Annotated in this window: 106 protein-coding genes and 3 tRNA genes (1 of these 109 running past the window's edge); 33 read left to right on the forward strand and 76 right to left on the reverse strand. The window is 61.7% G+C overall.

What is annotated here, in order from left to right; genetic code table 11:
* Window positions 1-158: 158 nt before the first annotated feature.
* The 9 genes from metG to RIF72_RS00045 form a co-directional block, all read right to left on the reverse strand.
* Window positions 159-1,718 (reverse strand): methionine--tRNA ligase, encoded by a 1,560-nt coding sequence (gene metG / locus RIF72_RS00005; RefSeq protein WP_309072876.1) that lies wholly within the window; start codon window positions 1,716-1,718, stop codon window positions 159-161.
* Between the two features lie 34 nt (window positions 1,719-1,752).
* Window positions 1,753-2,508, reverse strand: a complete 756-nt coding sequence (locus RIF72_RS00010) for an ATP-binding cassette domain-containing protein (RefSeq protein WP_309072877.1) — start codon at window positions 2,506-2,508, stop codon at window positions 1,753-1,755.
* A complete protein-coding gene (locus RIF72_RS00015) occupies window positions 2,505-5,315 on the reverse strand; it encodes an FtsX-like permease family protein (protein WP_309072878.1) in 2,811 nt (936 codons plus the stop codon). The genes RIF72_RS00010 and RIF72_RS00015 overlap by 4 nt, the downstream gene beginning before the upstream one ends.
* 209 nt (window positions 5,316-5,524) lie before the next feature.
* A complete protein-coding gene (gene serA / locus RIF72_RS00020) occupies window positions 5,525-7,120 on the reverse strand; it encodes a phosphoglycerate dehydrogenase (protein WP_309072879.1) in 1,596 nt (531 codons plus the stop codon).
* A 289-nt stretch (window positions 7,121-7,409) separates the two neighbouring features.
* Window positions 7,410-8,435, reverse strand: a complete 1,026-nt coding sequence (gene ilvC / locus RIF72_RS00025) for a ketol-acid reductoisomerase (RefSeq protein ID WP_309072880.1) — start codon at window positions 8,433-8,435, stop codon at window positions 7,410-7,412.
* A 67-nt stretch (window positions 8,436-8,502) separates the two neighbouring features.
* Window positions 8,503-9,015 carry an acetolactate synthase small subunit gene (ilvN, locus tag RIF72_RS00030; protein ID WP_011775174.1) on the reverse strand — a complete coding sequence of 171 codons (513 nt, stop codon included), beginning with the start codon at window positions 9,013-9,015 and terminating at the stop codon, window positions 8,503-8,505.
* A gap of 2 nt (window positions 9,016-9,017) precedes the next feature.
* The gene (locus RIF72_RS00035; RefSeq protein ID WP_309072881.1) at window positions 9,018-10,922 is read right to left on the reverse strand and encodes an acetolactate synthase large subunit; all 1,905 of its coding nucleotides are present in this window, start codon (window positions 10,920-10,922) and stop codon (window positions 9,018-9,020) included.
* A gap of 294 nt (window positions 10,923-11,216) precedes the next feature.
* Window positions 11,217-12,938 (reverse strand): dihydroxy-acid dehydratase, encoded by a 1,722-nt coding sequence (gene ilvD, locus RIF72_RS00040; protein ID WP_309072882.1) that lies wholly within the window; start codon window positions 12,936-12,938, stop codon window positions 11,217-11,219.
* A 129-nt stretch (window positions 12,939-13,067) separates the two neighbouring features.
* Window positions 13,068-14,000, reverse strand: coding sequence for a LysR family transcriptional regulator (locus tag RIF72_RS00045; protein ID WP_309072883.1), 933 nt, complete (start codon window positions 13,998-14,000; stop codon window positions 13,068-13,070).
* A 180-nt stretch (window positions 14,001-14,180) separates the two neighbouring features.
* On the opposite strand from RIF72_RS00045, the gene RIF72_RS00050 reads away from it, so the two are divergent.
* The 4 genes from RIF72_RS00050 to RIF72_RS00065 all read left to right on the forward strand — a co-directional run bounded on the left by RIF72_RS00050 (window position 14,181) and on the right by RIF72_RS00065 (window position 16,816).
* The gene (locus tag RIF72_RS00050) at window positions 14,181-15,152 is read left to right on the forward strand and encodes a hypothetical protein (RefSeq protein WP_309072884.1); all 972 of its coding nucleotides are present in this window, start codon (window positions 14,181-14,183) and stop codon (window positions 15,150-15,152) included.
* A gap of 37 nt (window positions 15,153-15,189) precedes the next feature.
* Window positions 15,190-16,353: a PQQ-dependent sugar dehydrogenase gene (locus RIF72_RS00055; RefSeq protein ID WP_309072885.1), complete on the forward strand. Its 1,164-nt coding sequence runs from the start codon at window positions 15,190-15,192 to the stop codon at window positions 16,351-16,353.
* A 117-nt stretch (window positions 16,354-16,470) separates the two neighbouring features.
* Window positions 16,471-16,546: transfer RNA gene (locus RIF72_RS00060), tRNA-Lys, on the forward strand.
* A 194-nt stretch (window positions 16,547-16,740) separates the two neighbouring features.
* Window positions 16,741-16,816: transfer RNA gene (locus RIF72_RS00065), tRNA-Lys, on the forward strand.
* A gap of 91 nt (window positions 16,817-16,907) precedes the next feature.
* Here RIF72_RS00065 and RIF72_RS00070 read toward each other — a convergent pair.
* Window positions 16,908-17,375 (reverse strand): MarR family transcriptional regulator, encoded by a 468-nt coding sequence (locus tag RIF72_RS00070; protein WP_309072886.1) that lies wholly within the window; start codon window positions 17,373-17,375, stop codon window positions 16,908-16,910.
* Between the two features lie 84 nt (window positions 17,376-17,459).
* On the opposite strand from RIF72_RS00070, the gene bcp reads away from it, so the two are divergent.
* The 7 genes from bcp (at window position 17,460) to RIF72_RS00105 (ending at window position 26,540) form a co-directional block, all read left to right on the forward strand.
* On the forward strand, window positions 17,460-17,933 hold the full coding sequence (gene bcp, locus RIF72_RS00075; RefSeq protein ID WP_309072887.1) for a thioredoxin-dependent thiol peroxidase: 474 nt from the start codon (window positions 17,460-17,462) through the stop codon (window positions 17,931-17,933).
* 63 nt (window positions 17,934-17,996) lie between these two features.
* Window positions 17,997-18,078: transfer RNA gene (locus RIF72_RS00080), tRNA-Leu, on the forward strand.
* 168 nt (window positions 18,079-18,246) lie between these two features.
* Complete coding sequence (locus tag RIF72_RS00085; protein WP_375164181.1) at window positions 18,247-19,911, forward strand: ABC transporter substrate-binding protein; 1,665 nt, start codon at window positions 18,247-18,249, stop codon at window positions 19,909-19,911.
* 79 nt (window positions 19,912-19,990) lie between these two features.
* On the forward strand, window positions 19,991-21,496 hold the full coding sequence (locus RIF72_RS00090) for a malate:quinone oxidoreductase (protein ID WP_309072888.1): 1,506 nt from the start codon (window positions 19,991-19,993) through the stop codon (window positions 21,494-21,496).
* 67 nt (window positions 21,497-21,563) lie between these two features.
* A complete protein-coding gene (locus RIF72_RS00095) occupies window positions 21,564-24,803 on the forward strand; it encodes an efflux RND transporter permease subunit (protein WP_309072889.1) in 3,240 nt (1,079 codons plus the stop codon).
* 151 nt (window positions 24,804-24,954) lie between these two features.
* On the forward strand, window positions 24,955-26,079 hold the full coding sequence (locus RIF72_RS00100; protein ID WP_309072890.1) for an LLM class flavin-dependent oxidoreductase: 1,125 nt from the start codon (window positions 24,955-24,957) through the stop codon (window positions 26,077-26,079).
* Window positions 26,079-26,540 (forward strand): MarR family winged helix-turn-helix transcriptional regulator, encoded by a 462-nt coding sequence (locus RIF72_RS00105; RefSeq protein ID WP_309072891.1) that lies wholly within the window; start codon window positions 26,079-26,081, stop codon window positions 26,538-26,540. Before RIF72_RS00100 ends, RIF72_RS00105 begins: the two co-directional genes overlap by 1 nt.
* 16 nt (window positions 26,541-26,556) lie before the next feature.
* Here the strand turns inward: RIF72_RS00105 and RIF72_RS00110 are convergent, their stop codons facing one another.
* Together RIF72_RS00110 and RIF72_RS00115 are read right to left on the reverse strand one after the other, a co-directional pair.
* Window positions 26,557-27,363 carry a transglutaminase family protein gene (locus RIF72_RS00110; RefSeq protein ID WP_309072892.1) on the reverse strand — a complete coding sequence of 269 codons (807 nt, stop codon included), beginning with the start codon at window positions 27,361-27,363 and terminating at the stop codon, window positions 26,557-26,559.
* Window positions 27,364-27,432: 69 nt separating this feature from the next.
* On the reverse strand, window positions 27,433-28,287 hold the full coding sequence (locus tag RIF72_RS00115; protein WP_309072893.1) for a hypothetical protein: 855 nt from the start codon (window positions 28,285-28,287) through the stop codon (window positions 27,433-27,435).
* Between the two features lie 54 nt (window positions 28,288-28,341).
* Between RIF72_RS00115 and RIF72_RS00120 the strand changes: the two genes are divergently transcribed.
* Window positions 28,342-29,010 (forward strand): DUF1684 domain-containing protein, encoded by a 669-nt coding sequence (locus RIF72_RS00120; protein WP_309072894.1) that lies wholly within the window; start codon window positions 28,342-28,344, stop codon window positions 29,008-29,010.
* Here the strand turns inward: RIF72_RS00120 and RIF72_RS00125 are convergent.
* Window positions 29,007-30,203, reverse strand: coding sequence for an SLC13 family permease (locus RIF72_RS00125; protein ID WP_309072895.1), 1,197 nt, complete (start codon window positions 30,201-30,203; stop codon window positions 29,007-29,009). The two genes, RIF72_RS00120 and RIF72_RS00125, sit on opposite strands and share 4 nt — an antisense overlap.
* A 134-nt stretch (window positions 30,204-30,337) precedes the next feature.
* Here RIF72_RS00125 and RIF72_RS00130 point away from each other — a divergent pair, with 134 nt between their 5' ends.
* The 3 genes from RIF72_RS00130 to RIF72_RS00140 all read left to right on the forward strand — a co-directional run bounded on the left by RIF72_RS00130 (window position 30,338) and on the right by RIF72_RS00140 (window position 32,388).
* A complete protein-coding gene (locus tag RIF72_RS00130) occupies window positions 30,338-30,937 on the forward strand; it encodes a DM13 domain-containing protein (protein WP_309072896.1) in 600 nt (199 codons plus the stop codon).
* A 98-nt stretch (window positions 30,938-31,035) separates the two neighbouring features.
* Window positions 31,036-31,884 (forward strand): fumarylacetoacetate hydrolase family protein, encoded by an 849-nt coding sequence (locus RIF72_RS00135; protein ID WP_309072897.1) that lies wholly within the window; start codon window positions 31,036-31,038, stop codon window positions 31,882-31,884.
* Window positions 31,885-31,902: 18 nt separating this feature from the next.
* Window positions 31,903-32,388 carry a GtrA family protein gene (locus RIF72_RS00140; RefSeq protein ID WP_309072898.1) on the forward strand — a complete coding sequence of 162 codons (486 nt, stop codon included), beginning with the start codon at window positions 31,903-31,905 and terminating at the stop codon, window positions 32,386-32,388.
* A gap of 18 nt (window positions 32,389-32,406) precedes the next feature.
* Here RIF72_RS00140 and RIF72_RS00145 read toward each other — a convergent pair whose 3' ends face one another.
* The 6 genes from RIF72_RS00145 to RIF72_RS00170 all read right to left on the reverse strand — a co-directional run bounded on the left by RIF72_RS00145 (window position 32,407) and on the right by RIF72_RS00170 (window position 39,026).
* Window positions 32,407-33,573, reverse strand: coding sequence for a cysteine desulfurase family protein (locus tag RIF72_RS00145; protein ID WP_309072899.1), 1,167 nt, complete (start codon window positions 33,571-33,573; stop codon window positions 32,407-32,409).
* Between the two features lie 13 nt (window positions 33,574-33,586).
* Window positions 33,587-34,465, reverse strand: coding sequence for a carboxylating nicotinate-nucleotide diphosphorylase (nadC, locus tag RIF72_RS00150; protein ID WP_309072900.1), 879 nt, complete (start codon window positions 34,463-34,465; stop codon window positions 33,587-33,589).
* On the reverse strand, window positions 34,458-36,347 hold the full coding sequence (locus tag RIF72_RS00155; protein WP_309072901.1) for an FAD-binding protein: 1,890 nt from the start codon (window positions 36,345-36,347) through the stop codon (window positions 34,458-34,460). The genes nadC and RIF72_RS00155 overlap by 8 nt, the downstream gene beginning before the upstream one ends.
* A gap of 70 nt (window positions 36,348-36,417) precedes the next feature.
* Window positions 36,418-37,725, reverse strand: a complete 1,308-nt coding sequence (gene nadA, locus RIF72_RS00160) for a quinolinate synthase NadA (RefSeq protein ID WP_309072902.1) — start codon at window positions 37,723-37,725, stop codon at window positions 36,418-36,420.
* Window positions 37,722-38,441 carry an NUDIX domain-containing protein gene (locus tag RIF72_RS00165; RefSeq protein ID WP_309072903.1) on the reverse strand — a complete coding sequence of 240 codons (720 nt, stop codon included), beginning with the start codon at window positions 38,439-38,441 and terminating at the stop codon, window positions 37,722-37,724. Before RIF72_RS00165 ends, nadA begins: the two co-directional genes overlap by 4 nt.
* Window positions 38,442-38,552: 111 nt before the next feature.
* Window positions 38,553-39,026, reverse strand: a complete 474-nt coding sequence (locus RIF72_RS00170) for an Lrp/AsnC ligand binding domain-containing protein (RefSeq protein WP_309072904.1) — start codon at window positions 39,024-39,026, stop codon at window positions 38,553-38,555.
* A gap of 174 nt (window positions 39,027-39,200) precedes the next feature.
* Here RIF72_RS00170 and RIF72_RS00175 point away from each other — a divergent pair, with 174 nt between their 5' ends.
* From RIF72_RS00175 to RIF72_RS00195, 5 genes are all read left to right on the forward strand, one after another.
* Window positions 39,201-40,586, forward strand: a complete 1,386-nt coding sequence (locus tag RIF72_RS00175) for an amino acid permease (RefSeq protein ID WP_309072905.1) — start codon at window positions 39,201-39,203, stop codon at window positions 40,584-40,586.
* Window positions 40,587-40,724: 138 nt separating this feature from the next.
* Window positions 40,725-41,777, forward strand: a complete 1,053-nt coding sequence (locus RIF72_RS00180) for a thiamine pyrophosphate-dependent enzyme (protein ID WP_309072906.1) — start codon at window positions 40,725-40,727, stop codon at window positions 41,775-41,777.
* Complete coding sequence (locus RIF72_RS00185) at window positions 41,770-42,855, forward strand: alpha-ketoacid dehydrogenase subunit beta (RefSeq protein ID WP_309072907.1); 1,086 nt, start codon at window positions 41,770-41,772, stop codon at window positions 42,853-42,855. Before RIF72_RS00180 ends, RIF72_RS00185 begins: the two co-directional genes overlap by 8 nt.
* A complete protein-coding gene (locus RIF72_RS00190) occupies window positions 42,848-43,177 on the forward strand; it encodes a biotin/lipoyl-containing protein (RefSeq protein WP_017200407.1) in 330 nt (109 codons plus the stop codon). The genes RIF72_RS00185 and RIF72_RS00190 overlap by 8 nt, the downstream gene beginning before the upstream one ends.
* A 1-nt stretch (window position 43,178) precedes the next feature.
* Window positions 43,179-44,009: an alpha/beta fold hydrolase gene (locus RIF72_RS00195; protein ID WP_309072908.1), complete on the forward strand. Its 831-nt coding sequence runs from the start codon at window positions 43,179-43,181 to the stop codon at window positions 44,007-44,009.
* A 3-nt stretch (window positions 44,010-44,012) separates the two neighbouring features.
* On the opposite strand, the gene RIF72_RS00200 is transcribed toward RIF72_RS00195, so the two are convergent.
* Window positions 44,013-44,426 (reverse strand): MarR family transcriptional regulator, encoded by a 414-nt coding sequence (locus tag RIF72_RS00200; RefSeq protein ID WP_309072909.1) that lies wholly within the window; start codon window positions 44,424-44,426, stop codon window positions 44,013-44,015.
* A gap of 87 nt (window positions 44,427-44,513) precedes the next feature.
* Between RIF72_RS00200 and RIF72_RS00205 the strand changes: the two genes are divergently transcribed.
* A complete protein-coding gene (locus tag RIF72_RS00205; RefSeq protein WP_309072910.1) occupies window positions 44,514-45,182 on the forward strand; it encodes a phosphoribosyltransferase family protein in 669 nt (222 codons plus the stop codon).
* A gap of 85 nt (window positions 45,183-45,267) precedes the next feature.
* Here RIF72_RS00205 and RIF72_RS00210 read toward each other — a convergent pair whose 3' ends face one another.
* Entirely contained in the window at window positions 45,268-46,602 is a 1,335-nt protein-coding gene (locus RIF72_RS00210) for an MFS transporter (protein ID WP_309072911.1), read from the reverse strand.
* A gap of 129 nt (window positions 46,603-46,731) precedes the next feature.
* On the opposite strand from RIF72_RS00210, the gene RIF72_RS00215 reads away from it, so the two are divergent.
* Together RIF72_RS00215 and RIF72_RS00220 are read left to right on the forward strand one after the other, a co-directional pair.
* Window positions 46,732-47,478 (forward strand): IclR family transcriptional regulator, encoded by a 747-nt coding sequence (locus RIF72_RS00215; RefSeq protein ID WP_375164182.1) that lies wholly within the window; start codon window positions 46,732-46,734, stop codon window positions 47,476-47,478.
* Window positions 47,479-47,614: 136 nt separating this feature from the next.
* Window positions 47,615-48,415: a MoaF C-terminal domain-containing protein gene (locus RIF72_RS00220; protein ID WP_309072913.1), complete on the forward strand. Its 801-nt coding sequence runs from the start codon at window positions 47,615-47,617 to the stop codon at window positions 48,413-48,415.
* Window positions 48,416-48,482: 67 nt separating this feature from the next.
* Here the strand turns inward: RIF72_RS00220 and RIF72_RS00225 are convergent, their stop codons facing one another.
* Entirely contained in the window at window positions 48,483-49,958 is a 1,476-nt protein-coding gene (locus RIF72_RS00225; RefSeq protein WP_309072914.1) for an APC family permease, read from the reverse strand.
* Between the two features lie 235 nt (window positions 49,959-50,193).
* Between RIF72_RS00225 and RIF72_RS00230 the strand changes: the two genes are divergently transcribed.
* Entirely contained in the window at window positions 50,194-51,168 is a 975-nt protein-coding gene (locus tag RIF72_RS00230; RefSeq protein WP_309072915.1) for a helix-turn-helix domain-containing protein, read from the forward strand.
* Between the two features lie 44 nt (window positions 51,169-51,212).
* Here RIF72_RS00230 and RIF72_RS00235 read toward each other — a convergent pair whose 3' ends face one another.
* Genes RIF72_RS00235 through RIF72_RS00260 form a run of 6 tightly spaced genes read right to left on the reverse strand, consistent with a single transcriptional unit; the run spans window position 51,213 to window position 57,989 of the window.
* On the reverse strand, window positions 51,213-52,823 hold the full coding sequence (locus tag RIF72_RS00235) for a sulfatase-like hydrolase/transferase (RefSeq protein WP_309072916.1): 1,611 nt from the start codon (window positions 52,821-52,823) through the stop codon (window positions 51,213-51,215).
* Window positions 52,820-53,674 carry an ABC transporter ATP-binding protein gene (locus tag RIF72_RS00240; protein WP_309072917.1) on the reverse strand — a complete coding sequence of 285 codons (855 nt, stop codon included), beginning with the start codon at window positions 53,672-53,674 and terminating at the stop codon, window positions 52,820-52,822. The genes RIF72_RS00235 and RIF72_RS00240 overlap by 4 nt, the downstream gene beginning before the upstream one ends.
* The gene (locus RIF72_RS00245) at window positions 53,671-54,450 is read right to left on the reverse strand and encodes an ABC transporter permease (protein ID WP_309072918.1); all 780 of its coding nucleotides are present in this window, start codon (window positions 54,448-54,450) and stop codon (window positions 53,671-53,673) included. Before RIF72_RS00245 ends, RIF72_RS00240 begins: the two co-directional genes overlap by 4 nt.
* Window positions 54,450-55,223, reverse strand: coding sequence for an ABC transporter permease subunit (locus tag RIF72_RS00250; protein WP_309072919.1), 774 nt, complete (start codon window positions 55,221-55,223; stop codon window positions 54,450-54,452). Before RIF72_RS00250 ends, RIF72_RS00245 begins: the two co-directional genes overlap by 1 nt.
* A gap of 26 nt (window positions 55,224-55,249) precedes the next feature.
* Window positions 55,250-56,242, reverse strand: coding sequence for an ABC transporter substrate-binding protein (locus RIF72_RS00255; RefSeq protein WP_309072920.1), 993 nt, complete (start codon window positions 56,240-56,242; stop codon window positions 55,250-55,252).
* Between the two features lie 46 nt (window positions 56,243-56,288).
* Window positions 56,289-57,989: an amidohydrolase gene (locus RIF72_RS00260; RefSeq protein ID WP_309072921.1), complete on the reverse strand. Its 1,701-nt coding sequence runs from the start codon at window positions 57,987-57,989 to the stop codon at window positions 56,289-56,291.
* Between the two features lie 247 nt (window positions 57,990-58,236).
* Between RIF72_RS00260 and RIF72_RS00265 the strand changes: the two genes are divergently transcribed.
* A complete protein-coding gene (locus RIF72_RS00265) occupies window positions 58,237-58,848 on the forward strand; it encodes a TetR family transcriptional regulator (RefSeq protein ID WP_309072922.1) in 612 nt (203 codons plus the stop codon).
* Here RIF72_RS00265 and RIF72_RS00270 read toward each other — a convergent pair.
* The 6 genes from RIF72_RS00270 to RIF72_RS00295 all read right to left on the reverse strand — a co-directional run bounded on the left by RIF72_RS00270 (window position 58,839) and on the right by RIF72_RS00295 (window position 66,389).
* Window positions 58,839-60,200, reverse strand: coding sequence for an MFS transporter (locus tag RIF72_RS00270; RefSeq protein WP_309072923.1), 1,362 nt, complete (start codon window positions 60,198-60,200; stop codon window positions 58,839-58,841). The genes RIF72_RS00265 and RIF72_RS00270 overlap by 10 nt on opposite strands.
* A gap of 86 nt (window positions 60,201-60,286) precedes the next feature.
* Window positions 60,287-63,298, reverse strand: a complete 3,012-nt coding sequence (locus RIF72_RS00275) for an SMC family ATPase (RefSeq protein WP_309072924.1) — start codon at window positions 63,296-63,298, stop codon at window positions 60,287-60,289.
* Window positions 63,295-64,500, reverse strand: a complete 1,206-nt coding sequence (locus tag RIF72_RS00280) for an exonuclease SbcCD subunit D (protein WP_309072925.1) — start codon at window positions 64,498-64,500, stop codon at window positions 63,295-63,297. The genes RIF72_RS00275 and RIF72_RS00280 overlap by 4 nt, the downstream gene beginning before the upstream one ends.
* 68 nt (window positions 64,501-64,568) lie before the next feature.
* Entirely contained in the window at window positions 64,569-65,501 is a 933-nt protein-coding gene (locus tag RIF72_RS00285) for an aquaporin (RefSeq protein ID WP_309072926.1), read from the reverse strand.
* Between the two features lie 180 nt (window positions 65,502-65,681).
* On the reverse strand, window positions 65,682-66,026 hold the full coding sequence (locus RIF72_RS00290; protein ID WP_309072927.1) for a DUF202 domain-containing protein: 345 nt from the start codon (window positions 66,024-66,026) through the stop codon (window positions 65,682-65,684).
* Between the two features lie 6 nt (window positions 66,027-66,032).
* Window positions 66,033-66,389, reverse strand: coding sequence for a DUF202 domain-containing protein (locus RIF72_RS00295; RefSeq protein ID WP_309072928.1), 357 nt, complete (start codon window positions 66,387-66,389; stop codon window positions 66,033-66,035).
* Between the two features lie 81 nt (window positions 66,390-66,470).
* On the opposite strand from RIF72_RS00295, the gene RIF72_RS00300 reads away from it, so the two are divergent.
* The gene (locus RIF72_RS00300) at window positions 66,471-67,541 is read left to right on the forward strand and encodes an ADP-ribosylglycohydrolase family protein (protein ID WP_309072929.1); all 1,071 of its coding nucleotides are present in this window, start codon (window positions 66,471-66,473) and stop codon (window positions 67,539-67,541) included.
* 7 nt (window positions 67,542-67,548) lie between these two features.
* On the opposite strand, the gene RIF72_RS00305 is transcribed toward RIF72_RS00300, so the two are convergent.
* From RIF72_RS00305 to RIF72_RS00325, 5 genes are all read right to left on the reverse strand, one after another.
* Entirely contained in the window at window positions 67,549-68,028 is a 480-nt protein-coding gene (locus RIF72_RS00305; RefSeq protein ID WP_309072930.1) for a DUF4395 domain-containing protein, read from the reverse strand.
* Window positions 68,029-68,059: 31 nt separating this feature from the next.
* On the reverse strand, window positions 68,060-69,070 hold the full coding sequence (locus RIF72_RS00310) for an exonuclease domain-containing protein (RefSeq protein WP_309072931.1): 1,011 nt from the start codon (window positions 69,068-69,070) through the stop codon (window positions 68,060-68,062).
* Between the two features lie 96 nt (window positions 69,071-69,166).
* Window positions 69,167-69,853 carry a hypothetical protein gene (locus RIF72_RS00315; RefSeq protein WP_309072932.1) on the reverse strand — a complete coding sequence of 229 codons (687 nt, stop codon included), beginning with the start codon at window positions 69,851-69,853 and terminating at the stop codon, window positions 69,167-69,169.
* Entirely contained in the window at window positions 69,850-70,782 is a 933-nt protein-coding gene (locus RIF72_RS00320; protein ID WP_309072933.1) for an ABC transporter ATP-binding protein, read from the reverse strand. The genes RIF72_RS00315 and RIF72_RS00320 overlap by 4 nt, the downstream gene beginning before the upstream one ends.
* Entirely contained in the window at window positions 70,779-71,180 is a 402-nt protein-coding gene (locus RIF72_RS00325) for a GntR family transcriptional regulator (protein WP_309072934.1), read from the reverse strand. The genes RIF72_RS00320 and RIF72_RS00325 overlap by 4 nt, the downstream gene beginning before the upstream one ends.
* 130 nt (window positions 71,181-71,310) lie before the next feature.
* Between RIF72_RS00325 and RIF72_RS00330 the strand changes: the two genes are divergently transcribed.
* On the forward strand, window positions 71,311-72,072 hold the full coding sequence (locus RIF72_RS00330; RefSeq protein WP_309073233.1) for a VTT domain-containing protein: 762 nt from the start codon (window positions 71,311-71,313) through the stop codon (window positions 72,070-72,072).
* 87 nt (window positions 72,073-72,159) lie between these two features.
* Here RIF72_RS00330 and rdgB read toward each other — a convergent pair whose 3' ends face one another.
* The 6 genes from rdgB to clpS all read right to left on the reverse strand — a co-directional run bounded on the left by rdgB (window position 72,160) and on the right by clpS (window position 76,528).
* Window positions 72,160-72,822 (reverse strand): RdgB/HAM1 family non-canonical purine NTP pyrophosphatase, encoded by a 663-nt coding sequence (rdgB, locus tag RIF72_RS00335; RefSeq protein WP_309072935.1) that lies wholly within the window; start codon window positions 72,820-72,822, stop codon window positions 72,160-72,162.
* A complete protein-coding gene (gene rph, locus RIF72_RS00340) occupies window positions 72,819-73,577 on the reverse strand; it encodes a ribonuclease PH (protein ID WP_011775233.1) in 759 nt (252 codons plus the stop codon). The genes rdgB and rph overlap by 4 nt, the downstream gene beginning before the upstream one ends.
* An 83-nt stretch (window positions 73,578-73,660) precedes the next feature.
* Window positions 73,661-74,458 carry an MBL fold metallo-hydrolase gene (locus RIF72_RS00345; RefSeq protein ID WP_091468347.1) on the reverse strand — a complete coding sequence of 266 codons (798 nt, stop codon included), beginning with the start codon at window positions 74,456-74,458 and terminating at the stop codon, window positions 73,661-73,663.
* Complete coding sequence (gene murI / locus RIF72_RS00350; RefSeq protein ID WP_375164183.1) at window positions 74,455-75,483, reverse strand: glutamate racemase; 1,029 nt, start codon at window positions 75,481-75,483, stop codon at window positions 74,455-74,457. The genes RIF72_RS00345 and murI overlap by 4 nt, the downstream gene beginning before the upstream one ends.
* Before the next feature lie 123 nt (window positions 75,484-75,606).
* Window positions 75,607-76,173 carry a DUF2017 domain-containing protein gene (locus RIF72_RS00355; protein ID WP_178996802.1) on the reverse strand — a complete coding sequence of 189 codons (567 nt, stop codon included), beginning with the start codon at window positions 76,171-76,173 and terminating at the stop codon, window positions 75,607-75,609.
* Complete coding sequence (clpS, locus tag RIF72_RS00360) at window positions 76,166-76,528, reverse strand: ATP-dependent Clp protease adapter ClpS (RefSeq protein WP_011775237.1); 363 nt, start codon at window positions 76,526-76,528, stop codon at window positions 76,166-76,168. Before clpS ends, RIF72_RS00355 begins: the two co-directional genes overlap by 8 nt.
* A 37-nt stretch (window positions 76,529-76,565) precedes the next feature.
* Here clpS and RIF72_RS00365 point away from each other — a divergent pair, with 37 nt between their 5' ends.
* Window positions 76,566-77,894, forward strand: coding sequence for a nicotinate phosphoribosyltransferase (locus RIF72_RS00365; protein WP_309072937.1), 1,329 nt, complete (start codon window positions 76,566-76,568; stop codon window positions 77,892-77,894).
* The gene (locus RIF72_RS00370) at window positions 77,894-78,520 is read left to right on the forward strand and encodes an isochorismatase family protein (protein ID WP_309072938.1); all 627 of its coding nucleotides are present in this window, start codon (window positions 77,894-77,896) and stop codon (window positions 78,518-78,520) included. Before RIF72_RS00365 ends, RIF72_RS00370 begins: the two co-directional genes overlap by 1 nt.
* An 87-nt stretch (window positions 78,521-78,607) precedes the next feature.
* Here RIF72_RS00370 and RIF72_RS00375 read toward each other — a convergent pair whose 3' ends face one another.
* From RIF72_RS00375 to RIF72_RS00410, 8 genes are all read right to left on the reverse strand, one after another.
* Window positions 78,608-80,383, reverse strand: coding sequence for a DEAD/DEAH box helicase (locus tag RIF72_RS00375; protein ID WP_309072939.1), 1,776 nt, complete (start codon window positions 80,381-80,383; stop codon window positions 78,608-78,610).
* Between the two features lie 112 nt (window positions 80,384-80,495).
* A complete protein-coding gene (locus tag RIF72_RS00380; protein WP_017200120.1) occupies window positions 80,496-80,834 on the reverse strand; it encodes a DUF3039 domain-containing protein in 339 nt (112 codons plus the stop codon).
* Between the two features lie 8 nt (window positions 80,835-80,842).
* Window positions 80,843-81,625: a glucosamine-6-phosphate deaminase gene (nagB, locus tag RIF72_RS00385; protein ID WP_309073234.1), complete on the reverse strand. Its 783-nt coding sequence runs from the start codon at window positions 81,623-81,625 to the stop codon at window positions 80,843-80,845.
* A gap of 79 nt (window positions 81,626-81,704) precedes the next feature.
* Complete coding sequence (locus tag RIF72_RS00390) at window positions 81,705-83,276, reverse strand: transporter (RefSeq protein WP_309072940.1); 1,572 nt, start codon at window positions 83,274-83,276, stop codon at window positions 81,705-81,707.
* Window positions 83,258-84,175, reverse strand: a complete 918-nt coding sequence (locus RIF72_RS00395) for an ABC transporter ATP-binding protein (protein WP_309072941.1) — start codon at window positions 84,173-84,175, stop codon at window positions 83,258-83,260. Before RIF72_RS00395 ends, RIF72_RS00390 begins: the two co-directional genes overlap by 19 nt.
* Window positions 84,176-84,215: 40 nt before the next feature.
* Window positions 84,216-85,316, reverse strand: a complete 1,101-nt coding sequence (locus RIF72_RS00400) for an NADH:flavin oxidoreductase/NADH oxidase (RefSeq protein ID WP_309072942.1) — start codon at window positions 85,314-85,316, stop codon at window positions 84,216-84,218.
* Entirely contained in the window at window positions 85,316-86,314 is a 999-nt protein-coding gene (locus tag RIF72_RS00405) for a tetratricopeptide repeat protein (protein WP_309072943.1), read from the reverse strand. The genes RIF72_RS00400 and RIF72_RS00405 overlap by 1 nt, the downstream gene beginning before the upstream one ends.
* Window positions 86,315-86,352: 38 nt before the next feature.
* Window positions 86,353-88,146, reverse strand: a complete 1,794-nt coding sequence (locus RIF72_RS00410) for a hypothetical protein (protein WP_309072944.1) — start codon at window positions 88,144-88,146, stop codon at window positions 86,353-86,355.
* A gap of 203 nt (window positions 88,147-88,349) precedes the next feature.
* Here RIF72_RS00410 and RIF72_RS00415 point away from each other — a divergent pair, with 203 nt between their 5' ends.
* Window positions 88,350-89,657, forward strand: coding sequence for an AI-2E family transporter (locus RIF72_RS00415; RefSeq protein WP_309072945.1), 1,308 nt, complete (start codon window positions 88,350-88,352; stop codon window positions 89,655-89,657).
* 57 nt (window positions 89,658-89,714) lie between these two features.
* On the opposite strand, the gene RIF72_RS00420 is transcribed toward RIF72_RS00415, so the two are convergent.
* On the reverse strand, window positions 89,715-90,509 hold the full coding sequence (locus RIF72_RS00420) for an alpha/beta hydrolase (protein WP_309072946.1): 795 nt from the start codon (window positions 90,507-90,509) through the stop codon (window positions 89,715-89,717).
* Window positions 90,510-90,528: 19 nt separating this feature from the next.
* A complete protein-coding gene (locus RIF72_RS00425) occupies window positions 90,529-90,876 on the reverse strand; it encodes an ATP/GTP-binding protein (protein ID WP_309072947.1) in 348 nt (115 codons plus the stop codon).
* Window positions 90,877-90,933: 57 nt separating this feature from the next.
* Between RIF72_RS00425 and nucS the strand changes: the two genes are divergently transcribed.
* The 3 genes from nucS to RIF72_RS00440 all read left to right on the forward strand — a co-directional run bounded on the left by nucS (window position 90,934) and on the right by RIF72_RS00440 (window position 93,411).
* Window positions 90,934-91,629, forward strand: coding sequence for an endonuclease NucS (gene nucS / locus RIF72_RS00430; protein WP_309072948.1), 696 nt, complete (start codon window positions 90,934-90,936; stop codon window positions 91,627-91,629).
* Between the two features lie 47 nt (window positions 91,630-91,676).
* Window positions 91,677-92,924 (forward strand): amidohydrolase family protein, encoded by a 1,248-nt coding sequence (locus tag RIF72_RS00435; protein WP_309072949.1) that lies wholly within the window; start codon window positions 91,677-91,679, stop codon window positions 92,922-92,924.
* A 283-nt stretch (window positions 92,925-93,207) separates the two neighbouring features.
* Complete coding sequence (locus RIF72_RS00440) at window positions 93,208-93,411, forward strand: cold-shock protein (protein WP_017199737.1); 204 nt, start codon at window positions 93,208-93,210, stop codon at window positions 93,409-93,411.
* A gap of 178 nt (window positions 93,412-93,589) precedes the next feature.
* Here RIF72_RS00440 and RIF72_RS00445 read toward each other — a convergent pair whose 3' ends face one another.
* The 21 genes from RIF72_RS00445 to thrB all read right to left on the reverse strand — a co-directional run.
* On the reverse strand, window positions 93,590-96,106 hold the full coding sequence (locus tag RIF72_RS00445; RefSeq protein WP_309072950.1) for a DUF2156 domain-containing protein: 2,517 nt from the start codon (window positions 96,104-96,106) through the stop codon (window positions 93,590-93,592).
* Entirely contained in the window at window positions 96,088-97,386 is a 1,299-nt protein-coding gene (locus RIF72_RS00450) for an alpha/beta hydrolase-fold protein (protein ID WP_309072951.1), read from the reverse strand. The genes RIF72_RS00445 and RIF72_RS00450 overlap by 19 nt, the downstream gene beginning before the upstream one ends.
* Window positions 97,387-97,391: 5 nt before the next feature.
* A complete protein-coding gene (locus RIF72_RS00455; protein WP_309072952.1) occupies window positions 97,392-97,823 on the reverse strand; it encodes a DUF2550 domain-containing protein in 432 nt (143 codons plus the stop codon).
* Between the two features lie 10 nt (window positions 97,824-97,833).
* Window positions 97,834-98,118, reverse strand: a complete 285-nt coding sequence (locus RIF72_RS00460; RefSeq protein WP_014922172.1) for a F0F1 ATP synthase subunit epsilon — start codon at window positions 98,116-98,118, stop codon at window positions 97,834-97,836.
* A gap of 1 nt (window position 98,119) precedes the next feature.
* A complete protein-coding gene (gene atpD / locus RIF72_RS00465) occupies window positions 98,120-99,571 on the reverse strand; it encodes a F0F1 ATP synthase subunit beta (RefSeq protein ID WP_144649785.1) in 1,452 nt (483 codons plus the stop codon).
* A gap of 84 nt (window positions 99,572-99,655) precedes the next feature.
* Window positions 99,656-100,546: a F0F1 ATP synthase subunit gamma gene (locus tag RIF72_RS00470; RefSeq protein WP_309072953.1), complete on the reverse strand. Its 891-nt coding sequence runs from the start codon at window positions 100,544-100,546 to the stop codon at window positions 99,656-99,658.
* Window positions 100,547-100,622: 76 nt separating this feature from the next.
* The gene (gene atpA, locus RIF72_RS00475) at window positions 100,623-102,260 is read right to left on the reverse strand and encodes a F0F1 ATP synthase subunit alpha (RefSeq protein ID WP_026005655.1); all 1,638 of its coding nucleotides are present in this window, start codon (window positions 102,258-102,260) and stop codon (window positions 100,623-100,625) included.
* 85 nt (window positions 102,261-102,345) lie between these two features.
* Complete coding sequence (locus RIF72_RS00480) at window positions 102,346-103,173, reverse strand: F0F1 ATP synthase subunit delta (RefSeq protein WP_017199731.1); 828 nt, start codon at window positions 103,171-103,173, stop codon at window positions 102,346-102,348.
* Complete coding sequence (locus RIF72_RS00485) at window positions 103,173-103,727, reverse strand: F0F1 ATP synthase subunit B (RefSeq protein ID WP_309072954.1); 555 nt, start codon at window positions 103,725-103,727, stop codon at window positions 103,173-103,175. Before RIF72_RS00485 ends, RIF72_RS00480 begins: the two co-directional genes overlap by 1 nt.
* Before the next feature lie 56 nt (window positions 103,728-103,783).
* On the reverse strand, window positions 103,784-103,987 hold the full coding sequence (gene atpE / locus RIF72_RS00490; RefSeq protein ID WP_009356484.1) for an ATP synthase F0 subunit C: 204 nt from the start codon (window positions 103,985-103,987) through the stop codon (window positions 103,784-103,786).
* Window positions 103,988-104,065: 78 nt separating this feature from the next.
* Window positions 104,066-104,866, reverse strand: coding sequence for a F0F1 ATP synthase subunit A (gene atpB, locus RIF72_RS00495; RefSeq protein ID WP_309072955.1), 801 nt, complete (start codon window positions 104,864-104,866; stop codon window positions 104,066-104,068).
* 81 nt (window positions 104,867-104,947) lie between these two features.
* Window positions 104,948-105,283: a hypothetical protein gene (locus tag RIF72_RS00500; protein ID WP_309072956.1), complete on the reverse strand. Its 336-nt coding sequence runs from the start codon at window positions 105,281-105,283 to the stop codon at window positions 104,948-104,950.
* The gene (locus tag RIF72_RS00505; RefSeq protein ID WP_309072957.1) at window positions 105,270-105,761 is read right to left on the reverse strand and encodes a hypothetical protein; all 492 of its coding nucleotides are present in this window, start codon (window positions 105,759-105,761) and stop codon (window positions 105,270-105,272) included. Before RIF72_RS00505 ends, RIF72_RS00500 begins: the two co-directional genes overlap by 14 nt.
* Window positions 105,762-105,880: 119 nt before the next feature.
* Window positions 105,881-106,993: an MraY family glycosyltransferase gene (locus RIF72_RS00510; protein ID WP_309072958.1), complete on the reverse strand. Its 1,113-nt coding sequence runs from the start codon at window positions 106,991-106,993 to the stop codon at window positions 105,881-105,883.
* 279 nt (window positions 106,994-107,272) lie between these two features.
* Complete coding sequence (locus RIF72_RS00515) at window positions 107,273-108,229, reverse strand: glycosyltransferase (RefSeq protein ID WP_309072959.1); 957 nt, start codon at window positions 108,227-108,229, stop codon at window positions 107,273-107,275.
* Window positions 108,230-109,015: a WecB/TagA/CpsF family glycosyltransferase gene (locus RIF72_RS00520; RefSeq protein WP_309072960.1), complete on the reverse strand. Its 786-nt coding sequence runs from the start codon at window positions 109,013-109,015 to the stop codon at window positions 108,230-108,232. It lies immediately after the preceding gene.
* Entirely contained in the window at window positions 109,012-109,848 is an 837-nt protein-coding gene (locus tag RIF72_RS00525; protein ID WP_309072961.1) for an L-threonylcarbamoyladenylate synthase, read from the reverse strand. Before RIF72_RS00525 ends, RIF72_RS00520 begins: the two co-directional genes overlap by 4 nt.
* A gap of 12 nt (window positions 109,849-109,860) precedes the next feature.
* Window positions 109,861-110,733 carry a peptide chain release factor N(5)-glutamine methyltransferase gene (prmC, locus tag RIF72_RS00530; protein ID WP_309072962.1) on the reverse strand — a complete coding sequence of 291 codons (873 nt, stop codon included), beginning with the start codon at window positions 110,731-110,733 and terminating at the stop codon, window positions 109,861-109,863.
* 34 nt (window positions 110,734-110,767) lie between these two features.
* Window positions 110,768-111,841: a peptide chain release factor 1 gene (prfA, locus tag RIF72_RS00535; RefSeq protein WP_309072963.1), complete on the reverse strand. Its 1,074-nt coding sequence runs from the start codon at window positions 111,839-111,841 to the stop codon at window positions 110,768-110,770.
* Window positions 111,842-112,132: 291 nt separating this feature from the next.
* Window positions 112,133-114,256, reverse strand: coding sequence for a transcription termination factor Rho (gene rho, locus RIF72_RS00540; RefSeq protein ID WP_309072964.1), 2,124 nt, complete (start codon window positions 114,254-114,256; stop codon window positions 112,133-112,135).
* A 304-nt stretch (window positions 114,257-114,560) separates the two neighbouring features.
* A protein-coding gene (gene thrB, locus RIF72_RS00545) for a homoserine kinase (protein WP_309072965.1) crosses the window boundary here: on the reverse strand, window positions 114,561-115,343 show its 3' portion. It continues 192 nt past the right edge of the window; only the last 783 of its 975 coding nucleotides appear in the window; the start codon falls outside the window, past its right edge; the stop codon is at window positions 114,561-114,563.

The raw sequence follows: 115,343 nt of genomic DNA on the forward strand, positions 1-115,343 counted from the left end.
CCAACCCCGGTGACAACACTCTCAAGATCATCGGATCGACAGAGCGACGCAATCATGCCGGGATCAGCAGGCCAGCACACCCATATCCTGCACCAGGAAACAGGCTACGAAAAAGGTAACGAGCGATTCCTCATTATGGCTGTTAGGTGAAAGAGGGTTTATGCCTCGGCGGGTTCTTCGTAGCGCGGGAAGACCGGCGTCGGCGCGGGCAATTCCGTGCCGGCCACAATCGGTGTGGCGACGGCGGCGAACTGACGCGACTCTCCTTCAGGCTGCCCGAGCACCTCAAGGAGCTTCGCGGACGACGACGGCATGACCGGCTGGGCGAGAATCGCCACGATACGGACAACCTCCAAAGTGACATACAGGACCGTGTTCATGCGCTCCGGGTCGGTCTTGCGCAGCACCCACGGAGCCTGCTCCGCGAAGTAGGCGTTGGTGTCGCCGAGGACAGTCCAGATCGCCTCGAGGGCCCGGCTGAATTCCTGCTTGTCGAACGCGGAACGGGCAGTGCCCAACAGCTCGCCGGCCTGGGCCAGCAAGGCGCTGTCCTCAGCTGTCAAGGCGCCTGGAACCGGAACCTTGCCTTCGCAGTTCTTCGCGACCATGGACAGCGAACGCTGGGCGAGGTTGCCGAAGTTGTTGGCCAGGTCAGAGTTCATGCGGCCCACGATCGCTTCGTGGTTGTAGTTGCCGTCCGCCCCGAAAGGAACTTCGCGGAGGAAGAAGTAGCGGCACTGGTCCAGGCCGTACTGCGCCACGAAATCCTGAGGTGCCACAACGTTGCCCAAGGACTTGGACATCTTCACACCATTGTTGGTGAGGAAGCCGTGAATCATGACGCGCTTGGGCAGTTCCAGCCCGGCGCTCATGAGGAACGCAGGCCAGTAGATGGCGTGGAAACGTGAGATGTCCTTGCCGATGACATGGACGTCGGCGGGCCAGAACTTCTTGAAGGATTCCGATTCGATGTCCGGGTAGCCGACGCCGGTCAAGTAGTTGGTGAGCGCGTCAACCCAGACGTACATGACGTGCTTCTCATCGCCAGGGACCGGGACGCCCCAGTCGAAGGTGGTCCGGCTGATGGACAGGTCCTCCAGACCACGTCGCACGAAGCTGATGACCTCATTGAAACGGGACTGCGGCGCCCCGAATTCAGGCTGTTCCTCATATAGGGCAAGGAGTTTGTCCTGGTAATTGGAGAGCCGGAAGAAGTAGCTTTCCTCGGCAGTCCAGGTGACAAGGGTGTCCGTCTCCTTGGAGTAGCGGAGCCCGTCCTCCTTCACCACGGTATCGTCCTCGACGTAGTAGGCCTCGTCGCGGACGGAGTACCAGCCCTCGTACTTGGACAGGTAGATATCACCGTTGGCTTCCATCTTCTTCCAGATGGCCTGGGAAGCAGCGTAGTGGTCCTTGTCCGTCGTGCGGATGAAACGGTCGTGGGATATCCCCAGGTCCTGGCTCATCTGCTTGAAGGCTGCGGAGTTGCGGTCAGCCAGCTGCTTGGCGGTAATGCCTTCCTTCTCGGCTGACTGCTGCATCTTGAGTCCGTGCTCGTCCGTTCCGGTCATGAAGAACACCTCATGGCCGTCAAGGCGCTTGAATCGCGCCATGGCATCAGTCGCGATGACCTCATAGGCGTGGCCGATGTGCGGCACACCGTTGGGGTAGCTGATTGCGGTGGTGATGTAGAACGGGGATTTCTCTGGAGACGTCACTCTAAGAAGTTACCTTTTTTTGAGATGGAATAGCTTAGTTGAGTTCGGTCAGCGTATCGCTGAGCCGGACCAACTCATGGTCGTGGGAAGCAACCAGTACGGCAATGCCATCGCTGGTGGTGTCCTTGAGGATGCCGATGATGCGGTTGGCCGCTGCACGGTCGAGGCTGGCCGTGGGCTCGTCCACCACCAAAACGCGGGTGCCCAAAATCAGGGCCCGGGCAATGGCGACACGCTGGCGTTCACCACCGGAGAGCTGCGCGGGACGGTGGCGCATACGGCGTCCGAGGCCCACCAGGTCCAAAAGGTCCTTTGCCATCTCGGTGCGCTGTTCCACTTCGCCATCGGGTACGGCGGGCAGCAGGACGTTCTCCAGGGCGCTCATACCGTCGATCAAGGCGCCGCCCTGATCCACGTAGCCAATCAATGCCCGGCGGCGGTCCGCGATCTCATCGTCGCCCATGGTATCCAGCGCCTGGCCTTCCCAGAAGACCTTGCCCGACGTCGGAAGCGTAAGTCCCGCGCTCACCGTCAGGATGCTGGTCTTACCGGAACCACTTCGTCCGGCGATGCAGTGCATCTCACCAGCGTGGAGGGTCAGGTTGAAGTCATCCACGACGTCGACTTCCTCGGCTCCGCCCTTGTCGCCACCATAGTGAATGGTGACCCGGTTCAGTTCCAAGGGAGTTGCATGGTCCGTGGCCCTCACGATGGTGTTGGCACGGGTCTGCAGCGACTCGTCCGCGGATTCCGGGGTGGCCGTCAGCTCGGGGTTGAGGTTGTCAGTCATTTGACTACTTTCGTTGCAATCGGAATCCAGCAAATTACGGCCAGCAGACCGGCCAGCCCGGCCCAAAGAGCCGCGTAGGGAGCCAGAAGCAGTCCCAGCCCCAGGGCACCAAGGACGCCCAAGGGAAGTGCCACTGTGCCCACAAGTGCGTTTTCGAAGAAGCGGACCTGGCCCAGCATGTCCGGGTTCCAGCCCATGGCTCGCAGGGTACCGAGGTACTCCCGCTTGGCATGGAGCTCGAAGCGGCCCGTGACCAAGGTCAGGAGGAGGCCAACAACCACACCGAACACAGCGAGGATAACGCTCGGCAAGGCAATGCTGGCGGCGGCCAGACCACTCAAAGCGCTGGCACCGGCTGCCCGGGGAATGTCGATCAGGAGTGCAATCAGTGCACCCACTGCGGCACCGAACACACCCACTGCCACAGCCAGGGAGATCGAGTTGAAGCGGTTGGTGGTGAGCTGCCTGTTGGCGAACGTCAGGGGCGAATCAACGGTCACCAGGCGTTCGTCGTGCTGCGGTTCCTGATCAATCACCACTCGGTGACGCAACTGCTGGGCGGCCAGCAGTGCAGCAGCGCTGTAGATGACCAGCATCGTGACCGAGACAATCACGGTGGCAACGTTCCAGCTCAACAAGCTGAGGATGACTCCCGCTGCGGCCAGGGCGGCAGCTCCCACGGCGAATTCTTCCAGGACCCAGGAGCGGATCCGTTTCTGGGTCCAACCCATGGCGCGGAGGATTCCGGCTTCGCTACGGCGTTGGCGGATGTAGCTGACTGTGGAAGCACCTGTCAGGAGAGTTGCACCAAGCAGCGTGAGGAACAGGAGGGTGATGTTGGTTCCGGTGAGGGAACCAGACACGGCATCGGCTGCGTCCTGCCGCACCCATGACTGCTGGACTGTGCCCAAGGGTGATTCCTTGCCGGCGTCGTCCTTGCTGTAGCCGGGGACAAAGATGTTGGCATCTTCGCGGGCGGAACCCGCCACGACGGTAGCCTCAAGGCCGAGCTCGCGGATCTGGGTGGCCAGCTTCTCCACCTCAGGCTGCGCCGTCTTCCAGTTTCCGGTTGCTGACGCCTTGACACGGATAGCATCAATGACGTCCGCGTTGGTGTCATAACCACGCGCAGCTGCCAGACCGTAATAATCGGTGATGGCGCCGGCGGACTGGCTGACCAAACCTGTGGCACTCAGCGAAGGCTTCAGTTCAGTGCCCTCAACCTCTTTGCCCTCAGCGTCCTTGGTGAGAGTCATCGGTGTGGGGTCGTAGCCGCCCAAGGGCAGCTTGTTGACATCCCCGGCAGCTGACTTCACGGCGGCAGGGTCGAAGGTGCCATACACCATGGGCAACGGCGTGGCCGGCTTCTTGCCTGTTTCCAGGTCTTCCCGGTAGGAGCGCTCCTCAACCGGCTTACGCTGCGTCTGGTCCACGGGCGCCCCGAAGGACGACTTCTCCGGCAGACGGTTCACAGTTACCCAGTCCCCCGGTGTGGCGCTCTTATCCGACGCGCCGTTGGAGGCTTCGTCGCCGTCCTTGTACTGGGGTGCTGCGGCAAATGCAGTGCTCCACGTGGCCGGGTTGTACAGACCCTGGCTGAAGGAGGCGGTGCTGCCCAGCAATTTGCTGTGATCGGTTGACCCGGGCCATTCGAGGGCGAACGGGGACTTGGACACGAACGGCAGGTAGTCCTTGTCCAGGGAACGCGTTACGGTGCCCACCTCGTTGACCACCTTTCCGCTTGCGTCGAGTTCCTCAATCTTCACCGAGTACTGCAGGTCAAGGGATGTGCCTGAGCGGACAATCAGCGGAATGGCCTGGGAGTCATCCGTCAGCAGGCCCTCACGCTTGGCCTGCTGATACTGCGTCATCAGCGGCGCCCAGTGCTTGAGCTTGACGCCCAGGAAATCGGGCCCTTCTTCCAGCTGGTCCATGCTGAGGCCGGTGGTGAAGAGACTCTCGAAATGGCGTCCGATAGCGCCCGCGTCACGGGCATCCGCCGGAGGAGCCTTCTCCAGGGGTGCCAGGAAATCTCCTGCTGAGCCCAGCAGCGCCCGCTCAGAGGCCGGGTCGACGGCGACGACGGACTCTGTCACCTCAGGCGCCAGGGGCAGCGCCACTGAGAGATTGAAGAGATTGTGCTCCGAGCCCAGGGCCGGGGCCGGGAACTTGACGCCTGTCTCGCCCTCAGGGCCGGCGATCCGAACGTTGGTGCCGCCCGCAGTCTGTTCCTGGATCAGGCGGCCTTTGCCCAAGGTGCCTTCAGCGCTGGTTTTGAAAAGGGTCTTCTCATTAGCTCCGTCCGAGCTCGTGGCCGAGGCGGTCAGGCGGTACTTCTTGGGGGAATCAGGCAGTACGGATTCCGCGGCAGGCCACTTGCTGGAATCCATGGCGGATGGATCCCCGGCCGTCACCGCGCCGGCAAGGCCCGAGTTATAGCCCAGGTAGTCCATGGCGTTGAGCCGCGGAGCCTCAAGGTTCTGCGATACACGCGAGACCAGGCTGATGGGTGCGGCCACGGCAGTTTGGCCCATGGTCCGGATCTTCTCCAGCTGCTCAAAGCTGATACCGCCCTGGCCGTTGGCGATTTCCGGCTGAATCAATGCACCGCCGTCGCCATCTTGTGAGTGGTCAGGCCTTGCCTGGACCAGGATGTCGTAGAGTCCCCGCGAGTTCTCGTCCACTGTCCTGTTCAGAGCCGCCTGCGACTGGCTCTGTACAAGGACGGACAAGCACATGGCGACGATCAAAATGGCCGCGGTCAGCAGCAGCACACGGCTTCTGATGAACCTTTGGACGGCGTTCATTGGGCTCCCTGAGACCTTGATTGCGGGCGCGCACACATGCACCGTGACTCCTCAAAAGACACAGAGGAAGACCGGGCTGTATGTGCAAAAAGTTGTGGCCGGCCTGCTGCCGGGTCCGAATCCCGGACCCAGCCATTGTAAGCAGACCGGCCACTCCTGCGTGCCATGGTGTGTCGCCGGCACGCGAACCTAACTGATGAAGATCAGTGCTAGTCCTCCAGGTCCACTTCCCGAACCATCTCTGCGCCGATACCGGCTTTGATGGCTTCCAGCACCTGTTGCGGAACAGAGCTGTCGACAGTCAGGAGTGCAAGAACCTGGCCGCCTTCGGTCTGGCGTGCAACCTGCATCCCGCCGATGTTGATGTTGTTCATGCCCAAAATGTGTCCAATGGTGCCAATCACGCCCGGACGGTCGGCGTAGGCCACAACAACCAAGTGCTCACTGATGGGGATTTCGACGTCGTATCCGTTGACGCCTACAAGCTTCTCCACCTGCTTGGGACCTGTGAGGGTACCGGCAACGGAGATCTGCGAACCATCGCTGAGGGCGCCACGGATGGTCAAGACATTTCGGTAATCCTCGGCGTCCGGGGTGGTGATCAGCCGGGTGTTGATGCCACGCTGTTCTGCGATGACCGGAGCGTTTACGTAGGAGACCTGCTCCGTGACCACATCAGCGAAGACGCCCTTCAGTGCGGCCAGTTCGAGCACCTTGACATCCAGCGCGGCAATTTCGCCGGCCACCTCAACGTCGATCTGGGTCAGGGATGCGTGGGTCAGGGAAGTGAAGATCCGGCCCAGCTTTTCGATCAGCGGGATGCCCGGACGAACGTCCGGGGCGATGACGCCTCCTGCAACGTTCACGGCATCGGGAACCAGTTCGCCTGCAAGGGCAAGGCGAACCGACTTGGCCACTGACACGCCCGCCTTCTCCTGGGCCTCATCCGTGGACGCACCGAGGTGGGGGGTAACAACTACGTTGTCGAGTTCGAAGAACGGCAGGTCAGTGCTGGGTTCCTTCACGAAAACGTCGACGCCGGCGCCCGCGATCTGGCCTTCCTTGAGGGCGGTGTAGAGGGCTTCTTCGTCCACCAGGCCACCACGCGCCACGTTGATGACATAAGCCGATTCCTTCATCTTCCGGAAGGCATCAGCGCCCAGCATGCCTACCGTCTCCGGTGTCTTGGGCATGTGAATGGTGATGAAGTCGGCGTTTTCCAACAGCTCGTCCAAGGTGACAAGCTTGACGCCCAACTGGGCGGCGCGTGCAGCCGTGATGTAGGGGTCATAGGCGAGGATCTCAGTTTCGAAGCCCTGCAGGCGTGCTGCCACCAGGGCGCCGATCCGGCCCAGGCCGATGATTCCGATCTTCTTCTCGAAGAGTTCAATGCCGGTATACTTCGAGCGCTTCCACTCGCCGTTTTTCAGCGCCGAGCTGGCCTGCGGAATGTGGCGGGCGAGGCTCAGGATGTGGCCCACAGTGAGCTCTGCGGCAGAAACGATATTGGACGTCGGGGCGTTGACCACCATGACGCCTGCCTGCGTTGCGGACTTGATGTCCACATTGTCCAGCCCCACGCCTGCACGGGCGATGACCTTGAGGTTCTTGGCCGCAGCGATGGCTTCGGCATCCACTTGGGTGGCCGAACGCACCAGGATGGCGTCGACGTCTGCAATGGCGGACAGCAGCTGGGAACGGTCGGCGCCGTCGGTCTGTCGGATCTCAAAGTCCGGGCCCAATGCCTCGACTGTTGCGGGCGAAAGTTCCTCGGCGAGGAGGACGACGGGTTTGCTGACTGACACGGGGTGGCACCTTACTTTGGACAACTTTGGACGGAACTGGACAAGGAGCGGATGCGTGGCCCGGGGCACGGCGCCGGGACCAGCCCAGAATATCGAATCCGGGCAGGGTTTCCGGTGCCGGGGAGGGATGTTACGGCCGGGCCGGTAGCTGTTGTGAAGAAGTTCACAGCCCATGAGGCTGGGCAATTCGCTGGAGAAATGGTGTCGGTGGAGAAACAACGACGCCCGCCCGGCTAGGTTCTCCGGACGGGCGTCGCAGTGCGCTGGCCGTTAGGCGAGCACCGAAGGATCAGCGGGCTGCGGAACCTTCAACGTAGTCAGCGTCCTGCTGCTGCCAGGAGAACAGGGAGCGCAGTTCGCGGCCGACCTCTTCGATCGGGTGCTGCTCTGCCTTGGCACGCAGTTCCTTGAACTCGGTGCCACCATTGTCCTGATCGTCGATGAAGCGCTTGGCGAAAGCACCGCTCTGGATGTCGGCGAGGACAGCCTTCATGTTTTCCTTCACCTCGGGGGTGATGACGCGCGGGCCGGAGACGTAGTCGCCGTACTCTGCGGTGTCGGAAACGCTCCAGCGCTGCTTGGCAATGCCGCCTTCCCACATGAGGTCAACGATGAGCTTGAGCTCGTGGAGAACCTCGAAGTAGGCGATCTGCGGCTGGTAGCCGGCTTCCGTCAGGGTTTCGAAGCCGTACTGGACGAGCTGGGAAACGCCGCCGCAGAGAACGGACTGCTCGCCGAAGAGGTCGGTCTCAGTCTCTTCGGTGAAGGTGGTCTTGATGACGCCGGCGCGGGTTCCGCCGATTGCCTTGGCGTAGGACTTCGCCAAGTCCCAAGCGGAACCGGATGCGTCCTGCTCAACAGCGATGATGTCCGGGATACCGCGGCCGGCTTCGAATTCGCGGCGCACAGTGTGCCCCGGAGCCTTCGGGGCGATCAGGATGACGTCAACGCCGGCCGGAGCTTCGATGTAACCGAAACGGATGTTGAAGCCGTGAGCGAAGGCAAGGGCCTTGCCCTCGGTCAGCTTGTCCTTGATGGAGTCGTTGTAGATCGAGCGCTGGTGCTGGTCCGGTGCCAGGATCATGATGACGTCTGCCCATTCGGCGGCGTCCGCAACGTTCTTGACAGTGAAGCCTGCGTCCTGTGCCTTGGCGGCAGACTTGGAGCCGTCCTTCAGCGCAATAACAACTTCGACGCCGGAATCGCGCAGGTTAAGTGCGTGGGCGTGGCCCTGGGAGCCGTAGCCAACGATGGCTACCTTGCGGCCCTGGATGATCGACAGGTCTGCGTCGTCGTCGTAGAACATTTCAGTCACTTGCGTAACTCCTCTTGAGTGGTTTTCGTAGATATTGATAGTGGTGCTGCGGTACTGGACGCAACGCTCACGCGGAGCGGAGCGCCCTGTCACTCATGGAGCGGGATCCCCGTCCAACGGCCAAGGTGCCGGACTGCACGATTTCACGGATGCCGAACGGCTCGAGCACTGAAAGCAGCGCAGCGAGCTTCTCGGGGGTACCGGTTGCCTCAATCACCAACGAGTCTGTAGACACGTCGACGACGGCGGCACGGAACAGGTCTGCAGCCTGGGTAACCTGCAGACGTGTCGCGGCATCCGCACGTACTTTGACCAGGATGTGGTCACGTTGTACGGAAGATTCAGAAGTCAGCTCAACAATCTTGATGACGTTGACCAACTTGTTGAGCTGCTTGGTGACCTGCTCGATGAGATCGCCGTCGGCATCGACGACAACCGTCATGCGGGACATGCCAGGAACCTCAGTGGGTCCCACAGCCAGGGAATTGATGTTGAACGCGCGCCGGGCGAAGAGGCTGGCCACGCGGGTCAGCACGCCGGGCTTGTCTTCTACCAGAACGGACAGTGTGTGACGGCTCATGCCTAGTCCTCCTCTTCCCATTCCGGGGTCATGTTGCGGGCAACCTGAATCTGGTCGTTACTGACGCCCGAAGGCACCATCGGCCACACCATCGAGTTGGGGCTGACCACAAAGTCGATGACCACCGGGCGGTCATTGATTTCGAGTGCCTTCTGGATGGTGGCGTCGATGTCTTCGTCGCGCTCACAACGCAGCGCAGCGCATCCGTAGGCATCTGCCAGTTTCACGAAGTCCGGAATACGGATGGTGTCGTGCCCTGTATTCAGATCCGTGTTCGAGTAGCGGCCCTCGTAGAACAGCGTCTGCCATTGGCGGACCATACCCAGCGAGGAGTTGTTGATGATGGCGACCTTGATCGGGATGTTGTTGATGGCGCAGGTGGCCAGCTCCTGATTTGTCATTTGGAAGCAGCCGTCACCGTCGATGGCCCAGACCACACGGTCCGGTTCACCGACTTTGGCGCCCATTGCAGCCGGAACCGAGTATCCCATGGTTCCTGCGCCACCTGAGTTCAGCCAGGCGTGGGGCCGTTCGTACTTGATGAACTGGGCGGCCCACATCTGGTGCTGGCCAACGCCGGCTACGTAGATGCCTTCGGGACCCGTGAGCTCGCCGATGCGCTTGATCACGCGCTGCGGGGCGGTGAGCCCGTCCTCGGGCTCGGTCCATCCCAGAGGGTACGTGTCGCGAAGGTTGCCCAGGAAGGCCCACCATGAGTCCAGGTCCGGGGTCCCACTCAGCTCGAATTGCGTCTTCACGGCCTCGGTGAGTTCGGGAATGATTTCCTTAACCGAGCCAACGATCGGGACATCGGCCGTGCGGTTCTTGGAGATTTCCGCGGGGTCGATGTCAGCGTGGATGACCTTGGCAAACGGGGCAAAGGTCTTCAGTACGCCGGTGACGCGGTCATCAAACCTGGCACCGAGGGTGATCAGGAGGTCGGCCTGCTGAAGCGCAGTCACGGCGGAGACAGAGCCATGCATGCCCGGCATGCCGACGTGCTGCGGATGCGAATCAGGGAATGCGCCGCGCGCCATCAAGGTGGTTACCACGGGAGCGCCGGTAGCCAGCGCGAGGTCCATAAGCTCAGCGGAGGCATGGCCCTTGACCACGCCGCCTCCCACGTAGAGGACTGGCTTGCTGGCTGCAGCGATCAGCTTTGCAGCTTCGCGAACCTGCTTGTTGTGGCCGCGCACTACGGGGCGGTAGCCCGGCAAGTCCACCTTCGGCGGCCAGGAGAAGGTCATCTGGCCAACCTGGGCGTCCTTGGCAATATCAACCAGGACGGGGCCCGGGCGGCCAGTGGACGCGAGGTGGAAAGCCTCTGCCATGACATGCGGGATGTCATTGGGGTCAGTCACCAGGAACGAGTGCTTGGTAATGGGCATCGTGATACCCACGATGTCCGCTTCCTGGAAGGCATCGGTGCCGATGACTCCGCTGGAAACCTGGCCGGTGATAGCCACCATCGGCACGGAATCCATGTGGGCGTCCATGATGGCGGTAACGAGGTTGGTGGCACCGGGTCCCGAGGTGGCGATGCAAACGCCAACCCGTCCGGTAACCATGGCGTAGCCTTGCGCGGCGTGGCCGGCTCCCTGTTCGTGACGGACCAGGATGTGATTCATGCTGGAGGCCATCAAGGGGTCGTAGGTGGGCAGGATCGCGCCACCGGGCAAACCGAAAATATCGTCCACGCCGAGTTCTTCGAGCGAACGGACAATTGCTTGCGAGCCGGACATCACCGTTGGGGGTACAACGGTGTTCGGCCCAAGTACAGGAGAGAGAGGTGCAGCAGCGTCGACGACGACGGCCTCAGCCGTACGGTCGACCTTTTCCGGAGCTTTGTGGGCTCCAGCGGACTTTGCAGCCATCAGCGAGGGGCTGATCGGCGATCCTTTGCTCATCGGACTCTTCCTTAGTGGATCTTCAATAGGTGGGTCTTGCTTCGGGGAATAAAAAAACCCCTCAGCCTTTCGGCTCTTCGAGGGGTTTGCGCGTGACGGTTCGTTACCAGTCGGGCTAAGCCACGCGCTTGGTAAGGACGACGATGCCGACGATAACGAATGTGATCATGCGATCAGTGTTCCCTCAAAGTGAGATACGTGTCAATTGACCACTATCGTATCTCACTATTTGGACAGTGATGTCCGCCTGCCGGACTCCGGCGGCCTCATGGCAGCCGAAGTCCCCAGCAGGAACTACCCGCAGTACGCTCCCGTGGAGGCACTGTGGACAAGCTTGGCGTACTTGGCAAGCACGCCCTTGGTGAACTTGGCTGGCAACGGCTCCCAGCCCTCCTTGCGGGCTTCGAGCTCGGCTTCGTCCACCAGAAGATCAAAGGAGCGGGCAGCGATATCCACACGTATACGGTCGCCGTCCTTCACGAAGGCGATGGGGCCGCCGTCGACGGCTTCCGGCGCGACGTGGCCGATACACAGGCCCGTGGTGCCTCCGGAGAATCGGCCATCGGTGAGCAGCAGGACATCCTTCCCAAGGCCTGCACCCTTGATGGCTCCGGTGATTGCCAGCATCTCGCGCATGCCTGGTCCACCCTTGGGGCCTTCATAGCGGATGACCACGACGTCGCCCTTGTGGATTTCGCCGTTGTCCAACGCGTTGAGGGCGCCTTGTTCGCGCTCGAAGACCCTCGCAGTTCCTTCAAAGACGTCTGCATCGAAGCCTGCACTCTTCACTACGGCGCCTTCCGGGGCCATGGAACCGTGGAGGATGGTGATGCCACCGGTCTTGTGGATGGGGTTGTCCAAGGCGCGGAGGATCTTGCCGTCAAGGTCCGGTGGGTTGATGGAGGCGAGGTTTTCGGCGAGCGTCTTCCCGGTAACGGTGAGGCAGTCACCGTGCAGGAGTCCGGCGTCGAGCAGTGCCTTCATAATGACCGGCACGCCGCCAATCTTGTCCACGTCGGTCATGACATAGCGCCCAAAGGGCTTGAGGTCCCCCAGGTGGGGAATTTTGTCGCCGATGCGGTTGAAGTCGTCCAGCGTCAGTTCGACTTCGGCTTCGCGGGCGATCGCGAGCAGGTGGAGCACGGCGTTGGTGGAGCCGCCGAATGCCATGGTGACGGCGATGGCGTTCTCGAAGGCCTTTTTGGTCATGATGTCGCGGGCCGTGATGCCCAGGCGCAACAGGTTTACTACCGCTTCGCCGGACTTCCGGGCGAAATCATCACGACGGCGGTCTGCCGACGGCGGGGCGGCTGACCCAGGAAGGGACATGCCCAAGGCCTCGCCGATGCAGGCCATGGTGTTGGCCGTGTACATGCCGCCACAGGCGCCTTCGCCGGGACAAATGGCTTTTTCGATGCGAGTGAGATCTTCCATGCTCATTTTGCCGGCGGCACAGGCACCCACGGCCTCGAAGGCATCAATGAGGGTGACTTCCTTTTCCGAGCCGTCCTCCAGCTTGACCCAGCCCGGCATGATGGAGCCCGCGTAAAGGAAGACCGACGCGAGGTCCAGGCGGGCAGCAGCCATCAACATTCCCGGAAGGGACTTGTCACAGCCGGCCAGGAGCACCGAGCCATCGATGCGCTCGGCCTGCATCACCGTTTCCACGGAGTCGGCGATGACCTCGCGGGAAACCAGGGAGAAGTGCATGCCCTCGTGACCCATGGAAATACCGTCCGACACCGAGATCGTGCCGAACTGCATCGGGAAGCCGCCACCGGCATGGACGCCTTCCTTGGCACCTTGTGCAAGGCGGTTCAAGGAAAGGTTGCAGGGCGTAATTTCGTTCCACGAACTGGCGACACCAATTTGGGGTTTGGCGAAGTCGTCGTCGCCCATGCCCACCGCACGGAACATGCCACGGGCAGGCGCCGCGTGAATGCCGTCGGTCACCACCCGGCTGCGGGGTTTGATGTCCGGCGTGTTGTCTGTCGCAATTTGGGTGGTGTCACTCATGGTCCAAAGTCTATGTGCACCGGACGGCTGCGAACGTTGCTGCGCGCCGGGTTAAGCCCAAACTGCCTAATGTTGCGATGTTGGGACCATCCAGCCCAAAGTGATGTTGCGCCTCAGTTGGTCTGCGCCTCAAACGTTGGGGCGTGACTCATTGAGCTCTTTGGCAATGGAGTCAGCTTCGCTCTTGAGCATGTCCAAGACGATGGCAATTGTGGCCCGCGCGGCAACCTCTTGCCGTGACAAAGCCACAATGCTCCTGCTTGCCTTGACCTCTGTGAGTGGCCGAAGAACGAGTCCCCGGCGCGCACTTGCCCGGGCAGTGTATCGAGGTAGAAGGCAGATGCCGTGCCCCGCGCCCACCAAAGCCTCAAGCACCCTGAGATCCGGATATCGCTGACCCCTCAGGGCCTGCCTGCCTGCATGGAGCTCGATCTGACGAAGGACGGTGTCGAACGGGAAGCCCTCCGGGACGCCTATCCACGGGTAATCAACAACGTCCTGGGGGCATAGCCGGGCTTTTGCAGCCAGAGGATGGTCGGCCGGCATGGCAACGTCCAGTGCTTCCTCCAGGAGCGGCACCACAGCCAGGCCCCTCCGGGCGAAAACTTCGGGCCCATCCACGCTGTGCGCCAGCACAATGTCATAATCCGCCACCAAGGGAGCGAAATGGGCGGTTCCCGGATCCTCGAAATGTGCATCGAAAGACAGCCCATCCACGGAGGACACGCGGTGCAGCACTCCCGGAAGGAGCATTTCCGCAGCACTGGGAAAGAAAGCTGCGGAGACGCGCGTTTGCCAACCCTTCCTATAGGTGTCAATGGTGGACTCCGCCCTGGCCATGGCTGTAGCAATATCCGAAGCTGCTGCCGCCATGGCCAGTCCTGCTTCGGTCAGCTGAACGCCCCTGCCCACCTTCTCCACGAGGACAACACCGATCTCCGCTTGTAGCGTTTTCAGCTGCTGTGAGACCGCCGAGGCTGTGACATTCATGGCCTCGGCTGTGGCGCCAACACTTTGCCGGTCCGCTAATTCGCGCAGAATCTGCAGCCTTTTGAAGTCCATGGAGCCAGACTAGGCGACTCACGGAGAATTGCCCGACCATGAATTTTTTTGGGTCGTAAATTAGTAAGGGGACTGATATTTCGGGCGAACCGGCAGGTCAAACGCTGGACAGCCCATAAGCAGGCACGTAACGTCGGCATTACCACGAGCTTCACCCCAGTGAGCAGAAGGGCCTCCACTATGGACTGGTTAATTTGGGTCATTGTCATTGTTTTGGTCGTCGCAATTGTTTGGTGGCTAATGAACCGCAACAAGACAGGAAACATCGATACCACCTCAAGCCAAGCCCCCGCAGATAATCGCCTTCCCGGGACCGCCGGCACGACTGCACCGGCAGCAATGGAGCCCAGCAACACCGCCTCCATGCCGGACCCCGCTGCAACGGCAGCAGGTGTGGCCGGCATCGCAGGGGTAACCAATCTGGGCAAGAACGCAGCCGAGGGCAGCGGCCCGACTGTGGACGAACCAACGATTGCCGAACCTGACCTTGCCGAATCCGGCCCTTCTGAAGAAATCCACGGGGCCTCCCCCGTCACCGATGACGTGCAAGCCGAGCCGCGCACCGCCGTCGACGATTCACCGGCCGCTGCAGCCTCCGATGTTCAGCCAGCCACCACGCCCGGGTTGACCGTGGCGGAACCAATCATCGAAACCCCTGCAGTGGCCGAGCCCGTGATTGACGAACCAGTGGTGGCAGAACCCGTGGTGCACACAGACACAAATATCCATGCGGCCGACGCCGGTGACGTGGATGCCGGCGACGTGGACGATTGGGACGCGGGTTCTCCCGCTGCCGCCTCCAACGCGGCAGCAGACAAGGCCGAGTGGGAGTCTTCCTGGACAGATGCGGGCGGCACCCCGGTCCATCACCACGAGTACACCGATGCGCACTCACCCACCCTGCCGGGCGCGGAGTCCGCAGCGGCCGAAGACACGGCGGGCTCCGGTCACTTGGCAGTCGAGCATCCCTACGGCACCGGATCCTCCAGCGCACCAGGGGATGCCTATCCCGTTAAGGCCAATGCCTCGACCATGACCTACCACGACGAAGACGCAGCCGGGTATCACGACGCTCCTGCGGACGTGTGGTTCGAATCATCCGCGCACGCGGAGGCTGCCGGTTTCCGTCCACCTCGCCGCAGCAGGCACTGAGGAGAACGCGGGCGGCTGGATACAGGCAGGCAAGAACATGGGCACGCACTCTCCGGCACGGCGTGATCGCCGCGTCCCCGCCACTACGCTTGCGCTGATCCTGTTGCTGTCAGGATGCACGGGCAGTCCATCGTCGCCGGGCACCGCGGCAACACCCACCGCGCCAGCGACGCAGGAGGGGACGACCACTTCAGCGACGTCCGCCCCCGGAACCAGCCAAACCACACCCGCGTCGCCACAGACCCCCGAGGTCGCTCAAAAGCTCGACGTCGGATTGCAACTGCCGTGGTCGGTCGTCTTCCTGCCAAACGGCACAGCTGTCGTCTCCGAGCGCGACTCCGCCCAGGTCAAGAGCATCCGTGACGGCCAGGCCAACACCATAGGCGAGGTGTCCGGCGTCGACCCAGGCGGAGAAGGTGGGTTGCTCGGCTTGGCTCTCTCACCTGACTTCGCAACGGACCGCTGGCTGTACGCATACTTCACTTCCCCAAGCGACAACCGGATTGCCCGGATGAAGTTGGCCGAGGACTCAGGTGGTCAATTGGCCCTGGGCGAGGCTGAGGTGGTCTTCTCCGGAATATCCAAGGCCTCAACCCACAATGGTGGTCGAATCCGTTTTGGCCCGGATGGGTTCCTCTACGTAGGCACCGGCGATTCGCAGCGCCGGGAGCAACCACAAGATACCAACGCCCTGGGAGGCAAGATCCTTCGGCTCACCCCGGAGGGTCGCCCGGCGCCGGGCAATCCCTTCGGCGACAACCCCGTCTACAGCTATGGCCACCGGAACGTACAGGGCCTGGCGTGGGACAGGGACGGACGCCTCTGGGCCAGCGAGTTCGGGCCGGACGTGGATGACGAACTGAACCTGATCACCCCCGGCGGAAACTACGGTTGGCCTACCGTGACCGGCGCGCCGGGCAGGAGCGGGCTGATCGATGCGAAGGTCGTCTGGCCATCAACGTCGGACGCCTCACCAAGCGGTCTCGAAATCGTTGATGGCATTGCCTACACTAGTGCGCTTCGTGGTCAACGACTGTGGGCCGTTCCACTTGAGGGTGAGAACGCGGCCACTCCTGTGGCCTATTTCACAGGACAGTACGGGCGGCTCAGGGACGTAAGCCGAGCACCAGACGGCACCCTCTGGGTTATCAGCAACAACAGAAACCCTGATTTTGCAGTGATTCTGAAGGTTGGGCCGTGAGGCAACAGGCAACAAGCTGCCGATTTCCCTCCTCGGCGGAAGTCGTGTAGAGTTACATGTCGTTGCGGAGATCGCCGGGGAAGGAAAAGCTTCCGGGTTTGATCGAAATCAACAGCTGCACCTCTAGCTCAACTGGCAGAGCAATTGACTCTTAATCAATGGGTTCCGGGTTCGAGTCCCGGGGGGTGCACCACAGGAAAAGGCCTTGGAGTGATTACCACTCCAAGGCCTTTTTTGTTGTTCAAATCTCTTCTCAGGCGCCTGCAAATGGCGTGCATCACGCATTGCCCCTTTTGGTCTCCAGCAGCCAAATAGTGGTGTAGAGTTGTTTGTCGTTGCGGAGATCAACGGGAATACGAATTCACCGGATAAGCCGAAACAACAGCTGCACCTCTAGCTCAACTGGCAGAGCAATTGACTCTTAATCAATGGGTTCCGGGTTCGAGTCCCGGGGGGTGCACCATAAAAGAAAGGCTCCGGATCGTAGATACGATCCGGAGCCTTTCTCTTTCCATGCCAGGGCTTCCAGAAGGAACCCCCGGCCACAGGCTTGGTCAGACTTGAGGCAAGTCGGTGTCAATCTCGTGGGATTCCTGCTCCGGCGCCGGCAAACCTGCAAGGCCCCGGACAACGATCCGAAGCTCCTCGCGGAGGCGGGCGGTGTCCACGGCCACAGGCGACAAGACATCCTGCTCAAGCTTTACTGCTTCAGCAAGAGCCGCAATACCGGCGTCGGTAAGGGTCACCACGTGACTCCTGCGGTCGGAATCACTGCGTTGCCGGGTGACATGCCCGTGCAGCTCAAGCCTCGCAAGAGTGGTTCCCATTGTCTGGGCCTTGACGCGCGCCACTTCGGCCAAAGCCGCCTGCGTAATGGCACCCTTGGCAGCCAACACCTGCATGGCAATGACACCGGCGTGGGTAAGGCCGATGGACTTCAATTTTTCGTTCCACGAGATTTCCACCAGGCGTGCAGCTGTCGAAAGCAATCGGGTGGTGGGCCATCTCTCCATATCTGGCATGCCGACAGTATATGCGGGGAAGCGTCCACGACGCGGCTTCTCGCACTAAACTGGGAAATCGCGATCACTGGCAAGGAGCATATTTTGGCTGAACGACTTATCCCGGGAGACATCGCCCCGGACTTCACACTTCAGGATGAAACCGGTAAAAGCATGAGCTTGACGGACCTCCGGGGGCGGAAAACCATCCTCTATTTCTACCCCGCCGCGTCCACCCGCGGTTGCACCAAGGAAGCATGCGATTTCCGCGACACCCTCGGGTCCCTGCAGGCCGCAGGGTACGAAGTAGTGGGAGTCTCCCCCGACCCCGTCAAAGCGCTTGCCAAGTTCAGTGATGAAGAACAGCTGACCTTCCGCCTGCTCTCGGACGAGGACCACTCCGTAGCCGAAGCGTACGGGGCCTGGGGCGAGAAGAAGAACTACGGCCGCAGCTATATGGGGTTGATCCGGTCCACCTTTGTGGTTGATTCCGATGGAAAGCTCTCCCTGGCGCAATACAACGTGCGCGCCACCGGGCACGTTGCCAAGCTTCGGCGCGATCTCAAGCTGGACAAGTAGCGGGTACACTGGAGGCCGGTATATGGCATCGACCGTCCAACCAGGCGGCCCGGTTGCCAGCCAGCGCGAGTGGTGAAATTGGCAGACACGCAGGATTTAGGTTCCTGTGCCTTCGGGCGTGGGGGTTCAAGTCCCCCCTTGCGCACAGATACACAGGTACCCCCGGTTGCAGGACCGGGGGTATTTTTCTCCTCAAGCAGACGGGGCCATCCTGAAGATGCGCTGGGAAGTGCACTCAGGACGTTCAACTAGACTGGAATGCGGTCTGGCCGAAGCCGGCCACAGCACTTCCAACCGGCTTGAGGGGACAAGAGTGGCAAGCAGCAAAATGCGGCGACTAAGCATTCAGTTCGGAGCTGCCGTCTTGGCTTTGGGGCTGGCAGGGTGCACGGGAGCACCGGGCCCCGCACTGACTTCCGCCAGCAACTCCCCCGCCGCTGAACCCTCGGCAACTTTCAACTTCGGCACGGCATCCATGCCCTTGGGCCTCGACCCTGCCGTCACCGCTGATTCGGAGTCGTACCGCGTCACCCGTCAAGTCCTCGAAGGACTCGTGGGGGTAGACGGCGAGACAGGTCAGACCACTCCCCTCCTCGCCACGGAGTGGAAAGACAGCAACAACGGGCTGAGCTACGACTTCACGCTCCGCCCCGACGTGACTTTTCACGACGGCACTCCACTGGATGCAACCGCTGTATGCGCAAACTTCAACCGCTGGTTCACCTTCCCCGAGCACCTCAGGAAGCAAGCGCCCGGGATTTCGTTCCAAAGCGTATTCAAGGCTTACTCCGACCAGCCGGTGTTCTCCATTTTCAAAGACTGCAAAGTGGTCTCGGCCAGCGATGTCCAGATCAACCTGACGCGCCCCTTCACCGGATTCCTCCAGGCACTGACACTGCCGGCCTTCGCAATATCTTCCCCGGCAGCCTTGGAGGCACAGAAAGCCAACGTCCTTGAACAGGTCCGGAATGGACAGGCCATGTCCAGCTACGCAGGCCACCCCGTGGGTACGGGTCCGTATGAGTTCACCGGGTGGGACGAAAAGAAGCTCACCCTGTCCAGTTACAAGGGTTATTGGGGCGACAAGGGCCAGATAGCAACCATCAACTTCATCCCTTACGATCGCGCGGAAACCCGTCAACAGGCCCTCTTGGACGGCAAGATCGACGCCTACGATCTGGTGACCTCCGGGACCTTTGACCAATTGGTCAAGAAGGGTGTCCAGATCATCCAGCGTGACCCGTTCTCGGTGATGTACCTCGGCATCAACCAGGCTGTCGCCCCGTTGGAAAATCCTGAGGTCCGCCAAGCGATCGAAATGGCGATCGACAAGGAAGCGTTGATCCGCAAGTTCTTCATCGACAACACGGCGCAGGCATCACAGTTTGTGCCGCCCAAACTTAGTGGTTTCAACAACAACGCTCCCTCCTTGGGATACAACCCGGAGAAAGCAAAAGAGCTCCTCAAGGAGGCCGGCTACAAGGGCGAGGAGCTGAAGTTCTACTACCCGCTCAACGCCACGCGGGCCTACATGCCCACCCCGGAAAAGATCTACGCCGAACTCAGCCGCCAACTCGTCGCTGTCGGCTTCAATATCAAACCGGTCCCCATCGACTGGGAAGACGGCTACCTCCAACGGGTCCAGTCGGCAGGTGACCGCGGTCTGCACCTGCTCGGCTGGAACGGCTCCTACGCAGACGCGGACAACTTCCTGGGACCTTTGTTCGGCGAATCACGCGCCGAGTTCGGATACGCAGACTCGGAAGTCTTCCACAAGATAGAACGAGCGCGTGCCATGCCCGAAGGCGATGACCGCAACACCCAATATCAAGCCATCAATGCAGAGATCGCGGCGTCCGTACCGGCTGTGCCCATCGCCTTCCCCATCTCGGCGTTGGCGCTGTCCAACAAGGTGGAAAGCTACCCGGCTTCGCCCGTCCTCAACGAAGTTTTCACAAACGTCCGCCTAAAGCCTTGACGATTCCCCGCAATTTCAGTATTGAGTCTGCGCGGGGATATTCTGTGACAGCCAGTGCCGCCGCTAACGGAGATTGATCGTGACCTTCATTTCCAAGACTCAACATGCCGACGTCGTCCTTATTGGCGGTGGAATCATGAGTGCCACACTTGGTGCGTTCATCAAGCAACTTGAACCCACCTGGACCATCTCCCTCTTCGAAAGACTCGACGAAGCAGGGCTCGAGAGTTCCGGACCGTGGAACAACGCCGGTACCGGCCATGCTGCGCTGTGTGAGCTTAACTACTCTCCCGCTGCAAAAGACGGTTCCGTGGATCCCTCCAAGGCCCTTCACATCAACGAGCAGTTCCAACTTTCCCGCCAGTTCTGGTCCCACTTGGTTGACAGCAACGTCGTCGGGTCCCCCAAGGGTTTCATCAACACGGTCCCGCACATGAGCTTCGTCATTGGCGATGACCATGCGAACTTCCTGAAGACCCGGTACGAGGCACTGAAGCCCAACACGCTTTTCCGCAGCATGGAGTACACAGAGGACCAGGACCAAATCGCCAAGTGGGCCCCCTTGATCGTCAAGGGCCGCAACCGCAAGCAGCGCGTTGCCGCAACCCGCGCCGCCGAAGGCACCGACGTCGACTTCGGTGCCTTGACCCGCGAACTGACCGGATACCTGCAAAGCAGCGGGGCCGAGGTCAACTACGGACACGACGTCACCAACATCCACCGCGCAGCAGGCGGTGGATGGGACCTCTCCATCAAGCACCCAAAGTCCGGGGAGCACGGCCGCATCCATGCCAAGTTCGTCTTCGTCGGAGCAGGTGGCGGTGCCCTCCACCTGCTTCAGGCCTCAGGTATCCCTGAGAGTAAGGGATACGGCGGATTCCCCGTCTCTGGCCAGTTCTTCCGCTGCACGGATGACGCCATCACCTCCCAGCACAGCGCAAAGGTCTACGGCCAGGCGTCCGTCGGCGCTCCGCCCATGTCCGTTCCGCACTTGGACACCCGTTACGTGGACGGCAAGCGTTCCCTCCTCTTCGGCCCGTATGCCGGTTTCTCCACCAACTTCCTGAAGACCTCCAGCTACCTTGACCTTCCGCTGTCCATCCGACCGGGAAACATCATTCCCATGTTGGCCGTGGCCAAGGACAACATGGACCTCACCGCCTACCTCATCAAGGAGGTTGCCAAGCGGCACGAGGCCAAAGTGGAGGCCCTGCGCGAGTACTACCCCGAGGCAGCAGGAGACAACTGGGAACTGATCACCGCCGGCCAGCGTGTACAGATCATCAAGAAGCACCCTCAGAAGGGTGGCGTCCTGCAGTTCGGCACTGAAGTCATTGCTTCCCGCGATGGTTCCATTGGCGCCCTGCTGGGCGCTTCTCCGGGTGCTTCAACCGCCGTGCCGATCATGATCGAACTGTTGCAAAAGTCGTTCCCCAAGAACTTCAAGGGATGGCAGTCCAAGCTCAAGGACATGATGCCGGGCTACGGCGTCAAGCTCAACGAGAATCCGGACCTGGCCGCCGAACTGGAAGCAAGCACCGCCAAGTCCCTGCAATTGGAAGTGGCCAACGCTATCCAAAGCTAGGCCACACCCGGGGCTGCGGCCGGTTCCCGTCAGTCGAATCATTACGTAGACCGCAGGAGTCAATGCAATGTTCCGCTTGGCCAAACTGTCCCTGGGAAACCGGGCCCTGATCGCGCTGATCACCGTGTTTGCGGCGGTGTTCGGCGTGATCACCATGGGGTCGCTCAAGCAGGAACTCATTCCTTCCATCGAGTTCCCGCAGATCACCGTCGTGACGTCGATGCCCGGAGCCTCCCCGGAGGTTGTGGACAAGCAGTTGAGCCAGCCTTTGGAAACAGCCCTGAACAGCGTCGAGGGCCTGGAGTCCACCACATCGACGTCCCGCAACGGCGTTTCGCAGATCACCATGGTGTTCACGTACGGGTCCAATCTGGACCGGGCCCGCAACCAGATTGACCGGGCGATCTCCAACGCCAAACGGGTGCTGCCGGCCGACGTCGAACCCCAATCCATTGCCGGCAACATCAGCGACTTCCCGATCGTCTATTTGGCGGTCTCCTCGGACAAACCGCTCAGCGAGCTCAACGCTGACCTCCTGCGGCTCAGCGTTCCCCGGTTACAGAAGATCGACGGCGTCCGCGGCGCCGATGTGACCGGTGGTTCCAGCCAACACATCCTGATTCAGCCCCGTCCCGCGGACCTCGCAACAACAGGGGCTTCGGTCCAGTCCATCAGCAATGCGTTGAAAAACAACGGGACCCTGGTTCCTGTCGGCACCATCGAGGATCAAGGCAAGACCCTGTCCCTCCAGCTCGGCAGCCCCGTGGATTCCCTGGACATTATCAAGGGACTTCCTTTGGCCGGCGCCAAGAGCGCTGCAACCATTGGAGCCGTGGCCGACGTCAGCATCGAGGACGATGCCGCGACTTCCATCACCCGCACCAACGGCAAGCCCACCCTGGCGCTGTCCGTCACCAAAAAGCCCGAGGGCGACACGGTGGCGATCTCGCATGCGGTGCGGGACGCCGTCGGCCCGATGGAAGAAGAGCTCGGCAACAACGCGACCTTCACACCGGTCTTCGACCAAGCACCTTTCATTGAGAAGTCCATCAAGGACCTCACTACGGAAGGGCTCCTCGGCCTGGGCTTCGCCGTGGCCGTCATCCTGGTCTTCCTGATGTCCGTGCGCTCCACCCTGGTTACGGCCGTGTCCATCCCGTTGTCCCTGCTGATCACCTTCATCGGAATCTCCGCCACAGGCTATTCCCTGAACATCCTTACCCTTGGTGCCCTCACCATTGCCATCGGGCGCGTGGTGGACGATTCCATCGTGGTCATCGAGAACATCAAGCGGCACCTCAGCTACGGCGAACACAAGCTGACAGCAATCCTGACCTCCATCCGGGAGGTGGCCGGGGCCATCACGGCTTCCACCTTGACCACTGTGGCCGTGTTCCTCCCCATCGCTTTCGTGGGCGACCTCGCCGGTGAGCTGTTCCGTCCCTTCGCCTTGACCGTGACCATCGCGCTGTTGTCGTCACTATTGGTTTCCCTGACGATCGTTCCGGTCCTGGCATACTGGTTCCTGTCCTCTCCCGAAAAAGGCGCTGAGTCGCAGGCATCTGCAAAGGAAATTGCCGAGAAGGCCCGGGAGGCCGAACAGCGGAGTCGCCTACAGCGCGGTTACCTTCCCATTCTTGCGAAAACGCAAAAGCACCCGATCATCACCCTGTCCGCGGCAGCGCTGGTGCTGGTGGCGACCATCGCCGTCTCACCACTTCTGGCCACGGACCTGCTGGGCCGTTCGGGAGAGAACAGTATGACGGTGCGCCAAGTCCTTCCGTCGGGCACCAGCCTGCAGGCCACCAGCGACGAAGCGGCCAAGATTGAGGAATCCCTGAAGGGCATTGAGGGCATCAAGGACGTGCAGGTCACCTCAGGGAATGCTCAAACGGGCTTCGCGGCCCTTACGTCAACCGGATCTTCCAACTCGACGTTCACCATTGTCACCGACGAGAAAGTAAACCAAAGCAAACTCCAGGATGAGGTCCGCGCCAAGCTGGAGGGGGCCGCCGGAAAAGTCACGGTAGGATCCCAGCAAGGAGGATTCGGTACTTCCTCCACTGTTGACATCACCATCAGGGCCGCGAACTCCGCAGACCTGCAGACAGCAAGCGATGCCATGGTGAAGGCCATGGAAGGCGTCCCGGGCAGCTCCGAAGTTGCCACGAACCTCGCTTCAAAGCAGTCGGTGGTCCAGGTTCGTGTTGACAGGGCAAAGGCAGTGGCGGCAGGACTGACGGAAGAGCAGGTCGGGGCCTTCCTGGCATCCACCGTAAGCCCCGTTCCAGCCGGTACGGTGCGGATCGAGACCAACGACTATCCGGTGCAAATCGGCGAGGGCACGCGCTTCACCAGCATTGCCGCAGTCCGTGCGCTCCAGCTGCCAACAGCCCGCGGTGGCGTCGCGCTGGAGACGATTGCCGCCGTCGAGCAGGTTGACACCCCCGTATCCATCACCAGCAGCAATGGACAGAGGACCGCGCGGGTGACAGTGACGCCTTCCGGCTCCAACCTTGGCAGCGTCAGCGCCGCAGTGCAGGAGAGACTTGCAGCTGTGGAACTGCCTGCGGGGGTCACGGCAACGATAGGCGGGGCCACCACCCAGCAGGCCGAGTCCTTCCGGCAGCTTGGTCTGGCACTGCTGGCAGCCATCGCGATCGTCTACGTGATCATGGTGGCAGCGTTCAAGTCACTCATACAGCCGCTGATCCTCTTGGTTTCTGTACCCTTCGCTGCTACCGGCGCCGTGGGCCTGCTGCTGCTGACAGGCGTTCCACTGGGCCTGCCGTCACTGATTGGCATGCTGATGTTGGTGGGCATCGTAGTCACCAACGCCATCGTGCTGATCGACCTCATCAACCAATACCGCAAACCACATGACGGCAGCCCGGGCATGAACGTTACCGATGCCATCATGCACGGTGCACGGCAACGCCTGCGTCCAATTCTCATGACTGCACTGGCCACCGTTTTCGCCTTGACTCCCATGGCGTTGGGCCTCACGGGTGGCGGCGGGTTCATTTCGCAACCACTGGCAATTGTGGTGATCGGTGGGCTGGTTTCATCCACTGCCTTGACGCTGGTCCTGGTCCCGGTCCTTTATAAGCTTGTGGAGGGTCGCCGCGAGAAGAAAGAGCTGTTGAAGACCCTGCAGGACAAGCCGACGACGAAAGGTGACGACGGCCCCGGCGGCAGCTCCAGCAGCGGCAGCTCCAGCAGCGGATCGGGCGAGTTCCAGGACTGGACCACTGGAATGATTCCGCGCGTTACGGGCCGCCGCGCAGCGCACAATCCCGCAGAATAACGGGCGCCCCAACGCACTAACCCCTCGATAGGCAGGGCCGGGAACAATTCCCGGCCCTGCCCTGTTACAGATGTCGATACATGCAAATGCATCTAGTTTGAGCTATACTGCTTACAGAGCCCGGGACCTCGGGCAGGGAGAAAGGCACATCATGCAGATCGGCGTATTCAGCGTCAGCGACATCACCACTGACCCCACCACGGGCCGCACGCCCACGGAAAACGAACGCATCAAGGCCTCCGTTGCCATTGCCAAGAAGGTCGAAGAAATCGGCATGGACGTCTACGCCCTTGGCGAGCACCACAACCGGCCCTTCTTCTCCTCCTCCCCCACTACCACCCTGGCTTACATCGCAGCCCAGACCGAGCGCATCACGCTGTCCACGGCCACCACGCTGATCACCACCAATGACCCGGTCAAGATCGCAGAAGACTTCGCCATGCTCCAGCACCTCTCCGATGGCCGCGTGGATTTGGTCCTCGGCCGTGGCAACACCGCGCCGGTGTACCCCTGGTTCGGCAAGAACATCCAGGACGGCATCGAACTCGCCATTGAGAACTACAGCCTGCTCCGCAAACTGTGGGATGAGGACACGGTCAACTGGTCCGGAAAGTTCCGCACACCCCTGCAGAACTTTACGGCTACACCCCGACCGCTCGACGGCGTGGCCCCCTTCGTGTGGCACGGCTCCATCCGGACGCCGCAGATCGCAGAAGTTGCCGCTTACTACGGCGACGGTTTCTTCGCCAACAACATCTTCTGGCCCAAGGAGCACTACCAGCAGCTGATCGGCCTGTACCGGGAGCGCTACGAGCACTACGGACACGGCAAGGCAGACCAGGCAATTGTTGGCCTTGGTGGTCAGTTCTTCATGAGGAAGAACTCGCAGGACGCCGTCAAGGAGTTCCGCCCGTACTTCGACAACGCGCCGGTCTACGGGCACGGACCGTCTCTGGAGGACTTCACCTCTCAGACCCCACTCACCGTGGGCAGCCCGCAGGAAGTCATCGAGAAGACGCTGACGTTCCGTGAGGCCTTCGGTGACTACCAGCGGCAGCTGTTCCTGATCGACCACGCCGGCCTGCCCCTGAAGACCGTGCTGGAGCAGTTGGACCTCTTCGGCGAAGAAGTCCTGCCGGTACTCCGCAAGGAATACGCCGCCATGAAGCCAGCGCACTTGCCTGACGCACCGACGCACGCCTCACGCGCCGCCGCCGCGCTGAAAGCCACGGTCAGCGAATCCGCTACCGCTGGTGCTGCGGAGCAGGACGCCTGATGTCCGGCCCCTCGGCGTCCTCCGCCGTTCGCCTCGCCGCCGAAACCTGGGAGTCGTTGTTCCGCTCCCAGGTGGCGGTGATGCGGAAGCTGCAGTCGGGACCGGCATTCAAGACCCTGCCCGTCAAGGAATACGATGTGCTCTTCACGTTGTCCAAATGCCCTTCGGGCCAGCTTCGGCTGAATGAAATCAACGACAAAGTCCTGCTGAGCCAGTCCAGCTTGAGCCGCTTGGTGGATCGTTTGGAGAAGCGCGGTTTGGTGGAACGAACAACAGCGCCCGACGACGGACGCGGAGTCCTGCTCTCACTCACCGAAGCGGGCAGCGAGCTTCAAAAAACCATCGGCCGGGAACATGTACGGGACATCGCGCACCTGGTTGCGCCCGCGCTCACAGCTGAGGAACAGCGGGAGCTTTTGCGGCTGACCGAGAAGCTCCGGGCTTCGGTCGCGGGACACTAATGCAATTCACCCGGCACTAACGCAAACTGACGAGCTCCCGGGGATCCTCCACCGGGAGCTCTCCGTTTACCGATGCACTGACCTTGAGTGTACTTAAGGTCAGGCTGCCGCCCACAGTAGACAAGAACGCCGTATCTGATGAATCGCGTCCGGCAGTAATGCGGAGCATGGATTCGCGGGGAGCAAGTCCGGTGGGGTCGATGATGTGCCAGGCTCCCTCGATGTGTGCCTCCGCAACCGCATGGAAATCCATGGGACTCAGCCCTGGAGCGTACACCGCCGCCAGACGCGCAGGAACGTCCTTGGACCTCAAAAGGGCGATGGCGAGGTGGGCGAAGTCCCGGCACACGCCTTTCCGGTGAAGCAAAGTTTCCACGGCTCCGTCAGTTCCCCGCGACGAACCGCTGACGTACCGCAATTCTCTGTTCACCCAGTTGCGTATCGCTTGGAGCAATTCAGGACCTTGAAGGCTGCCGAACTCGGCATAGGAAGTAGGCAGCAGCCTGTCTGACTCCGCATACCGGCTGGGCCGAACGTACCTGATAAGTTCCATCGGGCTGGACGTATCGGCCTCTCCCAAGCCATGAACGGTCGCCCGGTAGTCCACCGTCACCTCGCTGGGCTCAGTGAACTCCAGGTAGTGGAAACGGCCGCCGTGGTGGTCGCTAAGTTCGGCAAAGGGAACCTCAGCACCATCAATACTGATGGACATTGCCTCCTCCACTGCGTCATAGCCACGGTTGTTGGCCACGGCTATGGCCATGGCCACCTTGGTGTTGGCTGCAGTCTTGAAAACGAGTGAGGCAGCAACATTGCGTTCCATTGATCTCCGGGGTGGGTTGCGGCGGGCATCCCCATCGCCGCCGTATGCGTGAATCAGCCAATCGCAGGACTACAGATTAACCTTCAGAGACAGTAGCATCCGCTGGACATTGGCGAATTCAGAACCATGGACCGCGTACTTCGCGGCCAGGTCCAGAGTATCGAACGCCTTGGCCGGGGCCACCTTCTCGTCGGTGGCGAAGGCGTGGATCGCCAGGACATCCCCAAAGGAGATATCGCCTTTTCCGGCAGGGCCCTGAACACGATTCCTCAGTTCGCAGGACTGTCCGTCCGCCCCCGCCACCATGTTGGTGATGCCGTAGGAGCCGAAAAATTTGTAACCCTGGACTACGCGGAAAACCACACGCGGATCAATGGTCTCAGGGCCATCCGAGTGCGGGACGTCCAAGGGAACGCTGCTGATCACCACGTACGGGCGCGCCTGACCGGCGGGGCAGGCAACGGGTGCAGCCGAGGGCAGGCCTGTTTGGAGGGTGGCGATATAGCGTCCTTCAGCATCCTTGACCTCCACCTTCACGGCATGAGCCAGCGAGCCTGCCTCCGGCGTCACCGATTGGGCTATCCACTCCTGCGGTAGCTCGAAGCTTACGGTTTTGGCGGAGTCCGTGTATGTCTTCCAAGACACCGCCGTTGCCGCCGGGCTGGGTCCGGCGCTGGCCGAAGCGGGGCCGCCCTCGCTGGGGTTCACGGACGGCGAGCCGGCCGCGGAGCCCGTTGCCGGCGTCGTGCTCTCCGCAGTGCCTGTCCCTGCTTCGGAACTGTTGGGCTGGGAGCTGGCCGTCGAGGTTACTTGCGGGCCTTTGTTCTCAGCGGAGCAGGATGTGGTGGCCGCGAGTACGGAACCTGCCAGTACTACGGCGGCGAACCGCATCGGAATGCGGCGCAAGTTCAGGGTGCCCTTCATGGGCACAGCCTATCCGCGGAAATCCCGCGACACGCACAGGACTAGGCTGAGTGTATGGCTCCCGTTCAGCAGGACTATTTCGAGGACGACATCCCCACTATGTCAGCGGTTGATATTGCCGACTGGCGCCTACGGACGTTCGCTCTCTACGACAAGGTGCGTCAGCTCGCGGCCACCAACCCGTTCGACGCGCATGTTTTTTGGCGGCAGGAACGGGATTTGATGTTCGCGACGCACCCTGCCTCAGCACTCACTGCAGATAAGAAAACCTCATTCTCCGGGCTGCGAACCGCTGACTACGATCCCTCCTTCCGGATGTACGCCTCCTTGTCGCCCGAAGGAACCGGCCAGGAGATGAACGTCGAAACAGGGACTGACGGCGTGGTGCCCTTTACAAGGATCGGCACCCTTGACCTACCCGGGCTCGGCTCGCTGGCGGCTTGGCGGCTACGGAGCTATGGCGGCGGCATCTTTGTGCCGTTCCGTGATTCAACAGCAGGAAAAGACGGTGGAAGCTACGGAGCGGGAAGATACCTGCTGGACACAGTCAAGGGCTCCTTCCACGGGACGCGGGGAACTGGTACTGAACAGGAGCTCGTGCTGGACTTCAACTTTGCGTACAACCCGTCATGCGCCTACAACGAAGCCTGGGCGTGCCCGTTGGCCGGACCGGCCAACCGCCTGGCGGCAGAAGTACCCGTGGGAGAGCTTTACCTGGGCTAGCCGAACAGCCCACCGGGACCAAAGGCTGCGAGCGCCCCTACAGCGGCCACTATTGTCAGGGGCGCCACGATCAGTCCGAAGACCGCGTATCCCCTCCACTTGACCAGCACGTTCATCCGCACCAGCCGGTCGTGCCACAACAGAGTGGCCAGTGATGCCCACGGCGTGATCAAGGGCCCCGCGTTGACTCCCACCAAGAGGGCGGCCATCCTCTCCGGGTTTCCTGCCAGTGGTTCGGCCAGCAGGTAGGCGGGCAGGTTGTTAACCACATTGGAGCCCAGGGCGCCCGTCATGGCCAGCCTCAGCAGTTCAAGGAACCCATTCCCCTGCCCCGCCACTTGGCCAAGAAGCACTGACGCTCCAAGGTATTGGCCTGCCTCTACCACTAGGAAAAGACCACACGTGAACAGCAACAGTGACCACGGAATCAGCGTCACCTTGAGTACCCTGGGACGTCGGACGGCGAACGTGCCCGCCAGGATCACAGCTGCCGCGGTGGCAGGAATCCAGATGGCAACTCCGGATACCAGCGCCGGCAATAGCAACAACAGGACCACGGCACTGATCAGCAGCAGGGATTTGTCAGCGGCCGCTGTGGATGACGGTGCCTGGGTCGGTCGGGTGGAATCGCGCGTATAGGTCTTGCGCAGTTCGCGCCGAAAGACGAGGGCTATGAAAGCCAAAGGGACCAGAACGGCGGCCAACGACGGCGCCCACATCAGTTGGGTGAACTGTGCGGGACTGATTCCGCCCAGGTTGTGTTGCGCCAAGAGGTTGGTCAGGTTGGAGATGGGAAGCAACAAGCTGGCCGTGTTCGCGAGCCACACTGTGGTCAGGGCAAAGGGCAAGACGGGCAGGCCCGCTTGACGGGCAACGGTGACCACCACCGGGGTGAGGAGCACCGCCGTCGTATCCAGCGACAGGAAGACAGTGCTCAAGGTGGCAAACAAGGCCAAGAGCAACCAGAGCAAGATGCTGCGTCCACGCCCCCATGCGCGCAGATGGCGGGCTATCCATTGAAAGGCGCCGGCCTCACTGACGAGTTCTGTGACAACCGTCATGGCAATAACAAAGCCAAGGATCGGTGCCACCCGGTCCGCCAGGACCGCCACTTCCTTCCAGGGCAGGATGCCCGTGGCCACGGTGATCCCACCAGCCACAAGGAGGACCAACCCGATGATCGCCAGACGCATGGAACGGATTCTAAGCCGTGCCCCTGAGTTCTTCCTCCGCGGCACGGGAACAACACGTCATCGGACCGTAAGCAATGGAGCACCCGCAGGGGACCTGCGACGCCTAGCCTTGGAGCATGAACAGAATGTGGAGCATGAACCGATTCCGGAGACTGGTCCGGGCCCACAGAATCCTGACGTCCGTGGCGGTTTTGGTGATCCTTTCAGCGGTGGTGCTCGGGGCCGCCCTGTTCCAGCCGTGGCGCCTCTTCACCAGCAGCACCCTTAACGAGGCTTTGCCCGCTGCACCCTTTTCCACGAGCTCCGGCGCCGCCGACCAATCCTCAGCGGTTGGCTCCCCACCCACGGCATCCGGTCCCGCGACACCGGCTCCCACCCTGCCAGTCCCCGCAGCTCCGCTGATTCTCGGCTCGGGTACTTTCCAATCCCAGGAGCATGAGACCACTGGCACAGCCCATCTGGTGAAACTCGCTGATGGGAGCCATCTCCTGCGACTCGAGAACCTGGCCAGCAGCGACGGTCCGGATGTGAAAGTCTGGTTGAGCAGTCTGGAAGCCGGCGGTGACTGGTTCAAATACCGTTCGGGACGATACGTGGATCTCGGCGCGATCAAAGCCACGCACGGCAACCACAACTACGCCATCCCTGCTGGTACCGACGTAGCCGGGCTGACGTCCGTGGTCCTGTGGTGCGACCGATTTAGTGTGGCGTTCGGTTCGGCCCCACTGACCTGACGCGTTGTGAGGCCCGCTTTGCGCGCCAAGGATGTCGCGGGGCGTAAAACGGGCCTCACAACGCAGGACGAAGCTCAGGGAGGACGTAGGATGTCATCATGACTTCGCCGCTTCCCCGCCGCCTCGCACGTGTCCGGCCCGCCTCGCCGCAGGCACCGGACGAGCAATTCTTCGTGGCCAACGACTCCCCGGACTTCGACTCGGTCGCCGGAACACTGTGGACCGTGGTGGACTCCCCTTTCCCGGAATCGAGGGCGAATGCCAACAGTTCGGCCAGGGAGGGCTGGGAGCTTGGCGATGTGGTCAGCCAAGATGCGTTCACATTCCTGGCCCCGTCGGTACCTGTCAACGTCTTCGGCATGGCCCACAACACCGGTCAACCTGGCCGTGATCTACCTCCCCAGGCCTTCCACAAAGCAGCATCCAGCGTGATCGGGCCCGGCGAAGCAATCCAACTCAGCTCCACCGTGGGTTACGTGGACCCGGAAGCTGAACTGACCGTCGTCGTCGGGCGTGCCGGGCGAGGTTTGACCCTGGAAACGGCGAGGTCGGCCATCCTTGGATACACCATCGGTAATGATGTCTCCGCCCGAGACCTCCAAAAGACCGACGAACTCTGGATCAGCGCCAAAAGCCAGGACACGTTCACGCCCGTCGGCCCCTGGATTGTCACTGACCTGGATGACTTGAACCTGGAAATCGGCATTGTCCACAACGGCCACGCCCTCAGGACCGCCGGTTCAGCTGATCTCGGCTGGAAAGTGGACGAGATCATGGTCTATCTGACCTCGTTCATGACCCTCCAACCCGGCGACCTCGTGCTCACAGGATTCCCGGCAGAGTGCGCGCGAATCCAGCCCGGCGACACCGTGGTGTGCAGGGTGGAAGGAATCGGCGAGCTTTACAACCCCGTCACCGGCGCTTCCTGGGAGGACCTGCCTGCATAGTGTGTCAGGCTTGACTCCATGGAGATAGCTGCGGAGGCCACTGAGCTACGCCCTTCTCCCCCGGACAAGCCACCACGCAAGCGGCATCGCGTCGTCTTGAAGTACCCGGTAGTCCGGCAATTGGTCCGCTTCACCGGCGTTGGTGTCGTATGCACGGGGAGTTCCCTGGCCATCTATGCCTTGCTGCGTCCGTGGATTGATCCCCAACTGGCCAACGCTGTGGCACTGATCCTGACGTCGCTGATGAACACGGCCCTGAATCGACGGCTGACGTTCAAGATCACGGGCCGTAAGAAGCGGACACAGGACCACCTGAGTGGAGTGATCGTGATCTGCATTGCGCTGATCATTACCGGCGGGAGCCTGGGCGTCCTGCACTTGCTCCGCCCGGAAGCCACCGTCACGGAGGAGCTCTGGACCACTACATTGTCCGGTTTCGTGGCCACGGCCGTTCGGTTTACCCTGTTGCGGCACTGGATTTTCCGGCGGGCCCGGCACGTATAGCCGGCCCGGCTGCCGGTTTTAGCCTGGCTGCGGAGCCGCCAGATTCCGGACACGTCCGACGGCGGTTTCCACGGCAACGGCTGCCTGTTCCAGTTCGGCGTCAGTGACAGTTGACGTGAAGCTGAAACGCACCGCAGTCTGTGCCGTTTCAGGGGTGATGCCGAGGGAAACCAGCACCGGCGAGGGCGCGTCCGATCCTGCCGCGCAGGCTGAGCCACTGGAACACACCACCCCAAGCCGCTCGAGCTCAAGCAGCACCGACTCGCCGCTGGTGCCCGGGAAGCAGAAAGAGGCTACTGAAGGCAGCCGATGGCTTCGGTGGCCCGTGAGCAAGGCGTCCGGAACGGTGGCGAGGACCTGATCGATGAACTGATTTCTCAGAGCGGAAACCCGCGCAGCCTGTTCGGGTTGCTCGGCGTGGGAGAGCCTTAGTGCCGTGGACAGTGCCACAGCTCCAGCCACGTTCTCCGTGCCCGAGCGCCTTGCCCTCTCCTGGCCCCCACCGTGAATCAGTGGTTCCACGCGGAGACGGCCCCTGGTGAACAGGACACCGGATCCCTTGGGCGCACCAAGTTTGTGTCCGGAAATACTCAATGCATCGACGCCAAGCGCTTTGACGTCCAGCGGCAACCATCCGGCGGCCTGCACCGCGTCAGTATGGAAAGGCACGCCGTGTTCCCGTGACACTGTCGCCAAGGCAGCGATCGGCTGGATGGTTCCGATCTCATTGTTCGCGTACATGATGCTCACCAACGCCGTTTCGGGCCTTATTGCCGCCCGCAGGTCGTCGATCGACACCAGACCTTCTCCATCGACCGCAAGCACATCCACGGCGAACCCGTGCACTCGTTCCAGGTAGCGGGCCGACTCTTCCACCGCGGGATGCTCGATTGCGCTGATGACCACCCTGTTCAGCGAAGGGTCGGCCGCCTGACGGGCCAGCGCAATGCCCTTCACGGCAAGATTGTCCGCTTCCGTGCCTCCGGAGGTGAAGGTCACCTCGCCGGCACGGCAGTTCAGGACCTTCGCGACGGCGGAACGGGCACCTGCGAGCGCAGCTGCTGCCGCTTCGCCCAGGCTGTGATGGCTGGAGGGGTTGCCGAACTCGCCGCTCAGATAAGGCCACATGGCTTCGAGAGCCTCGCGGCGGACCGGAGTGGTGGCTGCGGCGTCAAGGAAGATCATGGCGGAAACGCCTTCAGTTCTGTGTGGCTTTGAGTTCGATGTCGAGGCCGAGGTCGAGCGCGCTTACGCTGTGCGTCAGGCCTCCGATGGAGATGACGTCCACGCCCGTCGAAGCGATTTCGGTGACAGTGTTGATGTTCACGTTGCCGCTCGCTTCCACGATAGCCCGCCCGTCCACCTGCTTGACACCGGCCCGGAGCTCGTCGACGGAGAAGTTGTCCAGCATGATGGTGTCCACGCCGGCCGCCAGCACCGGCTCAATCTGCTCGGCCCTGTCCACTTCAACTTCGAAGTGGGTGGTGTGGCCCAGCTGGGCTTTGGCGGCAACCAGCAATTCGGTCAGCTTGCTGGAGTCGCCTCCGGTCATGACGGCCAGGTGGTTGTCCTTGGCCAGAACGGCATCGGAAAGGCTGTAGCGGTGGTTCGCTCCCCCACCGCAGCGCACGGCGTAACGTTCCAGGACACGAAGGCCGGGCGTGGTCTTGCGGGTATCAGTGATCCGCGCTCGCGTCCCTTCCACGAGCTTTACGAATTCTGCGGTCTTGGTGGCGATGGCACTCATCCGCTGCACCAGGTTCAGGCCCACCCTTTCGGCAAGCAGCACTGAGCGGGCCCTGCCACTGACCCGCGCGAGGTGGGTTCCGGCGTCGAACACTTCTCCATCAGCGAGCAGCAGCTCAACCTCGGTGTCCGGGTCCACAAGCTTCATGGCATCGCGGAAAACCGTACCGCCGCTGAAGACACCGGGGACGCGCGCATTCAGCACGGCATCCGCCCGGGCGTCGGCGGGGATCAGCAGTTGTGAGGTGATGTCGCCGCTGGGTGCATCCTCCGCGAATGCCCGTTCCAGGATGTCCCGGACGGGGGCTGCGGGGAGGGTCAGGTTAGTCATGGACGAGGCTCGCTTTCCGGCTCATGGTGTAACGCTTGTCAAAATCCTCGACGGCGGGTGGTTCTTTCACGCCGTCACTGCGGTAATGCGCCCCCAGCGACTCCCGCCGCTCGCGGGCAGCGTGGACGAGCAACTGTGCCGCCAACAGCAGGTTGGAATCCTCATGCTCCCGGACATCAAGGGAATCCGGCACATTCAGCGGCATAACATCACCCGCCCAAGCAGCCAAAGAGACACCAGCCTCTCGAAGCAGGCCGCCATGACGCAAAACCCCGGCCTTTGCAGTCATCAACCGCCGCAAAGCCCCCCGCGAAAACACCCCCGCCTGCCCAAAGGACGTCTCACGAACACCCGGCCCGGGCAAAGACTCAAACTCCCAAGAAACAGGACCCGGCACAGGATCCATTTCCAAGACCGAACCCAATAGCGGCGCCGGAGGCCCCGACAGCCGACGTCCGCTGTCAACAAACGGTAGTTCCGGAGGTCCCGACAGCGCCGTTGTCGCGTGAGAGCTGGCGTTTTGGTGGTCGGCTGGCGGGGTCCCGGCAGCGTGCGTAAAAGCGAGGCCGCCCGCGGCCGAGTTAGCACGCAGAGGGACTCCGTTAGTCGACCCGAGGAACCCCTCAACAGCCCGCCGCCCGAAAACGAGACCTTCCAGCAGGGAGTTGCTCGCCAGCCGGTTGGCACCTTGGACTCCGGTACAGGCAACCTCGCCGGCTGCCAGCAATCCGGGAACAGATGTCCGGCCGTGAAGGTCTGTGACCACGCCGCCCATCCAGTAGTGGGCTGCGGGTGCTACGGGAACAAGTTGCCGGGTCCAGTCGACACCGGCTTGGCGCGTCCGTTTGCTGAGGGTGGGAAACCGCTTCGCCAGGAAGCCTTGCCCGCGCTGTTCTTCGATCACGGTGGCGTCGAGGAAAACGTGGCCGTTGGGGTCGCCGAGTTTTGCCAGATGCAGGGCGATGCTGCGGGAGACGACGTCCCGGGGCGCTAGTTCTGCATCAGGGTGATAGTCAGGCATGAACCGGTGCCCGTTGGCGTCGATCAGGACGGCACCTTCGCCCCGCACTGCTTCGGAGATCAGCAGGGGGTCTGTGTTCCCTTCTGCTTCCCTGGCCGCAGCCGGGATCACCATGCACGTGGGGTGGAACTGGAAGAATTCAAGGTCCGCAACGGCGGCTCCTACACGCCATGCGAGCGCCAAACCATCCGCTGTGGCAACCGCAGGATTGGTGGTTTGGGCAAAAAGCTGCCCGGCTCCGCCCGTGGCGAGCAGGACGGAGTCGCCGTGGACGCCGAGGTGGCGTCCGTCGTGGAGGAAATTCGCTCCCACGACGCGGCCGCCCTGCGGCCCGCCCAGCGAGAGCGATGTGACTTGGGCGTGCCCGATGACCTGGATCTTGCCTGCGGCTTGGAAATCCAGGACTGTCATGATCAGCGCGGCCGCCACCCCGGCACCGGTGGCATCGCCGCCGGCGTGCAGGATCCGCGGAGCTGAGTGGGCAGCTTCGAGACCCAAGGCGGGGTCGCCGTCGTCGTCGAGGTCGAACTGCACGCCGAACCGTCCCAGCCCCGCGATGTCCAACCGCGCCTCGGTACACAACACCTGTACAGCTTCTTCGTTGCAGTGGCCTGCCCCGGCTTTGAGGGTGTCAGCGATGTGCGCAGCCACCGTGTCACCGGGGGCCGGCTCGTCCAACACGGCGGAGATCCCACCCTGGGCGTAGTAGGTGTTGCTGTCGGCAAGCGCACCCTTGGTCAGCAGCACCACTTCCGCGCCGGCTTCCGCAGCAAGCAGCGCGGAGTACAGTCCTGCGATTCCGCTTCCGACGACGATCAACCGCTTGGGGGCAGGCCCTCCAGCAACGCTCGCTGTAGTCATGTGAGGCTCGATTCGGCTAGTCCGGTGTGAAGTGCCTGTTTAGGTGTGCTGGTTGGGTGTGCCGGCTTGCTTAGGCAGGCTTGGCTGCCAGCATGCGCTCCAGCGCAATCTTGGCGTTTTCCTGCACGGAGTCGTCCACAGTAATGCGGTTGACGATGCGTCCTTCCACGAGTTCCTCCAAGACCCAGGCGAGGTAGCCGGGGTGGATGCGGTACATGGTGGAGCACGGGCAAATCACGGGATCGAGGCAGAAGATGGTGTGCTGCGGGTTTTCGGCGGCGAGCCGGTTCACCATGTTGATCTCGGTACCGATGGCGAACGTGGTGGGTTCGGTGGCGGCGGCGATGGCCTTCTTGATGAAGTCGGTGGAACCGGCGGAGTCTGCGGCGTCCACTACCTCCATGGGGCACTCAGGGTGGACGATCACGTTGACGCCCGGGAAGTCCACACGGGCTTTTTCGATCTGGCCCACATTGAAGCGCTTGTGCACTGAGCAGAAACCGTGCCACAGGATGACGCGGGAGTCCAACAGCGCTTGTTCGTCGTAGCCGCCGAGTTCCTTGCGCGGGTTCCACATGGGCATCTGTTCAAGCGGGACGCCCAGTGCCTTGGCGGTGTTGCGGCCCAAGTGCTGATCGGGGAAGAACAGGACCCGCTGACCGCGCTCGAAGGCCCATTCCAGGACCACTTTGGCGTTGGACGAGGTGCAGACAATCCCGCCATTCCTTCCACAGAACGCTTTTAGCGCAGCCGAAGAGTTCATGTACGTGACGGGGATAACGGGTACCCGGCCTGATGCGTCCGGCTCGGTACCGAAGATCTCCTCGAGCTGCTCCCAGCATTCCTCCACAGAGTCTTCATCTGCCATGTCCGCCATGGAGCAGCCCGCAGCGAGGTTCGGCAGGATCACTGCCTGTTCAGGCGTTGAGAGGATGTCCGCTGTTTCGGCCATGAAGTGGACCCCGCAGAAGATGATTGCTTCGGCGTCGGGCTTGGTCAGTGCGGCGTTGGCCAGCTGGAACGAGTCGCCGACGAAGTCTGCGTATTGGATGACTTCGTCGCGCTGGTAGAAGTGGCCCAGAATGACTGCGCGGTCCCCGAGTGTCGCTTTGGCGGCCCGGATGCGGGCGTCAAGTTCGGCGTCGGTGGCTTTCTTGTACTCTTCCGGCAGCTGGCCTTGGCGCGGCGTGGCCTTGGGCGCAACGTCGTCGCTTGAGGCGCCTGGGCCGTACGCGGGCTCACCAGCGAGGGACTCGGCAAGGTCGTACTCCCATGGGCCCCTGGCCAAGGCCGGGCTGCACGTGGACCCTGCGCGGGAGAGGCCCTTCTCGGCTTCTTCGCGAGTGATCAGCTGGACGGCAGTGTTGACGCTGCTCATGGTGTACTCCTGTTATCTGGCCCGAGGCCGGGCGTGCCGGTGAAGCGGTAGAGGCGTGGTGGGCGGTGTTTTCCGCCTTGGAGGTATTCACCGGTTTCTTCGATTTCCGGTGTTGCCTTGACGTGCCTGCGGAAGTTTGCGGGATCGAGCTGTCGGTCCAGCACGGCCTCGTAGACTTCGCGGACTTGGGCGAGCGTGAAGAACTCTCCCAGCAGGTGGTACGCGATGGACCCGTAAGCCATCTTGTTGCGGAGCCGCCACAGGGCGTAGTCCACGATTGCGTTGTGGTCAAAGGCCAGCTCGCCGAGCCGGTCTGCCCGGAACCAGCGCACATTCTCGGATTCGTCAGCGAGGGCGGCCTCGGTGGGTTGGACCAAAGCCCAGTACACGATGGACACGACCCGCTGGGTGGGTGACCTGTGGAGGCCGCCGAAAGCGTAGAGCTGTTCAAGGTAGTGCGGAGTGAGTCCCGTGGTCTCCCGAAGGTTCCGCGACGCTGCGTCCTGCAGCGATTCGTCGTGGGCCAATGGCCCGCCGGGGAGCGCCCACATGTCTTTGTAAGGCTCGCGGATGCGGCGGACCAGTGGTAGCCACAGCGTGGGACGCCCGGATTTTTCGCTGGGGCGGAGTGCGAAGATCACCGTTGAAATAGCCAACGACGGCGGCGCGAGACGCCGCTCGGCGACGTTTGCTGAGCTGGTATTCACGGCGTTCACCTCGCTTCATCGCCGTCCCGAACGCTCCTCGTAGAGCGGGAGTATTAGTTAAAGTCACCTTGACTAGAACTAATGGTACGGCTCAACAAGTAGTTAGCAAAATGCTTTGTGTCACACCTGCTTCACGGCCGCCTCCAGCAGCGGCAAGGTACGCCCTTGAATATGGCTGTTCAGGACAATGACCGACGAGCACCGGACTACAGACTTGGTGGCGATCATGGCATCGAGCACGCGCTGCATATCCGGGTTGGACCGAGCCGCGATCCTGACCATGAGGTCGGAGTTTCCCGTGACCGTGTGGACCTCAATAATTTCCGGGATGGCACTCAGGCTTTCAATGATGGCGTCGTGGCCAATCTCCTGCGTGATGGTCACCGAGCAAAAGGCCACCACCGGAAATCCGAAATTGGCCGGGTCCGGCTGCGGAACCCAGGAGCCAATGACCCCACTCTCAATCATTCGGTCAATCCGGGACTGCACCGTCGCCCTGGCAACCCTGAGCACACGGGAGGCCTCCAGCACTGAGGATCGCGGTGAATCAGTGAAGAAACGTACAATTTTTGCATCAAGCGCATCGACCAGCATCAAAGTTCCTGTCCCCGGGGATCCGTACCCATCACATCGCTACAGCAAAAAGTGATGTATCTTACAAACTGCGAGAATTATTCCACGGCTCTTGCTGCGTCGTCGACGCCTGCGTGCCAAGCCCAAGAGGCCAGCACGCCAAACCAGCATGTAATCCATAGAAGGTAGACACGTATGACAACGAAGTCCATCGCGGCTCCCGCCCCAACAACCGGCCTCGGACATTCACTCAAACCTCGCCAGCTCACCATGATGGGACTCGGAAGTGCAATCGGCGCAGGTCTCTTCCTCGGCTCAGGAGCGGGGGTCCAGGCCGCCGGTCCGGCAGTGCTTGTTTCCTACCTCGTCGCCGGAACGCTGATCATCCTGGTCATGTGGGCCCTCGGCGAGATGGCAGCCGCCAACCCGAACAGCGGCGCGTTCTCCGTGTACGCAGAGAAAGCCATGGGCAAGACCGCCGGCGGAACCATCGGCTGGCTGTGGTGGCTTCAGCTGGTGGTGGTCATTGCCGCCGAAGCCATCGGAGCGGCCGGACTGCTGTTCTCCATCTGGCCTGTCATCCCCGTTTGGGTCCTTGCGCTGGTCTTCATGGTGGTCTTCACGGGTATCAACCTGGTAGGCGTCCGCAACTTCGGTGAGTTCGAATTCTGGTTCGCCATCCTCAAGGTGGCCGCCATTGTCATCTTCCTGCTGATCGGCGCAGCCCTGCTGTTCGGTTGGCTGCCAAACGTCCCCTCCCCCGGATTCTCCGCTTTCGGCGACTTTGCCCCCAACGGCATCGGTGGCATCGCCGCCGCCTTGTTCGTAGTGATCTTCGCGTTCGGTGGAACCGAGATCGTCAGCGTTGCCGCTGCCGAAACCGAAAACCCCGCCCACAGCGTGGGCAAGGCCATCCGCACGGTGGTCTGGCGCATCCTGGTCTTCTACATCGGCTCCGTGTTTGTCATCGCAGCGGTTCTTCCCGTGGGCTCGGAGGGACTGAAGTCCCCGTTCGCCGGCGTGCTGGACCTCGCGGGAATCCCCGGCGCAGGCGCAGCCATCACCCTGGTCGCGGTCGTCGCCCTGCTGTCCGCCCTCAACGCCAACCTCTACGGCGCCTCACGCATGATTTTCTCCCTCTCGGAGCGCGGGGAAGCTCCCCGCTTCCTGTCCCGCCTCAGCGTCTCAAAGGTTCCGGTTGCCGCCGTCGGAATTTCGGTTGCCTTCGGCTTTGTCGCCACGGTCCTTGAATTGCTGTTTCCGGAGAAGATCCTGCCGGCGTTGCTGAACCTCGTGGGCTCCACCTGCCTGGTGGTCTGGGGTACCGCACTGGTTTCGCAGTTCATCCTGCGCCGCAGGGCGGATCGCGACGGCACGGAGCTGCCACTGCGCATGAAGGGATTCCCCTTCCTCACGATCGTCGGCCTCGTCCTGCTGGGCCTTATCCTGGTGGTCGGCTTGGCCAACCCGGAAAGTGCCGGACAGCTGATCGGAACGTTCATCCTGATCCTGGTCATAGCCGCCGGTTGCTTCATCAACGCTAAGTCCAAGGCTGCCAAACACTCCACATACGCCGAGTAACCAACTGCTTATCGCCGCACAGAAGCCCTGCGCAGTTTGTACTGTGCGGGGCTTCTTTGTGTGTCCAAATTGTACAAAATGTGTCGTTTGAACTGAGCTGATTGCGCACACCCGCATCGGGTGACTAGGGTCACAGCCATGACGACAAATCCTGTGCTGGCCGCCGTCGATGATGACGCGGCCACGCTCACCCACCAGCAACTACGTGAGCTGTACACCCTGATGGCAGCCGTCCGGCACCTTGACTCCTCAGCCGTGGCCTGGCAGCGCCAAGGGATCATCCCGGGCTACGCGCCGGAACTCGGCCAGGAGGCCGCGCAGGTGGGCAGCGGCTACGCCGTTGACCGGACCAGGGACTTCGTATTCCCCACCTACCGCGAGATGGGCGTTGCCCGGGCAATGGGCCTGGACATGGTGGGCTACATGTCCACGCACAAGGCCACGTGGCACGGCGGCATGTACAACCCGTTGGAGTCCCGGTTCGCACCCATCCAGGCCGTGGTGGCGGGGTCAGTGTTGCACGCTGTTGGCTGGGCCCACGGCCAGACCCTGGAAGGCCACGCTACGGGTGAAACGGGCGTAGCCATGACGTACTTCGGCGACGGCGCCTCCTCCCAGGGCGATGTCCACGAAGCCATGAACTTCGCCGCAGTCATGAAGGCCCCTGTGGTCTTCTTCATCCAGAACAACGGCTGGGCCATTTCCGTACCCACGGAACGCCAGGTTGCCGGCGGCTCCGTCGCAGCTCGCGCCGCAGGCTACGGAATCCCGTCCTTGCAAGTGGACGGCAACGACGTGGTGGCAGTCTACGAAGCCACTCGTTCCGCTTTCGCGCACTGCCGGGCGGGCAACGGACCCGTGGTCATCGAGGCCATGACCTACCGCCGCGGTCCGCACTCCACCGCGGACGATCCCGGCCGTTATCGCACGCTGGAGGAGGAACGCCTCGACGCCGGGGAGGATCCGCTGGAGCAGTTCAAGCAGCAACTCCTCACCGAAGGAGTGGCCGACGAGGCCTTCTTCGCGGAGGCGCAACGCTTGGCCGAAGAAGAGGAAGAAGCCGTCCGGGCAGGCATAGCGGACCTGGGTCCAAGGCCCGGTGCCGAAATGTTCAGCCTGGTCTTCCAGGAACCAACGCCAGCCCTTCAAGCCCAAGCCACCACGTGGCGCGAGGAGTCCGAACATGCCTGAGACCATCACCGATCTGCGAATCACGGCCAACAGCATGGACACCCCTGCAGCAGGCGTTGAACAGCTGTCCATGCAGCAAGCACTCAACCGCGCACTCGACGAGATCCTGGCTGAGAACCCCAAGACCGTCATTTTTGGCGAGGACTGCGGAAGGCTGGGCGGCGTCTTCCGCATCACCGACGGCCTCCAAGCGAAACACGGAGAGGCACGCGTCTTCGACACCCCGCTTGCCGAGTCCGGCATCCTGGGCATGTCTGTGGGCCTGGCCATGGCGGGCTTCCACCCCATCCCGGAAGTGCAGTTCGATGGTTTCGCCTACCCGGCCATCAACCAGATCGTCTGCCAAATCGCGCGGATGAACTACCGCAGCCGCGGCACCCTGCCCATGCCCATCACGTTGCGCGTGCCCAGCTTCGGCGGCATCCGCGCGCCCGAACACCACGGCGAGTCCCTGGAGGCGCTCTTCGCGCACGTCCCCGGGCTCAAGGTGGTCTCCCCCTCCAACCCGCACGACGCCTACCATCTGCTGAAGTACGCTGCCACCCGGCTGGACCCGGTGATCTTCATGGAGCCCAAGTCACGCTACTGGCAAAAGGGTCCGGTGGATGTCACCACGGCTGTTCCCGGTGAGGCAACACACGACGGCGACACATCCAGCGGCGGCAGCCTCACCGGCTCCCGCGTGGCCAGGGAAGGCCGTCACCTCACGCTCGTTGCCTGGGGCGCCATGGTCTCCCGCTGCCTGCAGGTTGCTGAGTTGGCGGCCGAGGACGGCATCGACGTCGAAGTCCTGGACCTCCGCTGGCTAAAACCCATTGACGCAGAAGCCCTGGCGAAGTCCGTCGGGAAGACGCGCCGCGCCGTCGTCGTCCACGAAGCGCCGCTGACGTCGGGCTTGGGCGCCGAGGTGGCCCAACTCATCACCCAGAGCTGCTTCGCAACGCTCAAGGCGCCGGTTGAACGAGTGACCGGCTTCGACGTGCCCTACCCCTCCGGAGACCTGGAGGACGAATACATCCCCAACATCGACCGCATCCTCTTTGGGATCCAACGCGTACTGGAGTACCGCCGTGGCTGAAATTTCCTTCCCGCTCCCCGACCTCGGTGAGGGCCTCATTGAGGCAACCGTGCTGGACTGGCTGGTGGAGCCCGGTCAGCAGGTGGAACGCAACCAACCGATCGTAGAGCTGGAAACCACAAAATCGGCCCTCGAATTGCCGAGCCCACAGGCGGGTAAAGTGGTGCGTATTCACGGGGCGCCCGGTGACACGATCAACGTAGGCGAGCCGCTGATTGTGTTCGAGGTTCCGGATGACACCGCCGGGATCGTGGGCACTGTTCCCAAGGACGAAGCACCCAAGCGCCGGGTCCGCCTGAGCGCCGTACTCGATGAGGACTGACATGATGACCGGCAGGCACACCATGGAACAGCACAGGCACACGGTAGAGGGAACGGACCCCGGGCTGTTCGTGGAAGTTCATGAGCCGGCCACCGACGCCGGCCTGCGCCCTGTCCTGCTGATCCACGGCTTCTCTTCCTCCACGAAACTGAACTGGGTGGACAGCGGGTGGATCACCACGCTTCAGGATGCCGGCCGCCGGGTCATCACCGTTGACCTGCCAGGTCATGGCCGGAGCCATTCCCCCGAGGACCTGGATTCGTACACGCCCAGCCGCATCCGCGCTGACCTTCTCCAAATAGTGACCGACGCCGGCGCCCGGCCCTTGCGCGACGGCGACCCGTCCACGGGACTCGACGTCATTGGCTACTCGCTCGGTTCGCGGCTGGCGTGGGAATTTGGCGCCACCCAGGCGGACTTGGTTCACCGCATCGTCCTGGGCGGGCCGAGCTCGGCAGATCCGTTGGCAGCTTTCGACCTCGTTGCTGCCCAGCGGCACCTGGCAGACGGCACGCCCATTGAAGACGCGTCCACCGCCGGGCTCCTGAAGATGGCCCAGATGCTTCCAAGCAACAACTTGTTTGCCATGTTGTCGCTGATCGAGGCCATCAAGGGTGAGCCCTTTGATCCCGCGGAGGCCGCCCCGCACATGCCTCTGTTGCTCGTAGCCGGGAAGAAGGACGAACGGGCGGCCACCATGCCCGAGCTGGCCTCGATTGCGGGCAAACGTGGAGGCATGGTGGAGACTCTGGTAGTCCCGGGACGCACCCATACCAATGTGATCACCAGCCGGGCGTTCAAGGAAGCCGCCGTCGAATTCCTCGGAGTGTAGCCGTCAGCGGGTCAGCCGTTCCGCGTTCAGGCTCATACGTTCGAGCACGCTGAGGGCCATCGCGTACTCGTCAATGCCTATGCCCATGGACAAGTCCTGACGTGCATCTTCAACCAGCCGTTGGGCCTCATGGTATTTTTCCCGACCCCGTTCGCTCAGTGCCAGCCTGTCATCGATCATGGTGATCATTCCCCGCCCCACCAAGGCGGCAAGTTCCCGCTCGCGCAGCCGGACATCGCCGCCCCACAGCGGCTGCAGGATGTCCTCCAGCTGATCCGGCAGCATGGCCCCTTCCGAAAGAGTGCCCAAGGTATGCCATTGCCGCTGGGTGAGCCTGATCCTGGCCAAGGTGGCGTCCAGCTGGACTTCCAACGCGGCGTCCAGCCTCTTGATCCAATATCCGATGGGCTTGTTCACAAGGCCATGCTTTCAGCGGGGGCGCCACCAGGCAAGGGTCTGGACGGTAGGCTTGGGAGTGCAACGAATTACGTGGAAGTGGAGCAGATGGGCATGCGTTTTAAGGACCGTGCGGAAGCCGGTCGACGCCTGGCTGAAGGACTCCCCCAGCTGCGGGAACGGCCGGATACCATCGTTCTGGGCCTGGCCCGCGGCGGAGTCCCCGTAGCCGCAGCCGCAGCTGCAGAACTGTACCTGCCGTTTGGCGCTGTGCTGGTCCGCAAGCTGGGCATTCCGGGGCGTGACGAGACCGCTTTCGGGGCATTGGCGTGGTCCCAGGGGGACGTCCTTCGGATCGTCAACAGGCCCTTGAAGGAGCTCGTCCTCGCCCACGGCATTTCCCAGTCCGCTTTGGATACCGTGGAAACGCAGGAACGCGCCGAACTTATCCGTCGCGCCAACCGCTACCCCGGTATCAGCCACGACCTCCGGGGAAAGACCGTGGTGCTGGCCGACGACGGTCTGGCTACAGGAGCCACCATGCGGGCAGCCGTGGAGGCGGTCCGCGCGGCTGGCGCCCGGACCGTGGTGGCAGCCGTCCCGGTAGCCTCGTTGGAGGCCTCGACGTCCTTGGCGCGGGTGTGCGACGTGGTGATGGCCCTGCACACACCCGGCAAATTCCGCGCCGTGGGAGCCTTCTACGAGCACTTCGAGCAGTTGTCCGATGCCGACGTTGTGAGTCAGTTGGAAGGCGCCGGCGTCAGCGGACGTCCGTAGCCTCTTGTCCCGGACCGCAGGCCGCCAACGCAAGACGGGTGCGGCCCCTGATGGACCACACCCGTCTTGTCACGGCTGCCGCGAACTAGTGGTGGGCACTGTAGCCCAGCGGCCGCCCCCTGGTTTCCTTGGCCAGGATGACGCCAATGGCCGAAATGACGCACAGGGCCATGATGTAGAGGCCGATGGAGCCGGACCAGTTGGTCGCGTCGAGGAGAAGTTGCGCGATGGTTGAGGCAAAGGCGCCACCCAGAATTGAACCGAGGGCGTATCCAATGGAAATTCCCGAGTAACGGACCTGGGCCGGGAACATCTCGGCATACATGGCCGACATGGGGCCGTAGGAAAGGCCCAGCCCGATGGTCAGGACGAACAAAGCAACTCCGTAGAGCACTATGTTCCGGGTATCGATCAAGGCAAACATCGGGATCATCCAGACGAAGACCAACGAGTAACCAATCAGGAACGTCTTCACCCTGCCGATCTTGTCCGAGATCCAACCGCCCACCATCGTAAAGATCAGCCAGCCAAACGAGGCGATAGTTGTTGCCAGCAGAATCTGCGGCGTGGGCATCTGCAGCGTCCGGGTGGCGTAGGAGATGAAGAAGGCAATCAGGAGGTAGCCGGCTGCATTGTTGGCAATGAAGATGAGGGCTGCGAGGAGTACTTCCTTCTTGTTTTTGCGGAAGAGCTCACCCAGGGGCGCCTTGCTTGCTGCCTTGCGCTCCGCGATTTCCTTGAAAACCGGGCTCTCGCCAACGGCTCGGCGGATCAGGTAGCCCACCACGATCAGGACCACGGAGAGCAGGAACGGCACCCGCCAGCCCCAGGCAGTGAACTCCTCTGCGGACATGCCCGTACGGAGGAAGAAAAGAAGGCCTGTAGCCAGGATCATGCCGATGGGCACACCGATCTGTGGGTAGGCACCGAACAGCCCTCTCTTATTGACAGGTGCGTGCTCCACTGCCATCAGGGCCGCTCCGCCCCATTCGCCGCCAGCCGAGAAGCCCTGGACAATACGCAGGAAGATCAGCAAGACCGGCGCCCAGAGTCCGATTGACGCGTAGGTCGGCAGCATTCCGATCAGCGCCGTCGCCGCACCCATCATGATCAGGGTCATCACCAGTACTGCTTTACGTCCCACCCGGTCACCAAGGTGTCCGGCAACGAAAGCTCCGAGAGGCCGGAAGAGGAAGCTGATGCCAATCATGGCAAAGGAAAGAATCTGTGCCAGACCTGGATTGGAGTTCTCCAACGGAGTCAGGAACAGCGGCGCCAAGAGCGTGGCCGTGAGCTGGGCAAAGATGAAGAAGTCGTACCACTCGATGGTGGTACCCACCAAGGTCCCGGCGAGGACCCTGCGTTCCTCGCGTTTGGTGCTGGGTCCTGACGAAGAGTCGACAGTGGAAGTTTCGGTCATTGGAACTCCATGGGGTGAGAGTGACTGGTCGGTACGTGCCTTGCATTAACCGACAGAACGGTCAGTTAGGAAAGCGTACTACAGTCTGTGACCCAAAGCACAGACCCCTGCCCGTCCGGTCACCATAGAATGATTCGCATGAATCCCCACAGCGACGTCAAGGGCACCCCGGAAACAGCGGCGCAAGTTCCGCCGTCGCAAACCCTCTCACGGGGAATCCGGGCGCTCGAGATTCTCGCGGCCGCCGAAAGGCCCCTGACCATCGCAGAACTGACCGAAGCGCTCGGGGTGCACCGCTCCGTTGCCTACCGCATTCTGCGCACCTTGGAAGACCACTCCCTGCTGGTCCGCGACGACTCCGGACGCGTCCAGCCTGGCCCCGGGCTGGCTGTGCTGGCCAGCGGAGTGTCCCGGAACCTGCAAACAGCAGCCTTGCCCGAGCTCACGCAACTGGCCAACTCGCTGCACATGACCGCCTTCGTTGCGGTGTGGGATCACCAGGAATGCGTCACGCTGGTGACCGTCGAACCCCGGCACACCGGCGCCGCCCTGGCGCAACACCCCGGCAGCCGCCACCCCATCAGCACAGGCGCCCCCGGGATAGCCATCCAATCCACCATGACCGAAGGACGCTGGCAGCAAGTGGGCGCGGGCATACCCTACCGGGCCGAAGCGCACGAGGCCCGACGCGTTGGATACGCAACCAGCCACGACGAAGTCATCGCCGGGCTGTCCTCCATCGCGGCCCCCATCCGGGTTCCGGGCGGCCGGCCGGCCGCGATCGCCGTCGTCTACATCCGCCTGGACCAGGACGCCGACGCCGTCGGCAAGGCGCTGGCCGCCAGTGCTGCACGGATCGAAAGCCAGCTGGCCTGAACCCCTTTCCCTGAACCTTTCCTTTCTCGTCAAGTGACGTGCCGCACAGCACAAGACGACCGCCGCTGCACAGCGAATACTCGAAGGAGGACCGGACGCACCGTCCGGTCCCTTTTTCGAGCACGAGAAGGAAACCATGAGCCTGAATCTCCTTGACACCTCCAACTGGCTGCCACTGGACGGCCTCGCCCCCGGCTTCGACGCCAACAAGGCCCCGACCGTGCAGGACCTGGCAGGACAAGAATTTTGCCTCCGGGGTGACGGCGGTCCCATGACGTTCAGCTTCGACGACGAAGAAGTTCAATGGGCCGCCGCCGGTCAGGCCGGAACCTCCACCTACGAGGCCTTCCTGGTGGCCGAGGAACTGTACTACGCCCAATGGCAAAGCCTGCAGGAGCCGGAAATCGCAATTTCGCTGGTTCTGGACCTCGCACACGGCAGGGCCCTTTACGTTGGCGCCACCTTGGGCAGGGCAACTCCCTCCAGCGTGGCCGTCCACCATGATTTCCGCCCCGGGGCGCTCGATGGACACAGCGTCACAGGTACGGAAATCGCCGAAAGCCGTGCACTCATCGGCCGCCGCGTCGAATGGGCCTACAGCGAATCCCACGCCTACGAGCACATCTACCTCAGCCCCACCTGGTACACGTGGCAATGCCTGGCAGGCCCGGAGCGCGGCTTGGCGGATACGGACTCCAACACCGTGTTCCAGATCCGCCCCGGAATTTTCGTGTTCACCTGGCGCGAGAAGGTCATACCGTGCGGCTCCGTCACCATCGCCGACCACCGCGATCCCAATGCCATCAGGTCCCACGGCAGCCTCTTCGGCTGGGACGAAGCAGGCACGGACCCCGTGCACTTCACCTTCGGTGCACACGGACGCCTACTCAGCATCACCCACCACACGCCGGAACTGAACCCGGCCAAGGGTATGTAACGCAACGGAAGAAGCCCCGGCGAGAGCATGAACTGCCCGCCGGGGCTTCCTTTGGCTGGAGAAGGTGTCAGTCGTCTGCCCCGTGGCCGATCCGGGCATAGAGGGCCGGCTGCGAGCGCCGAAGGCGCAAGCCCCAAATGACACCCACAACCCCGGGCAGGAGTACCAGGATCGGCAAGACAAACGTGGCCGCAGTCGATTCGGCCTGTCCCAGCAGGACGTTGAAGTTCGCCATGATGAGTACAAGGACAACGGTAAGAAGCACAAAGCCCAGGCCAGGAGCGATCACCCTTACCCACAGGCTGGCCCCGTGCTGCTGTCGGCGGAAGAAACCGATCACAGCCACGGACACCACGGTCATGAGCAGCACCAGCCCCATGGCACCGCTGTTGGTCAGCCAAGTGAACATGGTCAGTACGGGGTACAGTTCACCGAGTTCGGAACCTGCACCTGCAATCGCGAAGCCAAGCGTAACGACGACGGCGATCACCGTTTGCGCCAGCGAACCGGCGAACGGTGCCCCACTTTCCGCCCGCACCTTGGCGAGCGCCGACGGCAGGACGCGCTCGCGGCCGAGGGAGAAGAAATAGCGCGCTACGGCATTGTGGAAACTCACGAGTGCGGCGAAAAGGCTGGTGACAAAGAGGACCTGGGCGATGTCGCTGAGCAGTAGGCCCCCGTGCATGCCAAGGAAAGCGAAGATCATATCCGGCCCGTTGGCAGTAGCCGCCTCGACCACGGCAGACGGTCCTGCCCCTACGGTCATTGCCCAAGCGGAGACTGCATAGAACACCGCAATGATTCCCACAGCGGCAAACGTTGCCCTTGCGACCGTTCGTTTGGGGTCCTTGGATTCTTCACCATAAATAGCAGCGGATTCAAAGCCCATGAAGGCGGCTATTCCAAAGGAGAGGACTGCGCCGATCCCGGGAACAAAGAGGCTTTCGGGGCTGAAACTCACTGCACTGATGCCTTCCGGAGCCACAGCCAGGCTGACGATGTCGTACACGATCACCACCAGGAATTCGAGGGCCACAAGGACACCAAGCACCTTTGCGGACAGGTCCACCCTGTTCACACCCAACCATCCGACGATTGCAATGCAGGCGAGCACCGGGATCCACCAGGGAACGCTGATGCCAAGCCGCGCGGACAGGAGTGAGGAGACCGTGAAACCGAACAACCCGTAGATGCCCACCTGCATCAGGTTGTAGGCCATGAGTGCAATCAGCGATGCCCCCACACCAGCGGGCCTGGAGATGCCCTGCGCTATGTAGGCGTAGAAGGCGCCCGCGTTGGTGACGTAGCGGCTCATTGCCGCGTATCCCACGGCGAACAGCGCCAGGATTCCGCCCAGAATCAGGAATGACAACGGCACCCCGGTCACGCCGGTTACCGCGAAGGTGGTGGTCACGCCTCCCGCCAGCACGGTCAGCGGTGCGGAGGCCGCGATAATCATGAAGGTCACTGCCGGTACGCCGAGCCGCCTTTTGGTACCGACTGTTCCGGCGGTCCTGCCCTTGACGGGGTTATCCACGCTCATAGTGTGCTCCTGCCTCGGTGCCGCGGGAGATTGCACGGCACGGTGTCTGTCATTCCGCAATCTTCCACCGCAGGGAGCGTGCGTGACTTGTCTCACACGGCAGGGAATTTGTCGCTGCACGCAAGCACGGCGGCACGTTGGCCTCGGTGTAGAATCGTGGGCAAGCTCGCGTCCGCGTTATCGGCATTACAGCCCACGAGGCAACGGCGCCCGCGGGCCATTGAAAGGGAGTTTGATGACCGTCGCGGCTGATACGGGCCCCGCAACCGTGGAAACCATCGTGGCGGAGTCGTTCCAGGAGTGGAGCAGGGCAATATCCACTTCCTTTGTGCCCCTGTTGGCAACGGGGCCGCGCAGTTCTTCACTCCAGGGAGCAACCTTCCACGGAATCATGCGTTCTCGAGTCCTGGGGCAGATCTCCGTAGTGGAGATTACTGCCGGGCCCCATACGGTCATCCGCACTCCGGAGCTGATTGCAAAGTCCACAGGGCGTTTCTTCAAACTCAGTATTCAACTCGCTGGATCGGGCCGCCTGGTTCAGGACGAACGCGAAGCCGTGTTGCGTCCCGGCGACCTCTCCATCTATGACACCTCCCGCCCGTATCAGTTAACTTTCGACGACGACTTCCGCACCTTGGTGCTGATGTTCCCGCACGTTCTACTGGACCTGCCAGCCGAAGCCATGGGCCATGTCACCGCCTTGCGCATTCCGGGCGACGAGGGCCTCGGCGAATTGATCAGCCCCTTCCTGGTGAAACTGGCTGACAACCTTGAAGCCCTTTCGGGCACAAATGGCCTCCGATTGGTACACAATGCCTTGGATCTGGTGACCACACTCTTCAATGGGGAACTGGACCAGTTGATCGAGACCGGCCGGGATCCTCACCTCCTGTTGCTGGGCCGCATCCACGATTACATTGAAGCCAACCTCGGTGACCCCGAGCTCTCTCCCGGAACCATCGCGGCAGCCCACTACATTTCGACGCGGCACCTGCATGATCTCTTCCAGGAAATCGGGACTACCGTGGCTTCCTCCATCCGGCAACGACGACTCGAACGATGCCGGCGCGACCTCAGGGACCCGGTCCTGGCGGACCGACCAGTCACTGCCATCGCCGCACGATGGGGGTTCACCGACGCCGCCCATTTCAGCCGGATCTTCCGGGCGGCATTCGGGAACTCCCCCACCGGTTACCGCAACAGCCACTGACGGTTCCCTGCAACGGGACCCCGCCGGTCGCCGTCGAACCCTGGCTAGGCGGCCGCCGTCGGGGCCGTCCCTTGGTCCGTGAGGGCAGCCATCTCATCCAGCATGGCTCGCAGCAGCCGATCCTCCAACGGGGCGAAATCAGGATCACCCGCACGGTTGACCAGTTCCCCCGGGTCGGCGTGGTGATCGTACAGTTCGGCGCTTTCCGTGCCGAAGTAGCGCGTCAAACGACCCTCAGCTGTGATCACGGTTCGCATTCGGACCGGTCCCGGAAGTCCCTCCAAGCCGAATGGTTGTTCCTCCTCCACCAGCAGCGCGTCACGATGATGTTCAGTGTCCCCTTGCAGTAGTGGCACGAGCGAGCGGCCTTGGATTCCCCGATACCCCTTGGAGCCAGTGAGCTCAAGAAGCGTTGGGGCCAAATCCGCGCTCGAAACCAAGGCTCCTGTGCGCCGCGGCGGGCTGCCGGGAAGGTGCATCAGCAAGGGAACATTGGTCACTGCGCGGTAGTGGACAAAGTGCTTCAGCATGAGGCCATGGTCCCCGAACAAGTCCCCATGATCGCTGGTGAACACCACAATGGTGTCCTCGGCCAGGCCTTGGTGATCCAACTCGTCGAGTATCCGGCCAATGTGCTCGTCCATCATCGTAATGAGGCCGTACTGGGCGGCAGCGGCAAACCTGTACTGTTCGTCCGTGGCCGCCCACGTCATGGTTGGGTCCGCGTTTGGCTCACCGCGGTGTTCCATCATGTCCCTCACGTGGGCCGGCGAAGCCGAGTGGTCTTGCAAAAAGCCAAGCGGGAGTGGCAAGTCCAAGGGATTGTAGAGGTCCGAGTAGCCTGCCGGCGGCGAGAACGGGTGATGGGGGTCCGGGAAGGACACAAACATGAAGAATGGCTGGTCTTGGCCGGCAGCATCCTTCAAGTGCTCGATTGCTTTCTCGCTAACATAGCTGGTGGGGTGCACATCAGCGGGGATGGCCGTCTGGTACACCTGATCCCACCCGTTGTACTTACTGGACGAATTTCCCGGACCTCCCAGCGTTTCCGGGTCGACACCCCGTTCGCGGGCCCAGTGGACGTAGTGGCCACCGGGCCGGTCCCCATGGCCGATAACAAGGTCTACGTGCTGGTAGCCGTAGTAGTCGGAGGGGAGCGCAATGAAACGTTCATCGTGGGCGTCGCGGTTCTCCCATTGGTCCCACCCCGGGGGAAAGCCCTGACGGCGAGCGTCGGCAATCCCGGTGTCCAACAGCAAAGGGTCGGTGGCCCGGATCTCCTCGGCCTGGTGAGGCTCAAACTCCCACCCCATGTTTTGGTGGTGCAGCTTGCCCACGCCAACGGTTCGGTAGCCTCCCGCAGCCAAGGAACCTGGAACGGTCTGCGTCAGCGGATCAAGGGTGATGCCGTTGCACCGCGTCCCGTGTGCAGAAGGCCACCTTCCAGTCATCAGGCTGGCACGGTTGGGCATGCACGTGGGATTCGCAACCGTCGCGTTCTCGAAAACAATGCTCTTGGCAGCGAGTGCGTCCAGGTTTGGCGTCTTGACTGTGGGGTTGCCACCGAAACCCAGGTGGTCGGCCCGGAGCTGGTCGGCGATGATAAACAGGACGTTGGGCCGCCGAATGCCGGCTGTCCGGCGCTGCCCCGTCATGCGGGCCTCTTGATGAGGGACAGCACTTCGGTGCGTTGCCGGGCGAAGTCCGGCAAGGATCGTGTGGTGATTTGATCTCGCGGAGCAGGCAAGTCCACGTCCACCACCTTGAGGACGCGGGCAGGCCTGGAACCCAGGACCACCACACGATCCGCGAGGTAGACTGCTTCATCGATGTCGTGGGTCACCACCAGGATGGTCATGTTGAAGTCCTTCCGGATCTTCAAGCACAGGTCCTCCAAGTCAAAGCGGGTCTGCGCGTCCACCGAGGCGAAGGGCTCGTCCATGATGAGGATCTCGGGCCGGTACGCCAGCGCCCGGGCGATCGCCACGCGTTGCTGCATGCCTCCCGACAACTGCCAGGGGTACTGGTTGTCGGCATGGGACAGGCCGACGGCGGCCAGGGCACTGTCGCAGCGCTCCTTCAGTTCCGCCGCGGGCAACTTGAGGTGCCGTAGGGGAAGGATCAGGTTCTTCCGGACAGTGAGCCATGGCATCAGCGACCGGTTGTAATCCTGAAAGACCAAGGCCATTTCCGGAGGTGGGCCGCTGATGGTCCGGCCGTCAATGGACGCCCTCCCACTGCTGGCCGGATGAAGCCCTGCCAAGCACTTCAGAAGCGTCGTTTTTCCAACACCTGAAGGACCTACGATGCACACAACTTCGCCGGCATCGACCGTGAAGGTGAGGTCTTCGATGACCGTATGCGATTTTTCGCCGCTGCCATAGGTCTTGGCGAGATGCGCCACGTCCAGCCGCGGAGTGGTCGCACTGATGCGGGTTTCTGGTTGCTGTGCCATGGTGGACTTTCTGTTTCGGATGGGAAGAGTCGGGGCCTGCCGCGCGCTCATGCTGCACGCGCCATGCGACGGGACCCGATGTACCAGGACAAAACCTTGCGCTTAAGCAGGCTGAACAGGATGTTGACCAGGAATCCAATGACTCCCAGGAGCAGGATCCCGGCCCACATGTCAGCGGTCATAAAGCTCTGCTGAGCCAGCAAGGTCATTGCCCCAATACCTTGCGAACTGCCCAGCATCTCGCTAGCGATCATCACGATGAAGGCCACTTGGAGGCTCACCTGCAGTCCTGAGAAGATCTGTGGCATGGCCGCTGGCAGGAGGACATTGAGCACCCGTTCCTTTCGGCTCAGCCGGTAGACCCTGGCGACGTCCATGAGGTCGTTGCTGACGCTCCGAATGCCGTCCACTGTTGCGATCATGGTGGGAAACAAAGCCGCCAGAGCGATGCTGGTCACGCGCATCTGGGTACCGAAGCCGATGAGGGAAATGAAGATCGGGACCAGAGCCACGGGAGGAATGCCCCGGAGGAAGTGGATTAACGGATCGATCATCCAACGGACCGGAGGAAGCAGTGCCGTGGCAAACCCGAGGCCAATTCCGGCCACCGCTGCGATGGCAAACCCGACGAACAGGTTTCCCAGGCTGAGAAGGACATCAGACTGAAAGTGCTCAAAGAGCCATAGCTCTTGGAAACGGACAAGGATGGTTTGGAGCGGCGGGAAGAAGGGATCAGTGGAGTTGGCGGACAGGAACCACCACGCCGCCAGCAACAAGACAGGCGTGCCTGCCCCGATCACCCAGTTTCGTATTTTGACGTTTCTCATCAGGGCACCACTTCCCGGTAGGACTCATGCCAGTGCAGGACCCGGCGCTCGGCCAGCCGGGTGGCACCTTGGAACAAAAGACCCAGGACGCCGAGGACAATCACCAATGCGTAGAGACTGGCGTAATCACCCGCCGCTTGGGCTTGGTAGATGCTCTGTCCGAGGCCCGGACCACCGCCAAGGAGGCCCGCCACGACGGTGACCACCAAGGCGGCAGGAGCTGCCACCCGCATCGCCGTGCCGATATAGGGCATGGCGCTGGGCAGCACCACCCGGGCCAGGATTTCCCCCTCACGCATGCCATAGGAGCGGGCCGTGTCACGTGCCACGGGATCCGTGCCCTGCACACCATCTACGGTTTGCATGACGATGGGGAGCAAGCACCCGAATACCACCAGGAAGAGCGACATCTCAGCAGTTGGACCCAGGACCAGCACCGCGAGGGGGAGGACGACGATCGGCGGTACTGGTTTGAGGAATTCCAACACTGCCAAAGTGGCGTATCGTACGGATTCGAAGCTGCCCACGAGTAGTCCGATGGCCACTCCCGCCAAGGCCGCTAAAGCCAACGCCAGAAGTGCGATCCCAATGGTGGCGCCAAGGGCCGACCAGAACGTGCCCGTCCCCAGAGTGCTGGTGAGGGTACTGAAAACCGTGGTGGCCGGTGGCAGGGCGTTGCCTGCTACCTTGGCGGTGGCGAGAACCTGCCAGATAACCAGGGCTCCGGCAATACCCAAGGCGCTGAACGCATAGGGGCGGATGGATGCTTTCATGATGAATCTCCCATGTCGCTTATGGCCTACTCGCCGAAAATTACGTCAGCCGGCAGCTTCACAGGTTCACTCAGGAAGCCAAGGTCAGCAAGGTTCTTGTTGGCCCGCTCAATGTCTTCGAGGCGTACCTCTTCCGGCCAGTAATTCACGGCGCCGGACTTCACCACCTCCAGCGGAGTCTTGGTGATTTCGGCACTGAGCTGTTGTGCTTCTTCGATGTGGCCGTTTGCGTAGGCGTTCGCCTTGTAGATTGCGGCCTTGAAACCCTCCAACGCCTTCTCCTTGGACTTCACCGTGTTCGCCCCCGATACCCAGAGGCCGATCGCGCCCTGCTCGAAGAACTCGACGCCGGGCGAGGCCAGAAGCCTGTTGCCCTCTGATGCGGCCTTGGACGTGAACGGGGCAACGAGGGATGCGGCATCGACTCGTCCGGAATTCAGGGATTGAAGTGCCGATGACGGATCCAGGACCATCCAGTTCACCTTGGCGGGGTCGCCGCCGTCGTCCTTGACAAGCTTGCTTACCGTGACCTCCAGCTGTGCCTTGCGGGCCGGAACACTAACGCTCTTTCCTTCCAGATCCTTAGGCCGGTTGATAGTGGACGCCTGCTGCACGAGGAGTCCGGTGTCATCCACGCGGTTGAGGTCGGCCCCCTCGCTGGCGCCGTCCTTGTAGCCATCGGCCGCGGCGATAATCTTGAGCGGCACATTCTGGCTCAGCGCATTCAAGAGCGGAATGGAAGGGGTATAGGTGACGTCAATCTGACCACTCTGGGCAGCTGCGATACCGGCCGGAGGATTGGCGATGACAGAAATCTCGACGTTGAGACCCTGCTCCTTGAAGTAGCCTTTGTCAGCTGCGAGGCGGATACCGGCGTCGGAACCGATGCCGATGGTTCCCACCTTGAGGGTGGTGGTCCCATCGGCGGCGGGGGCGGCGGCCGGACCCGCCCCGCCGCCGCAGGCTGCCAATGACATGGACAAAACTGCGGCCAGGGCCAGGGGAATAGTGCGTCGCATATGGTGCTCCTTGAATCACGAATGGTTGGAACGGGAGGGAATGGTTCTAGCTGGTGGATTGGTGGACTGTGCGGCCACCGCTCAGGGTGAGCCTGACCTCTGAGTCGAGGATCTTTTCGATCTCCTCGTCCACGGGCCAGGGGCTGGAGAGAACGCACAGATCTGCTGCCATGCCTGGTGTCAGGGCACCTTTGAAGTGCTCGGCATGGTCCTGCCAGGCGGCGTGGATGGTCATGGCAGCCAACGCCTGCAAGCCGGTGATCCGCTCGGGGTCCTGCGGATTGCCTGGGCTGGACCGAGTCGCCCGGCGGACGGCTGCCACCACTGTGCGCCGCCAATCCGCACTGGTTACGGGGGCGTCCGAAGCCAGGTTGAAACGAACTCCGGCCTTTAGCGCTGACTTAAGGGGCTGGTGTCGGGAGAAACGGTCCTCCCCCAACACTTGACGCATGATGTCGCCGGCTTCCTGGCGGATCAGTGGGTTGGTGCTGTAACCGATGCCGTGGGATGCCATGGTGCCCAGTGTGCCGGGATCCCCGAATGCCCCATGGATGATGTAGTGGCGGTTCCCTGATGGCCTTTGACGCTCCTTGGAATCGTCAGTCGCCGCAACAATGGCCTCCACGGCCGCGGCTGTGGCCGCGTCCCCTGTGGCGTGGACCCCGGCCTGCAGCCCCGCGTCACTGATCAGAGCCAGTATCCTGTGCAGCTCCGCAACCCTGTCGGCGTCGTTGGCCCCTTGGATCACCAAGCTGCCGTGCGTACAAGCTGTTCCGTAAGGTTCACTCATCCACGCGGTGCCGCTGCGGGGAATGCCATCCGCGAAGATCTTGACCCCGGCGATCCGCAACTGCTCAGGATTGATGCCGCGGTTCACGTACGTCCGGGCCAGTCCACTTCCCAAGCCCGTTTCAACAGCATGGGCATTGGCTCCCCCGGTCCCGGCGAAGAGCATCAGGACGTTTATTCTTAGCGTAAGTTCGTCCTCGGTGGCGAGGTCGCCCAGCAACTCAAGCGCCGCCGTCGAACCGGCACCGTCCATGAGTCCTGCACTTGCAGGACCCAGGCCAGGATCCGTAAGTGAAGTGATACCGAGCGAGTGCAGGTGCTCCTGCAACGCCAGCAAGGCGGGTCGCAGCGTGGAGGCCGGAACCGGCGGCATGGCGCGGGAGAGAAGTTCCATGGCTCCGTCTTGGAGCAGCCCCGTAGGGTTGCCGTCAGCGGTTCTCGCCACGACGCCGCCGTCGACGTCCGCAGTTGCGGCGTCAATCCCGGCCCTTCGCAACGCTTCCCTGTTGGCCAGTAGCTGATGTCCGGTGCTGTCAAACGCCACCACGGGCGTGCCGGGTCGCGATTCGAGCAGGAAGCCCTTGGCCGGTCCCAGCAACGCCTCGTCCCAGCCATGGGCGCGGACCCAGCCGTCCTCCCCCGGCAGGGCGGACTCAACGACGTCGACGACGGCCGCCCAGTCCGGCGCCGCTGCCGGCTCCAGGCGCACATAGCCAAAGGCGGCCATGGCGGCCGATACGAAGTGCAGGTGGGCATCGTTAATGCCCGGAATGACAGCCCCACCCGCGGCATCTATAACCTGCGTGTCGGGGCCAATCGACTGGCTCACATCTTCGTGGCCCAGCGCTGCAACGCGCCCGCCCTTGACGGCGATGGCATCGCTCATGCGATGCGGCTGCGCCGGGTCCATTGTGTGGACCGAGGCATTCATGATCACCAAGTCGGCGAAATCTTCCATCGGTTCTCCTCAAGTCACCGCATCCAAATGTGATGCAGACAACGTTCCTGAAAGAAGTATGTCGCCTGACTGGGTCACTTGACTAGGTTTTGGCGTAAAATTCTTTTGGAGGACTTTTTCGACCCCCGGCACGGCCATGAGGACGACACGGCGGATAGAGCCTACGATCGATGAGACCGCTGAGCTGGTGAACCGGATCACGGGTGATGGAGCGAGTCACAGGTGACTTGAAGAGAGAGGTGAATGAATGGCCAGGGTTCCCGCAGAGGAAAGGCGGCTGCAATTCGTCGAGGCCGCAGCAAGGGTGATTGCCCAAGACGGCCTTGCCTCTGCGACGACACGTCGAATCGCCAGTGAGGCCGAAGCCCCACTCGCGGCATTGCACTACTGCTTCCGGAGCAAGGACGAGCTCCTTGAAGAGGTGTACAACTTCCTCAGCAGGGACTACGCCAAAGCCTTGGAGCCCGTGATTGATCCGGGCATGGGATTGCGCCACATGGTTGGCGCCCACGCGCGTCGTATCTGGAGCCGCATGTTGGAAAACCCGCATGAGCAGGTCACTACCTTCGAACTGTTGCTTCGGCGCTTCCGCGTGGAAGCCGACGACCAGCCACAGGCATTGCTCATGAACCGTTCGATGTATGACGGCTGGGTCAGTTCAACCCTGGAGCTGTTCCGCTCTGCTGCCGAGGCTGCCGGCGAACCTGTCCCCGACAACCTGGAGGACATCACGCGCTTGTTCATTTCGGGGATCGACGGCATCAGTATGCAGCATTTGGCTGATCCCGACGAAGAACGCTCACTGCGGTTGGTGGAACTCATGGCCGCGTCCCTCGCCGGGGCGCTCAGCTACGCCTGAGGCTGTCGCTTCATCACCAAGGACGTAACAACACCCAGCAGCAAAAGGCCGGCAGCAGCCGCCATTGAAACCACGAATGCCGCGCTTGGGCCTTGCGTTTCAGCCAATTGACCGGCCAAATACGAGCCCAGCGCTGTTCCAGCCACGATTCCGCTGGCGAGGGCCGTCATCACCGTTGCCATGCGCCCTGCCGGCGCCACCACGCCGCCGATGCTGAAGACGGTCACCATCACGGGACCCACGGGAATGCCCAGTATCAGCAGGACAAAAACCATGGGCCAGATTCCCGCCGGCAAAAGCAGCAAAAGGGACAGAACGGACATCGCGAGCGCTGCGGCAACCCAACGGGAAGCCAAGCTGAACCGTTGCGGCCAGAACGCCACGGACAGCGCAGCTACGGCGGAGCTAAGGCCCATCACTGCGTACAGGAGGCCAGCGATCTCGGCAGTGGCGTACTGCGCGGAGAAGGCACTTAGCGCGTTTTGGGTCGCACCAAAGAACGTCCCCATGCACACCATCGCCACCACAGGAACGGCCACCACAGCCCCGGCCCAGCGGTTACGCCGTTCTGGGGTCACCTGGGTGGTTTGCCCTCCGGGAGGCACGACGCCGGCACTTGCCTTCCGAGGTGCCGGTACAACGGCCAGCTGGCTGGGATGGATCGCAAAAGCAGGAACCAACGTAATGGTCATGACTGCTGCCAAGGCGAGCGGCAACCAAGGAGCCACCATGCTGGCCAGGACACCCACCAGGGCAGGGCCCAGGACAAAGGTGATTTCGTCCGCGGTGCCTTCATAGGACAGCGCGGTGTCCAAGTCAGCCCGGTTGGCCGCGACGCTTCGCCCTCCAGTGGTTGACGACGGAGATAGGTTTCGGGTGGTCAGCGCCATCCATCGTACGCGGGCCATGGGACCCACCTGAGGGCAGCTGGCTCCTGCGAGGAAAGCTGCAATGAAGACGCCAACTGCGTCGGCCACCGAGCCGTAGCCGGGAGTGAGGTAGGCCGCGGCAAGGAGCCCCGCAACGGCAAGTGTGTTGATGACAGCTGCCACGAGGAGCACGATCCGTTGTCCGGCCCGGTCAGCCAACGAGCCGAGGACGGGAGCACCCAACGCCGAGCCGATGCCCACCGCTCCGGCCGCCATGCCGCCGATCGCATAGGAGTGGCTGACTGCAGTGACCAGTGTCAGGGTGCCGACGGTGAGCATGGCCAGTGGAAGCCTGGCGAAAAGGCCCAGGGGAAGGAAACCGGGCCCCGCCAGTTCGGGAAGCCGCGCGAAGCGGCCCGGCAGGCGTGACGGGCGTGCGGGAGCCGATGATAAAGGCTGTGAAGCTACAGAAGATTTTTCCATTAATCCGGGTTCGCTAAAGTGTGCGCATCGTCCCTCCTCCCGATGCGCGCGACCCGGTGTAACGGGTTAAGTCTATCGGATACCTGTCAGACGGGTACGGCGTCGGCAATCTGCACGCTGGAACCGTGCCTGCCCTTTACCACTTGAAGCTGGCTGGTGATGCGTTGCTTCATCTCCCCAACGTGACTGACGAGGCCAACTACCCGGCCGCCGTCGCGCAGTCCTTCCAGGGCGTCCATCACTTGTTCAAGGGCTTGTTCATCGAGACTGCCGAAGCCTTCGTCAACAAACAGCGTCTCTATGTCCACGCCGCCAGCCTCCTGCTGGACAACATCGGCCAGGCCAAGTGCCAATGACAACGACGCCATGAAGGATTCGCCGCCGGACAACGTGGAAGTGTCCCGGCGTTGTCCAGTCCATTCGTCTACGACTTCAAGACCGAGACCGGATTTCGCTCCCCTGGCAGCTTTGGCGTCCGTATGTTTCAACGTATATCTGCCGTCGCTCATGGCCACCAGCCGCTCCGAGGCGGCGATTGCCACTTGTTCCAGCCGTGCAGCAAGGACATAGGTGTTGAGGCTCATCCGATAGCTGTTGTCACCCGATCCCCTCACGGTGTCGGCCAGCTGAGCAAGCATGTGCGCCCGGGTCCGCGGTTCGCTTCCGGCTTGCGCCAAGGTGTGGTATTCCCTCCGCAACCGGGCAACAGCGCCCGCCGATTTTTCGGCCAGGCCCGCAGACAAAGCCTTGGCCCGCGCAGTATCTACGGCATTGGAAGCAATCACCTTCGATTCAGCAAGTTCGGCTCCTCCCAAGGGAAGTTCGCCTATGCTGGCTTCCTTGGCGGCAAGGATCAGGTCCTCACTGGCAAACAACTCATCCAGACGCGATGATTCGGCGTCGAAATCCGCCAAGTCTTTCTCAAGGCCCACAACATCGGCTGGTGCGAGGATTTCCCGGCGGGCGTCGTCAGCGGAGCTGAATCCGGATTTCGGCAGGGCTTTTTCAAGCGACGCTGCGGCGTCTCCCCGGGCTTGTTCTGCTCGCTCCATTTCGCGGGCTGCATCCACCGCTGCTTGAAGAAGCTCCTGCTCAACCATGAGTGCTTCCAACCGCTCGCGCAGGCTCGGGAAGTTGCCTTTCAAACCAGCCAGATCCGTTTCAAGGGCAACACATTGCTCCTGAAGCAGGTGAACGGCGGATGACGCGTGGGCCGCCGCGCTCACGGACGCGTCGTGGTCTTCCTGCACCAGAGCGATGCGCTTGGTGAGGGCTTCCTGCCGGCCGCGAAGCTTCTCCAGCGAGCCTGCCGCTTTTCGTGCCGCCACGGCAGCTACCTCGGCTGCTCCCCTTTTGGCCTCCGCCTCAGCAGCATCGGTTGAACCTCCCTGGGCAACCAATCCTGCAAGCGCCTGAGCAGCGGAGGAAACTTGCTCGGCGAGGAGCCCCAAGGATTTTTCGCTGGCCTCGAACCGTTCCTTGGCTTCTTCCTCCTCCTGGGCAAGGGAGAGTGCTGATCGCACAGCTTCGGCGGGGTGGGGGTGTTCTTCACTTCCGCAAACGGCGCACGGCTTACCGTCTTCCAGTGCCGCGGCCAGTTCCCCTGCTGCGTTGGCTAAACGCAGTTCGCGGACGTCGAGCCACTGCTGCCGGAGGTCCTGTGAAGCGGACCGGGCTTGGAGGTGCTTTCCGGTAATTTCATCCAACTCGTTGGCGGCCGTTTCATACCTGGCCACAATTCCAAGCAGCTCGGTCGCAGCCTCAGCATCCCGTTCCAGTTCTGTCAGTTGGCCTGCCAAAGGCTCGAGGGGCTGGATCTGCGACTCCACAGTGGCCACGTCGTCGCGCAACTGTTCCAGCACGGACGCCGAAGCCTCGGCAGCGGCTTGATGTTCCGCCGTTTGACCACGTTTGGCCGCAAGGCGCGCCGTGATCTCTTCCAAACGCTGCTCATCGGGCAGCCTGGCCTCCAGGACTGCGCTGCTTGCCTTTACGCCTTCCAAGGCAGCGGCGGTGTTAGTTGCCTCCAAGCCGGCCGCGGCAAGCTTCCTGCGTAGGCCTGCCGTCTGCGCAACGGCGGCCTGAAGTTTACGCTCTGCGGTATCGATCGCTTCCAGATGTCCGCTGAGGACAGCAGCGCGTCGGTGTTTTCCGAGCATCTCCTTGTTCTCCAGCGCCCGGGGGGCTGCCAATTCAAGTAGGACCCGCCGCTGCATCGCAGCGCCGAGGCGCCCATGCCGGAGCGCCTTCTCTTGCGCCATATGGAGTTGTTCCATGAGGCGGTTGGCCAAGGACTCGGCCTCAGCAGAATCGTCCAATCGGCGCTTCCATTCAGCTTTGACTTCTGCTTCGACATCTGAAAGCCAGGCCTCGGGCTCCTTTCGAGGCTCATTTTCAGCCGTTGGAGTGGATGAGGCAAGACCCAGCTGTTCGTGCTCCGATGCAACCCGGTCAAGCAGCAGCTTGAGCTCTGACGCATTCTCCTGCACGGCACGGGCAGCCTCGGCCGCTTGCTGAACGAGTTGGCGTTCAACAGCTTCAAATCGTTGCGTGCCGAACAACTTTTGCAACAGTTCCAGCCGCTCATTGGCCTTGGACCGCAAGAAAGCCGCAAAGTCGCCCTGTGGCAGCATCACCACCCGGGTGAACTGCTCCCGATCCATTCCGAGGACGTCCGTGAGCTCGGCGCCTACCTCGTCATTCCTGGAAGATTTCTCTTCCCAGCTTCCTGTGACACGTTCCCTGAGGAGGGTCTTGGCCTGCTGGGTGGTGAATCCGTTGCGGCCGCGAGCGCTGGGCCGGTCCCAAGCTGGCGATCGCGTCACTTCAAAGCGGCGCCCCCGCGCTGAGAACTCACAGACCACGCGCGGCTCCGCACTTGGCGCCGCATGGTCGCTTCGTAGCCTTTTCCCTTCCTGGCGGGCACCGGGAACGGACCCATACAGTGCGAAACAGATGGCATCCAGAATGCTGGTTTTGCCCGCGCCCGTAGCGCCATTGAGGAGGAACAACCCCTGTGCGCCCAAATGGTCGAAGTCAATGTGCTGGGGCGTAGCAAACGGACCGAAGGCTTCGATGTCCAGACGATGAATTCTCACAACTCCGCCTCCTGTAACCGGACAGCTTCGAGTGCTTCCTGCAACGCCGCTTCTTCTGCATCGCTGGCGCCGCGATCCCTGACGTGTTCCAGGAATCCACAGCAGACTCCAAGGTCGTCTTCGGCAGCAGCGAGACGATGGCTGTAGCTGGTGGAAGTCCGGGCCTCTGCACCTTGGGGATCGAAGGAGAGAACCAGCGTGTCAGGGAAGCGGCTACGCACCCTCTCCATGGCCTGCGCCGGCCGTTGTGCATCCGTCAGCGTGATTTGGCAGTACGCACTCTCCGCCCACGCGTGCTCTTCGGCGGCCAGCAGATCATCCAGCGTCCCACGCAACGTAGCCAGGGTTTTAGGGGCCTCCCACACAACTTCCTCAACAGCGATCACTCCATCGGCGTCAAGGTCCACCAGCCAGGCACCTTTGTGGTGCTTGGCCTCCGAAAATGAATAGGCCAAGGGAGAACCGGAGTACCGGACATTGGGGGCCAGCTCCTGCCGCCCATGGAGGTGACCCAGCGCGGTGTAGGCGAAGTCTTCAAAGAGATCCAACGGAACTGCGCCCAGGCCGCCGATGCTCAGGTCCCGTTCGCTTTCCGAAGTAATGCCGCCACTGGCAAAAGTATGTGCGAGGACCACAGGATAGACGGGTCCTTTTGCGCGGCGGGCCTGAACATCCTGCCGGATCCGATCCACGGCCGCCAGGGTGACATCAAAGTGGTTGGCGTTTTCAGCGCCCAGGCGCTCAGCCACGAGCCGGGGTTCAAGATAGGGAATACCGTAAATGGCAACCTGGCCGCTTCCTGTGCCGTCCTTGCCATGTCCATCAGCGCTATTTGCCTGGACTCCGAGGGGGAAGAGGATTGGCACGTCAAGGTCTTCCACCCGCGTCCTCAGGTGTACTCCCCCGCGTTCCAGCAGGCGCGAGGCAAATCCCAGCCTGATCGCGGAGTCGTGGTTGCCGCTGGTCAGGACAACCCCGGCCCCTGCCTGAGTAATGCGCACCAGGGCATCATCAAGCAGTTTGACCACATCCAGCCCGGGCAAAGCGCGATCGTAGACGTCTCCTGCTATGAGCACCACGTCAACGGACTTGGATTCAACCACCGACACCAACTGGTCCACGAAATTGCGTTGGGCTTCGAGCATGCCAACGCCGTGGAATGACCGGCCAAGGTGCCAATCGGAAGTATGAAGTAACCGCATATTCTCAAGTTAACCGGGGGCACCGACAATAAAGCGCAGGCGAGCCGTCCGCCGTCGATCCCGTAAGGTTATTTGCCCTTTTTGCCGTCGAAGAAGTCACGCGCGTCATCATTGACCGGCGCAGCCGGAACACGTCGGGAAACGTCCTCGTCAGATTTCGCAGGAGCTTCCTTGACCTCAGTTTCCTCAAGCGGCTCGTCGTTGGCATCGAAGGAGTCGTTGACCCCATCGCTGCCGCCAGTGAGGTCCTCGGCTTCGGCAACGGTGGAATGTGACAGGCCTTGGAAGCCACGGAAGGCGAGGCCGGCAAGTGCCGCACCCATCAGCGGGGCCACCCAGAAGAGCCACAGCCCCTCTATTGCCCAGGGCGAACTGAAGAATGCCTGGGCGGTTGCGCGCGCAGGGTTGAAGGGAAGGTTTCCCAGGACCTGCCCGAGCTGAAGCAGAATGGCCATTGCAAGGCCTACGGCGAAGGGGGCCATGGCAGGAAGAGCCCGGCGGCCAGCGGTCGCTCCAAGGAATACGGCAACAACGAGGGCCGACCCAAGGACCTCAACCAGCAAGACTCCTGCCATCTGCGTTTGCGCGGAAGCATGCTCACCGAAACCTGGCGCAACGACGTCAAACGCCGCCCTGGCGTCCGTAAGGACCGGCACGGTGGTCACCACGAAATAGATCAGGGCAGCCCCAACGACGCTGCCGATGATTTGCGCCGCCACATAGGCTACGGCCGCGACAGCCCGGATTCGGCCGGCAATCAAATTGCCCAAGGTGATCACCGGATTGAAGTGACCTCCGGACACATAGCCGAAAGCCAGCATCGCCACCGTCACGGCAAGGCCCGTGGCTAGAGCCACCGGCAAGGGGGCGCCACCAGGATTTGAAAAAATTCCGACTCCCACTGCGGCAACCACAACGAACATCGATCCCAAAGCTTCAGCCGACAGCCTGGCAAGAAGTCCCGGTTGGGGGTCGGGTGTGGCCTGTACAGGAGAAGTCATGTCGAGTGAGTCCTTACGGTTAGTCTGAAGGCCGGTATGACCCGCCTCGTAGCGCGCTGCAAGGTGGTCCGGCCGGGGTAATGCAGGCTCAAAGCCACTGAGTATCCTGCCAGCAGAGTCTGGACGGTTGCTGAATGCCGCCCCGGAGCCTATCCACCCAGACCCTAACCAGCCAGAACCCTAACTGCCCAGAGCAATGGCTGCGATGGCAGTGGCACCAAGGCCCATCACAGCCAGTGTGCTGACCAGGACAAGCCGGGCTGATGCCGCCGCGTTTCCGACGTGGAGTTGGCGTGAGCGAATCCAGACCACGGACGCCAGCACAATGGTGGCCAGCGCCGCCATGAGTGCGCAGATTCCTTGGTAATCAAGTCCGGGAAGGCCGGCAACGAGGTTGCCGGTGGAGGGCTCGGACGTCAGCCAACTCCGCCAAATGAACAAATCCACCACCACCAGGGAGATCAACGTCCTGCGCCATGCCAAAGTGGTGCGCTCGGGCTGCAAGCCGGGGTCTCGGACTTCCATACTTACTTACCGCGCCACCAGTATCAGCACCGCGAAGGCGAACGCCGCTACGGCAACAACAATGGTCATGAACAGCATGACCCGGGAGAACGGGAGAGCCTGATCGTTGCGCATGGCGGCTTCCATTTGCCCCCAACGGTGGTAGGAAAGTGCAGCCAGCCCCGCCCCGACCAGTGCCAGCAATACACAAAGGACCACCCGGACCGGCGTGGGCGCAATGTTCGGAGCCAGCTGGTCAACGGCAACTGCGCCGGCAAGCAAAGCCAGGGATGTGCGGATCCACGCGAGGAAGGTGCGTTCGTTGGCAAGGGAAAACCTGTAGTCGGGTGTCTTGCCTGTCCGTCGCCAAGCAGGTTCACGCAAAATGTCACTCCAAGTTTTGTCAGTGCCGGACAGCTTCCCCACCATATCAGTGGCGGTTCCCGGACGCGGTAAGTTACTGGCATGAGTGTTGAGCCTGAATCCCCCGCTGTTCCTTCCTTCGAGTCCCGTGTCAAGGGGTCACTTTTGGGAGGCGCCTTGGGTGATTCCCTCGGTTATGCAGTGGAGTTTGACTCCATCGCCGCAATTCGCGGCCGTTATGGTTCCGCCGGCCTGACGTCTTTCTCACAACTCGACGGCGGCAGCCACTTCTCGGACGACACGCAGATGACGTTGTACACCGTTGACGGCCTTGTGGAAGCGCTCGAATGGGCCAACGATGGCGTAGCCGCGGACGAGATCGCCTGCCTTTGGCTGGCCTACCTCCGCTGGCTCGCCACCCAGGACGTGGCTGTTGCTTCCTCCGCTCCCGTGCCGCAGCCGCGCTGGATCGATGCCCAGGAGGTTCTTCGTCATCGGCGTGCACCCGGAAACGCCTGCCTCAGTGGTTTGGCAACAGGGGAAATGGGAACAGTTGCACGTCCGGTCAATGCCGACTCCAAAGGTTGCGGCACGGTGATGCGTTCAGCCCCATTCGGACTCATCCCCCATATCTCACGCGAGGCCGTTTACAAGCTCAGCTCCGACGCCGCTTCGTTGACACACGGACATCCCTCGGCGCGGCTCAGCGCCGCAGCCTTTAGCCTGCTGATCCACAACATCGTGGCCGGAAGCGACATCCGCACCGCCGCAACCGAGGCCCTCAGCTATGTCAACGGCGTCCCCACTAAGGCACCCGAGCTGGCGGAGCGGCTGGAAGCCGCCCTGCAGTTGTCGATGCAGCCTGCCCCACTGGACCCGGAAGGACTGACCACAGCGCTCGGTGAGGGCTGGATTGCCGAGGAGGCGCTCGCCGTCGGGCTTTACGCTGTGCTGGCCACCAGCGGCGGAACGCCGGCAGAACACTTCCGCAATGCAATATCCGTGGCCATCAACCACAGTGGCGACAGCGACTCCACAGGCTCCATTGCGGGAAACATCCTGGGGGCCTACTACGGCGAAGACGGCCTGCCGTCCGACTGGCTCGAGTCCCTGGAAGCGCCGCAACTCATTCGTGGCATGGCGGACAGATTGCTTGCCGTCACCACCGGCTAAACAATAGCTAGATCCGGCGGAGCGTCACGTTGTTGCAAGCCTCACACACGTCCTCGGGAATGAGGCCTCGGCGCTGCAGGAAGCCAAAGATCACGCAGCCAAGGCAGAAGCCCATGAATGCTTCCAGCGAAGCCGCCACGATCAGCAGCGCCAGCAGGATCCAGGCGGCGGGCTGGAAGCCCGTAAAAAACAGCACGACGGCGGCACTCGTCAAGGCGGCACCGATACCCTGCGCGAATCGCTTGGGTGGACCGGCCACCAGCTTGGCGTGCCCGATCCGGGGCGCCAGCACCTTCACTGACAGCAATGCGAGCGGGGAGATCCGCGGCCCGAACAGCACCCGTAGCCAGAAGCCGATTGCCAGTGCCACCAAGCCCCAAACCCAGCCGGTCAACAGGGTGGCAACGGCCACCGCCACCACCAGTCCAGCTGTGATCCGGGCGGCGTATTCGTTCACCGGGTTCGGGAAAGCGAACACACTCCGCACAGTATGACCATGCAGGTCGAGTAGGTGGAGGTTACGCGCCGCCCACCATCTGCAGGAACTCGCCCTCGGACACAACCTCGATTTGCTGGCCCTTGGCATGCAGTTCCAAGACACGCTTTGCTTTGCCTGTGAGACGACCGGCTCGGAGGTCTCCTGCCACGAAGCCGTCACCAACAATCAGCACAGTAGTCCGCGCAGTAACCCGGCTTTCGGGCCGTGCGCCCATGTCCGCCGCACGCAACTTCGCCTCCGGACGGGTGATGGCGAGGTCGCCCGTAAACACCACTGTCTGGCCGAAGAGCGGATGTCCAGGCTCCGCGGCAGGGTTCGGCAGTGGGTTGGGCCCCTCCTCCGGCCAAGTCTGAAAACCAGCTGCCACGCCCAGGGCACGTTCCAGTGTGCGCTCGGCGGCACTTCCGGTCCTGGCCGCGAGTGCGGACATGGTCGCTTTGGAGAGTCCCAGCGCGGGATCGAAGGCGGGTTGCTTCGGCAGGTTCAGGCCAAGGGAAAGGTAGAGTTCGGCGATGCTGTTGGCGTTGTTCCGTCTGGCGATGTCCACCAGAATGCCGGCGCAGGCTCGGGCGTCTTCCGCGGCGTCGTGGTGGTTGACCAGGGGAACGCCTGCCTCCTCGGCGGCATACGGCAAAGAGTTGGACACCAGTGAGTAGCAGCGGCGGGAGAGCATCACCGTGCACACATAGTCGTAGGCTGGCCCCGCAAGGCCGGAAACTTCCAGTCCTGAGCGAATAACGCCGAGGTCGAAGGCTGCGTTGTGGGCGGCGAGTACGTCGTCCCCAATGAAGGCGCCGATTTCCGGGAAGAGCTCCCCGAATCGGGGGCGGCCTGCCACGTCTTCGGCGCGGATGCCGTGAATTCGAGTGTTGTGGAACTCGAAATGATCATGGTTCTCCGGCGGCCGCATGAGCCAGGAGGCTTCCTCCACTACTACGCCACCGCGGACTTTGCTGAGGCCCACCGAACACGGCGAACCCCGGAAGCCGTTGGCTGTTTCAAAGTCGATCGCCGTAAAGTCCAATGCCACTGGACAAGGTTACAGCCGGAAAAGGCCGCCCCAGCCGATTTCTGCAGCGGGGCGGCCATTCCGGCCTGCATTGTGGTCAACGTGACATTTTGGTACCTACGGAGTGGCCCTGCGCAGTGTTGTGTAGGACCCTGCTGCGAGTACGACACACAGGAGCGCAGCCCACCCGCTGATGGTGAGAGGAGTCTGCTGGGCGAACCAGTTACCAACGTGTCCCCATCCTTGGAACAAGGTTGTGAGGGCGGCAATGCCTATCAAAGCGATGGCCGTTCCCAAGGTAGAGACCAGGGTTCCAGTGGTGCCCCAGCGCTTGAAAATGGTTGCGAACCAGAAACCGATGATGAACATGAACATCATCACCACGAAGAAGAAAGCGGCAGTGGAGTACCAGGGACCGTCCGTGACCCACGGGATATTGAAGAAGTAGCCGTAGACGCCCCAACCGTTGGTTGCCTTCTCAAGGACGCCACCCACCATGTAGAGCACAGTCATCCCCAGTGCGATGAGTGAGAAAAGGCCCAGGGTTCCCAGATAAAACGCCCGCCGGCTGATGCTCAGGCCTTGGGAAAACGGAAACACCAGGGTCATGCTTTGGATTCCAAGAACCAGGAAGTACCACAGTGGGGCCTGGCTGCCGCCACCATTTTTCCCTTCGGTGACGGGTATGAGCGCAAAGATGGCGAGCGACATCAGGAAGGATGCCGCCAGGATGGTCAACGGCCATCCGATGTACGTCCACTTGTTGATCAGCTGCATTCGGGCAACTGCCATAGTCCTGCTCATCGCCTTGCCTCCATCGTGTCATCGGCGAAGTCTCCACTGTCTGTTCCTGCTGTGCCTGCCCCGGCCATGGTCTTCCGTACCACCAACTGCTGCAATGAAACCGGCGACAGCTCCAAGCCCAGTTCCTGGGCTTCGGTGCGTTCGCTGCCGCTGAGCACCTCGTCCACCGTCACGGAGGCCAAAGACCCCAGAGTTTCGCGGTGGAGGATCCTGCGGCCTGCCAGGAAGGTGTCCACCTTTTCCGCCGAACCTGAAACGGTGACAGCAGAACCTCGGATCTCCTCGGCATCGGCGTCCATGATGATCCTGCCCCGGTCGATCACCACAACGTGTTCAAGCAGGTTCGCTACCTCGTCAATCAGGTGTGAGGAAAGGATGATGGTGCGCGGGTGCGCGGCATAGTCTTCCACCAAGCGGTCATAGAACAGCTGCCGGGCCACAGCGTCCAAGCCCAAGTACGGCTCGTCGAAGAATGTCAGCTCTGCACGCGATGCGAGGCCTATGATCACTCCGACGGCGGACAGCTGTCCGCGTGAGAGCTTCTTGATCCGACGTTTTACGGGAAGCTGGAAGTCTTCGGCAAGGCGGTCAGCGAAACCCTGGTCCCAGTTCTTGTAGAAGAGAGCAGCGGAGCGGAAGGCATGCTGGGGTTGGAAGTCGTCCGGGTATTTCTGTGATTCCCGGATGAAGCAGATCCGGGACAGGACGGCGTCGTTTTCATAGGCGCTCGCGCCGAAGACGAGGGCCTCTCCGGAGGTGGCGAAGGCCTGGGCGGTGAGGATGGACATCAACGTGGTCTTACCGGCCCCGTTGCGTCCCAGCAGGCCGTAGATACGGTTGGCCGTGAGGCGGAGGTTGACGTTGTCCAAGGCGTTGAGGTCTTTGTAATGCTTGATCAGGTTACGGGCCTCGACGATGGTGTCGTTCACAGGGCCGCGCTCCTTTCCTTGTTTGTCCCGGTTTCCGTTGCAAGCCCGGAGCTGCGTTCAATCATGGAATTCAGCTGCTCTGTTGAGATGCCCAGTTTGCGGGCCTCCAAGGCGAGCGGCTTGACGTACTGCTCGAAGAACTCTTCGGTGCGGCGTGCCACCAGCTGGGCGCGCGCTCCTGTGGCAACGAACATCCCTATCCCCCTGCGTTTATAGAGAATTCCTGAATCCACCAGCAGATTGACGCCCTTGGCGGCAGTCGCCGGGTTGATGCGGTGGAAAGCTGCGAAGTCATTGGTGGAAGGTACCTGTGACTCTTCGGCCATGGTTCCGTCCACGATTCCGTTTTCTATGAGCTCGGCGATCTGCAAGAAGATCGGTTTGCTGTCATCAATCATGAGCACCACCGCCTATCTGGTTCATTACTCATGTAACTAACCATACAACCGACAAACCGAGAGTCAAGAGATAACCCGGAAAAACACGACGACGGCGGTCAAGTAGGCTTGATGGGTGATCTTTTCTGCGATAAGCGACCTTGCCGTATCCACTTTCGGGGGCGCGGGCCCGGTTTCGCCGCCTATGGCTTCGTTCCTACCGGACTGGCTGAACCCCGACGTCTTCCTCCGCGATTCACCTTTGGGACCGTGGGTGGTCCTTCTGGTCTGCGCCATTGTGTTCGCAGAAACGGGCCTCTTGGTGGGGTTCTTCCTGCCCGGTGACTCGATGCTGTTCACGGCGGGGCTCCTGGTCTCCACGGGCGCCATCGAGTTCAATCTGTGGGCCATGTGCGCCATGATCATCGTGGCTGCCATCATCGGGAACCAAACCGGCTATCTCATCGGATCCAAGGCCGGCCCGGCGATCTTTAATAAGCCGGATTCACGGCTGTTCAAGAAGGAAAATGTGGAGAGCGCCCATGCGTTCTTCGAAAAGCATGGCGGCAAGGCCTTGATCTTGGCGCGGTTCGTTCCCATCATCCGCACCTTCGTGCCGGTGATCGTGGGTGTTGCGCAGATGGACAAGCGCAAGTTCTTCCTCTTCAACGTCATCGGTGCACTCCTCTGGGGCGGCGGCGTAACCCTGCTCGGCGCTTGGCTTGGCCAGTTCGAGTGGGTTGGCAACAACATCGACATCATCTTCATCGTGATCGTCCTGATCTCCGTCATTCCGATCTTCATTGAGATCGGCCGTGGATTCATGGCAAAGCGCAGGGCAGCGGCCGAAGGCACAGACCCCGTAGAGGAGTTCATTGAGGAGCACGAGGGCGGCAAGCACAGCGAGCACTGAGGCTCCAACAACCTCCCCATAACAAAGGGCCCGAACACCGCGAAAGGCACCCCGCACAGCGGGGTGCCTTTCGCGTCTACGAGGAAACTAGTTCGAACCGGCCTCGGACAAGGCCTTTACAATCGCGGGAAGCAAAGCACGGAATGCCTGTCCGCGGTGGCTGATGGCGTTCTTCTCATCGGAGCTAAGCTCCGCACAGCTGCGGTCCATCCCGACGGGTTGCAGCACGGGGTCGTAACCGAAGCCACCCTCCCCGCGCGGCTCGCGCAGGAGCGTCCCTTCCAACTGGCCATACTCCACGGTCTCGTGGGCAATGCCGTCGGGACCAGGGACAGCCAGCGCAGCCGCACAGACGAAAGCAGCTCCGCGGAACGAGTCCGGAACATCAGAGAGCTGTGCCAGCAACAGGTCCAGGTTGGCAACGTCATCGCCGTGCGTGCCGGACCAACGTGCCGAGAATATACCCGGGGCCCCGCCCAGGACATCAACGGCTAATCCAGAGTCGTCAGCGATGGCCACCAGGCCAGTCGCTTCCGCCACGGCCCTGGCCTTGAGGAGGGAGTTCTCAGCAAAGGTGACACCGGTTTCGGCAACATCCGGGGCACCTGCTGCGTCGGCGTCCACCACCTGGGTGTCGACGTCGAGCCCTGGAACCTGCCCCCGGAGCAATTCGCGGAGTTCCTTCAGCTTGCCCTTATTGTGGGTTGCCAGGACGAGGCGTGGAGCGCCGGAGGTCGGCGTGCCGCTCACGGAGCTTCCGCCAGCGTCTCGCGCTGGATAGCGGACAGCTGGGTGGTGCCGAGGAGGGCGAGATCAAGCAGCGCGTTGAGCTCGTCGCGGTCGAACGGGGCACCCTCTGCAGTTCCCTGAACTTCCACGAATTTGCCCGAACCGGTGACCACAACGTTCATGTCGGTCTCCGCCCGGACGTCTTCCACGTACGGGAGGTCCAGCATCGGAACACCATCGATGATGCCCACGGAAACTGCCGCGATAGTGTCCACCAAGGGCTCTGCATTGCGGGCGATGAGCTTGTTCTCACGGGCAAAGCGGATCGCTTCCGCCAGTGCCACGTAGGCGCCGGTGATCGCGGCCGTGCGGGTGCCGCCGTCGGCCTGGAGGACGTCGCAGTCCAAAACGATCGTGTTTTCGCCCAGCGCCTTGGTGTCGATGATGGAGCGCAGCGAGCGGCCAATGAGGCGCGAGATCTCGTGGGTGCGGCCACCAATCTTGCCCTTGACCGATTCGCGGTCGGACCGGGTGTTGGTGGCGCGGGGAAGCATGGCGTACTCAGCCGTGACCCAACCGCGGCCCTCCCCCTTGAGCCACCGGGGCACGCCCTCGGTCAGCGAAGCTGTGCACAGAACCCGGGTGTTCCCGAACTCGATCAGCGCCGAACCCTCTGCCTGCTTGGACCAGCCGCGGGTGATGCTGATGGGTCGCAGTTGATCGGGGGTCCGGCCATCGGCGCGGATGACGGGAGTGGCTGTAGCTTCAGAAGTCATGGTTCAAGCTTAGCCAAGCTGATGGACTCACCCCGACGCCCTGCAAAGTTGGATCGAAGCGAACAGCTGGGTCAAGCGGACAACTAGATTGTGTAGTGGACTCCGGCAACGGCAACAGCCACGTCACCTGTGAAGACCGGCTTGGCCTCTGACAGTACTTTGGTCTGTGAGGTCCACACCGGGATGTGCGTCAGGAGAAGACGCTTTGCACCTGCATTCATGGCAGCCTCCCCTGCACGCTTGCCGGTCAGGTGGACGTCCTTGATGCCGTCATCGCGGCCTTCCTCAAACGCCGCCTCACACAGGAACAAATCTGAATCCCTCGCGGCGTCTTCGAGCCCCTGGCAAGAGTCGGTGTCCCCCGAATACGTCAGTATCTTGGTAACGGACACGCCGTCCTTGCCCGGTTCCGTGGCAGTGACCCGCAAGGCATAAGCCTCTTCAACGGGGTGATTAACAGCGAAAGGGGTCACTGTGAACGGACCCACTGTGACCGGCTTGAGCTCGGTCCAGTTGGTAAAGTCGAATTCTTCGTGCATGCCGGGATCCAGGTCCAGCCCATAGGCCGTGGCCATTCTGTCCGCTGTAGCTGCAGGACCCCAAACCGGCAGGCGATCCCGACCCCATCCGCCTGGCTTCCACCGGACCGCGACATGCAGGCCACACAGGTCCATGCAGTGGTCAGGGTGCAAGTGAGTGAGGAAGATCGCGTCGATGTCTTCCAAGTCCGTATAGCGCTGGATGGCGCCCAGGGCACCGCTGCCCAGGTCCATCACGATCTTCCACTCGCGCTCACCGTCGTGCGCGGTCACCAGGTAGCATGACGCCGGCGAACCCGGACCGGGGAACGAGCCTGTGCAGCCCACGATAGTCAGCTTCACAGGCCACGTCCCATGGTTCCGGTGCCGCCTGCGACAGTGTCCTCAGGCTGGACGAAGTACGAGCGGCGGGATAGCCCCGCTCCCGATCGTGCCGCTTCCAGCATCTCGGGTGTAATGCGGGCAAGGCTGCCTGTGGGGTACTGGGCCGCAACGTGGTCCACGTGCTTCACGGAGAGGACCTCCGGACCCAGGAAGCGGCGAGCCAGGGTCTCGAACTGGGTGGCATCACCGGTGGCGACGAATTCGTGGGTCGGCGCCTGTGCGTCCGTGCGCTGGATGCCGTGGTTGGCCAAGGCGCGGTAGACGTCCTTGGCAGTCTCTTCAGCGCTGGAGACAAGCGTGACGTCCTCTCCCATGACGAATGAGATGACGCCTGTAAGCAGTGGGTAGTGGGTGCAGCCCAAGACCACGGTGTCCACTCCGGCGCCTTTGAGGGGCTCCAGATATTCATTGGCGGCATCCAGGAGATCCGGACCCGTAGTGATTCCGGCTTCCACGAAGTTCACGAACTCCGGGCAGGCGACGGATGTAATGGTCAGGTCCGGAGCGGCAGCAAACGTGTCCTCATAAGCTCTCGATCCCACCGTGGCGGAGGTCCCAATGACACCGATCTTGCCGGAACGGGTAGCAGAGACCGCCCGCCGGACTGCCGGTTGGATAACCTCGATGACCGGTATGCCGTACCGGGCCGTATAGCGTTCCCTGGCATCACGGAGCACAGCGGCGGAGGCCGAGTTGCAGGCGATAGTCAGCAACTTCACCCCCGAATCCACCAGTTCGTCCATGACGCCCAGCGCATTCGCCCGGACCTCGGCGATGGGCAGTGGCCCATACGGGCCATGTGCGGTGTCGCCCACGTAGAGGATTGATTCGTTGGGAAGTTGGTCGATGATGGAACGGGCCACCGTCAATCCACCCACACCTGAATCAAAAATTCCGATTGGACGTGTCCCTATGAGTTCCCCGTTGCCGATGGGGGCGTCACTGCCCAACGCGCCGCTTGGTGAACCCGATGATGAAGTCATAATTATTCGAGAATAAGGCTTCCCGTGGTGTGCGGCCATTACCTGTGCTCTCCGCCTCGTGTCTGATTTGTCACAGGGCAGTCGCATTTGTTTCAGCGCAGAAGCAGCAGCCCGCCATCCGGATCAGGATTTCGCCTGCCTTGCGGCCATCATCGCCTGCACCAAAGACTCTTGGAGCCACGTAGTGAAGTTGTAGACGAGGGCCAGATAGCTCTCCACGTCCTCCGCCTGGCTCCAATCCTGCATGCTGTGAATATGCTCGGCGTCCGCTTCATCCCTGATGTCCAGGCGTTCGGCCAGCACAAGCCGGACGTCATTCAGCGCCATAGACCAGCGGGTGGCATCCTCCGGTGTCAGGACGAGCTCGTTCTTGTCCAGGCCTAAAGCAGCGGCCCTCAAGGCGCCAATTTTGTTTTCCCGCACAGAGCGTTCGGTGAGCTGGCGGAACTCCAGCGAGCCGCCGTCGTCATCCTTCATGACGTTCGGCAGGAGGCGCAGCAGGGCGCGATCGCTGGGCTGCTTTACGTCCATGTCCAAGCCGATCAGCGCTGCGAGCGGGTCTTCGTTTTCCCGGACATCCGATTCCAGCATGGAAATGACGTCGTCCAGCAATCCGCGCAGGAGGTCGCGCTCCGCCGGCTCCAGGTATCCACTGATGCCCTTGAGGCCGTATTTGAATGCCTTAGCCACGCTGGCGGCCGCCCTTTCCGGGTGTTTCGTTGCCGCTAGCGGCTTTTTCCACAGTGGCCCAGAGACCAAAACCGTGCATGGCCACCGCGTGCTGTTCCACTTGTTCCTTACTGCCGTGGGCCACAATGGACCGGCCCTTCTTATGGACCTCCATCATCAGCTTGTGCGCTTTGGACTCGGAATAGCCGAAGTAACTCTGGAACACATAGCTCACGTAGCTCATCAGATTCACGGGATCATTCCAGATCACAAGGTTCCACGGGATATCAGGGGCTGTCAGGACATCGGTGGACGACTGCTCTGCAGCTTTCGTCCGCTCATCGATGTCCGTGCCATACGCAACGCTAGGGCTCATCTGTCCATTCTATGGCGGCTCGCACTAGAGTGAATCCGTGAGTAGAGCCTCGTCGTGGGACCACCCCGCAACTTCCTTGTACACAGACCACTACGAACTGACCATGCTTCAGGCAGCCTTACACTCGGGTGCCGCGCACCGCCGCTCAGTGTTCGAAGCATTCGCGCGTCGGCTGCCGGACGGCCGCCGCTATGGCGTGGTGGGCGGCACGGGACGCCTGTTGGAAGGCATAGCTGACTTCCGTTTCGGTGACGACGAACTTGCCTTCCTGGAGCAGAACAAAGTAGTCAACCAGGAAACGCTGGACTACCTTGCCGACTACAAATTCAGCGGCGACATCTGGGGCTACGCAGAAGGTGACGCCTACTTCCCCAACTCCCCCATCCTCATCGTCGAATCGACGTTCGCCGAGGCTTGCATCCTGGAGACCTTCATCCTCTCGGTCCTCAACCACGACAGCGCCATTGCTTCCGCGGCTTCGAGGATGACCTCGGCGGCCGGCACACGCCCCTGCATCGAGATGGGGTCCCGGCGCACCCAGGAGGAATCAGCGACGGCGGCAGCCCGCGCCGCAGTGATTGCCGGCTTCGCCAGCACCTCCAACCTGGAAGCCGGCCGGCGCTATGGCATCAAAACGGTCGGCACAGCAGCGCACTCCTTCACGCTCCTTCATGACACCGAGCGGGAGGCCTTCGAGGCCCAGATCGCGGCGTTCGGTCCAGGCACTTCCCTGCTCGTCGATACCTACGACGTCGAGACAGCGGTGCGTACCGCTGTCGAGCTGGCCGGTGACAAACTCGGCGCAGTCCGGCTGGACTCGGGCGATCTCATCGCCCAGGCACAGTGGGTACGCCAAATGCTGGATGACCTCGGGAACGTCAACACCCGCATCGTGGTCACCTCGGACCTCGACGAATTCGCCATCGCGGCCCTCCAGTCAGCCCCGGTGGACTCCTACGGCGTTGGGACCTCCCTGGTCACCGGTTCCGGGGCACCGACGGCCAGCATGGTCTACAAGCTGGTCAGCCGCACCAACGACGGCGGCGAATTCATTTCGGTTGCCAAGGCCGCCAAGAACAAGGCAAGTGTCGGTGGACGCAAATACGCGCTCCGCAAGCTCAACGAACGTGGCCGGGCCACCCAGGAAATCGTGGGAATAGGCCACCGCCCCGAAGACGACGGCAACGACCGCGTCCTGCTTCACCAGTTCGTCAAGAACGGCGAGGTGCTGCCCGGATGGACCGGACCAGAAGGTGTCATCCGTGCCAGGGAACGCCACGCGGCAACCATGGCCGAGCTGCCCGCCGTCGTGAATCGCCTGCAGCGCGGCGAAGCTGCCATCCCCACCATCTACGAGGAGAACTGATGTCCAGGGCCCTGATCATCGTCGATGTACAAAATGACTTCTGCGAGGGTGGAACGCTCGCCGTCGAAGGTGGCGCAGCCGTAGCAGGTGCCATCACCGAGTACGTGGACGCCAACCAGCAACACTTTGACCACATCGTGGCCACCCAGGACTGGCATATCGAGCCCGGCGACCACTTTTCAGACGACCCGGACATGGTTGACTCCTGGCCTCCGCACTGCAGGGCCAGGAGCAAAGGTGCCGAACTCCACGAAGACCTTGACCCCGAATACATCCAGGCGTACTTCCGAAAAGGACAGTACACCGCGGCTTACTCAGGCTTCGAAGGCGTCCTGGCTCCTGAAGACGATGTCCCCACCGGCGACCTGAAGGCAGGCACCCCCGTAGCTGAGGTCCTCGATGAAGATGCGATAGGCCTCGACGACTGGCTGCAGAGCCACGACGTCGAGGAAGTGGTGGTGGTGGGACTGGCAACGGACTACTGCGTCAAGGCCACAGCACTGGATGCCGTCCAAGCCGGGTACGCCACCACGGTCATCGCTGAGCTCACAGCCGGAATCGCCGAGGATCTTTCCGGCGCCTACGACGAAATGGAAGCCGCCGGCGTCGAAGTCGAACGGGACTAAGACTGCACTTTTCAGGCATTAAGCAAGGGAGGGCGCCGCAACCGCGGCGCCCTCCCTTGTTTTGGTTATTGCTGACTTTGGAGCCGGCTACTTCCTGCCGATGAACCAGTCCTGGAGCTTGCGCAGGCGGGCCTGCAACTGCTCCTCGTTCGCCTGGGCCACAGCGGGACCCCCACACACTTCACGCAGTTTGGTATGAACCACTCCATGGGGAGTGCCAGTGCGGGCGGACCAGGCGGCCACGTTCTTAGCCAGCTCATTGCGCAAGTCCATCAGCATGCGGTGGTCAGGAACCGCAGGCGCGGCGGCAGCTGCCGAGGGCGCCTGGCGCTTCTTGCGCGATTGCTGTTCGTGCTGGCGCTGACGCAACAGCGTGCCTACCTGCTCGGCGTCGAGAAGCCCCGGAATTCCCAAGAAGTCCAGCTCTTCATCCGAACCGATATCACCACCCGTGCCGAATTCGCCGCCATCGAAGAGGACACGGTCAAAGGAGGCCTGGGAGTCCAAGGCTTCGAACTTGCCCTTGGTGAGCTCGTCGGAAGCTTTGTCCTCGCGGTTGGCCTCCGCCATGAGGTTTTCTTCCGGATTAAAGAGGCCGTCGTCGTCCTTTTCAGGGCGGTCCAATGCGTGATCGCGTTCGGCCTCCATGGTGTTGGCCAACACCATCAGCGGAGGGACGGACGGAAGGAATACCGACGCCGTCTCTCCCCTCTTGCGGGCTCGCACAAAGCGGCCCACGGCTTGGGCGAAGAACAGGGGCGTAGAGGTTGACGTGGCATAGACGCCCACTGACAGACGGGGAACGTCCACGCCCTCGGACACCATGCGGACAGCCACCATCCATCGCTGGTCGCCCGCGGAAAAATCCTCGATCTTGCTGGAAGCCTTGGAATCATCGGAGAGAATGACCGTGGGCGACTGGCCGGTAATTTTCTTCAGCTGACCGGCGTAGGCGCGTGCGTCATCATGGTCCGTGGCAATCACCAGCCCGCCGGCGTCGGGCACGGTCCGGCGAACTTCGCCGAGCCGCTTGTCTGCGGCCGCAAGGACGGCGGGGATCCACTCGCCCGTAGGGTTCAAGGCAGTCCGCCACGCCTGCGAGGTGATGTCCTTGGTTACGGCCGCCTCCCCGAGGGACGCCGCCATCTCGTCGCCTGCACTCGTCCGCCATCGCATCTGGCCTGAATAGGCCATGAACAGGACGGGACGCACCACGTGGTCCCGCAGTGCGTTGCCGTAGCCGTAGGTGTAATCAGCCTTGGAACGGCGGATACCGTCCCGGTCCTCGGCGTATTCGACGAAGGGAATTGGCGAGGTGTCCGAACGAAAGGGCGTACCCGTCAAAGACAAGCGCCGAGCAGCAGGATCAAAAGCCTCACGCAGGCCGTCTCCCCAGGAAAGCGCCTCACCGCCGTGGTGGATTTCATCCAGGATCACCAGGGTCCGGGCCGCTTCGGTCTTCGCACGATGCAGCATGGGCTTGCTCGCTACCTGCGCGTATGTAACGGCAACACCCACGAATCCCCGGCCGTGTTGGCCATCGGAGTTCTTAAAGTTGGGATCAATGGCGACCCCCACTTTTGCTGCGGCGTCTGCCCACTGCCGCTTCAGGTGATCAGTTGGCGCAACGATGGTGATGCGGTTGACCACACCGCTGTCCAGCAGGGTGGTGGCGATGCGCAGCGCAAAAGTGGTCTTACCAGCGCCCGGCGTTGCCACAGCGAGGAAGTCCTTCGGATTGCGGGTCATATAGAGGTCAAGTGCCTCCTGCTGCCACGCACGGAGCTTGGGCGCTGTACCCCACGCGGCACGCTCCGGGTACGCCGGTGGCAGGGACGGTCCACCAAAAAGTGTTTCTGTCATGCTGACTCCCCCGGCCTGATGGCAGCGACGACGATCTCCGACCTTCCGGGCACGCCAAAGCGGACCGCACGACGGTGATGATCAGAAAGGGCCGGAGTTCTCTTCCCACCCACTACTTGGAGTTGCCCGGGCCGCCGTTTTTTCCACCGTCGTTGCCGGGGCGGAGGCCTTCGTAAATCTCCTTGCACTCCGGGCAGACCGGGAACTTCTTGGGATCGCGCCCCGGCGTCCAGACTTTGCCGCACAGGGCAATGACGGGCTCGCCGGTCAGGGCCGACTCCATGATCTTTTCCTTGCGGACGTAGTGCGAAAACCGCTCGCGGTCGCCGGGTTCCACTTCCTGGCGCGTTTCTTCGCGCTCAATGGTGGCAGTGGACGTTCCGGCTCCGGAAAGCTCGCGCATGGGATCGTTTTCGAATGGATCCGGAGGAAGCGTAGTCATGCCAAACATCTTACCGTCTACAGGCCCTGCCACTCCGGCTTGTTGTCATAGGTGTGCCGATAATAATCGGCCAGTTTCAGCGATGACGCGGCCGCCTCATCCACCAAAATCGTGGCGTGGGGGTGCATCTGAAGGATGGAGGCAGCGCAAATGGCAGCCACCGGTCCCTCCACGAAATCCCGAACAGCCTGGGCTTTCTGGGCCCCTGTTGCGACCAACACCACATGCCGGGCATCCATGATGGTTCCGAGGCCCTGGGTGACCACGTGGTGGGGAACGTCGTCGATGCTGTCGAAGAAACGGGCGTTGTCCTTACGGGTCTGCTCGATCAACGTCTTGATACGCGTCCGGGATGACAGGGAGGAACCAGGTTCGTTGAAGCCAATATGCCCGTCTGTGCCGACGCCCAAAATCTGCAGATCAACTCCGCCTACGGCCTTGATCGCGTCCTCATAGTCCTGGCATGCCGCCTCAAGGTCCACGGCAGCACCGTCGGGTCCATGGACGTTCTCCGGCTTGATGTTCACCCTGTTGGTGAACTCGCGCCGAATGACCTCGCGGTAGGACTCGGGATGTCCCGCCGGGAGCCCTACATATTCATCCAAAGCGAACCCATGCGCCTGGCTGAAGTCCAATTCCCCGGCCTCGTACCGGCTGGCCAATGCGTCGTAAATGGGCAGCGGTGACGACCCCGTCGCCAAGCCCAGGACAGCATTGGGCTTACGACGCACCAGCGCTTCAATGGCATCGGCAGCGAGCGCACCGATCTGCTTAGTGCCCTGGAGAATGACAACTTCCATCGTCACGGCCTTTCCTAGTTATGAGCTATCTGACAAGAGGTTATCCCATGTCCCACCTGCGGGCATGGTTGTTACGGAGCTAGCGGTTCACGCTGAGTTGGGCGAACATCTCCGGACCTCGGGCGTCCAACCATTTTCCACCGAGACGGACACCCACAACGAACAGGATGACGCCGAGCAAAGGCCCCACTGCCAGATTTATCCATCCGGCCTCGGGGCCGCCACTAAACGCTTGGACAGCCACGAGTGCAAGCTCCGGAACGAGCAGGAGTGCCAAGAGACCCATGCCTACGGCCTGGACTGCCAACGTCTGGGCGACATTTCCCGGCGGCTTCTTAAACGGGCTGTCCCCGGGCAAAGGCACGGCAATGTTGTAGCGGGCCGATATCACCGAAGAGAGCCCCAAGCCAGTAAAGAGGGTTCCCAGCGACAAGCCCAGAAGGTTGGGGAGCCATTGCCATTCCCCGGTGACGAAAAGCGGCCCTACGGTGAACACAAGCACCACCGGAAGGGAGATCGCGAGACAGGCCAGGGCCCGGCCCAGGCGATCATCAATGCCCCGGACACCCGCAGCGAGGTGTAGCGCAAAGGCTGTGTTGTCATACGAGACATCGGCGCAGATGGACCAGGCCATCATGAACGCTGTCAACGGTCCCAGGATCATGAGCAGGTCGTAACTGCCACTCTGTGATCCGCTGAAGAAAAAGATGACAGGGAACAAGGGAACAATCACCAAGGAGGCCGCATACCTTGGATCCTTCATCCAATAGATCAAAGCCCTGGCAGCAACGGCGCCCGCAGGAGTACCCGGAAGAAGGGCAAACAGACCGAGTTTCCCGCCCTTCCTGGCTGAGCCTCCGGAGTACGGGGGCGTCACCAAAGCACGCTGCAGCAGGACATGCCAGCACAGGAGGAGGCCGGCAATGGTTGCCCCGGAGATAAGAAATTTCAGGGCTGCGGCGCCCACATTGCCGGACTCAAGGTCTCCGCCCAAGGACCAGGATGCACCAAGCGGTGTCCAGGACACAGTGCGGGCCAACACGGGCAGGTAGTCGGCACTGCCACGGACGCCGTCCACGATTCCCACCATGATGGGCCCCAGCAGCATCAGCGGAATGAAGACGATAATGCTGCTGACGTCCTTGAAGCGTCGCGAGGAGGCAAGTCCTGCCGTCGCCGTGGTAACCACCTTGGACAACACGATGCAGGTAACGGCACCCAGAATAGCGCCCAACAAAGCGCCCGCTACAGCAGGGAAACTACGCCACCAAGTCCCCACCGTACCCAAGGCTGCAAGCAAGGTGGCAAGACCCGGGATACCTATGAACCCCGCCACTGCGAGCCCGGCCAAGAGCTGCCTCGGGGGGATCGCGAACGTGGTGAAGCGAGCAGGGTCCAAGGTCATGTCCGCTGCGGATGCGACGAGCGGAATAATGGCCCAACCGAGCACCGTGGCCGCACCGCCAAGCACTACCACCGTGTGGGCAATCTCGGCGTCAGCCCAACGCAGCGCGATGAGACCGCCAATCAGGAGGGAAAGGACGCCCAGCGCATAGAGCAATCCCAGTGCCATGCCCACCAACTGCCACGGGCTGCGTTTGAATCCGTTAAGAAGCAGGCGCCACTTCAGGCTCAGAAGGTGCGCAACCATTCCAGCCCCTCCGTCCGGTGTCCGCCGCCCACCAACTGCACAAAGCGTTCTTCCAAGGTGGAGCCGTTGCGGACCTCGTCCACCGATCCCGCCGCCAGCACCCGTCCGCCTGCAACCACCGCCACATGGCTGCACATACGCTGCACAAGATCCATGACGTGGCTCGAAACGATGACAGTGCCACCGGAAGCGACGTAACTTTCCAAGATGCCCCGGATGTTGGAAGCCGAAACGGGGTCCACCGATTCAAAGGGCTCATCCAGCACAAGGAGACGGGGTGCATGAATGAGCGCAGAGGCCAAGGCAATCTTCTTGGTCATACCTGCCGAGTAGTCAACAACCAAGGTGCCTGCGTCCGCTTGGAGATCAAGGGCAGCCAGCAACTCAGAAACACGGGACCCCACCACATCGCGGTCCATGCCACGGAGCAACCCGGAATAGGTGACCAGCTGTTCGCCCGTGAGCCTGTCAAAGAGGCGCACTCCATCCGGCAGGACGCCCATGAGCTTCTTGGCGTCCAAGGGCCGCGCCCAGACGTCCACACCATGGACCAAGGCGGTGCCAAAATCGGGGCGAAGCAAACCGGTAGCCATGGACAGCGTTGTGGTCTTGCCGGCACCGTTGGGCCCAACCATCCCGTAGAAGGAACCTGCCGGGACCTCCAGGCTCACGCCATCGACGGCGATCTTCTCGCCGAAACGCTTGGCCAGGCCGCGGATGGACAGCGCAGCCAAAGGCGCACCCTCAGCAGAACCACTGGAAGGCAACGGAAGGGAGCCGGTTGGTAATTGACTGACCTGTCGCGCTTCGGGAGCCTGCTGCGTTGCGGAAGCTTGTGGGGGCGCGGACGCTTGTGGCGGCGCGGATGTGGGCGTGGGTTCATGGCGTGGTTCCGTCATGAACCCAGCCTAACCTTGCCAACACGAACCTGAGGAGGTCCTAGAAGCCGTGGCGGGGAACTGCACGCTGGTACTGCGGAACCCACGGAATGTCGTGGCCCAATTCGTACGCAGCCCTGAGCCACCAGTGCGGATCCCGCAACGCGGCACGGGCCATGAAAACCGCATCCGCCCTGCCGTTCGCCACAATATCTTCCGCTTGCGTGGCACTCGTGAGCAAGCCCACCGCGCCGGTGAGGACTCCGGCGTCGTTCTTTACCTGCTGGGCGAATCCAGCCTGATAGCCGGGCACAGCCCTAATCTGCTGATGCGCTACTGCGCCGCCGCTGGAAACGTCCACAAGGTCAACGCCACGTTCGGCAGCGGCGCGGGCCAACCGAACAGAAGCCTCGACATCAACGCCGCCGTCAGCCCAGTCCGACGCGGAAATACGGAGCAGAAGCGGCATGGAGTCCGGAATCACTTCCCTGACCGCGTCCACCACGGCGAGCATAAGTCGGTTGCGCCCCTCCTCGTTCCCGCCCCAGCTATCAGTTCGGGTATTGATGAGCGGGCTTTGGAACTGGTGCAGGAGGTATCCGTGGGCTCCATGAATCTCCACGGTGTCGAAACCCGCCGCTACTGCGCGGCCGGCAGCGGCGGCAAAGTCGGCCACGACGCCTTGGATATCGGCATCGCTCATTGCTTCCGGCGCGGCATAGCCGTCAAACGGATCACTGCCTGGCCCAACGGTGACCCATCCGCCGTCGGACTCCGGAACAGAGCCGGAGCGATCGGAAAACGGCCAATACGTGGACGCCTTACGCCCCGCGTGGGCAAGTTGCGCCCCTATCTTGCAGTCGACGGCACCATGCCGGTGGACGAAAGCCACCATCCGTTCCCAACCGGCCGCCTGCTCATCAGAGTACAAACCAGCGTCCAGGGGGCTGATTCTGCCTGCAGCATTCACCGCAGCCGCCTCACTGAGGATGAGCGCGGCGCCGCCGGCTGCGAAAGAACCCAAGTGCATCAAGTGCCAGTCGTTGGGGACGCCCTCTCCGGTCTCCGGGTGGCAGCTGTACTGGCACATGGGCGACACCCACCCACGGTGTGGGACGGTAAGCGAGCGCAGCTGAAGCGGAGTGAACAGCGCGGACGGCACTAGAAGAGAACCCTCGCGAGCCCTTGGCGCGCCTTCGCCACCCGCTCGTCCTGGGTTCCGACGACCTCGAAAAGCTCCAGGAGGCGCACGCGGGCGGTCTCACGCTCGGGACCGTAATTCCTGCCAATGAAAGTGATAATGCGGTTGAAAGCGTCGTCGATGTGGCCGCCGGAGATGTCGAGGTCAGCCACAGTTAACTGCGCCTGGACGTTGTCCGGTTCTTTGGCGGCGAGCTCGCGAAGGGCTTCGGCCTCGGGGGCAGAGAGCTGGTCCAACCTGGCCATCAGTTCAACCTGGGCCAAACCGGCCCTGGCATCGGTGTCCGCCGGCTGCTCGAGGAGCGCCTGCTTGTAGGCTGCAGCTGCGCCGGCGTAGTCGCCGGCCTCGATCGCGTCAATGGCTGCCTGATGGAGTGGCGGCAGTGGTGCAGGTTCCGCGTCCTCTACGGGCGCGGCGTCCCCTATGCTGCCGGTGACACCGTTCGCTGCAGCAACCTTCAGAAGCTCCTCAAGCAGGTTTCGGATCTGTTCGTCATCCGCGGGTCCTTGGAAAAGCGGGACGGGTTGTCCCTTCACCACGGCCACTGCCGTGGGAACGGCCTGCACTTGGAAGGCCTGCGCCAGTTGCGGGAAGGTGTCAACATCCGCGGCTGCTAGCACCAAGCGACCACCGTAGCTTTCAACAATGCGTTCGGCTGCATCGAGAACGGCGGGTGACTCGGGCGCATACCGCGACCAAAGGAGGAACAGCACGGGGATCTGCGCAGACAATTGCACCAGATCTTGGAAATTTGATTCGGTTGCATCCACTCGAAGTGGTGCTTTGCCAGCATCGCCCGCTTGGGACGAGCCATCCACGGGCGATCCGCCCTCCGCCGAAGCAGAGGGGGCAGGCACCGGCGGGGTGGCTGGGCGGCGCAGCGACGACAGGTCAACGGCACCGCGAAGATTGAGCTGGCTGGCAGCGGCTGGAGTGGGTCGGTATCCGGGCGAACTCATACCGTCCACTCTAGCCGCTGCCCTGCCATGGGTATGCGCTACTTGAAGCTGGCCCCCACCAGGCCGCGGGTAGCTGCGACGAGCTTCATGGGGTCGGCAGAGCCTGCCGGGGGAATGTACACGGCCACGGATTCGGCGAAGTTCAGAACCATGCCTGTAGTAGTTTCCTTTCCACCGGCAAAGACTGCGGAATCGTCTTCAAGCACAAGCTTGTCACCTGCCGCCTTGGGCGTGCCTTCAAAAGCGAAATCCAAACGCCCCACAACCACGGCGCCACCATCAGCTGTCCGCAGCACTACAGTCTGGTTGGTGACCGGCGTGTGCGTGAACTTGAAGTTTGCGCTGGTTCCGTTCTTCACCGTGTCCGCCTGGTAGGCCAGTGCCCCTGCGATGTAAGGGGAAGACTGCCCATCGGCCAACTTGCTCCGGTTGGGCGACTCGGGGTTCGTCAGCATTTCACTCAGGATTTCCAAGGCCTCATTGCCGCTGTAGGCCAGGCCAGTGCTGTCACTCGCCGGCACAGGCTCGGTTCCAGTGCGCGGAACGGGGAACGAGGGGAAGTTGGTGCCGGGCTGTAGCGGCGCGCTGCCCCACAACTTGTAGTTTTCACGAGGCGAAAGCTGCACGAGGGTCAGGACCTGCGGCACCACGTTACCCTCACCCTGGGTGAGGGCGAAGACGGTTCGGGGCCAGTCGCGCTTGGTGCTGATAACGCTGCTCTGAAGCTTGGTGGCGCGGACCGGCATACGCGGCTCGTAGGCAGACACTGCAGACCGGATCTTGTAGTTCTGAGTCCGGATCTGGAGTTCCATCTTGTCTACGCGCGGAGCCAACTTTGCCGCGTCCTTAGCGGCGTCCGCTGCATCCACGGTGCTCGCTACCTGCTCAAGGATCCGCTGCAGTTGGGACTCAAGCATGACGGGCGTGGCCGCCTCGGCGTCGGGTGCAGTTGAGGAGGTTTGGGTGGCCTCGGGGGTCGCGGTGGCTTGGGCAGCGACTGCCGTCCCTCCGACCAGGACGGCTGCCAAGGTAGCCGCGAGGGCCGTGATGCGGAGGGCCGGACCTTCGGTGCCGGCACCAGGACCACGGCCTTTGTCAGCGATAGGCGACTGAACGGTCGACGACTTAGCGGTTGACGGCTTTTCCGTAGAGGACTGCACCGGGAGCGTGGTGGTCTCTCCGCCGTCGCGCGGCTCGTCGTCGTCGTGCTTACGGCGGTTACTGAGCGCTTTGGCGACGAACGGCAGCGCCGCTCCGATCAGGATGATGATGATGCCCAAGACAATCAGCGGCACTGCCCAGGGAGTGGTGGCGCTGTTCGGGAACGTCATGGAAATCGACGACGGCGCAGGCTGGGTACCGTCGCCGGCTACCAGAAGGGACCATTCACCATCCGCGGGAGGGTTCCAGGTATAGTCCAGATCGCCGCTGGCGTTTTCGGTGCTGACCCACAAATCGGATCCAGCCGGAGAAGGCGCCGTGGCCTCGCCGTCGACAGAGGACACCTCCAGCGACTTCTGGTCCGCCGAGACACCGGTCAACGTGGTGTGGGCAGTCTCGCCAACCCAGGCTTGGACATCGTCCGGGCGCCCCGTGGCGACAATGAAGTTGCCCTCACCCTGGATCTTGATCTTCACCGGCCCGTCATGGAGGGCGATCAACTCTTGGTCGATCACGGTCAGCGGGGCAGCTTTGGTATCGCTGGGAACCGAAGCCGTCACGGTCTCGGAGGGGGCCCAAAAAGTCAGCTGGCCAATGCCGGCCAGCATCGTCAGCAGGCCCAGCAGCACCAGCAAGGCTGCAGTCTTCAAACGCACAGGATCACCTATCATCAGCGGTCGTTGAACTTCAAGGGTAACCGTTTTGTTATCAGAGAGTCAGATCGAGGTGATCTCCCCGACATCCCGAAAAGCCCGCCACCGCGCCTCTGCAGCGCTATTTCGCGATCCTGATAGTGTGGCGATGATCATGATATCCGGGCCTTCCAACGCCTAAGTCCACCCTTTACCACCACTGAAAAGGCAGCTAAAACCGCGTGAAAGACCACATGGAGTCCCGTCCCGCCGATGAGCCAGGGTCAAGTTCGGTGGATACGCCTTCGGAGGGCACAGCCGCGACGGTTCCGGCTGCTACGGTTCCGGTCCGCACCGGACGCCTCGCTGCCATCAGCCGCAGGCTGAGGCAACCCATCCCCGGCGCCCGGACCCGCGTTCGTTTCGAGATGCCCCCCGAAACTGAATCGGATGATGGCGGCAAAGGCTTCCGGCCCGAGGACGACCATGGTTTCGGTGCCCCCGGCCCGAGGATGTCATCCCAGCACCCTGTATATGTCGGATTCATGGGTACCGCGGGCGTCGGCATTGCCTTGGCCGTGTTCTACATTGCCAGCAACACCACCCAACTCATTTTGTGGATTGTTGCCGCACTGTTCATCGCCCTCGGGCTTGATCCCGTGGTCCGCTGGCTTGAAGGTCGAAAAGTCCCCCGTCCCGCCGGGATCCTCATATCCGTCTCAGCGCTTGTGCTCGCGGTGGCCGGATTCTTTGCGACGCTGATTCCCACCATCGTCGAACAGGTGTCGGAAATCGTCCGCCAAGCGCCGGAGTGGATCCGCAGCTTCCTCGACTCGGATTTCTTCCGCAACGCAGACAGCCAATTTGGCGTGCGTGACCGCATAACCACAGAGTTGGACAAGTTCGTCAAGGATCCCGAAGCGATGGGTGGAATCTTCGGTGGTGTGGTCGGTTTCGGTTCCACGGTCGCCAACGGCCTGTTCGGTTCCCTGATCGTCCTGGTCCTCAGCCTCTACTTCCTGGCGGCCTTGCCGTCCATGAAGAAGTGGGCTTACCGCCTTGCTCCCCGATCCCGCCGTCCACGTGTTGAAGCGCTCTCCGAAGCGATCACCGACTCCGTGGGCAACTACGTCATAGGCCAGGTCTGCGTCGCCCTTCTGAACGCCATTTTTGCCTTCATCCTGATGACCATCCTGGGCATCCCCTTCAGCGTCCTGCTTGCCTTCGTTGTTGCCCTGCTGGCCTTCATTCCCCTGGTAGGCGGCATGATCGCCGCTGTTGTGGTCATCCTGGTAGCACTCACCGCGGGCTGGCAGACAGCCGTGATCTACGCGATCGCCTACTTCGCCTACCTGCAGTTCGAGGCGTACTTCATCTCACCGCGCATCATGCAGCGCGCCGTAGCGGTGCCCGGGGCCGTCGCAGTGATTTCGGTGATTGCCGGTGGCAGCCTGCTCGGCGTGCTTGGCGCACTGATCGCCATTCCGACTGCGGCAGCGATCATGCTGCTGATCAAGGAAGTGTTCATCGTCCGCCAGGACAGGCACTAATCTCCGGCATTCCGACCAGGCTAGGCATTCCGACCAGGCTAGGCACTCGCGACCGGGCTAGGCACTCGCGACCGGCCCCGCCCACTCACGTGGCAGGCCGTCCACTCCGGCACCTGCCGCAGTGACGTCGTCGACGATTTCATCCAAGACGCGGGCCGCGTACTTCTCACCCACCCACAGGTGTTTTGCCCCGTCGACGCCGATTAGCCGCGCCTGCGGAACAAGACTGAACCGTCGGGCTGCTTCGGCAGGCTGCAGGTAGTCGTCGTGCTCTGGCACCAGCACCGTCAACGGCTTCCCGGAGGCCGCCCACTCCTTGAGGTGCACGTCCGTGGCACGGTGCAAGGGAGGGGACAGCAGTACAGCACCTTCGATCTGCGCCGCCACGGGCTCCACCGCCCCGTACATAAGGGCCAGCTCGGTGCCGAAGGACCACCCGACGAGCCAGCGGTTCGGGAGCCCGCGTTCCACGGCGAAACGGACGGCAGCTTCGACGTCGTAGCGCTCACCAATGCCTTCCTCGAACTGGCCGTCGCTGCTGCCCCGCGGTGATGCCGTGCCCCGTGTGTTGAAGCGCAGGACTGCAACTCCCGCCAGCGCGGGCAGCCGGTAGGAGGCCTTGCGGTATACGTGGGAATCCATGAATCCACCGTGAGTGGGCAGCGGGTGGAGCGTGATCAGCGTGGCGGCTATTTCCCCTGATGCTGGGATCGCGAGCTCGCCCAGCAAGACCTTGCCGTCCTCGGTGGTGAACTCCACATTCTCCCGCAGGGCGGGGAGGACCGTGGAAGCACGAATTTCCGTTGGCGCGTCCTGCGCGGTGAAAACGAACGAGGCGGGATCGAAAGTCATGCAATCAAGCCTAAGGGAATCAGCGGTAGCGGTACGTCCTGCCCGTCCAGCAGTTGGTGTGCCAGTGCCTTCGTTCCGCCAAGCCCGCGGCTTGCCCGAAGAGGTGACTGTCGGACCACACCACCAAGTGGGCTATACCCGGCAGTATCGCGGTGGAGCAACCAGGGCAGATGTATTGCTTTTCCGCCTTCTTGGCAGTCATGGTCCGCACCATCCAGTCGCCGTCCGGCGCACTTTCGCGCCGCGCAATACCACCGCGCGCCCGCTCAAGGTCAAGCTCCGGCGTCGGTTCTGTCCATTTGCTTCCACCGGCGTTGCCGGAGCGTGTGCTGGACGCGTTGCGACGAGGACGGTTGGAGCGGGGCATGCTTCCATTCTGCCCCAGCCATCCTGTTGTAGATGGTGAGACGGTAATGTGGGGCGGGTGCGACTCGTCATAGCCCGTTGTTCTGTTGATTACGTTGGCCGCCTTAAGGCCCATCTTCCCCTCGCTACCCGGCTCCTGCTGGTCAAAGCGGATGGTTCGGTGTTGGTGCATTCCGACGGCGGTTCCTATAAGCCGCTGAACTGGATGAGCCCCCCTGCGACCCTTCGGGTGACCTCGCCGGAGGAAACCGAAGTAGAGGAAGGCGTGGTGGAACAGTGGACCGTCCAGTCCTCTAAAACAGATGATCGCCTCATCATCAACATCTACGAGCAATTACACGACACCTCGCACGAGCTCGGCACTGATCCGGGCCTGATTAAGGACGGCGTCGAAGCAGACCTTCAACGGCTGTTGGCCGAGCAAATCGAGCTTCTTGGGTCCGGTTACTCCCTCATACGTCGCGAGTACTTCACCGCTATCGGCCCTGTGGATATCCTGGCGAGGGATGCTGACGGCGCCACAGTGGCCATTGAGCTGAAACGCCGCGGTGACATCGACGGCGTCGAACAGCTAACGAGGTATCTCGAACTGCTCAACCGTGACCCCCTGCTCGCCCCCGTGCGGGGCATTTTCGCCGCCCAACAGATAAAGCCCCAAGCGAAGGTACTGGCCAACGACCGCGGAATAGATTGCGTCACGCTCGATTATGACGCCATGCGCGGTGTGGATGACAGCGAGTCACGGCTCTTCTGAGTTTCCTCCTTCGGGAGACTGTGCCGCAGGCCACTAGAATCAGAACTATGACTGCTGCATCCCCTTTTCCCTCTTCCTCCGCTCCGAGCCATCAGATCATCAGAGGAACGCTTGTCAGCGACGGCGAGGTGGTGGAAGATGGCCTGGTTGCCGTCGACGGGGATCGAATTGCTTACGCGGGGCCGGCCACAGGTTTCGATCCCGAAGACTTCGAAGGTTTTCAGAGCGCAATCCGCTTAGGGGTCCCCAGCGGCAGCTACCTTTTCCCTGGACTCGTGGACGTCCACTGCCATGGCGGCAACGGTGGCGATTTCCCTGGCGGCGAAGAAGCCTCGGCACGCAGGGCGGTGGAATTCCTGCATCGATCAGGAACCACCACCTTCCTGGCAAGCATGGTCACAGCTCCCAAGACCGATTTGCTTCGGGGCATCGAGCTTTACGTGAAGCTCGTGGACGAAGGCCTTGTGGCCGGCATCCACCTTGAAGGTCCTTTCCTTTCCCATGCCAGATGCGGAGCCCAGAATCCGGATTACCTGCTGGAACCCGACCTGGAGCTCATGGACGAGCTGGTGGGCGCTGCCGCAGGTAAACTCGCCACCATGACTTACGCCCCGGAGCTTCCGGGCGCAGCAGCCTTGGTGGACCTGATGACTTCCCATGGAGTCACACCATCATTGGGTCACACGGACTGCGACGACGCCACAGCCGCCGCGTCCCTGGCTGCGGCCCGAGAGGGACTCGAGTCAGCAGGTTTCGACGGCGTCAGTTCGCTCCCCACGGTCACGCACCTTTTCAATGGAATGCCTCCCCTGCATCACCGCGCTCCTGGTCCCGTTGCAGCCTGCCTGCGCATGGCCCAGGAAGGAAAGGCAGTTGTTGAACTCATCGCTGACGGAACGCATCTGGACCCCAGCACCGTGGCCACCGTCTTCCAGTTAGTGGGAGCGGGCAACATCGTGCTGGTTACGGATTCCATGGCGGCGGCAGGACTGTCCGACGGCAAGTACATGCTTGGCCCGTCGCCGGTTACCGTCAGCGATGGCGTGGCCACACTGGATGCCACCGGCTCCATCGCCGGAGGCACCGCCACTCTCCTGGAAGTCGTGAGGAAAACTGTGGCAGCCGGCGTCGCGCTTCCCGACGCGATTTGCTCGGCGACTGCGGTCCCGGCCGCCGTCCTGGGACTTTCAGACGAAATAGGCGGGCTCCGACGGGGTCTGCGGGCCGATGTCGTTGTAACCAACGAGGATCTGGAACTGACAGGCGTAATGCGCAATGGCCAGTGGCTGTCTTAGTTGTACTGGAAAAGGACACTGTGAATTGCAGAAGGCGGCGTTACCTTCTTTTTACCGAAAATTTTCCTGAATTGCCCAGAACACCGTTGACCTCCGGCAGAGCTCATGAAAGTGTTGTAGCAGTCTTTGTGTAGGTGGTTTTCATGCTCGCAAGACCAGTTGCGAGCGTGAAGCTCCTGCGAATCAACCAAGCCCCGGCTTGCGCGGTATTCAGGTCTTCTCGCGGAGTAACAAACCCGGTACGAGGTGTATCGGACTGATGTTCCACAATGAGGAGAAATACATGGCACTGGGAACCGTCAAGTGGTTCAACGCTGAAAAGGGCTTCGGCTTCATCACCCCGGATGATGCGGATGGGGACGTTTTTGTTCACTACTCCGAGATCCAGACCGGTGGCTTCAAGACCCTCGATGAGAACCAGCGCGTTCAGTTCGAGATCGGTCAGGGAGCCAAGGGCCCCCAGGCAACCGGCGTTACGGTCGTCTAGTCTCACCCGTTGATCTCTGCTTGTTGCAGATACAACAAACACGTTGACCCTGGCTTTCGAGCCGGGGTCAACGTGCCTTAACCTAAAGAATGCCAGCCGCAATAAACGGCTTGTCAACAAGGACTGTTACTAACCCTGAAGAAATACCAAAAGGGTACTTCGGATAAGTGTTGACAATTCAACCAACCAAACTTCGGAGCAGCCGCGCGGAATGCCTGACTGACAATCCCGGAAGATAGGCCCTGCTGAGCGCACGCCCAATTGCAGGAAGATGCAAGGGGTCTTGGTAATACATGTACAACGTTCTGTACTCGGGCTTGAACCTCGACTTAAAGGACGCCAGCGACCTGAATCCGTAAACAGGTTCCAAGGCGCGCCCCACCACCTCCAGTAGTCCTGCCAGGCCTTTGGCCCGCTGCTCGATTTCGCCCTTCTCCCGGGCCAAAGGCGAACCGGACAAGGAAATCAGCTCCACCGAATCCCGCAGGTGCAAAACGGCCGAAGCTATCAGGAACTCCATGACCCCCGGGAAAGCGTCGCCCCGGCGCCGCATGAAGTCCAGTGTCCAACTGACAATCGCATCGTCCTCATAGACCGGAAGCCAACTCGTGACTCCATAGACAAAGCCGTTGTCGTCAAAAGCGACGCAGCACAGGACGTCGTCGTCATCCAACTCGTCCAAGCCGCCCATGGTGAAGCCCATTTCCGGGATCTTTTTCTGGGCTGCCCACTCCTCGGAAACCTCACTCACTTGGGCACGCACTCCGTGTGGGAGTTCAGAGTACCGGCCCCAGCTTGCTCTGATCCCCATCTTCGCGGCACGGTTCAGGGATGTTCTGACGTTCTGCCACTCCTTGCCTTTGAACTCCAAGCCCCTGATCCGCAGGCGTGTCTCTTGGGCCACGGAAACCCGGCGGAATCCGCGCGATTGCAGCATCGGCCAGAGTTCGTCCGTGCAGGAGTAGAGGCATGGCGTCAGCGCATGCTGCGAGCAGTACTCCAGGAAACCTTCGGCGGTTGCCGCGTGATGCTGCCGCGCTCCGAAGGGACCGGCCAGCGTCAACGCCACGTGGCTGTGCTGCTGGTAGGCCACTCCCCCGGTACCGTCAGGAGCGAACCAGTATTTGTTCGGCTCCCAAAGGGCCATCCATGACAATGAATCTCCGCCCCGTTTCACCAGGGCACGTGCATGCTGACGCGCCTGACGGTCAAGTCCACCCGTGTGGTGTCCGCGGATCAGCAGCACCCATACGCCAATCAAGGCAACAAGCCAAAACAACGTGCCGGAGTAGGAAAAGAGGAAGACTTCAAGCACATCACGCTCGGCGAAAACCTTGCGGTAAACGCCGGGAAGGGGGACGGGGAGATACTGCCTGGCGAGCTCAGCCACCAAACCCAACACACCGCCGTCGCGAGCCACGCCGCCGGAAGCCAGCCATACCGCGGCGTAAGCCAAGCCCAGCCCTCCCCCAGTCACGCCGACAACCCAGAACACCTTCCGGCGGAGGTGGTCGGAGGTCACCACCCGGAAGTGGCCCCGATAAGCGAACAGGAGGAGCGCCAAAGCCAACGGGATCAGAACAAGCGGAATGATGTGAACCACAGCCGTATTGAGCATCCCCACATGTGGGCGTCCTGACGGCTGCGTCATGCCGGCAAAAAGGCCAAGATAGATCGTGGACAAAACGACCACCACCAGCTGCACGCCGATGGCAATTCCCAACGCGAGCCGGCGTCCGCGCCTCATGCCGTCAGCACAAATCAAGAGCAGGACAACCGGCACCACGGCCAGGGCCAAACCGAACGGCCCTGTGTAACCCTGGCGTGCAATTTCAAGGCAAGCGACATCGATAGTTCCCCCGCAGTTGCCTTCAAGCTGGCTCAGGGTGGGTAACGGGTTGAGGATTACGTCCCGCAACAGGGCCAACGGCCCCGATGGACTCTTGGCTGCCGCCGTCACGATGGGACCCACGGCGAAAATTGCCATTGTCAGTGCCAGGAGGTTCCGGATTTCACGGCTGGTTGACCTATGAAGGTGGAGGTGGCCTTGGCTGCTTTGCATCCACCAACCAGCGAGCAAGCCAATCAGCGCGCCAAGGAAGCCAACCACCGTCTCAGCGTGTCCTACATAGAGCACCAGCAGCAGGGAAATCGAAAGCAGCACTGTGCGCAGGCGACGCTGCCACAACGTGGGCAGGAGCGCACTCGCGGCCAAGGCCGTAGCAAGAACCGCCCCGTAGGGTCCGATCAGCCGAATGTCAGCCATCACGGAAAGCCACCCATCATCGACGTACTGCGCCACCTGGGTCACCAAGAGGAAAGCCGAAATACAGCAGAACTGGCTGCCGAAGAACACTCCAGCCGTGTTAAGGGAGCCCAACTGCCGCTCTGCCAGTCCGAGCAGGAACAAGATCATGAGGACGGCAGTGGCATAGGCCAACGGATTGGTCGTGAAGAACAGGGACGTCCAGATGGACCACCACTCCCCCGAGCGCAGCCCTTCCAGGGACACACTGGCCACCGCAAGCCAGGGCCGGGGTGGGCCGGTCAGGAAACTCCCGGATACCAACGACAGGCCCACAAAAACGGCAAGAACGAGCAGAGTGAACGGCGTTGACCGGAGATGCCGGACAGCCCGCCCCAGCGCAGGCTTGACCACACCTTGCAGGGTAAGGCTCACCGCGCCAACTCCCACCTGGTAGCTAGGAAGTCGAGTCCGCCGGGCATTCCGCGAATCACCGCATCCCAGGAGTGACCGGCCTGGGGAATGGAATGTTCTTCGGTGTCAAAACCAGCGTTCCGTGCCGCATCAGCAAGCTCATGCATGTAGTCAGTAAACTCGTGGTCAGCCTCACCCGAAACCAGATACACCCCGCTGCCGGCGAAGTTGCGCTGCTGCATCAACACCAGAGGCGTCCGGGATTCGAAAGCTTCAACATCGCCGTCGAACGAATCCGAAATCGTCTTACTTCGATCCTTGGCCAGGGCAGGTTCCCTCTCTGCGGCGAAAGGCAGAATGGAGGGGAAGAGATCCGGGTGCAAGGTTCCCATTTGCATGGCGCACGTGCCGCCAAAAGAGAAACCGCCAACAGCCCACTGCTGATGATCGGTCGCTACATCCAGAGTTTGAGTTATCCAGGCCGGCACATCCTTGGAAAGATAGGTGTCCACCGAGGCGATGTTGCTGTCCATGCACATGGTGTTGGCGTTGGCTGATCCGTTGGGGTCGACCACCACTGTGACAGGGGCAATTCCGTGATGATTTTCAGCGAACTGGTCCAGCAGGGAACGGAGCTGGCCACCGGTCAACCAGTCCGCCGGACCACCCGGCTGACCGGCGAAGAGCACCAGCACGGGCAGGGTTGGACGGGATGCCGTCTGATAGGCGGGTGGCAAATACACGTACGCTTCCCGTGCGTCGAAACCGGAGGCTGCACCGGGAATGTCCGCTTTCCGCAGGATCCCGTTTCGAGGCATTGAGCCCGGGGCTTTCCATGCAGAGGGGGCAGGACCGGGCTTTGTATCCGGGGTACGTTTGAGGCTCGCTTCGAGTGGCTGTATACGCGCCACCGCAGTACCCAGCAGGTCCGAGACCGTGTTGTTCAGGCCGAAATAGAGATTGATCTGGACCACGCACAAGAGCACAACGCCGAGCATCGCCACCACACTGAGTGAGCGGCCGCGCCAGGAACTTCGGGGGAAGCGCGCAGCGCACAGGAGAAGGGCTGCGACAGCGGGCACCGCCCACACCAGAGTCTGAAAGGGCAGGTTTTCCGAGAACGTGGCCATAAGGTCCACCAGGATCCAGTGAATCAGCGCCACGACACCAACGGCCAGCAGCAGGCTGCCCGCGACGAGCAGCGGCCAGGAACGGCGTCGCCGCCAAAGAAGGTAGGCCCCTCCGGCCGCGCCACAGGCGATGCTCAACCAGAGGAATGGCCCATCTACCAGACTGACGTCCGAAAGAAGGTCCATGGTGCCTAGCGCCAGGTTCCGACGCCGATAACCGGCCCTGCTTCAAGCCAGGAAGACAGTCCAGCGTAGGCGTCAAAATTCATGGCGAGCATGAACTTCTTGCCTTCATACTGCAGTTCAACCACCACGACGCCGGGCTGTATCCTGACGAGCTCTTCTTCCGTCGGCTGGCGGCGGCCAAGCAATTCAAGCGAGCTGCGCGTGAACTTGTGCTTGGGCATGACGCTGAGGGACATCAAGCGGAACCACTCCAGCTCGTTGTCCTGATAACGACAAACCCCCATCTGCCAGCTGTTTCCAGCCATGCAAATGGAGGCGTCGACCGTGCCCAGGGCGCGCCGCAGATTGAAACGGCGCACCCCGAAAAGGCACAGTGAAATGATCAGCAACGTAAACGCTGTTGCCAGGGCGATGAACGGAATAAGGGAATCGTCCATCAAGGTCGTGCTATCGGATCCCCGCTGTAGCCGCTTCGCCCAATTTGGCGTTGTCAGCAACAATGACCACGCGATCGTTGTCGACGGAGAAGAATCCACCGTCAACAACTACTGCAATGCGATCACCGGAAACCGGCTGGATTGCCAGCTCGCCCGCGGCCATGATGGCCAGAAGGGGCGAGTGGCCCGGCAGGATTCCGATTTCACCATCGCTGGTGCGGGCCTTCACCATCTTGGCCGCGCCGGACCACACGAAGTGGTCCGCTGCGACAATCTCAACCTCGAGCTCAGCCATGCTACTTGGTCTGTTCCTGGATCTTGGCCCAGTTACGCTCGACGTCATCCAGACCGCCGACGTTGAAGAACGCCTGCTCTGCGATGTGGTCAAGCTCGCCGTCGCAGATGGCAGTGAAACCCTCCACGGTGTCCTTGATGGACACGGTGGAGCCCTCGACGCCGGTGAACTGCTTGGCGGTGTACGTGTTCTGGGAAAGGAACTGCTGGATACGACGTGCACGTGACACGACGATCTTGTCCTCTTCAGAAAGTTCGTCAACACCGAGGATCGCGATGATGTCCTGGAGTTCCTTGTTCTTCTGCAGGATCTGCTTGACACGGACAGCCGTGTTGTAGTGATCCTTGCCGATGTACTGGGGATCCAGAATACGGGAGGTGGATGTCAGCGGGTCAACGGCCGGGTACAAACCACGGGAGGCGATTTCACGGGAAAGTTCCGTGGTCGCGTCGAGGTGTGCGAAGGTCGTTGCCGGAGCCGGGTCGGTGTAGTCGTCAGCAGGCACGTAGATTGCCTGCATCGAAGTGATGGAGTGACCCTTGGTGGAGGTGATGCGCTCCTGGAGCAGACCCATCTCGTCAGCAAGGTTGGGCTGGTAGCCCACAGCGGACGGCATACGGCCGAGCAGCGTGGAAACTTCCGATCCTGCCTGCGTGAAGCGGAAGATGTTGTCGATGAAGAGCAACACGTCCTGGTTCTGAACATCACGGAAGTACTCCGCCATGGTCAGGGCAGACAGTGCAACGCGGAGACGCGTTCCCGGCGGCTCATCCATCTGGCCGAAGACAAGGGCGGTGTCCTTAAGAACGCCTGCCTCTTCCATTTCAACCCAGAGGTCGTTGCCTTCACGGGTACGCTCGCCAACACCGGCGAATACGGAAGTACCACCGAAGTTGCGGGCAACACGGGTGATCATTTCCTGAATCAGAACGGTCTTGCCAACGCCGGCGCCGCCGAACAGGCCAATCTTTCCACCCTTGATGTACGGGGTGAGAAGGTCGATGACCTTGATGCCGGTCTCGAGCATCTCCGTGGAGCCCTCAAGGGACGCGAAGGCCGGAGCCTTGCGGTGGATCGGCCAGTAGGCGTCTGCCTTGATCTCCGACTCTTCGACGTCCAGCGGCTTGCCGAGAACGTTGAAGATGTGGCCCTTGACGCCGTCGCCGACAGGCACGGAGATGGGAGCGCCGGAATCCTGCACGGTGGTACCGCGGACCAGGCCGTCGGTAGCCTGCAGGGAGATGGCGCGAACGAGGTTGTCACCCAGGTGTTGGGAAGTCTCGAACGTGATCGTTTTCGTCTGGCCGTTGAGAGTGATCTCAGTGGTCAGAGCGTTGTAAATCGAGGGGATTGCGTCAGCCGGGAATTCGACGTCGACAACCGGACCAATAACACGGGCAATGCGGCCGGTAGCACCGGCCGTAGCTACGTGTTCGGTAGCAGTGGCAGTCATCTCTCTCACTTCACTCAGTAGATGGCGTGGATTTAAGTTTATCTGTTTGGTGCAGGTGCGGCTTCGAGCCGAATCCGGTGGAGGCTAGGACGCGAGGGCGTCTGCGCCGGCCACGATTTCGGAAAGCTCCTGCGTAATCTCGGCCTGGCGGGCCGTGTTGCGAAGGCGCGTGTACTTCTTGATCAAGTCGGTTGCGTTGTCACCGGCCGACTTCATAGCGCGCTGGCGGGCTGCGAGCTCGGAAGCTGCGGCCTGCAGCATGGCTGCGAAGATGCGGGACTCGATGTAACGCGGCAGCAATGCGTCAAGCACTTGCTCTGTTTCCGGCTCAAACTCATACAACGGCAACAGCTCGGATTCCGAGGCTGCTTCCTCTTCGACGACCTCCAACGGGAGCAAACGGATAACCGTCGGCTCCTGCGTCACCATGGACTTGAAGCGGGTGTAGACAACGTGGATCTCGTCCACGCCACCCTCTTCAAATTCAGTGGAGAAGTCTTCAAGAAGTGCAGCTCCGACTTCCTGCGCGGTTTCGAATTCCGGTGCGTCCGTGCCACCGGTCCATACGCGGGCGTAGGACCGGTTGCGGAAATCGAAGTACGCCTGCGCCTTGCGGCCAACCAGGTACGCCTTGACTTCCTTGCCTTCTGCGTGAAGAAGCTCGGTGAGACCTTCAGCCTGCTTGAGCACGCTCGCGGAGTAGGATCCTGCAAGGCCGCGGTCCGATGTGATGATCAGGACTGCGGCGCGGCGGATCTGCTCCGGCTCGGTGGTCAGCGGGTGGTCGATTTCGCTCTGACTTGCGACAGCAGAAACGGCGCGGGTAATCGCGTTCGCGTAAGGCAGTGAAGCTGCTACGCGGGCGCGGGCCTTACCGATGCGCGAGGTAGCGATCAGTTCCATCGCCTTGAAGATCTTGCGCATCGACGTCGTCGAGCTGATCTTCTGACGGTAGACCCGAATCTGGGCTCCCATACTTATCCTTTCCTATGTTCCCGATGTGCTGTCCTGCCGGGGCCCTTGCGGACCCCGGCAGGACAAGTAATCGGAACTAGCGCTTCTGCTTGACGATCTTTTCCTGGTCGACGTCGCCGCCGGAGATCGCTGCGTGCTCTTCGTGGCCGGCACCAACCAGGTGGTTGTCGCCTTCGCCGAAGAAGCCCTTCTTGAAGGAAACAATGGCTTCCTTCAAAGCTGCAGCGGTGTCGTCATCCAGGACGTTGGTCTGCGCCAGCGTGGTCAGGATGGAGGACTGGTGCTTAAGGTGCTCCAGGAACTCGGACTCGAAACGGCTGATGTCTTCAACCGGAACGTCGTCCAGGTAACCGTTGGTGCCGGCCCAGATGGAAACAACCTGGTTCTCAACCGGGAACGGAGAGTACTGGCCCTGCTTCAGCAGTTCCATCAGGCGTGCACCACGGGTCAGCTGCTGACGGGAAGCAGCGTCCAGGTCAGAGGCGAACATGGCGAATGCCTGCATATCGCGGTACTGGGCCAAGTCCAGCTTCAAGGTACCGGAGACCTTCTTCATGGACTTGACCTGTGCGGCACCACCAACGCGGGAGACAGACACACCAACGTCAACAGCCGGACGCTGGTTGGCGTTGAAGAGGTCCGACTGGAGGAAGATCTGGCCATCGGTAATGGAGATCACGTTGGTCGGGATGTAGGCAGAGACGTCGTTTGCCTTGGTCTCGACGATCGGAAGACCGGTCATCGAGCCGGCACCGAGCTCGTCGGAGAGCTTGGCACAACGCTCCAGCAGGCGGGAGTGCAAGTAGAAAACGTCACCCGGGTATGCTTCGCGTCCCGGCGGACGGCGCAGCAGCAGGGACACGGCGCGGTAGGCTTCGGCCTGCTTGGACAGGTCATCGAAGATCACCAGGACGTGCTTGCCGCCGTACATCCAGTGCTGGCCGATGGCCGAACCTGCATACGGTGCCAAGTACTTGAAGCCGGCGGGGTCAGATGCCGGGGACGCCACGATGGTGGTGTACTCCAGCGCGCCGTGATCCTCGAGGGTCTGACGCACGGCTGCGATGGTGGAAGCCTTCTGGCCAACACCTACGTAGACGCAACGTACCTGCTTGGTGACATCTCCCGAAGCCCAGTTGGCCTTCTGGTTGATGATGGTGTCCACGGCGATGGCAGTCTTGCCGGTCTGGCGGTCACCAATGATCAGCTGACGCTGGCCACGGCCGATCGGAATCATGGCGTCGATAGCCTTGAGGCCGGTCTGCATCGGTTCGTGAACCGACTTGCGTTCGGTAACGCCAGGAGCCTGAAGTTCCAGTGCACGGGTGGCTTCGGCCTTGATCTCGCCGAGGTCATCGATGGGCTGGCCCAAGGGGTCGACAACGCGCCCCAGGAAGGCATCGCCAACCGGAACGGACAGGATCTCACCGGTACGGTGAACTTCCTGGCCTTCTTCAATACCGGTGAAGTCACCGAGGATAATGACACCGATCTCGCGGACGTCAAGGTTCTGGGCCAGGCCCAGCGTGCCATCTTCGAAGCGAAGCAGCTCGTTCGCCATGACCGAGGGAAGACCCTCAACACGGGCGATGCCGTCACTTGCGGTGGTCACACGACCAACCTCTACGCGCTCTGCGTTACCGGGTTCGTAGGACGCCGCGAACTCGTTCAACGCATTACGGACGTCGTCGGCGTTGATGGTCAATTCGGCCATCTGCAGTCCCTGCTCTCCTGTTTTCGTGATCATCGTTGCTCACGATGACCGGGTTTTATATCAGTTAAGTTGTGCTTTGTCTTCGCTAGCCAGCGAGCTGGCGGCGGAGCTCGGACAGGCGGGCGATGACCGAAGCATCAAGCACTTCGTCACCCACCTGGACGCGAATACCACCGATCAGTGCGGGGTCAACATTGACGTTGACCTTCAGTTCGCGGCCGTACAGGGCGTCAAGCCCGGCCTGCAGGCGGCTGGCCTGCGTTTCCGTCAACGGACGGGTAACGCTGACAGTTGCAATCCAGCGCTGCTGGCGCTTGGCTGCAAGCTTGGCGAATGACTCGACGAGCTTGCTCGGCTTGACACCGCGTGGCTGCGTAACTGCCTGGCGGATGAGAACCTTTGCTTCCTCGCTGCTGCCAGGAACAAGTTTCTCGGCCAGTGCAATCTTCGCCGCAGGAGATGCCTGCGGTTCAGACAGAGCACGTTGTACTTCGTGGCTGGAGGCGACGGCCTGGTTGAAAGCAAACAGATCGTTTTCCAGCTCTTCCAGCCCCGTGATACCGGAGGCAGAAACGGCCGACTTGTTTTCAGCTACGGCAATGACAACCGTGGCGGCAAGCGTCTCGAGTGCATCGCCGATATCACGGGCCGATGCCCAGCGTGAGCTGGCCAATCCGCCTGCAATTTCAGCAGCATCAGCGGAGACTTTTCCGCCAACCAGCTGCTTGACCAGCGCCGACTTCTCGTCACCGGAACGGGACGGGTCAGTCAGGGCGCGGCGCAAGCCAGCCGAGCTGTCCACCGTTCCCAGGATTCCGAAGAGGTCCTTAGCCAACTGCAGCGAGGCGAAGGGAAGCTTGGCTTCCAGCTGCGCCAGCGCTGTGGTCAGCGATTCGCTCGATATACCTGCCATTACTTAGCTGCACCTGCGCTCTGGGTCTCCAGATCTGCAAGGAAACGGTCCACAACACGTGCGGCGCGCTGGTCGTCGGTGAGTGCTTCCCCAACGATGCGGCCAGCCAGTGTGGTGGCCAAGGTGCCAACCTCGGAACGAAGCGAGACAACAGCTGCCTGGCGCTCCGACTCGATGGCAGCGTGTGCCTGCTCGGTGATGCGTGCAGACTCCGCTGCAGCCTTTGCCTTCAGGTCCGCGAGGATCTGGGCGCCTTCGGCGCGTGCCTCTTCGCGGATTCGGTTGGCTTCGGCACGGGCATCAGTGAGCTGCTGCTTGTACTCTTCAAGCGCCGCAGAAGCTTCCGCCTGGGCCTGTTCGGCCTTTGCAATGCCACCTTCGATTGCTTCGGCGCGCTCTGCGAAGGTCTTCTCGAACATCGGGACAACAAACTTGACCACGATGTACATGAGGACCGCAAAGCCGGCGAGGACAACGCCCATTTCCCAGGGGTTGGGAAGGAGCGGATTGACCTCTTCGCCCTCAGTGGCGGCTGAGATGATCAGCTGATTCATATTTCACCCGTCCTATCTACTCGGTTGCGGAATTCGCTTTGTTCTGAAGCCGAAGACTAGAGAACGAAAGCGAAGACGAGGCCGAGGATGGCGAGAGCTTCGGTCAGTGCCAGACCAAGGAACGCGATCGGCTGCAGCACACGCTGAGCTTCCGGCTGACGAGCAACACCGTTGATGTAAGCCGCGAATACGAGACCCACACCGATACCACCGCCGATTGCGGACAGACCGTAACCTACGAGGTTGAGATTGCCTTCCATTTTTTTCCTTTCAAGATGCCACCCATGTGGCAGGTTGTTTGGTTTACTTCAATCCCCATCAGGGGAAGTTTTGGGAGCCTAGTGGCTGTCGGCGTGCAGGGCGCCTTCGATGTAGATCGCGGTCAACAGAGTGAACACGTATGCCTGCAGGGCCATGATCAAAGCTTCGAGCATGTACATGGCGATGGCGCCTACCAGGACCAGGACCGAGGTTCCCTTGAGCAGGATGTTCTCCTGCATTACCAGGTACTCGATGCCGGAGCCGGCAAGCATCACGATCAAGTGGCCAGCCAGCATGGTTGCGAACAGACGGAGGCTGTGCGTGACGGGCCGGACCAGGAAGTTGGAGATGATCTCGATCGGAACAACGATCGGGAGGATGTACCACGGCACGCCGGAGGGAACCGTGGCGAGCTTGAAGTACTTCAGGCCGTTCTTCTTGATGCCGATGATGATCCAGGTGAAGTACACGATGCCGGCCAGCACATAGGCGCCGCCAACATGTGAGAAGCTCGGGAGCTGGATCAGCGGGATAGCACCATAGATGTTGTTCACCAGAATGAAGAAGAACAAGCTGAACAGCAGCGGGACGTACTTCATGAAGTCCTTGCCGCCGATGATGTCCTTGGCGATGCTGTTGCGGACGAAGCCGTAGGCCATTTCGCCTGCGAACTGCAGCTTGCCGGGAACCAGCTGCTGCTTACGAGCAGCGAGGATGAAGAATGTAGCGATAATGACGACCGAAAGGATCACCAGCAACATCTGCTTGGAGAAGCCATCGTACGCACCCCAAGGCAGGATTGCCGGCAGGTGCATTTCGTCGATTCCGGGTGGGGTGAATGACCCCGAATCCTGGGCGGGGAGCGCAAGCGCGATCAACGCGTTTCCTCTCTGCTGTGTCCATCATTGGGCATTGGTTGGAATCCGGACGCGTTGGACGCATCTGTAATCCATGTGAAATTATTTGGCATTACTGTCCCCGTCCGTGGACGGACCGCTGTCTGCGTTGCTCTCGCCAGAAGAGGAGCTTTGCCTGGTGAGGCCGTGCATATGGGAAAGATAGAACCCTCCTGCGGCTCCCAGCAGAGCGCCAAGGAGCACAATCCAGCGGGTCCCCCACAGATTATCCAGGCCCCAGCCTATCAAACTCCAGACAATGATCCCGCCAATGATATAGCTGAAGACAGCGATGCCGGCGTTGTATCCGCCGTCGTTTCCGGCTTCGGCAGATTCATTGTGGTTGGCAGTTTGCCGGGCATTGGCAGCCGGGCGTGAATAACGCTTACGCGGAGACATCCGGGCCACCCTTCGGTTCTGCGGGATCGTTGTAGATCTGGAGACGGGCCTTGCTGAACGCGTAGATCTCCGCGGCCTGCCAGAAGACGACTGAAACAACCGCCCCAATGAGGAACCACCGGCCTTGGAGCCAGTCCGGCTTATCAAGTACAAACAGCACTACGGCGAATCCGATGACTTTGATGAAGTAAGTCGCAACAAAGAGTCCGATTGCACCGGAAGGATTGTTCCGGCCTACGAAATGGCCAATCAGGAGACTGATGCCAAAGAACAGCATAACCAGCATGGCACCGAGTGCAGCCGAGAGTGCGCTCTGCCCGCCAGCCACGACGGTCGCAATGACGCAGGTGACGGAAGTGGCCGCCAGAGCAGCAAGGGCGCTGAAATAAAGCAGCCGGAGCCAGAGGTTGGTTGTCTCACCGGAAACTCCAACACCACGTTTACCGGACGGGCGTCCGGTTTCGGCGTTGGATGTCATGGGGATACCAATCCTCGTGGCACAGGTGCCATATTCTCAAAGTGGGGTTACGGGCGAGTGACTGTCCGCAGAAAGAATTCTACATGAGATAGAACTGTGACCATAACCGGCCGTCACATCTACTCCCCCGGCCGCGTCGAGTTCCGGGTGAAGTAGGGCCATGCCGTCACGGCGGCCATGACGAGCGCTGCGGCAATGACCACGATGAGCACGATTTGCCACGGGAACACGGCAAAGGCGACGCCGCCGAACGCAAGAATGCAGGTCCACACATAAAGCATGACGACGGCGCTGCGGTGCGAGTATCCGAGGTCCACCAGCTTGTGGTGGAGGTGCCCCCGGTCAGCCGACCAGGGCGATTGACCCCTGGCTGTCCTGCGGACAACGGCCATCCCCAAATCAAGGAGGGGAAGGGACAACACCGCGAAGGGCAGCAAGATGGGAACGATGGTGGGGATACCGTTGGCGCGGTCGTAGAGACCGGAGCTGATCTGTCCCGTGGCTACAACGCCGGCGGAAGCCATCAGCAAGCCAATAAGCATGGCTCCCGAGTCGCCCATAAAGATCTTTGCCGGAAACCAGTTGTGTGGCAGGAATCCGATGCAGCTGCCCACGAGGATGGCCATCAGGAGCGTCGCGAGGTCTGAGTTGTCAGTGGATGGGTTGTTCCTGTGAACCCAATAGGCGGTGAGGAAGAACGCTCCCCCGCCAATGATGGCGACTCCGGCTGCCAGTCCGTCCAGTCCGTCGATGAAGTTGACGGCATTCATGGTGGTGACAATGAGTCCGGCGGTAAGCACAATCTGGACTGCTTCGGATTCAAGGAAGATCGGCTCCGGGATAAAGGGCACCACAGACATCCGCACACCCCAGATAGCCACGATGAAGGCTGCTGCTGCCTGGCCCAGGAGCTTGATCCACCAGCGGATGTCGAGGATGTCGTCGGCGACTCCCACCGCGACGATCACAACGGCACCAGCGAGAATTCCCCAGGGAGCATCGTTGTGTCTGAAGATGTCCTTGACGAAGAAGGAATTGCTCGCAACCACCAACGCAGCGAAGAAGCCCACAAAGATGCCAAGGCCGCCGAGTTTGGAGATCAGGGCTGAATGCATGTCGCGGCTACGGATGGGTTGGTACAAGCGCAGCTTGTTTCCCACGACCCGCGCACCCCACGTCCCGGCATACGAAACAACTGCAGCGGTGAGGGCCATCAGCATGTACATAATCATGACGCGGCCCCGAACGGAAGCCTGCACACCACAGGGGAAGAACGGATCATCGAATGCAGCCGGCGGGTTTGAATGCCGTCTGGTTGTGGGCAGCTCAAGGTGTGGAATTCTGTCTTTGGATAAATGGAACTACTCCGTCGCCATGCCTGCACCGGCTGTGCCGAATGTTGCGGGATTTCTGTGGACTCTAGTCACGATACTAATGCCAATGGCCGTGACCACCCTGTGATGCAGCCGCCAAGCTCCACCGTGTTTTGGTGGGGCTTGGCGGCGTAGATGCTACCTGACGGGCTCTTGGACGTTACGCAATACGTAGATCCCTTCGAGCACCTGGGCATTGGAGCGCGGAGCTTTCAGGCTGTGCCGCAGGCCCTTCAAAAGCCCGGCGAACAGCACCTTGCGATTTGGAGAGGCGGCAATCGTGCGGGTCCAGTTGCGCAGCGAAGCGCCGGTAAACAGGATCTTTTCCCACGGCGCCAGGGCATTCGATCTGGTATAAACCCAGAGCTTGTTCCGCACTTCGTAGTAGAAGCGCGGGCCGGGATCCGCTCCAGCATCACCAAAGACCTTCGTGTGGTGGTTGGCCACCGATGCGTCGGTAGTCAGTGCGATCCCGCGGCGGGAAATCCTCGCGGTGTATTCAAGGTCATCATTCCAGATGAAGTAGTCGGCAATCGGCAGGCCATGCTGTTTAATTTCTTCAGCACGTATCAGCACCGACACGAAGGAAGCACTCCGGATCTGGGTAGCCCCCAGACGGGCAGCAACGCTGCGCTCGGCCTCGCTCGCTCCCATCCGCGGCCGCATACGGTTCATTGGGTGGTCGCGGCCGTCAGTCCACACAACACGGCTTGCGATGAAGGCCGGGGCCTCTCCCGTTTCCTGCAGGTAGGACTCAGAGACGTCCAATGCTTCATGAAGGGCATTCGGCTGCGGTTCCGTATCGTCGTCCATGATCCACACGTGGTCAGCCCCGTGATCCAGTACGGCCCGTTCCATCCCGACAACGAACCCACCGGCACCGCCAACGTTCACGTTCAAGGTGACCACATCAGTGGTCACCGGGCTTTGGTACTGCTGGAGGAACTCTGCGGTTCCGTCCGTCGAAGCGTTGTCAACGATGACCACGGCGTCCGGTACCCGGGTACCTGCAACAATGCCCTCCAAAGTCGTCTGGAGGAGTGCACGCCGGTTATAGGTCACTACAACAGCGACCACGACAGGGTGGGACGTCATTTACTTGCCTTTGGTCTTGGATGGTTGGAAACGGCGCCGAATCAGCAGGCCTGCCAGCTTCCAAGGTTCAACGAAAACTCTGTAGGCCACGCGGCCTGGGTGAAGGACGAGCCGCCATGCCCATTCGAGCCCCAAGCGCCCAAGCCAGCGTGGCGCCAGTCTTTGGATGCCCGCGACTTGTTCAATGGCACCGCCGACGGCGCAATAAAGGGCAGAGGGCAACTGCGGGAGCGCGCGATGAAGGACTGTTTCCTGCAACGGCATCCCAAGTCCGAGCAGGACCAGTTGCGGACGGAAATCGGTCAGCCAGTTTACAACCGCGTCCTCAAGGGCGCTGTCCCACCCCTCACCAGGCATTCCATCCACCGTGGCACCGGGAATGATGGAGCGCAGCCGGGCAACTGCTTTGGTATTGGCGACCCGTCCGGCACCGACTACGGCGACACGTTTCAGACCGCTGACCTTACCCAGCTCCGGGATCCAGTCCATGGAACCGAGCCGGTAGGCCATGGTTCCCTCACCCAGCGCCTGGAGTTGATGCTTGTGGGCGAGTCCCCAAAGCATCGCAACGGGAGCACCGTCCAGTAGGACGATCGAACTGTCGTCGTACACGGAACGGACGTCCGGGCGAGAATGAAGCAACGTAATGCTGTGAAGATTATGCCCAAGGACTGTGGCTGTTGTCCCGGCTGCGATAAGCCCGCCCATCGCTTGCATTAGCTCATCGACGCGCATCGGAGTGGCGTCGACGTCAAGGACGGGGACGCGTTGGCGCTCCGGGATCATTCGGGCTTGGCTTCGCTTGAGGCCTCTGGCTTCACTGATTCCGGGGTTGAATCCACGACGGCGGCCTCAACGGCACGCACGTCGTCGGCAACAGCGTCGTCGGCAACAGCGTCGTCGGCAACAGCGTCGTCGGCAACAGTAGTTCCTGCGTCAGGCGCCTCCGCAGGAGTGGTTTCACCAATTCCCAGAATCGAGGGAACGATCTCCCGGAGCCGCTCCAACCCTATGGCTCCTTGGCGCACTACCCGGAACGGGGTTGACGTGGCATCAACGATCGTGGAGGGCAGGGCAGCAGTCCCCTTGGTGGGACGGAAGCCGCCTTCAAGGTAGACCTCTACGGACTCTGCCAATTGGAGTCGTGCCTCCGAGGCCGTCTGTGCCGCTTCCTGGCCCGTCCGGTTGGCGGAGGAAACCGCCAACGGACCTGTGAGCCCCAGGAGTTCCAAGGCTATCTGGTCATCGGGCATCCTGAGGGCGACGGTGCCCTTGGTTTCGCCGAGGTCCCAGTCCAAAGACGGCTGCGCATGCAGGATCAGCGTCAGGCCACCAGGCCAGAAGGCCTGTGCCAGCGCCCGGGCATCCGCCGGGACATCAGTAGCCAGCCCGTCAAGGGCGTTGACCCGGGGTATCAGGACCGGAGGCGGCATCTGCCGGCTACGCCCCTTGGAGGCCAGCAACATGGTCACAGCCAACGGCGAAAAGGCATCCGCGGCAATGCCGTAGACGGTGTCCGTCGGCAGCACGATGCACTTCTTTTCGCTGATGGCGCGCTGAGCATGCTGAAGCCCCTCAGTCCGCTGGTCATCGGAAGTGCAGTTATAGGTTGTGGTCACATCGCTATTCTTTCACTCATCAGGAGTCGGGCTTGCCAGGACAGCGCTGGTGGCACGTTCCTTGCCGTTCAGGTCATAGTGCGTGGTGACGTCTTTCCAACGTCCCGTTCGTTGCAGCATGCCGGCGATCCAACCGGCTTGGACTTCCGCATGTTCCATCACGAAGTACCCCCCCGGCTTAAGGAGGCGGGCCGCTGAGGCCGCTGCCGCCGTCGGAAGTTCCATGCCGTCCGCTCCCCCACCGTACAGTGCCTCCGGCGGATCGTGGAGGGCCACTTCCGGCTCTGTCGGGATAGCTTCGGCCGGGACGTACGGCGGGTTGGATACGACGACGTCGAAAGTCCCGTTGTGCGCGGGGAGGGCATCCCGCAGATCGCCCTCAATGAGAATCACGCCCAAGGGCGCAAGGTTCCTGGTGGCCCAGGCATGCGCGAACTTACTGTATTCCACAGCATGGACCTCAGCGCCCGGAACCTCATACGCGATGGAACCGGCGATTGCACCGGATCCGGTGCCAAGGTCCACCACCTTGGGTTTCGGCATTTCAGCGATGTGATCAATGACCAGCTGCACCACCGACTCCGTTTCAGGACGCGGAATGAAGACGCCCGGACCCACCTGTAACGCCAGGTGTCGGAAATATGCGACGCCGGTGATGTGCTGAAGGGGGACGCGAGCAGCGCGTTCCTCCACCAGTTCCCGGTAGCCTTCCGGAGCGGGAGTGTCGCCGAGCAACATGGCACGTAGGCGGCCAAGGCCAACACCTAGCAGGTGTTCGGCAAGTAATTCGGCGTCAACACGCGGGCTGGGCACACCGGCGCCGGATAAGACGGCAGTAGCCTCGCAAACAGCGTCCGCGAGGCTCTGGCCTTGGTGAAACGTCATGGATGAACTCTGCTGTGGTTGTAGTCCGGCCGCGCTATTCGCCGATGGCGTCCAGGCGCGCCTGCTCGTCAGCTTCAATGGCCGACTGGATTACTGGCTCAAGATCGCCGTTCATCACCGCGTCAAGGTTGTACGCCTTGTAGCCGGTACGATGGTCCGCAATACGGTTTTCCGGGAAGTTGTAGGTGCGGATGCGCTCCGAACGGTCCATGGTGCGAATCTGCGACTTGCGCTGTTCGGAGTTGGCGGCGTCAATCTGTTCCTGCTGGTGGGCCAGAAGACGCGCACGGAGAACCCGCATACCGGCTTCACGGTTCTGCAGCTGCGACTTTTCGTTCTGCATGGCCACAACAATGCCCGTAGGCAAGTGGGTAATGCGGACGGCCGAGTCAGTGGTGTTCACGGACTGTCCACCCGGACCGGATGAACGGTAAACATCGATCTTGAGGTCGTTCTGGCTAATCTCAAGTTCTTCGGGCTCATCAACTTCAGGGAGCACCAGCACACCGGCGGCCGACGTGTGGATGCGGCCCTGCGACTCAGTGACGGGAACCCGCTGGACGCGGTGCACGCCGCCTTCAAATTTCAACCGGGCGAAGACTCCCTGTGCAGGATCGTTCGAGTTGCCCTTAATGGCCACGGCAACGTCTTTGTAGCCACCAAGATCGGATTCGGTGGCGGAGATCATTTCAGTCTTCCAGCCCCGCGACTCGGCGTAGCGCATGTACATCCGCAGAAGGTCGCCAGCGAACAGTGCAGCTTCGTCGCCACCTTCGCCGCCCTTGACTTCAAGGATCACGTTGCGGGCATCGTCCGGATCACGAGGGATCAGCAGACGGCGGAGCCGCTCCTGTGCCGCCGGAATCTGCTCCTCCAACTGCACAACTTCTGCAGCGAATTCCGGATCCTCGTCTGCCATCTCTTTGGCAGCTTCCAAGTCATCATTGAGCCCGCGCCATTTGTTGTACGCCTCCACAATGCCCTGAAGCTGAGCAGACCGACGCCCCAACTTCCTGGCAGCGGACTGATCGGCATAAACGGCAGGATCACTCAACTGCGCCTGAATAGCAGCATGCTCATCCAGCAATCCCTGTACGGACTCAAACATTTTCAAACCTCTTTCGACTCGCAGACAAGTCTAGTTGCGACGATTGGTGTCTTAACGACCAACCGCTCAAATAAGCCGGCCAGCGAAGGTGACGGCAACGCCCAAGGTGACCTGACCGCCGTCGAGTAATTTTGCCGGCCCGCGACAGGCGAGCCGAAAACGGAACGAGCCGCTGGTTCTGCTGCCCCGGGAGTGGCTTCGGGCCTGCCGGAGCGTGGTGGCCAAGTCCGTAAGGACCTGGCCACCACGCGTAGGGGCGGGGGCAGCAGAATCAGCGGCTCAGTAAAGCAGCTATTTGTCGTTGTCCGACTTCGCTCCGAGCGTCGTCTTCTGAACCTGCATGAGGAACTCGACGTTGCTCTGCGTCTCCCGGATCTTGTTGGTCAGCAGCTCAAGGCTCTGCTGCTGCTCCAGCCCGGAAAGGACGCGGCGCAGCTTCCACATGATCTTGACTTCTTCAGGCGAGAGGAGGTTCTCTTCGCGACGGGTACCGGACGCGTTGACGTCCACGGCCGGGAAGATGCGCTTGTCTGCCAACTGGCGGGACAGGCGAAGCTCCATGTTGCCGGTGCCCTTGAACTCTTCGAAGATGACTTCGTCCATCTTGGAGCCGGTCTCGACGAGCGCGGTAGCAAGGATGGTAAGTGAGCCACCGTTTTCGATGTTGCGGGCTGCACCGAAGAAGCGCTTGGGCGGGTACAGCGCTGCGGAGTCCACACCACCGGACAGGATGCGGCCTGAGGCCGGTGCTGCCAGGTTGTAGGCGCGGCCCAGACGTGTCATGGAGTCCAGGAGGACCACCACGTCCATGCCCATTTCCACGAGGCGCTTGGCGCGTTCAATGGAGAGCTCGGCAACGGTGGTGTGGTCGTCTGCGGGACGGTCGAAGGTGGAGGCGATGACCTCACCCTTGACGGTGCGCTGCATGTCCGTGACTTCTTCGGGACGTTCATCAACCAACACCATCATGAGGTGAACCTCAGGGTTGTTGGTGGTGATTGCGTTCGCGATGGACTGCAGGATGAGCGTCTTGCCGGCCTTCGGCGGGGAGACGATCAGGCCACGCTGGCCCTTGCCGATCGGGGCCACGAGGTCAATGACACGCGGACCGATCTTCTTGGGATCCGTCTCGAGGCGCAGGCGTTCGGATGGGTACAGCGGTACGAGCTTGGCGAACTCGACGCGATCCTTGAGTTCTTCAGGAGTCTTGCCGTTGACAGAGGTGACGCGGACGAGTGCGTTGAACTTCTGGCGGGCAGACTGCTGGCTGCGGTCTTCACCGTCCCTCGGTGCACGGATGGCGCCGACCACGGCATCGCCCTTGCGGAGGTTGTACTTCTTGACCTGCGCCAGGGAAACGTAGACGTCGTTGGCACCGGGGAGGTATCCGGAGGTCCGGATGAACGCGTAGTTCTCCAGGACGTCCAGGATGCCGGCTACGGGCAGAAGGACGTCGTCCTCGGTGACCTCGACGTCGTCAACGTCCGGTCCCTGAGCGCGGCCACGGCGACGCTCGTTGCGGTCGCGGAAGCGGTCGCTGCGGGTGTTTCCATCACGGCTGTCCTGACCACCACGGCGGTCGCTTCGGTCGTTCTGCTCATTGCGGTCACGACGGTTGCGGCGGTTCCGGCGGTTGCCGGTGTCGTCGCCGTCGTTGTTGTCTTCACGGCGTCCGCGGGTGTTGTCGCGACGTTCGCGCTGCTGGTCGCCCGAGTCGGACTGTTCGCGCTGTTCCGTGCGGTCAGCACGCTGCTCACGCTGTTCCGTGCGGCCAGCACGCTGTTCACGCTGTTCCGTACGGTCAGCACCCTGCTCACGCTGTTCCGTACGCTGCTCTGCTGCTGGTGCCTCTGCTGCTTCGGCAGGTGCCGCTGCTGCTTCGCCGCGGCGACGGTTACGAGTACGAGGCTGGCGACGCTCAGTGGTGGCCTCGCCGGTCTCGACGACAGCCGGGGCTTCAACAATTGGTTCGGCTGCGGTCTCGGCCGGCGCAGCAGCGGCTTCAGCGGCCGCTACTACTCCATCGCTGGTGGCCCGACGGCTACGACCACGACCACGGCCGCGGGGTGCTTCCTGGGCGGGGGCCTCGGCAGCTACGTCAGCAGGTGCACTGCTTTCAGGAGCGGCCTTAGGCTCTGCGGCCCGGGCTTCCTTGGCCGCAGTTGCCTTCGCCGTACTGGCTTTGGCGGGTGCCTTGGCGGTGGAGGTGCCGGCACGGTGGGCGGAGATGGCCGTGACCAAATCCCCCTTGCGCATACGGGACCCCCCGGAAATGCCCAGCTGGCTCGCAAGAGCCTGAAGCTGAGCGAGCTTAAGGCCTGCCAGACCGCTGCTCTTGGTGGTTGCTGCAGTTGACGAATCAGCAGCAGAAGATGTTGTGTCCACAGCTGAATCCAGCTCAGTGGTTTCTGTCACGAAGGATCCTTCCCCCTCGACGGCGTCCAGAGCGAGAGCTGGACGCGATGATTTGTTCTGGGCTGCAGTTCAGATCTGCAGCCGGTGATTTGGGCCGTGCCTGATGGATTGTGGCCAACAGGGCCGGATACTGATCGTCATCACTGGATCCAGTTGCCCGGACAGCCGGCGTAGTGTTCAGGAAACAGAGAGATTTCTGCGGCACCTGAGACAGGCCGAAAGAGACGACACCACCAACGTTGGCACAGTTGACGAAAGGTACGGCAAAACACCGAGATCCAAAATCAGGGAACTGCCCGCAGCTTTACCGGCGGTGCACTTCCACTCTAGCACCTTGATCGTCTACAGCCAGCGTCATCACACGCCAACCGATGTCGGGTGTGTTGTCCGCCGTGAACCTACCGATGAATTCGACGGTAGCGGCAGCTTCCTCAGCACCGTTGGCCAACACCATCACTGTGGGACCTGCACCGGAGACAACCGCTGCATGGCCGGCAGACCGAAGCGACGCGATGAGGTCGGCACTGGGACGCATGGCTTGGGCGCGATAGCTCTGGTGTAGATAATCCTCCGTGCCGGGCAACAACAACGTGGGATCAGCAGTGAGCGCGTGAATCAACAAGGCTGCACGTCCGGAATTCATTGCTGCCGCATGATGTCCAACGGATGCCGGGAGCAATCCGCGTGCAGTCTCCGTGGACAGTTCGTAGTCCGGGACTGCCACGACGGGAATAACCGACCGCGCGACGTCAGCGCGTGTGGTGCTGTACTGCTCGCTGTCCTGCCACGACAGCGCCAGTCCGCCGAAAATGGCGGGTGCGACGTTGTCCGGGTGGCCTTCCATCTCGCTGGTCAACTGCAGGATCCAATCGCGGTCTTGCCGGAATTCGGAGGGGACAAGCGCGTTGGCGGCAGTTACGGCTGCAACCACAGCCGATGCTGATGATCCCAGGCCCCTGCCGTGCGGGTTGACGTTGTCCGCGGTGATTTTCAGGCCGGAGTGCTGGAATCCAAGCCGATTCAACGCAAGGTCAATGGCCCGAATCACCAGATGGCTGGCGTCACGTGGAAGGGAGTCAGCACCCTC

Source organism: Paenarthrobacter sp. (assembly GCF_031180005.1).
Lineage (GTDB): Bacteria > Actinomycetota > Actinomycetes > Actinomycetales > Micrococcaceae > Arthrobacter.

Coding starts and splice junctions, on each gene's coding strand:
- RIF72_RS00010 (WP_309072877.1), bottom strand. CDS start 2,508: ATGACTGACAACCTCAACCCCGAGCTGACGGCCACCCCGGAATCCGCG.
- RIF72_RS00015 (WP_309072878.1), bottom strand. CDS start 5,315: ATGAACGCCGTCCAAAGGTTCATCAGAAGCCGTGTGCTGCTGCTGACC.
- ilvN (WP_011775174.1), bottom strand. CDS start 9,015: ATGAGCCGTCACACACTGTCCGTTCTGGTAGAAGACAAGCCCGGCGTG.
- RIF72_RS00035 (WP_309072881.1), bottom strand. CDS start 10,922: ATGAGCAAAGGATCGCCGATCAGCCCCTCGCTGATGGCTGCAAAGTCC.
- ilvD (WP_309072882.1), bottom strand. CDS start 12,938: ATGAGTGACACCACCCAAATTGCGACAGACAACACGCCGGACATCAAA.
- RIF72_RS00045 (WP_309072883.1), bottom strand. CDS start 14,000: ATGGACTTCAAAAGGCTGCAGATTCTGCGCGAATTAGCGGACCGGCAA.
- RIF72_RS00050 (WP_309072884.1), top strand. CDS start 14,181: ATGGACTGGTTAATTTGGGTCATTGTCATTGTTTTGGTCGTCGCAATT.
- RIF72_RS00055 (WP_309072885.1), top strand. CDS start 15,190: ATGGGCACGCACTCTCCGGCACGGCGTGATCGCCGCGTCCCCGCCACT.
- RIF72_RS00070 (WP_309072886.1), bottom strand. CDS start 17,375: ATGCCAGATATGGAGAGATGGCCCACCACCCGATTGCTTTCGACAGCT.
- RIF72_RS00095 (WP_309072889.1), top strand. CDS start 21,564: ATGTTCCGCTTGGCCAAACTGTCCCTGGGAAACCGGGCCCTGATCGCG.
- RIF72_RS00100 (WP_309072890.1), top strand. CDS start 24,955: ATGCAGATCGGCGTATTCAGCGTCAGCGACATCACCACTGACCCCACC.
- RIF72_RS00105 (WP_309072891.1), top strand. CDS start 26,079: ATGTCCGGCCCCTCGGCGTCCTCCGCCGTTCGCCTCGCCGCCGAAACC.
- RIF72_RS00110 (WP_309072892.1), bottom strand. CDS start 27,363: ATGGAACGCAATGTTGCTGCCTCACTCGTTTTCAAGACTGCAGCCAAC.
- RIF72_RS00115 (WP_309072893.1), bottom strand. CDS start 28,287: ATGAAGGGCACCCTGAACTTGCGCCGCATTCCGATGCGGTTCGCCGCC.
- RIF72_RS00120 (WP_309072894.1), top strand. CDS start 28,342: ATGGCTCCCGTTCAGCAGGACTATTTCGAGGACGACATCCCCACTATG.
- RIF72_RS00125 (WP_309072895.1), bottom strand. CDS start 30,203: ATGCGTCTGGCGATCATCGGGTTGGTCCTCCTTGTGGCTGGTGGGATC.
- RIF72_RS00130 (WP_309072896.1), top strand. CDS start 30,338: ATGAACCGATTCCGGAGACTGGTCCGGGCCCACAGAATCCTGACGTCC.
- RIF72_RS00135 (WP_309072897.1), top strand. CDS start 31,036: ATGACTTCGCCGCTTCCCCGCCGCCTCGCACGTGTCCGGCCCGCCTCG.
- RIF72_RS00140 (WP_309072898.1), top strand. CDS start 31,903: ATGGAGATAGCTGCGGAGGCCACTGAGCTACGCCCTTCTCCCCCGGAC.
- RIF72_RS00145 (WP_309072899.1), bottom strand. CDS start 33,573: ATGATCTTCCTTGACGCCGCAGCCACCACTCCGGTCCGCCGCGAGGCT.
- nadC (WP_309072900.1), bottom strand. CDS start 34,465: ATGACTAACCTGACCCTCCCCGCAGCCCCCGTCCGGGACATCCTGGAA.
- RIF72_RS00155 (WP_309072901.1), bottom strand. CDS start 36,347: ATGACTACAGCGAGCGTTGCTGGAGGGCCTGCCCCCAAGCGGTTGATC.
- nadA (WP_309072902.1), bottom strand. CDS start 37,725: ATGAGCAGCGTCAACACTGCCGTCCAGCTGATCACTCGCGAAGAAGCC.
- RIF72_RS00170 (WP_309072904.1), bottom strand. CDS start 39,026: ATGCTGGTCGATGCGCTTGATGCAAAAATTGTACGTTTCTTCACTGAT.
- RIF72_RS00175 (WP_309072905.1), top strand. CDS start 39,201: ATGACAACGAAGTCCATCGCGGCTCCCGCCCCAACAACCGGCCTCGGA.
- RIF72_RS00180 (WP_309072906.1), top strand. CDS start 40,725: ATGACGACAAATCCTGTGCTGGCCGCCGTCGATGATGACGCGGCCACG.
- RIF72_RS00185 (WP_309072907.1), top strand. CDS start 41,770: ATGCCTGAGACCATCACCGATCTGCGAATCACGGCCAACAGCATGGAC.
- RIF72_RS00195 (WP_309072908.1), top strand. CDS start 43,179: ATGATGACCGGCAGGCACACCATGGAACAGCACAGGCACACGGTAGAG.
- RIF72_RS00205 (WP_309072910.1), top strand. CDS start 44,514: ATGGGCATGCGTTTTAAGGACCGTGCGGAAGCCGGTCGACGCCTGGCT.
- RIF72_RS00210 (WP_309072911.1), bottom strand. CDS start 46,602: ATGACCGAAACTTCCACTGTCGACTCTTCGTCAGGACCCAGCACCAAA.
- RIF72_RS00215 (WP_375164182.1), top strand. CDS start 46,732: ATGATTCGCATGAATCCCCACAGCGACGTCAAGGGCACCCCGGAAACA.
- RIF72_RS00220 (WP_309072913.1), top strand. CDS start 47,615: ATGAGCCTGAATCTCCTTGACACCTCCAACTGGCTGCCACTGGACGGC.
- RIF72_RS00225 (WP_309072914.1), bottom strand. CDS start 49,958: ATGAGCGTGGATAACCCCGTCAAGGGCAGGACCGCCGGAACAGTCGGT.
- RIF72_RS00230 (WP_309072915.1), top strand. CDS start 50,194: ATGACCGTCGCGGCTGATACGGGCCCCGCAACCGTGGAAACCATCGTG.
- RIF72_RS00235 (WP_309072916.1), bottom strand. CDS start 52,823: ATGACGGGGCAGCGCCGGACAGCCGGCATTCGGCGGCCCAACGTCCTG.
- RIF72_RS00240 (WP_309072917.1), bottom strand. CDS start 53,674: ATGAGCGCGCGGCAGGCCCCGACTCTTCCCATCCGAAACAGAAAGTCC.
- RIF72_RS00245 (WP_309072918.1), bottom strand. CDS start 54,450: ATGAGAAACGTCAAAATACGAAACTGGGTGATCGGGGCAGGCACGCCT.
- RIF72_RS00250 (WP_309072919.1), bottom strand. CDS start 55,223: ATGAAAGCATCCATCCGCCCCTATGCGTTCAGCGCCTTGGGTATTGCC.
- RIF72_RS00255 (WP_309072920.1), bottom strand. CDS start 56,242: ATGCGACGCACTATTCCCCTGGCCCTGGCCGCAGTTTTGTCCATGTCA.
- RIF72_RS00260 (WP_309072921.1), bottom strand. CDS start 57,989: ATGGAAGATTTCGCCGACTTGGTGATCATGAATGCCTCGGTCCACACA.
- RIF72_RS00265 (WP_309072922.1), top strand. CDS start 58,237: ATGGCCAGGGTTCCCGCAGAGGAAAGGCGGCTGCAATTCGTCGAGGCC.
- RIF72_RS00270 (WP_309072923.1), bottom strand. CDS start 60,200: ATGGAAAAATCTTCTGTAGCTTCACAGCCTTTATCATCGGCTCCCGCA.
- RIF72_RS00280 (WP_309072925.1), bottom strand. CDS start 64,500: ATGCGGTTACTTCATACTTCCGATTGGCACCTTGGCCGGTCATTCCAC.
- RIF72_RS00285 (WP_309072926.1), bottom strand. CDS start 65,501: ATGACTTCTCCTGTACAGGCCACACCCGACCCCCAACCGGGACTTCTT.
- RIF72_RS00290 (WP_309072927.1), bottom strand. CDS start 66,026: ATGGAAGTCCGAGACCCCGGCTTGCAGCCCGAGCGCACCACTTTGGCA.
- RIF72_RS00300 (WP_309072929.1), top strand. CDS start 66,471: ATGAGTGTTGAGCCTGAATCCCCCGCTGTTCCTTCCTTCGAGTCCCGT.
- RIF72_RS00315 (WP_309072932.1), bottom strand. CDS start 69,853: ATGAGCAGGACTATGGCAGTTGCCCGAATGCAGCTGATCAACAAGTGG.
- RIF72_RS00325 (WP_309072934.1), bottom strand. CDS start 71,180: ATGATTGATGACAGCAAACCGATCTTCTTGCAGATCGCCGAGCTCATA.
- rph (WP_011775233.1), bottom strand. CDS start 73,577: ATGACTTCTGAAGCTACAGCCACTCCCGTCATCCGCGCCGATGGCCGG.
- murI (WP_375164183.1), bottom strand. CDS start 75,483: ATGACTTCATCATCGGGTTCACCAAGCGGCGCGTTGGGCAGTGACGCC.
- clpS (WP_011775237.1), bottom strand. CDS start 76,528: ATGAGCCCTAGCGTTGCGTATGGCACGGACATCGATGAGCGGACGAAA.
- RIF72_RS00370 (WP_309072938.1), top strand. CDS start 77,894: ATGTCCAGGGCCCTGATCATCGTCGATGTACAAAATGACTTCTGCGAG.
- RIF72_RS00375 (WP_309072939.1), bottom strand. CDS start 80,383: ATGACAGAAACACTTTTTGGTGGACCGTCCCTGCCACCGGCGTACCCG.
- RIF72_RS00380 (WP_017200120.1), bottom strand. CDS start 80,834: ATGTTTGGCATGACTACGCTTCCTCCGGATCCATTCGAAAACGATCCC.
- nagB (WP_309073234.1), bottom strand. CDS start 81,625: ATGGAAGTTGTCATTCTCCAGGGCACTAAGCAGATCGGTGCGCTCGCT.
- RIF72_RS00390 (WP_309072940.1), bottom strand. CDS start 83,276: ATGGTTGCGCACCTTCTGAGCCTGAAGTGGCGCCTGCTTCTTAACGGA.
- RIF72_RS00395 (WP_309072941.1), bottom strand. CDS start 84,175: ATGACGGAACCACGCCATGAACCCACGCCCACATCCGCGCCGCCACAA.
- RIF72_RS00405 (WP_309072943.1), bottom strand. CDS start 86,314: ATGAGTTCGCCCGGATACCGACCCACTCCAGCCGCTGCCAGCCAGCTC.
- RIF72_RS00410 (WP_309072944.1), bottom strand. CDS start 88,146: ATGATAGGTGATCCTGTGCGTTTGAAGACTGCAGCCTTGCTGGTGCTG.
- RIF72_RS00420 (WP_309072946.1), bottom strand. CDS start 90,509: ATGACTTTCGATCCCGCCTCGTTCGTTTTCACCGCGCAGGACGCGCCA.
- RIF72_RS00425 (WP_309072947.1), bottom strand. CDS start 90,876: ATGCCCCGCTCCAACCGTCCTCGTCGCAACGCGTCCAGCACACGCTCC.
- RIF72_RS00435 (WP_309072949.1), top strand. CDS start 91,677: ATGACTGCTGCATCCCCTTTTCCCTCTTCCTCCGCTCCGAGCCATCAG.
- RIF72_RS00440 (WP_017199737.1), top strand. CDS start 93,208: ATGGCACTGGGAACCGTCAAGTGGTTCAACGCTGAAAAGGGCTTCGGC.
- RIF72_RS00450 (WP_309072951.1), bottom strand. CDS start 97,386: ATGGACCTTCTTTCGGACGTCAGTCTGGTAGATGGGCCATTCCTCTGG.
- RIF72_RS00455 (WP_309072952.1), bottom strand. CDS start 97,823: ATGGACGATTCCCTTATTCCGTTCATCGCCCTGGCAACAGCGTTTACG.
- RIF72_RS00460 (WP_014922172.1), bottom strand. CDS start 98,118: ATGGCTGAGCTCGAGGTTGAGATTGTCGCAGCGGACCACTTCGTGTGG.
- atpD (WP_144649785.1), bottom strand. CDS start 99,571: ATGACTGCCACTGCTACCGAACACGTAGCTACGGCCGGTGCTACCGGC.
- RIF72_RS00470 (WP_309072953.1), bottom strand. CDS start 100,546: ATGGGAGCCCAGATTCGGGTCTACCGTCAGAAGATCAGCTCGACGACG.
- atpA (WP_026005655.1), bottom strand. CDS start 102,260: ATGGCCGAATTGACCATCAACGCCGACGACGTCCGTAATGCGTTGAAC.
- RIF72_RS00480 (WP_017199731.1), bottom strand. CDS start 103,173: ATGGCAGGTATATCGAGCGAATCGCTGACCACAGCGCTGGCGCAGCTG.
- RIF72_RS00485 (WP_309072954.1), bottom strand. CDS start 103,727: ATGAATCAGCTGATCATCTCAGCCGCCACTGAGGGCGAAGAGGTCAAT.
- atpE (WP_009356484.1), bottom strand. CDS start 103,987: ATGGAAGGCAATCTCAACCTCGTAGGTTACGGTCTGTCCGCAATCGGC.
- RIF72_RS00500 (WP_309072956.1), bottom strand. CDS start 105,283: ATGTCTCCGCGTAAGCGTTATTCACGCCCGGCTGCCAATGCCCGGCAA.
- RIF72_RS00505 (WP_309072957.1), bottom strand. CDS start 105,761: ATGACATCCAACGCCGAAACCGGACGCCCGTCCGGTAAACGTGGTGTT.
- RIF72_RS00510 (WP_309072958.1), bottom strand. CDS start 106,993: ATGATTATGTACATGCTGATGGCCCTCACCGCTGCAGTTGTTTCGTAT.
- RIF72_RS00515 (WP_309072959.1), bottom strand. CDS start 108,229: ATGACGTCCCACCCTGTCGTGGTCGCTGTTGTAGTGACCTATAACCGG.
- RIF72_RS00520 (WP_309072960.1), bottom strand. CDS start 109,015: ATGATCCCGGAGCGCCAACGCGTCCCCGTCCTTGACGTCGACGCCACT.
- prmC (WP_309072962.1), bottom strand. CDS start 110,733: ATGACGTTTCACCAAGGCCAGAGCCTCGCGGACGCTGTTTGCGAGGCT.
- prfA (WP_309072963.1), bottom strand. CDS start 111,841: ATGTTTGAGTCCGTACAGGGATTGCTGGATGAGCATGCTGCTATTCAG.